Source organism: Mesorhizobium sp. B2-4-13 (assembly GCF_006658535.1).
GTDB classification, from domain to species: domain Bacteria; phylum Pseudomonadota; class Alphaproteobacteria; order Rhizobiales; family Rhizobiaceae; genus Mesorhizobium; species Mesorhizobium australicum.
Map to the genome: position 1 here is coordinate 1 of NZ_VFVB01000014.1, position 112,189 is coordinate 112,189.

General features: G+C 62.2%; 110 protein-coding genes and 3 pseudogenes (1 of these 113 cut by a window edge). 70 read left to right on the plus strand and 43 right to left on the minus strand.

Annotation, left to right across the window (positions count from 1 at the left end; all coding sequences use genetic code 11):
- Positions 1-107: 107 nt before the first annotated feature.
- The 3 genes from FJ936_RS27955 to FJ936_RS27965 all read right to left on the minus strand — a co-directional run bounded on the left by FJ936_RS27955 (position 108) and on the right by FJ936_RS27965 (position 2,666).
- A complete protein-coding gene (locus FJ936_RS27955; RefSeq protein ID WP_141907243.1) occupies positions 108-947 on the minus strand; it encodes a fumarylacetoacetate hydrolase family protein in 840 nt (279 codons plus the stop codon).
- An 18-nt stretch (positions 948-965) separates the two neighbouring features.
- Positions 966-1,853, minus strand: a complete 888-nt coding sequence (locus FJ936_RS27960) for a glycosyltransferase (protein ID WP_141907244.1) — start codon at positions 1,851-1,853, stop codon at positions 966-968.
- A 66-nt stretch (positions 1,854-1,919) separates the two neighbouring features.
- The gene (locus FJ936_RS27965; protein WP_141907245.1) at positions 1,920-2,666 is read right to left on the minus strand and encodes an SDR family NAD(P)-dependent oxidoreductase; all 747 of its coding nucleotides are present in this window, start codon (positions 2,664-2,666) and stop codon (positions 1,920-1,922) included.
- A gap of 179 nt (positions 2,667-2,845) precedes the next feature.
- On the opposite strand from FJ936_RS27965, the gene FJ936_RS27970 reads away from it, so the two are divergent.
- Positions 2,846-3,877: an aldo/keto reductase gene (locus FJ936_RS27970; protein ID WP_181763191.1), complete on the plus strand. Its 1,032-nt coding sequence runs from the start codon at positions 2,846-2,848 to the stop codon at positions 3,875-3,877.
- Between the two features lie 21 nt (positions 3,878-3,898).
- Here FJ936_RS27970 and FJ936_RS27975 read toward each other — a convergent pair whose 3' ends face one another.
- The 3 genes from FJ936_RS27975 to FJ936_RS27985 form a co-directional block, all read right to left on the minus strand.
- On the minus strand, positions 3,899-5,410 hold the full coding sequence (locus FJ936_RS27975; protein WP_141907247.1) for an altronate dehydratase family protein: 1,512 nt from the start codon (positions 5,408-5,410) through the stop codon (positions 3,899-3,901).
- 233 nt (positions 5,411-5,643) lie between these two features.
- Complete coding sequence (locus FJ936_RS27980) at positions 5,644-5,973, minus strand: L-rhamnose mutarotase (protein WP_141907248.1); 330 nt, start codon at positions 5,971-5,973, stop codon at positions 5,644-5,646.
- Positions 5,974-6,007: 34 nt separating this feature from the next.
- The gene (locus FJ936_RS27985; RefSeq protein ID WP_141907249.1) at positions 6,008-6,682 is read right to left on the minus strand and encodes a GntR family transcriptional regulator; all 675 of its coding nucleotides are present in this window, start codon (positions 6,680-6,682) and stop codon (positions 6,008-6,010) included.
- Positions 6,683-7,029: 347 nt separating this feature from the next.
- Between FJ936_RS27985 and FJ936_RS27990 the strand changes: the two genes are divergently transcribed.
- The 6 genes from FJ936_RS27990 to FJ936_RS28015 all read left to right on the plus strand — a co-directional run bounded on the left by FJ936_RS27990 (position 7,030) and on the right by FJ936_RS28015 (position 14,365).
- Positions 7,030-8,502, plus strand: coding sequence for a sugar ABC transporter ATP-binding protein (locus FJ936_RS27990; protein ID WP_246680556.1), 1,473 nt, complete (start codon positions 7,030-7,032; stop codon positions 8,500-8,502).
- Entirely contained in the window at positions 8,499-9,497 is a 999-nt protein-coding gene (locus FJ936_RS27995; protein WP_246680557.1) for an ABC transporter permease, read from the plus strand. The genes FJ936_RS27990 and FJ936_RS27995 overlap by 4 nt, the downstream gene beginning before the upstream one ends.
- Positions 9,494-10,492: an ABC transporter permease gene (locus tag FJ936_RS28000; RefSeq protein ID WP_246680558.1), complete on the plus strand. Its 999-nt coding sequence runs from the start codon at positions 9,494-9,496 to the stop codon at positions 10,490-10,492. The genes FJ936_RS27995 and FJ936_RS28000 overlap by 4 nt, the downstream gene beginning before the upstream one ends.
- A gap of 14 nt (positions 10,493-10,506) precedes the next feature.
- The gene (locus FJ936_RS28005) at positions 10,507-11,433 is read left to right on the plus strand and encodes a sugar ABC transporter substrate-binding protein (RefSeq protein WP_246680559.1); all 927 of its coding nucleotides are present in this window, start codon (positions 10,507-10,509) and stop codon (positions 11,431-11,433) included.
- Between the two features lie 119 nt (positions 11,434-11,552).
- Complete coding sequence (locus FJ936_RS28010; RefSeq protein ID WP_141907253.1) at positions 11,553-12,596, plus strand: MupA/Atu3671 family FMN-dependent luciferase-like monooxygenase; 1,044 nt, start codon at positions 11,553-11,555, stop codon at positions 12,594-12,596.
- Positions 12,597-12,640: 44 nt separating this feature from the next.
- Positions 12,641-14,365, plus strand: a complete 1,725-nt coding sequence (locus tag FJ936_RS28015) for a polyketide synthase (RefSeq protein WP_181763180.1) — start codon at positions 12,641-12,643, stop codon at positions 14,363-14,365.
- A 43-nt stretch (positions 14,366-14,408) separates the two neighbouring features.
- Here FJ936_RS28015 and FJ936_RS28020 read toward each other — a convergent pair whose 3' ends face one another.
- Positions 14,409-15,593 (minus strand): MFS transporter, encoded by a 1,185-nt coding sequence (locus tag FJ936_RS28020; protein ID WP_181763181.1) that lies wholly within the window; start codon positions 15,591-15,593, stop codon positions 14,409-14,411.
- A gap of 165 nt (positions 15,594-15,758) precedes the next feature.
- Positions 15,759-16,226, minus strand: a complete 468-nt coding sequence (locus tag FJ936_RS28025) for an Lrp/AsnC family transcriptional regulator (RefSeq protein WP_140789439.1) — start codon at positions 16,224-16,226, stop codon at positions 15,759-15,761.
- 125 nt (positions 16,227-16,351) lie between these two features.
- Between FJ936_RS28025 and FJ936_RS28030 the strand changes: the two genes are divergently transcribed.
- From FJ936_RS28030 to FJ936_RS28040, 3 genes are all read left to right on the plus strand, one after another.
- Positions 16,352-18,733: a transketolase gene (locus FJ936_RS28030; RefSeq protein ID WP_141907256.1), complete on the plus strand. Its 2,382-nt coding sequence runs from the start codon at positions 16,352-16,354 to the stop codon at positions 18,731-18,733.
- A 124-nt stretch (positions 18,734-18,857) separates the two neighbouring features.
- Positions 18,858-19,802 (plus strand): kinase, encoded by a 945-nt coding sequence (locus FJ936_RS28035; protein ID WP_141907257.1) that lies wholly within the window; start codon positions 18,858-18,860, stop codon positions 19,800-19,802.
- A complete protein-coding gene (locus tag FJ936_RS28040; RefSeq protein ID WP_141907258.1) occupies positions 19,796-20,869 on the plus strand; it encodes a PLP-dependent cysteine synthase family protein in 1,074 nt (357 codons plus the stop codon). Before FJ936_RS28035 ends, FJ936_RS28040 begins: the two co-directional genes overlap by 7 nt.
- On the opposite strand, the gene FJ936_RS28045 is transcribed toward FJ936_RS28040, so the two are convergent.
- On the minus strand, positions 20,864-22,201 hold the full coding sequence (locus tag FJ936_RS28045) for a threonine synthase (RefSeq protein WP_246680560.1): 1,338 nt from the start codon (positions 22,199-22,201) through the stop codon (positions 20,864-20,866). The two genes, FJ936_RS28040 and FJ936_RS28045, sit on opposite strands and share 6 nt — an antisense overlap.
- 127 nt (positions 22,202-22,328) lie before the next feature.
- On the opposite strand from FJ936_RS28045, the gene FJ936_RS28050 reads away from it, so the two are divergent.
- From FJ936_RS28050 to FJ936_RS28065, 4 genes are all read left to right on the plus strand, one after another.
- The gene (locus tag FJ936_RS28050; RefSeq protein ID WP_140789430.1) at positions 22,329-22,589 is read left to right on the plus strand and encodes a helix-turn-helix transcriptional regulator; all 261 of its coding nucleotides are present in this window, start codon (positions 22,329-22,331) and stop codon (positions 22,587-22,589) included.
- 164 nt (positions 22,590-22,753) lie between these two features.
- Complete coding sequence (locus FJ936_RS28055; RefSeq protein WP_141907259.1) at positions 22,754-23,482, plus strand: LuxR family transcriptional regulator; 729 nt, start codon at positions 22,754-22,756, stop codon at positions 23,480-23,482.
- 65 nt (positions 23,483-23,547) lie between these two features.
- Positions 23,548-24,162, plus strand: coding sequence for an acyl-homoserine-lactone synthase (locus FJ936_RS28060; protein ID WP_140789426.1), 615 nt, complete (start codon positions 23,548-23,550; stop codon positions 24,160-24,162).
- 106 nt (positions 24,163-24,268) lie between these two features.
- Positions 24,269-24,967, plus strand: a complete 699-nt coding sequence (locus FJ936_RS28065; RefSeq protein ID WP_140789421.1) for a response regulator transcription factor — start codon at positions 24,269-24,271, stop codon at positions 24,965-24,967.
- A gap of 83 nt (positions 24,968-25,050) precedes the next feature.
- Here the strand turns inward: FJ936_RS28065 and FJ936_RS28070 are convergent, their stop codons facing one another.
- The 3 genes from FJ936_RS28070 to FJ936_RS28080 are packed head-to-tail and all read right to left on the minus strand — an operon-like array spanning position 25,051 to position 27,129.
- Positions 25,051-25,821 (minus strand): amino acid ABC transporter ATP-binding protein, encoded by a 771-nt coding sequence (locus tag FJ936_RS28070; RefSeq protein WP_140789419.1) that lies wholly within the window; start codon positions 25,819-25,821, stop codon positions 25,051-25,053.
- Entirely contained in the window at positions 25,821-26,480 is a 660-nt protein-coding gene (ehuD, locus tag FJ936_RS28075) for an ectoine/hydroxyectoine ABC transporter permease subunit EhuD (RefSeq protein WP_140789417.1), read from the minus strand. The genes FJ936_RS28070 and ehuD overlap by 1 nt, the downstream gene beginning before the upstream one ends.
- A complete protein-coding gene (locus FJ936_RS28080) occupies positions 26,470-27,129 on the minus strand; it encodes an amino acid ABC transporter permease (protein ID WP_141907260.1) in 660 nt (219 codons plus the stop codon). The genes ehuD and FJ936_RS28080 overlap by 11 nt, the downstream gene beginning before the upstream one ends.
- Positions 27,130-27,537: 408 nt before the next feature.
- On the opposite strand from FJ936_RS28080, the gene trbB reads away from it, so the two are divergent.
- From trbB to FJ936_RS28135, 11 genes are read left to right on the plus strand one after another with little or no spacing between them, the layout of a single operon-like run.
- Positions 27,538-28,521, plus strand: a complete 984-nt coding sequence (gene trbB / locus FJ936_RS28085; protein WP_140789413.1) for a P-type conjugative transfer ATPase TrbB — start codon at positions 27,538-27,540, stop codon at positions 28,519-28,521.
- Positions 28,518-28,850 (plus strand): TrbC/VirB2 family protein, encoded by a 333-nt coding sequence (locus FJ936_RS28090; RefSeq protein WP_140789412.1) that lies wholly within the window; start codon positions 28,518-28,520, stop codon positions 28,848-28,850. Before trbB ends, FJ936_RS28090 begins: the two co-directional genes overlap by 4 nt.
- Complete coding sequence (locus FJ936_RS28095; RefSeq protein WP_140789410.1) at positions 28,850-29,131, plus strand: VirB3 family type IV secretion system protein; 282 nt, start codon at positions 28,850-28,852, stop codon at positions 29,129-29,131. Before FJ936_RS28090 ends, FJ936_RS28095 begins: the two co-directional genes overlap by 1 nt.
- 10 nt (positions 29,132-29,141) lie before the next feature.
- Entirely contained in the window at positions 29,142-31,592 is a 2,451-nt protein-coding gene (trbE, locus tag FJ936_RS28100) for a conjugal transfer protein TrbE (protein WP_141907261.1), read from the plus strand.
- Positions 31,589-32,347: a P-type conjugative transfer protein TrbJ gene (gene trbJ, locus FJ936_RS28105; protein WP_140789406.1), complete on the plus strand. Its 759-nt coding sequence runs from the start codon at positions 31,589-31,591 to the stop codon at positions 32,345-32,347. Before trbE ends, trbJ begins: the two co-directional genes overlap by 4 nt.
- A gap of 11 nt (positions 32,348-32,358) precedes the next feature.
- Positions 32,359-32,685 carry a putative entry exclusion protein TrbK-alt gene (gene trbK-alt / locus FJ936_RS28110; RefSeq protein ID WP_140789402.1) on the plus strand — a complete coding sequence of 109 codons (327 nt, stop codon included), beginning with the start codon at positions 32,359-32,361 and terminating at the stop codon, positions 32,683-32,685.
- A 2-nt stretch (positions 32,686-32,687) separates the two neighbouring features.
- Positions 32,688-34,055, plus strand: coding sequence for a P-type conjugative transfer protein TrbL (gene trbL, locus FJ936_RS28115; RefSeq protein WP_140789400.1), 1,368 nt, complete (start codon positions 32,688-32,690; stop codon positions 34,053-34,055).
- Between the two features lie 2 nt (positions 34,056-34,057).
- Positions 34,058-34,747 carry a conjugal transfer protein TrbF gene (gene trbF / locus FJ936_RS28120; protein ID WP_140789396.1) on the plus strand — a complete coding sequence of 230 codons (690 nt, stop codon included), beginning with the start codon at positions 34,058-34,060 and terminating at the stop codon, positions 34,745-34,747.
- Positions 34,744-35,805, plus strand: coding sequence for a P-type conjugative transfer protein TrbG (gene trbG, locus FJ936_RS28125; protein WP_141907262.1), 1,062 nt, complete (start codon positions 34,744-34,746; stop codon positions 35,803-35,805). Before trbF ends, trbG begins: the two co-directional genes overlap by 4 nt.
- Positions 35,802-36,935 carry a TrbI/VirB10 family protein gene (locus FJ936_RS28130; protein ID WP_140789392.1) on the plus strand — a complete coding sequence of 378 codons (1,134 nt, stop codon included), beginning with the start codon at positions 35,802-35,804 and terminating at the stop codon, positions 36,933-36,935. Before trbG ends, FJ936_RS28130 begins: the two co-directional genes overlap by 4 nt.
- A 1-nt stretch (position 36,936) precedes the next feature.
- On the plus strand, positions 36,937-37,158 hold the full coding sequence (locus tag FJ936_RS28135; protein ID WP_140789390.1) for a DUF2274 domain-containing protein: 222 nt from the start codon (positions 36,937-36,939) through the stop codon (positions 37,156-37,158).
- A gap of 498 nt (positions 37,159-37,656) precedes the next feature.
- Here FJ936_RS28135 and FJ936_RS30640 read toward each other — a convergent pair whose 3' ends face one another.
- Both FJ936_RS30640 and FJ936_RS28140 read right to left on the minus strand, forming a co-directional pair.
- Complete coding sequence (locus FJ936_RS30640) at positions 37,657-37,827, minus strand: hypothetical protein (RefSeq protein ID WP_181171190.1); 171 nt, start codon at positions 37,825-37,827, stop codon at positions 37,657-37,659.
- Between the two features lie 67 nt (positions 37,828-37,894).
- Positions 37,895-38,518 (minus strand): TetR/AcrR family transcriptional regulator, encoded by a 624-nt coding sequence (locus tag FJ936_RS28140; RefSeq protein WP_141907263.1) that lies wholly within the window; start codon positions 38,516-38,518, stop codon positions 37,895-37,897.
- A 90-nt stretch (positions 38,519-38,608) separates the two neighbouring features.
- Between FJ936_RS28140 and FJ936_RS28145 the strand changes: the two genes are divergently transcribed.
- From FJ936_RS28145 to FJ936_RS28160, 4 genes are all read left to right on the plus strand, one after another.
- A complete protein-coding gene (locus FJ936_RS28145; protein ID WP_141907264.1) occupies positions 38,609-39,064 on the plus strand; it encodes a hypothetical protein in 456 nt (151 codons plus the stop codon).
- A gap of 300 nt (positions 39,065-39,364) precedes the next feature.
- Positions 39,365-40,087, plus strand: coding sequence for an alpha/beta fold hydrolase (locus FJ936_RS28150; protein WP_246680561.1), 723 nt, complete (start codon positions 39,365-39,367; stop codon positions 40,085-40,087).
- 493 nt (positions 40,088-40,580) lie between these two features.
- Positions 40,581-41,054, plus strand: a complete 474-nt coding sequence (locus FJ936_RS28155) for a carboxymuconolactone decarboxylase family protein (protein WP_140789382.1) — start codon at positions 40,581-40,583, stop codon at positions 41,052-41,054.
- Entirely contained in the window at positions 41,054-41,911 is an 858-nt protein-coding gene (locus FJ936_RS28160) for a sigma-70 family RNA polymerase sigma factor (RefSeq protein WP_141907325.1), read from the plus strand. Before FJ936_RS28155 ends, FJ936_RS28160 begins: the two co-directional genes overlap by 1 nt.
- Positions 41,912-41,924: 13 nt before the next feature.
- Here FJ936_RS28160 and FJ936_RS28165 read toward each other — a convergent pair.
- A pseudogene (locus tag FJ936_RS28165) lies at positions 41,925-42,483 on the minus strand (hypothetical protein).
- 225 nt (positions 42,484-42,708) lie between these two features.
- Here FJ936_RS28165 and FJ936_RS28170 point away from each other — a divergent pair.
- Together FJ936_RS28170 and FJ936_RS31000 are read left to right on the plus strand one after the other, a co-directional pair.
- Positions 42,709-44,211 (plus strand): FAD-dependent monooxygenase, encoded by a 1,503-nt coding sequence (locus tag FJ936_RS28170; protein ID WP_141907266.1) that lies wholly within the window; start codon positions 42,709-42,711, stop codon positions 44,209-44,211.
- A 699-nt stretch (positions 44,212-44,910) separates the two neighbouring features.
- Positions 44,911-45,165, plus strand: coding sequence for a hypothetical protein (locus FJ936_RS31000; protein WP_246680562.1), 255 nt, complete (start codon positions 44,911-44,913; stop codon positions 45,163-45,165).
- Between the two features lie 241 nt (positions 45,166-45,406).
- Here FJ936_RS31000 and FJ936_RS28185 read toward each other — a convergent pair whose 3' ends face one another.
- Complete coding sequence (locus FJ936_RS28185; RefSeq protein ID WP_246680563.1) at positions 45,407-46,027, minus strand: GNAT family protein; 621 nt, start codon at positions 46,025-46,027, stop codon at positions 45,407-45,409.
- 1,304 nt (positions 46,028-47,331) lie between these two features.
- Between FJ936_RS28185 and FJ936_RS28190 the strand changes: the two genes are divergently transcribed.
- The gene (locus FJ936_RS28190) at positions 47,332-47,841 is read left to right on the plus strand and encodes a response regulator (RefSeq protein WP_181763182.1); all 510 of its coding nucleotides are present in this window, start codon (positions 47,332-47,334) and stop codon (positions 47,839-47,841) included.
- 172 nt (positions 47,842-48,013) lie between these two features.
- Here FJ936_RS28190 and FJ936_RS28195 read toward each other — a convergent pair whose 3' ends face one another.
- Positions 48,014-48,256: a hypothetical protein gene (locus FJ936_RS28195; protein ID WP_141907269.1), complete on the minus strand. Its 243-nt coding sequence runs from the start codon at positions 48,254-48,256 to the stop codon at positions 48,014-48,016.
- A gap of 713 nt (positions 48,257-48,969) precedes the next feature.
- Between FJ936_RS28195 and FJ936_RS28205 the strand changes: the two genes are divergently transcribed.
- The gene (locus tag FJ936_RS28205; RefSeq protein ID WP_246680564.1) at positions 48,970-49,167 is read left to right on the plus strand and encodes a hypothetical protein; all 198 of its coding nucleotides are present in this window, start codon (positions 48,970-48,972) and stop codon (positions 49,165-49,167) included.
- Positions 49,168-49,728: 561 nt separating this feature from the next.
- On the opposite strand, the gene FJ936_RS30645 is transcribed toward FJ936_RS28205, so the two are convergent.
- Positions 49,729-49,887: a hypothetical protein gene (locus tag FJ936_RS30645; protein ID WP_181763183.1), complete on the minus strand. Its 159-nt coding sequence runs from the start codon at positions 49,885-49,887 to the stop codon at positions 49,729-49,731.
- A gap of 122 nt (positions 49,888-50,009) precedes the next feature.
- Here FJ936_RS30645 and FJ936_RS31005 point away from each other — a divergent pair.
- The 3 genes and pseudogenes from FJ936_RS31005 to FJ936_RS28230 all read left to right on the plus strand — a co-directional run.
- Positions 50,010-50,140: pseudogene (locus FJ936_RS31005) on the plus strand (ATP-dependent DNA ligase); the annotation flags it as partial.
- A gap of 11 nt (positions 50,141-50,151) precedes the next feature.
- Positions 50,152-50,594: pseudogene (locus FJ936_RS28225) on the plus strand (DUF3363 domain-containing protein); the annotation flags it as partial.
- 67 nt (positions 50,595-50,661) lie between these two features.
- On the plus strand, positions 50,662-50,976 hold the full coding sequence (locus FJ936_RS28230) for an ABC transporter permease (RefSeq protein ID WP_141907272.1): 315 nt from the start codon (positions 50,662-50,664) through the stop codon (positions 50,974-50,976).
- A 262-nt stretch (positions 50,977-51,238) separates the two neighbouring features.
- On the opposite strand, the gene FJ936_RS28235 is transcribed toward FJ936_RS28230, so the two are convergent.
- On the minus strand, positions 51,239-52,225 hold the full coding sequence (locus tag FJ936_RS28235) for an aldo/keto reductase (RefSeq protein WP_141907273.1): 987 nt from the start codon (positions 52,223-52,225) through the stop codon (positions 51,239-51,241).
- Between the two features lie 185 nt (positions 52,226-52,410).
- Here FJ936_RS28235 and FJ936_RS28240 point away from each other — a divergent pair, with 185 nt between their 5' ends.
- From FJ936_RS28240 to FJ936_RS28260, 5 genes are all read left to right on the plus strand, one after another.
- Entirely contained in the window at positions 52,411-53,616 is a 1,206-nt protein-coding gene (locus FJ936_RS28240) for an ABC transporter substrate-binding protein (RefSeq protein ID WP_246680575.1), read from the plus strand.
- Between the two features lie 68 nt (positions 53,617-53,684).
- The gene (locus FJ936_RS28245; RefSeq protein ID WP_019856603.1) at positions 53,685-54,557 is read left to right on the plus strand and encodes a branched-chain amino acid ABC transporter permease; all 873 of its coding nucleotides are present in this window, start codon (positions 53,685-53,687) and stop codon (positions 54,555-54,557) included.
- The gene (locus tag FJ936_RS28250) at positions 54,554-55,561 is read left to right on the plus strand and encodes a branched-chain amino acid ABC transporter permease (protein WP_141907275.1); all 1,008 of its coding nucleotides are present in this window, start codon (positions 54,554-54,556) and stop codon (positions 55,559-55,561) included. The genes FJ936_RS28245 and FJ936_RS28250 overlap by 4 nt, the downstream gene beginning before the upstream one ends.
- On the plus strand, positions 55,558-56,280 hold the full coding sequence (locus FJ936_RS28255) for an ABC transporter ATP-binding protein (protein ID WP_141907276.1): 723 nt from the start codon (positions 55,558-55,560) through the stop codon (positions 56,278-56,280). The genes FJ936_RS28250 and FJ936_RS28255 overlap by 4 nt, the downstream gene beginning before the upstream one ends.
- Positions 56,277-56,999, plus strand: coding sequence for an ABC transporter ATP-binding protein (locus FJ936_RS28260; protein WP_141907277.1), 723 nt, complete (start codon positions 56,277-56,279; stop codon positions 56,997-56,999). Before FJ936_RS28255 ends, FJ936_RS28260 begins: the two co-directional genes overlap by 4 nt.
- A 29-nt stretch (positions 57,000-57,028) precedes the next feature.
- Here FJ936_RS28260 and FJ936_RS28265 read toward each other — a convergent pair whose 3' ends face one another.
- Positions 57,029-57,769, minus strand: coding sequence for a FadR/GntR family transcriptional regulator (locus tag FJ936_RS28265; protein ID WP_141907278.1), 741 nt, complete (start codon positions 57,767-57,769; stop codon positions 57,029-57,031).
- 140 nt (positions 57,770-57,909) lie between these two features.
- Between FJ936_RS28265 and FJ936_RS28270 the strand changes: the two genes are divergently transcribed.
- Positions 57,910-58,815 (plus strand): NAD(P)-dependent oxidoreductase, encoded by a 906-nt coding sequence (locus tag FJ936_RS28270; RefSeq protein WP_141907279.1) that lies wholly within the window; start codon positions 57,910-57,912, stop codon positions 58,813-58,815.
- Positions 58,816-59,101: 286 nt separating this feature from the next.
- Here FJ936_RS28270 and FJ936_RS31010 read toward each other — a convergent pair whose 3' ends face one another.
- The 3 genes from FJ936_RS31010 to FJ936_RS28285 all read right to left on the minus strand — a co-directional run bounded on the left by FJ936_RS31010 (position 59,102) and on the right by FJ936_RS28285 (position 62,122).
- Entirely contained in the window at positions 59,102-59,323 is a 222-nt protein-coding gene (locus FJ936_RS31010; protein ID WP_246680565.1) for a hypothetical protein, read from the minus strand.
- Between the two features lie 552 nt (positions 59,324-59,875).
- Positions 59,876-60,679, minus strand: coding sequence for a FadR/GntR family transcriptional regulator (locus FJ936_RS28280; protein WP_246680566.1), 804 nt, complete (start codon positions 60,677-60,679; stop codon positions 59,876-59,878).
- Between the two features lie 6 nt (positions 60,680-60,685).
- Positions 60,686-62,122: an FAD-binding oxidoreductase gene (locus FJ936_RS28285; protein WP_141907281.1), complete on the minus strand. Its 1,437-nt coding sequence runs from the start codon at positions 62,120-62,122 to the stop codon at positions 60,686-60,688.
- 161 nt (positions 62,123-62,283) lie between these two features.
- Between FJ936_RS28285 and gloA the strand changes: the two genes are divergently transcribed.
- A complete protein-coding gene (gene gloA, locus FJ936_RS28290; RefSeq protein ID WP_141907282.1) occupies positions 62,284-62,694 on the plus strand; it encodes a lactoylglutathione lyase in 411 nt (136 codons plus the stop codon).
- Between the two features lie 74 nt (positions 62,695-62,768).
- Here the strand turns inward: gloA and FJ936_RS28295 are convergent, their stop codons facing one another.
- From FJ936_RS28295 to FJ936_RS28310, 4 genes are all read right to left on the minus strand, one after another.
- Positions 62,769-63,737: an ABC transporter permease gene (locus tag FJ936_RS28295; protein WP_141907283.1), complete on the minus strand. Its 969-nt coding sequence runs from the start codon at positions 63,735-63,737 to the stop codon at positions 62,769-62,771.
- A gap of 4 nt (positions 63,738-63,741) precedes the next feature.
- Positions 63,742-65,244 (minus strand): sugar ABC transporter ATP-binding protein, encoded by a 1,503-nt coding sequence (locus tag FJ936_RS28300; RefSeq protein ID WP_141907326.1) that lies wholly within the window; start codon positions 65,242-65,244, stop codon positions 63,742-63,744.
- Positions 65,245-65,249: 5 nt separating this feature from the next.
- Positions 65,250-66,233 carry an ABC transporter permease gene (locus tag FJ936_RS28305; RefSeq protein WP_140789321.1) on the minus strand — a complete coding sequence of 328 codons (984 nt, stop codon included), beginning with the start codon at positions 66,231-66,233 and terminating at the stop codon, positions 65,250-65,252.
- Between the two features lie 121 nt (positions 66,234-66,354).
- Positions 66,355-67,431 (minus strand): sugar ABC transporter substrate-binding protein, encoded by a 1,077-nt coding sequence (locus tag FJ936_RS28310; protein WP_141907284.1) that lies wholly within the window; start codon positions 67,429-67,431, stop codon positions 66,355-66,357.
- 211 nt (positions 67,432-67,642) lie between these two features.
- On the opposite strand from FJ936_RS28310, the gene FJ936_RS28315 reads away from it, so the two are divergent.
- Entirely contained in the window at positions 67,643-69,247 is a 1,605-nt protein-coding gene (locus FJ936_RS28315; RefSeq protein ID WP_141907285.1) for a GMC family oxidoreductase N-terminal domain-containing protein, read from the plus strand.
- On the opposite strand, the gene FJ936_RS28320 is transcribed toward FJ936_RS28315, so the two are convergent.
- Positions 69,244-70,071, minus strand: a complete 828-nt coding sequence (locus FJ936_RS28320; protein WP_246680567.1) for an NAD(P)-dependent oxidoreductase — start codon at positions 70,069-70,071, stop codon at positions 69,244-69,246. The genes FJ936_RS28315 and FJ936_RS28320 overlap by 4 nt on opposite strands.
- Before the next feature lie 156 nt (positions 70,072-70,227).
- Between FJ936_RS28320 and FJ936_RS28325 the strand changes: the two genes are divergently transcribed.
- Positions 70,228-70,959 (plus strand): FadR/GntR family transcriptional regulator, encoded by a 732-nt coding sequence (locus FJ936_RS28325; protein WP_141907287.1) that lies wholly within the window; start codon positions 70,228-70,230, stop codon positions 70,957-70,959.
- A 49-nt stretch (positions 70,960-71,008) separates the two neighbouring features.
- Here the strand turns inward: FJ936_RS28325 and kdgD are convergent, their stop codons facing one another.
- The 4 genes from kdgD to FJ936_RS28345 form a co-directional block, all read right to left on the minus strand.
- Entirely contained in the window at positions 71,009-71,956 is a 948-nt protein-coding gene (gene kdgD / locus FJ936_RS28330; protein ID WP_141907288.1) for a 5-dehydro-4-deoxyglucarate dehydratase, read from the minus strand.
- 65 nt (positions 71,957-72,021) lie between these two features.
- On the minus strand, positions 72,022-72,852 hold the full coding sequence (locus tag FJ936_RS28335; RefSeq protein WP_141907289.1) for an ATP-binding cassette domain-containing protein: 831 nt from the start codon (positions 72,850-72,852) through the stop codon (positions 72,022-72,024).
- Positions 72,849-73,916, minus strand: a complete 1,068-nt coding sequence (locus tag FJ936_RS28340) for an ABC transporter permease (RefSeq protein WP_141907290.1) — start codon at positions 73,914-73,916, stop codon at positions 72,849-72,851. Before FJ936_RS28340 ends, FJ936_RS28335 begins: the two co-directional genes overlap by 4 nt.
- Positions 73,917-74,027: 111 nt before the next feature.
- Positions 74,028-75,119 (minus strand): sugar ABC transporter substrate-binding protein, encoded by a 1,092-nt coding sequence (locus FJ936_RS28345; RefSeq protein WP_141907291.1) that lies wholly within the window; start codon positions 75,117-75,119, stop codon positions 74,028-74,030.
- Between the two features lie 182 nt (positions 75,120-75,301).
- Here FJ936_RS28345 and FJ936_RS28350 point away from each other — a divergent pair, with 182 nt between their 5' ends.
- Complete coding sequence (locus tag FJ936_RS28350) at positions 75,302-76,330, plus strand: aldo/keto reductase (RefSeq protein ID WP_141907292.1); 1,029 nt, start codon at positions 75,302-75,304, stop codon at positions 76,328-76,330.
- Positions 76,331-76,549: 219 nt separating this feature from the next.
- Here FJ936_RS28350 and FJ936_RS28355 read toward each other — a convergent pair whose 3' ends face one another.
- The gene (locus FJ936_RS28355; RefSeq protein WP_246680568.1) at positions 76,550-77,254 is read right to left on the minus strand and encodes a hypothetical protein; all 705 of its coding nucleotides are present in this window, start codon (positions 77,252-77,254) and stop codon (positions 76,550-76,552) included.
- Positions 77,255-77,569: 315 nt separating this feature from the next.
- Between FJ936_RS28355 and FJ936_RS28360 the strand changes: the two genes are divergently transcribed.
- Complete coding sequence (locus tag FJ936_RS28360) at positions 77,570-78,352, plus strand: alpha/beta hydrolase (protein WP_140789513.1); 783 nt, start codon at positions 77,570-77,572, stop codon at positions 78,350-78,352.
- Between the two features lie 208 nt (positions 78,353-78,560).
- Positions 78,561-79,526: a helix-turn-helix domain-containing protein gene (locus FJ936_RS28365; protein WP_210245832.1), complete on the plus strand. Its 966-nt coding sequence runs from the start codon at positions 78,561-78,563 to the stop codon at positions 79,524-79,526.
- A gap of 74 nt (positions 79,527-79,600) precedes the next feature.
- Here the strand turns inward: FJ936_RS28365 and FJ936_RS28370 are convergent, their stop codons facing one another.
- Positions 79,601-81,250, minus strand: coding sequence for a GMC family oxidoreductase N-terminal domain-containing protein (locus FJ936_RS28370; protein WP_141907294.1), 1,650 nt, complete (start codon positions 81,248-81,250; stop codon positions 79,601-79,603).
- An 824-nt stretch (positions 81,251-82,074) separates the two neighbouring features.
- Here FJ936_RS28370 and FJ936_RS28380 point away from each other — a divergent pair.
- The 4 genes from FJ936_RS28380 (at position 82,075) to FJ936_RS28395 (ending at position 85,218) form a co-directional block, all read left to right on the plus strand.
- The gene (locus FJ936_RS28380; protein ID WP_141907295.1) at positions 82,075-83,127 is read left to right on the plus strand and encodes a 3-oxoacyl-[acyl-carrier-protein] synthase III C-terminal domain-containing protein; all 1,053 of its coding nucleotides are present in this window, start codon (positions 82,075-82,077) and stop codon (positions 83,125-83,127) included.
- Entirely contained in the window at positions 83,124-83,627 is a 504-nt protein-coding gene (locus FJ936_RS28385) for an isoprenylcysteine carboxylmethyltransferase family protein (RefSeq protein WP_141907328.1), read from the plus strand. The genes FJ936_RS28380 and FJ936_RS28385 overlap by 4 nt, the downstream gene beginning before the upstream one ends.
- 179 nt (positions 83,628-83,806) lie before the next feature.
- A complete protein-coding gene (locus FJ936_RS28390) occupies positions 83,807-84,802 on the plus strand; it encodes a helix-turn-helix domain-containing protein (protein WP_141907296.1) in 996 nt (331 codons plus the stop codon).
- Positions 84,803-84,957: 155 nt separating this feature from the next.
- Positions 84,958-85,218 carry a hypothetical protein gene (locus FJ936_RS28395; RefSeq protein WP_141907297.1) on the plus strand — a complete coding sequence of 87 codons (261 nt, stop codon included), beginning with the start codon at positions 84,958-84,960 and terminating at the stop codon, positions 85,216-85,218.
- 444 nt (positions 85,219-85,662) lie between these two features.
- Here the strand turns inward: FJ936_RS28395 and FJ936_RS31015 are convergent, their stop codons facing one another.
- The gene (locus tag FJ936_RS31015; protein ID WP_224530730.1) at positions 85,663-85,875 is read right to left on the minus strand and encodes a hypothetical protein; all 213 of its coding nucleotides are present in this window, start codon (positions 85,873-85,875) and stop codon (positions 85,663-85,665) included.
- Between FJ936_RS31015 and FJ936_RS31020 the strand changes: the two genes are divergently transcribed.
- From FJ936_RS31020 to FJ936_RS28425, 6 genes are all read left to right on the plus strand, one after another.
- On the plus strand, positions 85,834-86,055 hold the full coding sequence (locus FJ936_RS31020) for a BA14K family protein (protein WP_224530710.1): 222 nt from the start codon (positions 85,834-85,836) through the stop codon (positions 86,053-86,055). The two genes, FJ936_RS31015 and FJ936_RS31020, sit on opposite strands and share 42 nt — an antisense overlap.
- Positions 86,056-86,193: 138 nt before the next feature.
- A complete protein-coding gene (locus FJ936_RS28405) occupies positions 86,194-86,679 on the plus strand; it encodes a DUF3455 domain-containing protein (RefSeq protein ID WP_181763185.1) in 486 nt (161 codons plus the stop codon).
- 176 nt (positions 86,680-86,855) lie between these two features.
- Complete coding sequence (locus FJ936_RS28410; RefSeq protein ID WP_141907300.1) at positions 86,856-87,524, plus strand: CatB-related O-acetyltransferase; 669 nt, start codon at positions 86,856-86,858, stop codon at positions 87,522-87,524.
- 37 nt (positions 87,525-87,561) lie between these two features.
- Complete coding sequence (locus tag FJ936_RS28415; RefSeq protein WP_181763186.1) at positions 87,562-89,106, plus strand: class I adenylate-forming enzyme family protein; 1,545 nt, start codon at positions 87,562-87,564, stop codon at positions 89,104-89,106.
- Positions 89,107-89,289: 183 nt separating this feature from the next.
- Positions 89,290-90,360, plus strand: coding sequence for a 2-dehydropantoate 2-reductase (locus FJ936_RS28420; protein WP_141907302.1), 1,071 nt, complete (start codon positions 89,290-89,292; stop codon positions 90,358-90,360).
- A gap of 74 nt (positions 90,361-90,434) precedes the next feature.
- Positions 90,435-90,791 carry a chorismate mutase gene (locus tag FJ936_RS28425; protein WP_141907329.1) on the plus strand — a complete coding sequence of 119 codons (357 nt, stop codon included), beginning with the start codon at positions 90,435-90,437 and terminating at the stop codon, positions 90,789-90,791.
- A gap of 560 nt (positions 90,792-91,351) precedes the next feature.
- Here FJ936_RS28425 and FJ936_RS28435 read toward each other — a convergent pair.
- The 4 genes from FJ936_RS28435 to FJ936_RS31030 all read right to left on the minus strand — a co-directional run bounded on the left by FJ936_RS28435 (position 91,352) and on the right by FJ936_RS31030 (position 93,055).
- Positions 91,352-91,552 (minus strand): hypothetical protein, encoded by a 201-nt coding sequence (locus FJ936_RS28435; RefSeq protein WP_141907303.1) that lies wholly within the window; start codon positions 91,550-91,552, stop codon positions 91,352-91,354.
- Complete coding sequence (locus FJ936_RS28440; RefSeq protein ID WP_141907304.1) at positions 91,549-91,800, minus strand: hypothetical protein; 252 nt, start codon at positions 91,798-91,800, stop codon at positions 91,549-91,551. Before FJ936_RS28440 ends, FJ936_RS28435 begins: the two co-directional genes overlap by 4 nt.
- Before the next feature lie 89 nt (positions 91,801-91,889).
- Entirely contained in the window at positions 91,890-92,306 is a 417-nt protein-coding gene (locus tag FJ936_RS31025) for a hypothetical protein (RefSeq protein ID WP_246680576.1), read from the minus strand.
- A gap of 8 nt (positions 92,307-92,314) precedes the next feature.
- A complete protein-coding gene (locus tag FJ936_RS31030; protein WP_348643177.1) occupies positions 92,315-93,055 on the minus strand; it encodes a molybdopterin-dependent oxidoreductase in 741 nt (246 codons plus the stop codon).
- 692 nt (positions 93,056-93,747) lie between these two features.
- On the opposite strand from FJ936_RS31030, the gene FJ936_RS28450 reads away from it, so the two are divergent.
- From FJ936_RS28450 to FJ936_RS31035, 10 genes are all read left to right on the plus strand, one after another.
- Positions 93,748-93,972, plus strand: a complete 225-nt coding sequence (locus FJ936_RS28450) for an ArsR family transcriptional regulator (protein WP_141907305.1) — start codon at positions 93,748-93,750, stop codon at positions 93,970-93,972.
- 1,060 nt (positions 93,973-95,032) lie between these two features.
- The gene (locus FJ936_RS28455) at positions 95,033-95,722 is read left to right on the plus strand and encodes a GntR family transcriptional regulator (protein ID WP_141907306.1); all 690 of its coding nucleotides are present in this window, start codon (positions 95,033-95,035) and stop codon (positions 95,720-95,722) included.
- Between the two features lie 406 nt (positions 95,723-96,128).
- Positions 96,129-97,157: an ABC transporter substrate-binding protein gene (locus tag FJ936_RS28460; RefSeq protein WP_141907307.1), complete on the plus strand. Its 1,029-nt coding sequence runs from the start codon at positions 96,129-96,131 to the stop codon at positions 97,155-97,157.
- 18 nt (positions 97,158-97,175) lie between these two features.
- On the plus strand, positions 97,176-98,639 hold the full coding sequence (locus tag FJ936_RS28465; RefSeq protein WP_140793685.1) for a sugar ABC transporter ATP-binding protein: 1,464 nt from the start codon (positions 97,176-97,178) through the stop codon (positions 98,637-98,639).
- On the plus strand, positions 98,636-99,619 hold the full coding sequence (locus FJ936_RS28470) for an ABC transporter permease (RefSeq protein WP_140793683.1): 984 nt from the start codon (positions 98,636-98,638) through the stop codon (positions 99,617-99,619). The genes FJ936_RS28465 and FJ936_RS28470 overlap by 4 nt, the downstream gene beginning before the upstream one ends.
- A complete protein-coding gene (locus FJ936_RS28475; RefSeq protein WP_140793681.1) occupies positions 99,616-100,566 on the plus strand; it encodes an ABC transporter permease in 951 nt (316 codons plus the stop codon). Before FJ936_RS28470 ends, FJ936_RS28475 begins: the two co-directional genes overlap by 4 nt.
- Before the next feature lie 17 nt (positions 100,567-100,583).
- Complete coding sequence (locus FJ936_RS28480; protein ID WP_224530429.1) at positions 100,584-101,402, plus strand: aldolase/citrate lyase family protein; 819 nt, start codon at positions 100,584-100,586, stop codon at positions 101,400-101,402.
- A 5-nt stretch (positions 101,403-101,407) separates the two neighbouring features.
- On the plus strand, positions 101,408-102,811 hold the full coding sequence (locus FJ936_RS28485; protein WP_140793679.1) for an FAD-binding oxidoreductase: 1,404 nt from the start codon (positions 101,408-101,410) through the stop codon (positions 102,809-102,811).
- Between the two features lie 395 nt (positions 102,812-103,206).
- A complete protein-coding gene (locus FJ936_RS28490; RefSeq protein WP_141907308.1) occupies positions 103,207-104,067 on the plus strand; it encodes an ATP-dependent DNA ligase in 861 nt (286 codons plus the stop codon).
- A 715-nt stretch (positions 104,068-104,782) separates the two neighbouring features.
- The gene (locus FJ936_RS31035; protein ID WP_246680569.1) at positions 104,783-105,169 is read left to right on the plus strand and encodes an SOS response-associated peptidase family protein; all 387 of its coding nucleotides are present in this window, start codon (positions 104,783-104,785) and stop codon (positions 105,167-105,169) included.
- Between the two features lie 158 nt (positions 105,170-105,327).
- Here FJ936_RS31035 and FJ936_RS28505 read toward each other — a convergent pair whose 3' ends face one another.
- The gene (locus FJ936_RS28505) at positions 105,328-105,783 is read right to left on the minus strand and encodes a DUF2269 family protein (RefSeq protein ID WP_141907309.1); all 456 of its coding nucleotides are present in this window, start codon (positions 105,781-105,783) and stop codon (positions 105,328-105,330) included.
- Between the two features lie 82 nt (positions 105,784-105,865).
- Between FJ936_RS28505 and FJ936_RS28510 the strand changes: the two genes are divergently transcribed.
- Positions 105,866-106,549 (plus strand): TetR/AcrR family transcriptional regulator, encoded by a 684-nt coding sequence (locus FJ936_RS28510; protein ID WP_246680570.1) that lies wholly within the window; start codon positions 105,866-105,868, stop codon positions 106,547-106,549.
- A gap of 448 nt (positions 106,550-106,997) precedes the next feature.
- Here FJ936_RS28510 and FJ936_RS28520 read toward each other — a convergent pair whose 3' ends face one another.
- Positions 106,998-107,357, minus strand: coding sequence for a hypothetical protein (locus FJ936_RS28520; RefSeq protein ID WP_246680571.1), 360 nt, complete (start codon positions 107,355-107,357; stop codon positions 106,998-107,000).
- A gap of 1,115 nt (positions 107,358-108,472) precedes the next feature.
- Between FJ936_RS28520 and FJ936_RS28525 the strand changes: the two genes are divergently transcribed.
- A complete protein-coding gene (locus FJ936_RS28525) occupies positions 108,473-108,862 on the plus strand; it encodes a metalloregulator ArsR/SmtB family transcription factor (RefSeq protein ID WP_140793667.1) in 390 nt (129 codons plus the stop codon).
- Positions 108,863-109,011: 149 nt separating this feature from the next.
- Here the strand turns inward: FJ936_RS28525 and FJ936_RS28530 are convergent, their stop codons facing one another.
- Positions 109,012-110,970 carry a PAS domain-containing sensor histidine kinase gene (locus FJ936_RS28530; protein ID WP_140793665.1) on the minus strand — a complete coding sequence of 653 codons (1,959 nt, stop codon included), beginning with the start codon at positions 110,968-110,970 and terminating at the stop codon, positions 109,012-109,014.
- Between the two features lie 434 nt (positions 110,971-111,404).
- Positions 111,405-112,189, minus strand: partial view of a pilus assembly protein TadG-related protein gene (locus FJ936_RS28535; protein WP_141907310.1) — the 3' portion only. 280 nt of this gene lie beyond the right edge of the window; only the last 785 of its 1,065 coding nucleotides appear in the window; the start codon falls outside the window, past its right edge; the stop codon is at positions 111,405-111,407.

A 112,189-nucleotide genomic window follows, 5' to 3' on the forward strand; every position in this document is an offset into this window, starting at 1 on the left:
GACACCGAAATAACCAGCCCATTCAAACCATAAAAACAAAACCCCGCCAAAATTGACGGGGTTTGTCAGCAGTCTGAGGGCCGCTCCGGCGGCCCTTTTATCTCTTGTCAGTTGTCGGCGCGAAAAACCTGCCGTTGCGTGCCGAGCCCTTCGATCCCCAGCTCGACGATGTCGCCGTCCCGGAGATAACGCGGCGGCTTGAAACCCTGGCCGACGCCGGGCGGCGTGCCGGTCGAGACGATATCGCCCGGATGCAGCGTCATGAACTGCGACAGGTAGCTGATGACATGCGCGACGCCGTAGACCATCGTTGCGGTCGAGCCGCTCTGCTTCATCTCGCCGCTGACCTTGAGCCACATTTTGAGCTTCTGCGGGTCGGCGACCTCGTCGCGCGTCACCAGCCAGGGGCCGGTCGGGCCGAACGTGTCGCAGGACTTTCCCTTGGTCCACTGCCCTGAGCGCTTGGTCTGGAAGTCCCGCTCGGAGACGTCGTTGATGACGCAATAGCCGGCGACGTGATCGAGCGCCTGTTCCTGCGTGACATATTTCGCCGGCTTGCCGATGACCACGCCGAGCTCGACCTCCCAGTCCGTAGCAGTCGAGCCGCGCGGGATCAGGACATCGTCATTGGGACCGCAGATCGCGGAGGTCGCCTTCATGAAGATCACCGGCTCCGGCGGCACTTCTAGTCCTGACTCCGCCGCGTGATCGGCATAGTTCAACCCGATGCAGATGAACTTGCCGGTGCCCGCCACGCACGGTCCGAGGCGCGGTTCGCCCGCGACGAGGGGAAGGCTTTCGATGTAGAGCTTCTCGGCCCAGGTGAGATCGGCGAGCGACCGTCCGCTTATGTCGTCGACGATGCCGCTGAGGTCGCGGATATGCCCGTTCCGGTCGAGCACGCCGGGACGTTCGGAGCCGGACGCTCCATAGCGAAGGAATTTCATAGAGTGTCTCCGGTTTCGCTATGCGGCGCTTGCCGCTCTTTTGTTCATCAGGAAGGCGTTGAGCTCCCAGGACTGGACATCGATGAGATGCTGTGTCTCCGGCCGGCCGAACTTGCTGTGCAGATAGATCTTGTTCGGTCGCGACGAGCGCGAATTGACCTCATGCGATTTCGGATGCGGCAGGTGGATGCCGCATGCCGCGCGGCAGATCGAGAACTCGGCGCCGCTCTCGAACAGCGACAGTGAGAAGTCGATGTCCTCGGCGCCCCAGGTGCGGTAGTTCTCGTCGAACCGGAAACGGTCGCCGAGCTTTTCGCGGCGCACCGAGATGTTGCCCGACCAGGCGATCGCCCATGGCACCGGCAGGTCCATCATCACGTCGTTGCAGGCGGCGTAGTTCTTTTCGCGCAGGTCCGAGAAGCGGCCGGTCTCGCGCAGCCTGCCGATCGTGCCGTCGACATCGTTGAGATCGAGCGCATCGATGGCGGCCTGCAGTTCTTCGGCGTGATCGTCGGTGTTGGAGAAGCCATAGAGGTAGCCAAGCACGACCTGATTTGGCTTGGCGTGCGCGCCTATGTGAGCCTTCACGAACCCTTGCGAGACGACGATGCCGCAGTCGAGCAGGATGCAGACCTCGCCTTCGGCAAGCTCGATGCCGAGATTGCGCGCGCGGCCCGCCCGGTAGCCATTGTCCTGCTGATAGACATAGCGGATCTGCGGGCCGCCGGTGAAGTTGCGCACCACATCCAGCGTGTTGTCGGACGAGCCGTCGTCGACGACGATGATCTCGAAATCATCCTTCGGGATGTTGCTGGCCTGCAGCGACCTCAGGTTCTGGTAAAGCATCTCTTCGCGATTGTAGGTCGGGATGATGACGCTTGCGGCGAATTTGGGCGATCGACTCATGACACTCCTCGCTCTCTCAATGGCCGCGTGCCGGCCTCGCCCGGCGTGCGGGTGCTTGCAACGCAGTTAGTAGGTGGTGCGTCCGCCCGACAGGTCGAATGTCGAGGCGGTGGTGAAGCTGTTCTCCTTCGAGACAAGCCACGCGACCATCGCGGCGGCCTCGTCGACCTCGAGCAGTCGGCCACGCGGAATGCGCGAGCGCATATATTCGATATGCTCGGGCGTGAGCTGCTCGAGGATGCGCGTCTGCGCGGTGGCGGGCGAAATGCAGTTCACGGCGATATCGTATTGCGCCAGCTCCTTGCCGAGCGACTTGGTCAGGCCGATGACGGCCGCCTTCGACGCCGAATAGGCGGCGGCATTCGGGTTGCCTTCCTTGCCGGCGACCGAAGCGATGTTGACGATGCGGCCGTAATTGCGCTCCTTCATGCCGGGTACCACGGCGCGGTTGACGTAAAAGGTGCCGTTGACGTTGATGTCGATGATCTTCTTCCACGTCTCGATGTCGTAAACGTCGAGCGGCACGGCCGGTCCGGCGATGCCGGCGGAATTCACGACGATGGAAATCTTGTCGGCGACCGCCTCGGTCCTGGCGCGAGCCGCATCCACCGCGTCCCAGTCCGCGATGTCGACAACCACGGTGGTGGCGGCCTTGCCGAGTTCTTTCCTGGCGCTTTCGAGGCACGCTTCGTCCATATCCCAAAGCGTCACGGTCGCGCCCGAGGCGACAAAGCGTTTAGCCATGGCGAAGCCCAGTCCCTGGGCCCCCCCGGTCACCACCGCGTGTTGACCGTCCAGATCGATCCTGTTCATATCGAGCGTTTCCTTCCGTCCAATTTTGTTGCGGATTCCCAGGTGGCGAACACCGTTTTGCGATGCGCCGGAACGGTTGGTCCGTCCGGGCTTCGATCCGACTTGCCCGGCCTTGTTATATTAGTGTAACAACTCTCGCAAGCATCATCTCCGGAATTATCCGGACGGGCTCGAGGAGGATTCGCGTGAAGGTTACTGAGCGGCGCGCCGTGGGCGCCACGGGGCTGCAACTGACGGCACTGGGCATGGGTTGTGCATCGCTCGGCGGGCTCTATGCGCCTGTCGATGCCGAGACCGCGATCACGACGCTGCAGGCGGCGCTCGATGCCGGCATCGGCTATTTCGACGCTGCCCCGATGTACGGCCTTGGCCGGGCCGAGCATATGCTCGGCTACTTTCTGCGCGAGCGCGTGCCGCAGGCGCCTGTCGTCGTCAGCACCAAGGTCGGCCGGTTGATGGCGCGCGAGCGGCCTGGACGGCCGCTGCCGCCGGAGGCCGAGAAGAACCCGCTCGATTCCGGGTGGCACAACGGCCTGCCGTTGCGCGAGGTCTTCGACTATTCCTACGACGCCATCATGCGCAGCTTCGACGACAGCCAGCAGCGCATGGGGCGGGCGCGGATCGACATGCTGTTCGTCCACGACATCGGCCGGGTCACCCATGCCGATGCCGCCGGCTTCCACTGGTCGGCCCTGACCATGGGCGGCGGCTTCCGGGCGCTTGCCGATTTGCGTGACGCCGGCATCATCGGCGGCTTCGGGCTCGGCGTGAACGAAGCCGAAGTGGTGCTCGACGCCATGAACGAGGCGCGTCTCGATTGCACCTTGCTTGCCGGTCGTCACACGCTGCTGGAGCAGAACGCGGATGCACTGCTGGCGAAGGCGCTGGACGAGGGCATGGCGATCGTCATCGGCGGCGTCTTCAATTCCGGCATCCTCGCCGCCGGCAACAGCGGCAACCGCAAGTTCAACTACCAGGACGTGCCGCAGGAGGTTGCCCGCAAAGTGGATGAACTGGCGGCCGCCTGCGCCGCGTTCGACGTGCCGCTCGCCGCGGCCGCCATCCAGTTCCCCTTCAGGCATCCGGCCGTGACCTCCGTGCTGATCGGTGCCAAGCATCCCGATCGCGTGCGCCAGAATGTCGGCTGGTTCGAGCAGGCGCTGCCGAACGAGCTGTGGCAGGCGCTTGAGGGCAGGGGCCTGATTTCCTAGGCGCGGAGCCGAGGGGCAGGGCTACATCGTCGCGCCGAGGCTCCACGGCACGAACTCGTTGTCGCCATAGCCCAGCGCTTCCGATTTGGTTCGGCCGCCGGAAGCGACGCGCAGGATCTCCTCGAAGATTTCCTGACCCTTCTGCGCCAGCGTCACGCCGTCCAGTATGTCGCCGCAGTTGATGTCCATGTCCTCGCGCATCTGCTCGAAGATGTACGAGTTCGAGGCGAGCTTGATCGACGGCGTCGGCTTGCAGCCGAAGGCCGAGCCGCGCCCGGTTGTGAAGCACAATATGTTGGCGCCACCGGCCACCTGGCCGGTTGCCGAGACTGGGTCGTAGCCGGGCGTGTCCATGAAGACGAGGCCGCGCTCGTTGATCGGCTCGGCATATTCCAGCACCGCGCGCAAATTGGTGGTGCCGCCCTTGGCCGACGCGCCGAGCGACTTCTCCAGGATAGTCGTCAGCCCGCCGAGCTTGTTGCCGGGCGAGGGGTTGTTGTTCATCTCCATGTCGTGCCTGGCGGTGTAATCCTCCCACCAGCGGATGCGTTCGATCAGCTTCTCGCCGACAGCGTGGCTTTCGGCGCGACGGGTCAAAAGATGTTCGGCGCCATAGATCTCGGGCGTCTCCGAAAGCACGGCCGTCCCACCCTGCTCGACGAGCAGATCGACCGCGGCGCCCAGCGCTGGATTGGCGCTGATGCCGGAATAGCCGTCCGAACCGCCGCATTGCAGCGCCAGCACCAATTCGGACGCCGGTTGTGGCGTGCGCTCGGCGGCGTTGACGGTCGGCAGCATCTCGACGATGGCGCGTACCCCGGCCTCGACGGTTTTGCGCGTGCCGCCGGTCTCCTGGATCGTCATGGTGCGGAAAGTGGTGCTCTCCTCGATGTTGTAGGATTGCATCCAGCGCGGGATCTGGAAGGCTTCGCAGCCAAGCCCGACCATCAGCACGCCGCCGACATTGGGATTGGTGGCAAAGCCCCATTGCGTGCGCTTCAACAGATCGTAGGCCGGGCCCTTGGTGTCGATGCCGCAGCCGGTGCCGTGTACCAGCGAGATGATGCCGTCGACATTGGGATGGTCGCGCAGGATGCCGGAACGATTGACCTCCTCGACGATGAAGCGCGCGACGCTGGCCGAGCAGTTCACCGAGGTCAGGACGGCGACGTAGTTGCGCGTGCCGACTTTGCCGTTCGGCCTGCGGTAGCCCATGAAGGTGGACCGCTCATCATCGGGAAGCATAGCCGTCTGTCTGGCGTTCGAGCCATAGCCGTAGTCACGCTCGAACTCGCGCAGATAGACATTGTGCTCGTGCACCCAATCCCCGGCCGTGATCGAGCCGCGCGCGAAGCCGATGGTCTGGCCGTATTTCACGATCGGCTCGTCCGCCGCGATGTCGCGCATGGCCATCTTGTGGCCGCGCGGGATGCGCGCCCGGGCAGTGACATCGTCGGCCTTTTCGCCGGTTGCCAGTGGGTCGACCGCCAGGACGATGTTGTCGGCGGGCGAAAGCCTGATGAAGCGTGTCATTCCCAAAGTCTCTGAAGAAAGCGCTCGCCAGTCCCGCGGCGAGATATCGGTGATTCAGAATACTAATATAATAGAATGTCAGTGGTCAAGCTGCGAAGCCAACGCGGGGCGCGGAGTGGGGATCAGGCTGTGGACTACGCCTCGCGCTTGAAGGCGGGAGATGCGATCACGAGTGGCAGGGCGTCCGTCTTCGCGCGTACGGTTGGATCGATCTCGGCCGGCGCGGCAAGCACTCAGTCCAGGTGGAAGACTTCCTGCATCGCCGCCCACCATTCGCCTTGCGCGCGGGTCGGCAACGGTTGCTGCATCGGGTCGCACAGCTCCCACCATTTGCGCATCGCCGGCTCTTCGCCCATGCGCGCGGCGTCCGTTGCGAAATCGTCGCCGTGATACTCCCAATAGGCGAAGAGCAGGTTTTCCGACTCGCGCAGGAAGATGGAATAGTTCCTGATGTTGGCGCGACTGATGATTTCGAGCACCCCGGGCCACACGGCTGCGTGGACACGTTTGTACTCAACCATCGCCTCGGCCTTCAGGCCGATGCAAAGCCCCATTCTCATCATCAGTTGGTCTCGCCTGGTTCTGTCGCGCGGTCGTTCAATCGAGCAGGTCGGCGGCGACTTCGAGCGTGTTGCGGAACGAGGTCTCCAGATGGCTCTCCATCGCTTGCGCCGCGCCCTCGGCGTCATGGCGCGTAAGCGCGTCGAGGATGGCCTCGTGCTGCTCGATCGTCTGTTCGCCATAGCCCGGCTCGGGGATGGCGAGGTAGCGGCCGCGATCCATCTGCGCCTTGGAGATGTCGACCGCCCGCCAGATCATCGGCAGGCCACAGATCTCGGCGATGGTGCGGTGGAAGACGTCGTCGAGCTGGATCGCCACGGCATAGCGGCCGCGCGCAATGGCGAGCTTGTGCGCGGCCATGTTGTCTTCCAGGAGTTCGGCTGCCTGCGGCGTCAGCTTGACGGCGGCGCGCCTGGCGCTTTCCATCTCCAGCGCCCGGCGGATGACGTAGGCTTCTTCAAGATCGGCGCGGCTGATCGGTGCGACATAGGTTCCGGTCTGCGCCAGGATCTTGACCAGCCCTTCGTCGCTGATGCGCTTGACCGCCTCGCGCACCGGCGTGCGCGAAACGCCGAGAGCCTCGGCGATCGCGACCTCGTTGATGATCTCGCCCGGCTTCAGCCGTCCGACGACGATCATATTGCGGATCTTGTTGTAGATCTGGTCGCGCAGCGGCAGCGCCCGGTTCAGGGTCGAGGGGTCTAGATCCATGAAAAATCCCATCCTTCGTCCACGCCAACTGCAAAAGTTATATTAGAATGTCAACCAGAATGCATCAGTGGATGTAGGCGACCCGGCCCCCGCCAAAAAGGGGCCGAAAACCAGCTTGTCAGAACTGTTATATTAGTGCAATAGTGCCCGCCGTCGCGATATTAACGTCGCGGCGAAGGCGTTGCTGGGGGTGCCGAAGCGCGGTTTGCGTGGACGCCTTCGCGGTCGGCTTGAGGGGCCGGCTTACGTTTCAAATGACCGTCGATCCCGTGCCGAGGCGCACCGGGGCCGTCTTGCCAGGGAGGACCAAGCCGGAAATGACTGCGGTGGCGGATTGTGCCCTCGACATGAGAGGCATTAGCAAAACGTTCCCGGGCGTGAAGGCGCTCTCGAACGTGAATTTCGCCGTCAAGTTCGGCACGGTGCACGCCGTCGTCGGCGAGAATGGCGCCGGCAAGTCCACCCTGATGAAAGTGCTCAACGGCTCCTATGCGCCGACTAGCGGCACGATCAAGGTGGGCGGCGCCGAGGTGCGTATGCGCAAACCGGCCGACGCCCAGGCGCTCGGCATCCGCATGGTGCATCAGGAGATCAATCTCGTCCCCGACCTGACCGTCGCCGAGAACGTCTATCTCGGCCGCATGCCCGGCAAATGGAGCTATCTGCGCAAGGGCGAGATGGTCCGCAAGGCTGCCGCCGTGCTCGACGAGCTGGGCGCCGCGATCAATCCGCGCGAGCGTCTTGGCAATTTGTCGATCAGCCAGCAGCAGCTGGTCGAGATCGCCAAGGCTTATGCTGCCCAGCCGCGCATCATCGTGCTGGACGAGCCGACATCGTCGCTCAGTGAACATGAGACGGCGGCGCTGTTCCGGATCCTGCGCAAGATGCGCAATGACGGCATCGCCATCATCTACATCAGCCACCGGCTGAAGGAGGTGCTGGAAATCGCCGACGAGGTCACCGTGCTGCGCGACGGCGCGATGATCGAGACGCGACCCATCGAGGGGATCACCGCCGGCGAGATGATCCGGCTGATGGTCGGTCGCGAGGTGAGCAACGTTTTTCCCAAAAGCGTGGCCGAGATCGGCGCCTCGGTGCTGCGCGTCGAGCGTATCGGCGACGGCGCGAGTTTCCGCGATGTGAGCTTCGACGTGCGGGCCGGAGAGATCCTTGGCCTGACCGGCCTTGTCGGCGCCGGACGCTCCGAAGTAGCGCGCGCCATTTTCGGCCTGTCGCGGATCGTCGAGGGCAGTGTCAGCATCAACGGCCGCAAGGTCGTCATCTCTTCGGCATCGGCGGCGGTGCGCGCCGGCATCGCTTATGTGCCTGAGGATCGCAAGGGCGACGGCATCGTGCCCGGCATGTCGGTGCGCGAAAACATCAGCCTGCCCATCCTGCGCCGGCTGACCAGTTTCGGCCGCATCCGCGGCAGCGCTGACCGTTCGTTGTCGGCCACTTACGTCAAGCAGTTTTCCATCTCGCCGCCGGATGGCGAGCGGCGCATCAATCTCCTGTCAGGTGGCAACCAGCAGAAGGCCGTCATCGCCAAATGGCTTGCGGCAAAACCGGCCGTGCTCATCCTCGACGAGCCGACGCGCGGCGTCGATGTCGGCGCCAAGGCCGAGATCCATCACATCATCGGCCAGCTCGTCGCCGACGGCATGGCGGTGGTGATGATCTCGTCCGAGTTGCCCGAAATCCTCGGCGTCTGCGACCGCGTCGTGGTCATGCGTGACGGCCGCGCATCGCAGCCGCTGACCCGCGCCGAGCTCACAGAGGAGCGCATCATGGCGCTTGCGACCGGGGAGGAAGCGGCGTGACGGACGCGGCCATGGAGATCAGCGGCGCGACCCGCAACGACCGTTTCACGCGCGGCAGCAGGCTCGTCGATATGCTGTCGAAGGCCGGCCTTTTGCTGGCGATCCTGGCGGTCGTGGCCTACGGCTCGTTCGCCAGCCCGGCCTTCTTCACCACCGGCAACCTCCTCAACGTGCTGACCTCGATGTCGATCGTCGGCATCGTCGTGGTCGGCATGACCTTCGTGCTCGTCGTCGGCGGCCTCGCCGACCTCTCTGTGCCTGCCGCCATCGCCTGCGGCGCCATCCTGTCGCTGGGGCTCCAGCCATTGATCGGCCCGGTGCCGGCCTTTGTCCTGGCGGTGGCGCTGGCCGGGTTGATCGGCCTCATCAACGGTGTCCTTGTCGGCTATGTCGGCATCAATCCGATCATCGCCACGCTCGGCGTCGGCACCATTGGACTTGGCATCGTCCAGGCGGCGGTCGGTGGCGTCATCGTGTACGGCTCGAACACGGCGTCGGCCGAATTCGCCAAGGGCCGGCTGCTCGGCATTCCGGTCGTGGTGCTGATCTTCCTGGTCATCGCGCTGATCGGCCATTTCGTTCTGTCGAGATCCTTCTGGGGGCGCTGGACGCTGGCGACCGGCGGCAATTACAACGCCGCCGAAGCGAGTGCCGTGCCGGTCAAGGCGGTCAAGGCCGGCGCCTTCGTCATCACGGCGCTCGCCTCCGGCATCAGCGGCGGCCTGCTCGGTCTCACCTTGCAGAGCGCACGGCCGCTGATCGGTTCCGGCTACGAATTCAGCGCCATCACCGCCGTGGTCGTCGGCGGCGTTTCGATCATCGGTGGCTTCGGCTCGGTGCCGAGGGCGATCGCCGGGCTGATCTTCGTGCAGTTGCTGACCAACGTCATGGTGCTGGAAGGCGTGCGCACGCCGATCCAGGGTTTCGTGCTCGGCATCCTGATCGCCGGCGCCGTCGGCATGGATGCGGCACTGCGCAAGCGGGGAGTGGCATGATGCGCTTGCTTGTCCTTGCCTCGCAGTACCGCGTGCTGATCATCCTCGGCCTGACGCTCGCCATCTCGGCGCTCGTCGTGCCTGGCTATCTGTCGGCTTCCACGCTCAGCCTCGGCCTCGACCGCGCCGCTACCATCGGCCTGATCGCTATCGGCCTGACGGTGCTTCTGATCGCCGGCCAGATCGACCTTTCCGGCGGCGCGGTGTTCGCGCTCGCCGGCATCATCTCGGTCATGCTGCAGCGTGAGATCGGCATCCTGCCGGCTGCGATTGTCGGCATCCTGGTCGGCACCGTCGCCGGCGCGATCAACGGCGCACTGGTGGTCGGCCTGAAGGTCAATTCGCTGGTGCTGACGCTCGCCACCATGCTGATCTTCCGCTCGCTCGCGCACTGGATCACCAACAGCCAGCCGGTGACCGGCACCGACATCATGCTGTCGCTGGCGCTGGCCAAGATATATCTTGAGATCTTCACCATCCGCAGCGCGCTGTTCATCGTCCTGATCGTGCTCTTGCATCTCTGGCTGACGCGCAGCATTCCCGGCCGCAACGTCTTTGCCGTCGGCTCCAATCCGGCCGCCGCCAAGGAAAGCGGCATCGCTTCGGACCGCATCGTCTTTCTCGGCTTCGTCTTTGCCGGCACGCTGGCCGGCCTCGCGGGCGTGCTGCAAAGCCTCGTCACCAACACCGGCTCGCCTGTCTTTGGCTCGGAGCTGACGGTCGCCGTCATCGCCGCCGTCGTCGTCGGCGGAACCCGTCTCGAAGGCGGCAGGGGATCCGCGCTCGGCACGCTTGGCGGCGTGCTGACCATCGGCTCGCTGACCATCGCGATGGAGTTCCAATCGGTACCCGCATACGTCCAGCAGGTCGTGTCCGGGCTGATCCTGATCCTGCTCGTCGTGCTCGATCGGGTCGTTACCACCAAGGGGAGGGCTCCGGGCACGCGCCCAGCGCTCGTTCGCGACGAACCAATCACTCAAGGAGGAAAACTATGACTGGGAGGAAACATATGAAAGGCATGCTCAAAATCGCCACCGTGGCGCTGCTGGCGTCGACCGGATGGGCGAGCGCCAAGACCATCTGCTACGTGACGGCGGCGGATTCGCATGCCTATGCGACGCCGGCCAACAAGGCGCTCGAGGCCCGCGCCAAAGAGCTCGGCATCGAGGTCTTGAGCCTCAGCCAGGATTTCGACGTGCAGAAGGGCACCGAGCAGCTCAACACCTGCGTGGCCCGCAAGGTCGACGGCATCATCCTGTGGCCGCTCGACCCACAGGCCTATATTCCGGGTCTCGCCCGCGCCCAGCAGGCCAACATCCCGGCCATCCTCATCAACTCGCCGATGAGCGACGACGCCAAGCCCTTCATCAAGTCCTTCACCGGACCGGACGTCTATGAGGAAGGCAAGATGGCGGCGGATTCGCTTAGCAAGGCGCTGGGCGGCAAGGGCTCGGTGGTCATCATCGCCGGCCAGGCCGGCAACGGCACCACCATCGGCCGCGTCGGCGGCTTCAACGATCGCCTCAAGGAGACCAACGCCGACATCAAGGTGCTCGACACCGTCAATGCCGACTTCGACCAGCAGAAGGCGCTGGTGGTGAGCCGTGACCTGATCACCCGCTTCGGCGACCAGATCAACGGCGTCTACGCCAATGACGACACCATGGCGCGCGGCTTCATCGACGCCTGGAAGGAAGCCAACCCGTCCAAGGCTGCGCCGCCGATCGTCGGCATCAACGGCCAGAAGGACGCTTTCGCGTCCATCAAGAGCGGCGAGATGTACTCGACCATCGTGCAGTCGCCCGTCGAGGACGGCCGCCTGGCGATCAACACGATGGCCGAAATCATCGACGGCAAGGAGGTCAAGGACCGGCTGCCGATCCCGCTGACCGTCGTCACCAAGGACAATGTCGGCTCGGTCGAACCGGCGTTCTGATCACGCGGCCGGCCTGGCTTGCCCGAGCCGGCCATTCTGTTGTTTCGCGGCGACTGGATTGACGGGCTGCGTCACGGCCGGAATGGCGGATCCGGCGGCGCGGCCGACGAGGACCGACCATGAAGTTCAGCCTGATCTTCTTTTCCAATTCCTTTCCGGAAGAGGCGGGGGGCGCCTATGCCGTGATCTCGGAGATGGCGCGCTATGGCGACCGGCACGGCTTCGAGGCCGTGTGGATCCCCGAGCGCCATTTCCACACCATGGGCGGCATCTATCCGAACCCGGCGGTGGTCGCCGCTTATCTGGCTTCGATCACCACCAACATCCGCTTGCGGGCCGGCAGCACCGTGGTGCCGCTGCATCATCCGGCAAGCATCGTCGAATCCTGGTCGGTGGTCGACAATCTCTCCAACGGCCGCGTCGACCTGGCGCTGGCGAGCGGCTGGAACGTCAACGACTTCGTGCTGGCGCCGTCTGCCTACCCCAATTTGCGCGAGCTGTGGTTCGAGCGCATCGCGGAAATCCGCGCGTTGTGGCGCGGCCAGCCGGTGAGCTATGCCAATGGCGCCGGCAAGCCGATGCCGATCGTGACGTACCCGCGTCCGCTGCAGCGGGAGCCGAATTTGTGGCTGACCGCGACCAAGCAGCCTGAGACTTTTCGCCGTGCCGGCGAGCTCGGCATGAATGTCTTGACCATGCTTGCCGGCATCTCGCTGGAGCAATTGGCGCACAAGACGGCGCTCTACCGGGAGGGCCGCAAGAGCGCCGGCCTCGATCCCGACACCGGCACGGTGACGCTCATGCTGCACACCTTCGTGCATGAGGACATCGAGACGGTGCACCGGGCTGTGCGCGGGCCATTCCTCGACTACATCAAGACCAGCCTGATCAGCCATCTGCAAGGCGGCGCGGTCGATGTCGGCCGCCGGCTTTCGGCGCAGGAGATCGATCAGATGGCGGAGTATTCCTTCGAACGTTACTTCAGCACGGCGGCTTTGTTCGGCACGGTGGCCGAGACGCGCAAGTTCGCGCTCGCCGCAAGGGAGGCCGGCGTCGGCGAGATTGCTTGCCTGCTCGATTACGGGCCGTCGGTCGCCGACATCCGCGCCAACCTGCCTTTCCTCGCCGAGCTGAAGCACAGCTTCGAGACCGTCGAAGCGTGAGTGTCATGAGCCCGAAGAACAGCGCGGGTCCAGGACAGGAAGCGATGGCGCGGCGACCCGCGCCGATCGCGATCGTCGGCCTGTCCTGCCGCTTCCCAGGCAGCGTCGGGCCGGACGCCTATCATCGCACGCTGATCGAGGGACGCGACCTGTTCTCGCCGCCGCCGCGCCATCGTTGGCCCTGGTGCGCCGACGACCGCATCGCCGTGCCCAAGGTCGGCGCGCTGGCCGATGTGCTGGACTTCGACAACGCGCTCTTCCGCGTCTCGCCGCGCGAGGCCGAGACGATCGATCCGCACCAGCGCGTGATGCTCGAAGAGGCATGGCTGGCGATCGGGAACGCCGGCTACCGGCTGGAAGATTTCCGGCACAAAACCACCGGGGTCTTCGTCGCCGTCTACAATCCGGATTTCCAGTTCTACGCGCGCGAAGGCGACTGGGACGAGATTTCGCGCATGTATCTCGCCACCGGTGCCGCCCACACCATGGTGCCGAACCGCATCTCCTATGTCTTCGATCTCAAGGGACCGAGCGAGGTGGTGGACACGGCTTGCTCAAGCGCGCTGGTTGCCATTCACCGCGCCGTCGAGGCGATCAGGAGCGGCGAGTGCGAGCAGGCGATCGTCGGTGGCGTGAGCCTTTTGCTGGAGCCGAGCCGTCTGGTCAGGCTGCAGGAGCTGGGACTTCTCAGCGTCACCGGCGAAAGCGCGCCCTTCGACCGGGAGTCGCGCGGACAAATGCTGGGCGAGGGGGCGGCGGCGCTAGTGCTCAAGCCGCTGGAAAACGCGCTCAGCGACCGCGATACGATCCATGCCGTCATCCATGGCAGCGGCGTCAATCATCAGGGTGCGGCGTCGGGAGGGTTGACGCGTCCGAGCGCGTCCGCGCAGGCCGAGCTGATCGCCAGGACGTGGGTGCGCCACGGCCTTGATCCGCGCGACGCGGGCTATGTCGAGGCGCATGGCAATGGCGGTGGTGGCGACCTCAGCGAGCTGCTGGCGTTTCAAGACGTCTTTGCCGAAGGGCTGCGCATCGGTTCGGTAAAGGGCAACATCGGCTTCCTCGAAGCGGCCGGCGGCCTGTCGCAGATCATCAAAGTGGTCATGGCGATGCGGCACCGCATCATGCCGGCCACGCGCGCGCATCGTCATCTGGTCGAGGATACGGCGCTGCGCCCCGGCGCAGTCGATGTGCTGCGCGACAACACGGACATTGACGATCTGTCATCCGGCAAGCCTTTCCTGGCCGGCGTCCATGCCTATGGGCTGGGCGGTTGCAACGCGCATGTCGTGCTCGGCGAAGCGCCGCCGCGAAGCGAAGACGGACACGAGCATCCGCTTCCCTTCCTGCTCTCCGGCGATGACGACGCTGAGTTGGCCGCAACCGCTGACAGCCTGCTGCAATGGCTGCGGCGAACGCCCTCCGCTTCGCTGCCGGATATCTCCTTCACGCTCGCCGCCGGACGACCCCAACAGCGGCGGCGAGCGGCCTTTTTTTGCTTATCGAAGGAGGCGCTCGCCGGTCGGCTGGGCAGCCTCGCCCACGGCCTGGAGCAAGCGCAGGCCGAGGTCGCAACAACGGTGGCGGACGACGATCTTCGTCGGGCAATGTCGCGCTGGCTCGACGGCGTGGATATCGCTTGGGAAGACTTACTGCTGCAAGGCCAAAGGATCGAGCTTGCACCCGCGCCGCTTCGCCGCCGCCGCTTCCCACTGCCGGCAATTGCCGGCGTCGAGCTCGTGAGCGAAGGCCGCAGAGCTTCAGCCTGAAAGCTCCGCCACGTTGTGCCGCGCGACGACGAGGCCGGGGATTTCAGGAGGCGTTCAGCCGTGAGCCGCGCCAGCGCAAAACCGGCCGGCCCAGCGGCTGCCAAAGGATCAGGTAAAGGCTGAGACACAGAGCCAGCGCGCCCGCCGCCTGGAAAATGGCGACGACCGAAATCTGCTGCGCGATGCCGCCCGCGGTGAGCAGGGCGGCGACATAGGACAGTCGGATCGTGTTCGAGTAGATGGCGCTGGCGTGCGCCGGCCTGTCGGGCAAACGTTCTTGCAGCACGATTAGGCTCAGTCCCATCATGATGCCCGTCACGACACCGTTGATGACGCTGAGCGACACCATCGCCGGCACGCTGTCGATCAGCGAAGCCGCCGCGAAATAGACAAGCAGCAGGGTGCTCGACACCACCAGCATCGTTGCCTGACCGGCGCGGGAAACGATGATGTTGGAGCAGGCGATCAGTGGGATCTCGACGGCCGCCGCGATCGCGAAGGCCAGTCCGACATGATATTCGCTGCCGCCGATCTGAACGATGCGCCAGGGTATGCCGAGCGCGCAGACCGACAGCAGGAAGTGGAGGGAGGCGAGCGCGCAAGTCGTAAGAACGATCGAGGCGGGCCTTCTGTTGGATGCGCTCAGCGCGGACTTGCTCTCGCTCGTGTTGGCGGCGGGCGACGGAAGGCGCAATGCCATCACGCCAATGATCATAGCCAGCAGGGCATAGGCCGCGGCAATGGTCAGAAACAGCACCGCTGGCGATCGCCAGGTGGCGACCATTCCGCCGAGCGGCGGCCCGATCACCCAGCCGCCGCTGGCGACCGCGCGGATAATGGCGCTGGATGATCTGGCGTGGAGAATGGCCAGCGCCATGAGCTGGGAAAACAGGCTACCTGCGACGGCGAACAATGAAGCGAAGACGAGCAGGAAGGCAACATAGCGCGTCGCGAATGCCAAGATCATCGCGCCGGCCAGCCCACAAATCGCCGATGCGATGGCGATGGGGTAACGCGCCCGCGCCGCATCGCCGATCCTGCCGAGACTGTACGTTGCCGCCGCGGATAGCAACGTGCCGACCACCATCAGCAAACTTGCCCTGAAATAGCTCACATGAAGATTCGATACGAGAAAGATGGGGATGACTGCGGCAAGCGCGGAGCTGACACACGCATTGACCACAACGCATAGTGCGATGAGGACAATCCTTGGCGAGATAATTTTCATAGGCATAAATTGCTGTTGTACACTAATATAATAATGCGGCAAAGTCCCAAGATTCACTCCAGAGAGACGGATTGTCGATCCGTCCGCTGTCTTCCAAACTGCACGAGATGGAGGATGCGGCCCTTCAGTAGCCGCCGCGATGGCCATCGCGGAATACTCGCTCGATCAGATGGGCAGGACTTCCGAGCGCTTGACCTGGCCTAGGGCGAAGCTGCTTTCGATAGAAGCGATATTGTCCAGCCGCGTCAGCTTGTCCTTGATGAACCGCTCATAGGCCTCGAGGTCGCGCACCACGATGCGCATCAGGTAGTCGCGCTGGCCGGTCATCAGATAGCAGTCGACCACCTCCGGCCAGCGCAGGACGGCTTGCGAAAAGCGGTCGAGATCGTCCTCGCGTTGCCGTTCAAGCTTGATCGACGCGAAAGCGCTGATCGGCAGGCCGAGCTTCTTCTGGTCGACGACCACGGTGTAGCCCTTGATGACGCCGGCGCTCTCCAGGAGTCTGACGCGCCGCGCGCAAGGCGAGGGCGAAAGACCGACGGCTTCGGCGAGGTCGTTCGAAGTTGCCTTGGCGTTCTTCTGCAGCGCGGCGATGATTTTCAGGTCGATCGCGTCAAGCACCGGATTTGGCATGTGACCCTCGTTTGGGGCTCGTTGTTGGCTGGATCAGCCAATATTACCGCTCTACGTGCGTAAGAATAGTCACTTTCGCGAGGCCGTCCCGCTACAATAGAGCTGCGATTTCGCAGGAGCCGACGATGACGATCCTTTCCGAGCTTGAGCGCAAGGTTCTCTGGCTGGCCGTCTGGATGATCCATCACGCCAATCATCTGCGGGAGTCGACGGACGGCCTCAAGGTCGGCGGCCACCAGGCGTCGTCGGCATCCGCCTCGACCTTGATGGCGGCGCTCTATTTCCAGATCCTGAGGCCGCAGGACCGCGTCGCCGTCAAGCCGCATGCCAGCCCGGTTTTCCATGCCATACAGTATTTGTTCGGCAACCAGACACTCGAGCAACTGCAGAATTTTCGTGGCTATCGCGGCGCGCAGTCCTATCCGTCCCGAACCAAGGATATCGACGATGTCGATTTCTCGACCGGGTCGGTTGGACTGGGCGTGGCGCAGACCCTGTTCTCCTCCCTGGTCCAGGACTACGTCGGGGCAAAAGGCTGGAAGACCGATCGGCCGGAAGGCCGGATGATCGCCCTGCTCGGCGACGCCGAAATGGATGAAGGCAATATCTTCGAGGCGCTTCTCGAAGGCTGGAAGCACGGCCTGCGAAACACTTGGTGGGTCGTTGACTACAACAGGCAGAGCCTCGACGCGGTGGTGCGCGAAGGCCTGTGGCAGCGTTTCGAATCCATCTTTCGCAATTTCGGCTGGGACGTGGTGATCCTGAAACATGGGGCATTGCAACAGGCCGCTTTCGAGGAAGAGGGCGGCGAAAAGTTGCGAACCTGGATCGATGCATGCCCCAATCAGCTCTATTCCGCGCTGACCTTCCAGGGCGGCGCTGCATGGCGCAGACGCCTGCTCGATGATCTCGGCGATCAGGGACCGGTCAGCCGTCTGATCGAGAAGCGCAGCGACGAAGACCTTGCGGCCCTCATGGCAAACCTCGGCGGCCACGATCTGGAGAGCATCATCGATGCCTTCGAGCAAGCACGCCGGCATGATCGTCCGACCTGCTTCATCGCCTATACGATCAAGGGCTTCGGCCTGCCCCTGGCCGGCCACAAAGACAACCACGCCGGATTGATGACACCGGCGCAAGTCGACGCGCTGCGGCAAGGCATGAGAGTCCGCGAGGGCCGCGAATGGGACATGTTCGAGGGCCTCTCCTATGACGAGGCTGCGATACGGTCCTTCCTCGCCTCGTCGCCTTTTGCGGAGGCAGCCCCGCGTCGCCACACAGCCCCAGCTATTCCGGTTCCGGCGCGCATCAGCTTCGGCGCTCAACGGTCCATGTCGACACAACAAGGTTTAGGGCTTCTGATGCACGAGATCGCGAAATCGGACAGCGAGTTTGCAGGCCGTGTCGTCACGACATCGCCCGACGTCACCGTCTCGACCAATCTCGGCGCCTGGGTAAACAAGCGGGGTCTGTTCGCGCGCGGCGACCAGGCGGACATTTTCCGTGAAGAACGCATTCCCTCCACCTTCAACTGGACGTTTGCGCCGTCGGGACAGCATTTCGAACTGGGCATTTCGGAGATGAACCTTTTCACGATGCTTTCGGCGCTCGGCCTGTCGCACGCGCTCCACGGCGAGCGCCTGCTTCCGGTCGGCACGCTCTACGATCCCTTCATCGAGCGCGGCCTCGATGCGCTCAACTATGCCTGTTACCAGGACGCCCGCTTTATACTGGCGGCGACGCCCTCCGGCGTGACACTGGCTCCCGAAGGCGGAGCGCATCAGTCGATCGCCACCCCACTGATCGGCATGGCGCAGGACGGTCTTGCGATGTTCGAGCCGGCCTATGTCGACGAACTGGCAATCATTCTGCGTTGGGCATTCGATTATATGCAGCGTAGCGGCGAAGCCGAGCCTGACGACCATACCTGGCTGCGCGATCAGAGCGGAGGCTCGGTCTACTTCAGGCTCTCGACGCGTTCGATCGAGCAGCCGACACGCCCGATGGAAGGTAAGCTGGCGCGCGACATCGTCGATGGCGCCTACTGGCTGCGAAAGCCCGGGCCGAACGCCGAGCTGGTGATAGCTTATTGCGGGGCAGTCGCGTCGGAAGCGGTACAGGCGCTGGGGTTGATGGCCGGCGATCGGCGCGATATCGGGCTTCTGGCGGTGACCTCGGCCGATCGGCTGAACGCCGGCTGGTCAGCCGCGGCCCGGGCGCGCCAGTACGGCCATCCGCGCGCCTCAAGCCATGTCGAGCGCCTTTTGGCCGGTCTTCCGGCTTCCTGCGCCATCGTGACGGTGTTGGACGGGCACCCCGCTACGCTCGCCTGGCTGGGGTCGGTCCATGGCCACCGTACACGCGCTTTGGGCGTCGAGCATTTCGGCCAGACTGGTACGATCGCCGATCTCTATCGACATTACGGGATCGATGCGCAAGGTATCATGGCTGCTGCGCAAGCGGTTTCGGTTGGCCGGCCGCTGAGGCACCTCGGGTCCGCCGCCTGACGATCGATCACGCTTCGCTTCCCGGCCGGCTCGTTCGATATGAAGCCGTCAATACCGGAATTCCCTGAGGGCGGATGTCAGCCGTCGGCGCCATCCTCCTGCGCTGCGAGAAAGGGTGGGGGAGATGAAAATGGCTGGCGCCGGCGATCTTATGAGCCGTGAAACGCTACGGTCTTCGATCGGGACGGGAGCGGCGATTGCGCATCACGGCGAACTCATCCAGGGCGTCTTCAAGGATGATGACGGGCGCCTTCATCGCGGGCTCGTCACGCTGCCGATCGCCGGTTTGAGGTCCGAGGCGACCTTTGCCAGGAGCGACGGCGATGCGGTCGTTGTCCACCCTGATCATAAGGTCAAGGCGTCGGCCGCCGCGCGGCTCACGCTCGATTTCTTGAACGTAACCGGCGGCGGCGTGCTGACGCTTCAAAGCTCGATTCCCGTGGGGCACGGCTACGGCTCATCGACCGCGGACGTCGTCGCTTCCATTCGCGCCGTAGCCGCGGCCCTCAAGGTCCAGTTGCGGCCCTCGAGCATCGGGCGTCTCGCCGTTGCCGCCGAGCGCGCCAGCGATGCGATCGCATTCGATGAGCATGCGGTCCTGTTCGCGCAACGCGAGGGCACGGTGATCGAGAATTTCGGCGGCTCGCTGCCGCCGTTGCTCCTGGTCGGTTTCAAGGCGAATGGCGGCGTCCCGGTCGACACATTGCAGCTGCCGCCGGCGCGCTACGACAGTGCCGAAATCCAGGAATTCGGCGTCCTTCGGGCGCTGGTGGCGCGGGCGGTTTACCTTCAGGATCCAAATCTTCTCGGACGCGCCGCCTCTGCCAGTGCGGTGATCAGTCAACGGCACTTGCCGAAACAGGGTTTCGACGAGATCGCCGAAATCGCCAGGCGAGCCGGAGCGTGCGGGGTGCAAGTCGCCCATAGCGGCTCTTTGTTGGGTCTTATTTTCGATCTCTTCGCATCGAATCTGAAGCGACGGGCAGCTTTGGTCGCACAACAGATAGGACGCGCCGGCTTCCAGGAAGTCGAGGTCCATCTGGTCAATGCGGAGGGCTGGACATGGTGACCCTCGGAGTTGACTATTTCAGGGACCTTGAGACCCCTCGCCTTGCTCGCCTGGCGCCAAATCTGGTGGCGGCGGCTTTTCCGTTGATGAAGCTGATGCCGGCCCGCTACATTCTGGATCGGGCAGCGTCGAATGGCGAACTGAAGCCAGGCTCCCACATTGTCGAGACGACGTCCGGCACGTTCGGCATGGCGGTGGCGCTGCTCGCGGCGGCGCGCGACTATCGCCTTACCCTCGTCACCGCTTCAACGCTTATCGATGCCAAATACAAAGACCGGCTGGAGCGCACCGGCGCCACGGTCATCGCACTTGATGATCCGCGCGGTGACGGCAATCAGCCTGGCCGGCTTGAGCGCCTGCAGGAAATCCTGGCCAAGGAGCCGAAGGGCTTCTGGACCCGCCAATACGACAGTCCGGGAAACTGGCTCGCCTATGCGCGGCTGGCTGAACTTTTCATCCGGGCCGTGGGAAGGGTTGACTGCCTGGTCGGCTGCGTCGGCACAGGCGGTTCGCTATGCGGCACCGCGTCTTTTCTGCGAACGGTCTTTCCCCATCTGACGGTGTTTGCCGTCGATACCCATCGCAGCATTCTGTTTGGGCAGCCCGTCGGCAAACGCATGCTGCGGGGCTTGGGCAACAGCGTTCTGCCGAGAAATGTCAGGCATGAGCTTGTCGACGAGATCCATTGGGTCGGTGCCTATCCGGCGTATCTGAGCGCGCACCGTTTGCTGCGCGAGCACGGCATCTTCATGGGGCCGACCAGCGGCGCCGCCGCGTTGGTCGCGCAATGGGTTGCAACGACCCTTCCGGACGCACAGGTCGCGGTCATCATGCCTGACGAAGGCCATCGCCATGCCGAAACTGTCTACAATGACGACTGGCTTGCGACCTTGCCTGGCTGGCCCTGCAAAGAGCCGTCCGAGCCGAGGACGCTGACGACAATCGCACCGGCCGCAGAGACGCAATGGACTCGCTTTCTTTGGCTGCGCCGCCGTCTTGACGATGTGATGGAGACGCAGGCAACAAATGAGGTGCCATCGGCTATTGGTGCGGTGGACAACCTATAAGGCGAGATCCAGCCCGCTTTGGTCGAGCCAGCGCCAGGCGTCTTCCGTCGTCTGGAAAATCTGATCATGTTCGTTCGTTCCAGTGGACCGATCGAGGTCCTTGAGACCGCTGGCAGTCACAACGGCCACGACGCGGTCTGCGGCTGCGATGATCCCTTGATCCTTCAACGTGGATATTGCGATCAGCGGCGTGACCGACGCCAGTTCGGCAAAGATCCCTTCGTCCCGCGCAAGGCGTTCCTGCATTGCGATCAGGCCGCGATTGTCGACGGGCACTGCGTGCCCGCCGGATTCGCGCAGAGCCTTCAAAGCCTGGAAGGTGCTGCGCGGCGTGCCGATCGAGACGGCAAGGCTCTCGAAGAGAATCTTGCGTTCACTCAAGGCATCGGCGCCGCTGGCGAGAGCGTCCGCTAATGACCCGTGCACCTCCGCAGCGACGAGACGGGGCAGTTGCGTGATCGTCCCTTGCGCGTACAACTCGCAAAAGCCCGCCCACACGCCGGACAATGCATCGCCATAGCAGACCGGCAGGACGCACCAGTCCGGAGCCGTGCCATTCGATTGCTCGACGATCTCGTAGGCGATCGTCTTGTAGCCCTCGATGCCGAGTGGATGGCTGCCGACGACCGGACCGCGATAGGGCGAGGCGATGAACCAGTCATAGCGGGCAGCCGCCTGTTCCAGCAGGGACCATCGGTCCATTTTGTTGACCAAGGGCAGCACAGTCGCGCCATATTTTCGGATCTGCGCCAGCATCGCGCCGGCCGACCCGGCGAAGGTAGTGACAACGCACTTCAGCCCGGCTCTAGCTGCGTAAGCCGCCAGCGAAGCGCCGGCGTTGCCAGAGGAGGCGGTCGCGATGATCTTTGCGCCACGCGCCCGCGCCACGCTGACCGCGATGGTCGAGAAGCGGTCCTTATGCGACCAGGTCGGGTTTCGGCCTTCGTCCTTGATTGCGAGGTTGGGAACACCGAGAAACGCGCCGATGCGCGGCGCCGCAAGCAACGGTGTCAAACCCTCCCCAAGACTCACTGCATCCGCGGCTGTGCAAGGCAGCATATGCGCAAAACGCCATAGCGAGCGCGAGGAGGTGGCACCGTCGAAGAGATGAGGAGGAGGATCGGCATAAACCGGCCGAAGATTTGCGGGTGCGGTTTGCTGACACCGCGCGCACCCCTTGGAGTCGATGATGACATCGGCGGGGTAGGAAGCATCGCATCGGATGCAGACGAATTCCAGGACCCGGCTTTCTTCCGTTCTGGGTCGGCTAGTCTCGCCAGAGGAATGCACTTGTACGTTGTGCGCGAGGTCGCGAAACGGCCGGCTCGACATGGCTATTCCTGTGTCAGGAAACGATGAATTCGCTGGTTGTTTCAAACAGCCAGCCGCACCGCTGTCAATGCGGAATGTGCACTATAGTGTGTCGCACCATAGTGCGCGTCGTAGCATCCGTTGTTCGATGAAACTGCGCGGCGTTTTTGGTTTGAACGTGCAGCGGCTACGGAGAGAAAGAAGACTGTCTCAGGAGCAGTTGTCTTTCGCTTCGGGCCGCACGCGAGCCTATATCAGCAGCGTCGAGGCCGGTCGGCGCAACGCCACGCTGGATACAGTCGAGATCCTGGCCAAGGCCTTGGATGTCGAGCCGCAAGACTTGATCGCGGCCGTTCCATCGAAGGCTGTGCGTGGGACGAAACAAGTGGTTGCGAAGTCGACAGAATGAAGGCTCACGTGTTCGTTCGAGATGTTGAACACATGTCCGCCTGCCGACTTTAGCCGTCTAATTGACTCCTGCAGTGCACATTCGCTCTGGGCCCCATTGAAGATCGTGGAGACGCGCATAAGTTGTGGCGCGGCGTGCGGCTTGGCTTTTGTCGAGGTCTGCCAATGCAGAGCGAAGGTGTTGCTGATCTTTTCGTAGCAATCTCGAGGATCGACACTGCGCGGTCAACTGATGCAATCCTGCAAGAGTTTCGCTCCATCATGGGGCGGTATGGATTGCGCAATTTTCTGATCACCGGCCTGCCGGTGCCGCACGACGCGGACTGGCAACGCGAGATCCTGGGCGACGGATGGCCTCCCGAATGGTATTTTCGATATGTCTCGGAGGAGCATTTTCTGCATGATCCTTGCGTTGCGCAGTGCCGGCATTCGCCACAGCCCTTCCTATGGGGCGACCTTCCAGCCGCAAGACTGTTTAAACGCGCAAGATTGGTGATGGACGAGGCGGCGGAGTTCGGGATGAAGCAAGGTATCTGCGTCCCGGTACACGTCCCGCTGTCAGGTCCCGGCGTGGTCACCGCCGCGAGTGACCGGATTGAATTCCCGCCGAGCGCCATGCCCTTCATCGAGACGCTGTGCGTACATACGTTCCGGAGCCTTTCAGCGTTAGAAACAGCTGGCGGGGGAGACCAGCCCACGCCATTGACGGCGCGCGAGCGCGAACTTCTGGAGTGGAGCGCACAAGGCAAATCCACGGAAGACATCGCCTGCATCCTCGGCGTCACCAGAAACACGGTCGAGAGCCATCAACGCAACATTCGAGGAAAGCTCGACGCGATCAACGTGTCCCATGCCATCGTCAAAGCGTTGCGACGGCAGGAAATCCAGATTTAGCAATACCTGAATACCGTCATACGTACGGAAAGTCCGTTTTCCTACGACCTCCGCCTGGAGGCGTCATGGTTCGTGTGCACTTGGTTACCTGGGAAAACAGGAAGCAGTATAGAAAAGTGCTGGAGCGCTATTTTCGCATCCGGTACGATATTTACGTCAAGCACAGACGATGGCGCGCCGTCGCCCGGCCCATCAACATCGAGATCGACGCCTTCGACAACGAGCATGCGCTTTATGTTCTGGCGCTCGATACCAACGGCAAGATCGTCGGCGGCTCCCGTCTTGTTCCGACGCTGGAGCCGCATCTGATGAGCGAGGTCTTCCCAGTTCTCGCCGGCGGCACGCCTCCGAGAGCGGCAGACATTTTCGAATGGACGCGTTTTTTTGTCGTTCCATCGCTTCGCACCCACGGAGCGTCGTCGCCGATCGCCGGCTTTGTTCTGTGCGGTCTTCTTGAGACGGCTCAAACTCTGGGGATTCGACAGATCAGCGTGGTGTGCGAAACATTCTGGCCGAAACGCCTGCGTGCGCTTGGCTGGACGCTCTTCGAGCTCGGCAACGCTCTCGAGCATCCAGATGGCGACATTATCGCGCTGCTTATCGATGTAACCCCTGAGGCTATCGAGCAGACGCGCCGCGCTTATGGCATCAGCGGCGTCATACTCGCAGACAAAATCTAGGATGGTACCCACCGGTAGCTGAAAGTTCGCCCGCCAGGGGATATTGTCTCGCGCCCACTTGCGCGGTAGTCAGCCCTATGATGCACCGAATTCGGTTGATGGACTCATGACGCCGCTGGTCCTGATCTCTTCGAAGGACCCGGATTTCTTTCTGGTCTACGGGCACATCCTTTCGGTGGCAGGCTTCGAAGCCCGGCTGATCACGGCAGACACGAAGATTGCCCCCGCCATCAAGGCGGCGGCGCCGCTTGCCGTCATCCTGGACTGTCATGCGGGCGACCGCGCAATCGCCAAGCAATGCCTGGCGCTGAAGTCGGCCGAAGCGACAAAAGCAACGCCCCTTGTCGGCTTGGTTGCGCCTCGTTCCGGCAAACTGCACCTGGACCTTATCAAAGCGGGCGTCGACGAAATATTTTCGCGGCCGTTTGCGCCCGAGCAGCTTCTGACGTGGCTGCATGCCAAGGCAGGGGTCGCGAAGCTCGCGCGGGAAACCAAGACAGGCGATCTGGTGCAGGGCGATTTCCGGTTGGAGCGACAGACCCACCGGACATTCTTCAAACAAAAAGAAATCATCCTGCCACCGATAGAGTTTAAACTGTTGCGCAGCCTTCTGGCGCAACCTGGAAAGGTCTTCAGCCGCGAGGAACTGGTCGCGACCGCATGGCCTGGACACGCCGCCGCCACCGATATACGGGGTGTTGACGTTCATATTGCCAGGTTGCGCAAAAGGCTTCGGGCATCCGTGGGAAGCGACGTGATCCGAACCGTCCGCTCTGCTGGTTACGCATTCGCGCCGGACTGGTAGTCCGCGCGGCGATTCGGCATCGATGCAATTGTCATGTCGGCGATCGAGCCCGTTTGCGTGCCCGACGTTCACAGGATCAGCGCTCAGTGGCTCAGGATCGTATCCAGGAACCGCCTGGCGCGCGGATGAGCGGCTACAGAGAAAAAATCACTGGAAGAGGCGTGCTCCACGATGCGGCCTTCATCCATGAAAACGACCTCATCGGCGACTTCGCGTGCAAAGCCCATCTCATGCGTCACGCAGACCATGGTCACGCCGCTGCCCGCCAGCGCAATCATGACGTCGAGCACTTCCTTGATCATTTCCGGATCGAGAGCCGAGGTGGGTTCATCGAACAGCATGATGCGGGGATCGAGGCACAGAGCGCGCGCGATCGCCGCTCGCTGTTGTTGACCGCCCGACAGCTCAGCCGGATACGCCCGTGCCTTTTCGGGGATGTGCACCGCCATCAGATGGCGCATGGCGATCTCTTCGGCCTCGTGCGCCGATTTCAACAGGACCCGGCGCAGCGCCAGCGTGCAGTTGGCAAGCACGGTGAGGTGAGGGAAGAGGTTGAAGCTTTGGAACACCATGCCTGTCAGCCGGCGCGCCGTCTCGGCATCGGTTTTTCCCAGACTTCTCCCTTCAAATTCTATCGTGCCCTTTTGGAAACGCTCAAGACCGTTGATGCAGCGAACCAATGTCGACTTGCCGGACCCGGACGGTCCGCAAACGACGACGCGTGCACCCGCTCGCAAGGTCAGATCTATGTTTTTCAAAACGTGCACGGCACCGAACCACTTGTTGAGGCCTTCGATCCGCACGAGGGGGACGGATTGAAGCGGCGAGGTCGGAAGCGCGCGCCGGTCGAGCATCAGCGGCGCCCGCTCGCAAGCAGCAGCTTCTCGATGCGCTTCACTCCATAAGAAATGATCAGCGCCAGGGCGAGAAACAGAACGCCGGCGACGGTCAGCGGCTCCGCATAGCGATAGGTCTCGGAAGCGATATCGAACGCGCGCCCGAGCATTTCCGGGACGGCCAGTATCGCGAGATAAGGCGTCGCCTTAAGGATCGAAACCAGGTAGTTGCCGAGCGGCGCGGCGATGTTGCGCAGCATTTGGGGTGCGATGACGAACATGACCGTGTCGCGGCGTGTGAGCGACAAGGCTCTGGCTGCTTCCTGCTGGCCCCTCGGGATAGCGTCGATGCCCGCCTTGAAGACCTCCGCCAGATAACCGCTGTAATACAGGCTTAGCCCCAATATGCCCACCGTCATGGCGCCAAGCCGGATCCCATAGAAGGGCATAACGAAGTAAAGGAAATAGAGCCAGGCCAAGACCGGCGTCGAGCGGATGAAGTCGATCAGGAAGCGCACTGCGAGGCCAGGCGCACCGCCCCCGCGGCGGATCATTTCGAAAGCGAAGCCAAGCGCCGACGCACCGACGCAACTCAAGACGGTGGCCAGCAGGGTCGTCCCGATCGCACCGATAATGGTCGGGATTGTCGAGAGCGCGAAGTCGAGGTCAAATCCCACGGGGCGTTCCTCTTTCGGGGTTGACCCGCGCCTCGAGCCAGCGGCCGGCGAGCGCGATTGGATAACAGACGACGAAGAACGCGAGCAGCAGCGCCGAATAGATCGCCACCGGGTCGTATTCGGTCTGCGAGATTTCCTTGGCGCGGAAGGTCATGTCCGTCAGCGTGACCAACGAGACGAGGGAAGTCGCCTTGACGAGCTGAATAAGGTTGTTGACGAATGTGGGACTCATGGCGACCAACGCCTGAGGCAGCTCGATCAGAAGCAGGATCGCCGGGCGCGAGAGGCCGAGCGCCATGCCAGCCTCGCGTTGGCCGGCAGGAAGAGATTGAAGCCCGGCCCGCACCGCTTGGCTGGCATAGCCGCCGCTATTGAGGCCGAGCACCAATGCACTGACGGTCATCGCCGATAGAGTGACCCCCATGACCGGCAGAACGTAGTAAAAGACGAAGAGCAGGATGACGACCGCCGAACTGCGCCAGAATTCGATTATTGCGGTGACCAGAAAGCGCGTAAAGCCGGTGGTCAGAAACTGGGCCACGCCGAAAACAAGCGCGAAGGGCACTGCGAAGACCAAGCCATAGGCGGTGACCGCTGCCGTTACCCGCAGTCCTTGCAGAATCCCAAGCCAGATGTCTAGCATGCTCATGACGCTTCAGCGCCCTTTGTCGTCAAGGGGCGCGGCGTTGCGACTGTCGGGGCCCTTCGAGCATATTTGGAAACGACTATTTGGCGCCGAGTCCTCGGGACCGAACCGCATGACAATCCTCCGCGCCGTGGAAAGGGCGATCGCCGCCACTGCCAGGGATTTCATAAACCCGGTGGGAGTCGAGTGTCAATATACATGTACATATGATTGCCGAAGTTTATACTCCGCCGATCTTGGAACGCCCCGCTATGTCGCCATAAAGCGTCCTGACCTCGGCGCCGCCGTTCGGCGGTTTTTGTTCGCTGCGCTACGACGGCAGTCAAAAGCTGTTGAATCCGGCCGCTCCAGGCCTTTCTTGCTCATCCCGACCGGGAGCCGCTCGACGAGTTCCCGACTAACGGGGACAGGATGGCTATCTCGCACAACGATACCGAAGGACGCGCGCGCAGCTCCCGTATGCTGCGCACCGCGCTCGGACCCGCCATCGCCCGGTTCCTGGACGATCCCGCGATCGTCGAGGTCATGCTGAACCCTGACGGCCGGATCTGGGTGGATCGGCTTTCGAAAGGTTTGGCCGATACGGGGGAAATGCTCGCGCCTGCCGCTGGCGAGCGGATTGTGCGTCTGGTCGCCCATCATGTCGGCGCCGAGGTCCATTCCCGGTCACCGCGCGTCTCGGCCGAGTTGCCGCAAACCGGCGAGCGTTTCGAAGGTCTGCTGCCGCCGGTGGTCGCCGCGCCGGCCTTCGCGATCCGCAAGCCCGCGGTCGCCGTCTTCACGCTCGATGACTATGTCGCGGCGGGCATCATGACTTCTGGCGACGCCGCAGTGTTGCGCGCCGCGGTTGCTGGCCGCGCAAATATCCTCGTTGCAGGCGGCACGTCGACGGGCAAGACGACCCTGACCAACGCGCTCCTCGCCGAAGTGGCGAAAGGGACGGACCGGGTCGTCATCATCGAAGACACCCGCGAACTGCAATGCGCGGCCCCCAATCTCGTCGCCATGCGCACCAAGGATGGCGTCGCCACGCTTTCCGACCTGGTTCGTTCGTCGCTGCGCCTGCGGCCCGATCGCATCCCCATCGGCGAGGTGCGCGGCGCTGAAGCGCTGGACCTCTTGAAGGCATGGGGCACCGGGCATCCCGGTGGCATCGGCACCCTTCACGCCGGCTCCGGTATTGGCGCTCTGCGCCGACTTGAACAACTGATCCAGGAGGCCGTCGTCACTGTCCCGCGTGCGCTGATCGCCGACACGATCGGCCTTGTCGCCGTGCTCGCCGGACGCGGCGCGGAGCGACGGCTTGTCGAACTTGTCCGGGTCGAGGGTTTGGGCCCCGATGGCGATTATCGCATTGCTCAAGCTACCCTGATCAACACAGGAGAGATTTCATGATCCGCCTGCTTTCTCGCTGCCGCGCCGGCCTGGCCGCGACCAGCGCCGCCATTGCCTTCAACCTCATGGTCGCGCCGGTCGCCCGTGCGTCGGGCTCCTCGATGCCGTGGGAACAGCCGCTCGAGAAGATCCTGCAGTCGGTCGAGGGACCGGTGTCCAAGATCATCGCCGTCATCATCATCATTGTCACCGGCCTGACGCTGGCCTTCGGCGACAGCTCAGGCGGCTTCAGGCGGCTGATCCAGATCGTCTTTGGCCTTTCGATCGCCTTCGCGGCATCAAGCTTTTTCCTTTCGTTCTTCTCGTTCGGCGGCGGAGCGTTGATCTGATGACAACCGGTTTTGAACAGCTCGACACAGTGCCGGGGTGGACGGTGCCCGTGCACCGGGCGCTGACCGAGCAGATCCTGCTCGGGGGCGCGCCGCGTGCAATCGCGATCCTGAATGGCACGCTGGCGGGCGCTGTCGGTCTTGGGCTGCGGCTCTGGCTGGCCGGTCTCCTCATCTGGGGAATCGGACATTTCACGGCAGTATGGGCCGCCAGGCGCGATCCGCTTTTTTTCGAAGTCGGACGCCGGCACCTGCGGCTGCCCGGACATCTGTCGGTTTGAGGGCGCCGCCATGATGAGCCTTGCCGAATACCGCCGGACTGCTGCTCGCCTCGCCGACTTTCTGCCTTGGGCCGCACTCGTCGCTCCCGGGGTCGTGCTCAACAAGGATGGCAGCTGTCAGCGCACCGCGAGGTTTCGCGGACCCGATCTGGACTCCGCCGTAGCGGCGGAACTCGTCGCGGTGGCATCGCGCATCAACAATGCCTTTCGTCGTCTCGGCTCGGGATGGAGCATCTTCGTCGAAGCGCAGCGGCACGAAGCGGCTTCTTACCCCGAAAGCCAGTTTCCCAATGCGGCCTCTGGCCTGCTCGATGCCGAGCGCAAAGCCGACTTCGACGAGGAGGGGGTCCATTTCGTATCGAGCTACTTTCTCACATTCCTCTTCCTGCCGCCGCCCGCGGACGCCACGCGCGCCGAGGACTGGCTTTATGAGGGTCGCGACCAGTCGGGCGCGGATCCGGGCGAGATCGTCCGCGCTTTTGTCGACCGCACTGAGCGCGTGCTGTCCCTGCTCGACGGGTTCATGCCTGAATGTCACTGGCTCGATGATTGCCAAACGCTAACCTACCTGCATTCGACCATCTCGACCAAGCGCCATCCGGTGCGCGTTCCCGAGACCCCGATCTATCTCGATGCGCTGCTGGCCGACGAGCCGCTCGCCGGCGGGCTCGAACCGCGGCTTGGCGACAAGCATCTTCGCGTGCTCACCATCGTCGGCTTTCCGACCGCCACGACACCCGGCCTGCCTGATGACCTCAATAGGCTGGCCTTCCCGTACCGCTGGTCGACCCGCGCGATCCTGCTCGACAAGGTCGACGCTGTCCGCCTTTTGACCAGGATACGGCGGCAATGGTTCGCCAAGCGCAAGAGCATCGCCTCGATTCTGAAGGAGGTGATGACCAATGAGGCATCAGCACTCCTCGACAGGGACGCCGCAAACAAGGCGGCCGACGCCGACACGGCGCTGCAGGAGCTCGGCGCCGACATGGCGGGCATGGCCTATGTCACCGCCACCGTCGCCATATGGGATTGCGACCCGCGCGTGGCCGACGAGAAACTGCGGCTCGTCGAGAAAGTCATCCAGGGCCGCGACTTCACGGCGGTAGTCGAGACCGTCAACGCGGTCGACGCCTGGCTCGGCTCGCTGCCCGGGCACGTCTATGCCAATGTCCGTCAGCCGCCTATCTCGACGCTCAATCTCGCCCACATGATCCCCCTCTCTGCCGTGTGGGCGGGGCCGGAACGGGACGAGCATTTGGTCAGTCCTCCCTTGCTTTACGGCAAGACCGAAGGCTCGACCCCGTTCCGGTTGGTTCTTCATGTCGGCGATGTCGGTCACACGCTGGTCGTCGGCCCGACCGGCGCCGGCAAGTCGGTGCTGCTGGCGTTGATGGCGCTGCAATTCTGCCGCTACCGCAACGCTCAGATCTTCGCTTTCGACTTCGGCGGCTCGATCCGCGCGGCGACGCTCGCCATGGGCGGCGACTGGCACGATCTCGGGGGCCATCTCACCGAAGGCACGGATGCTTCCGTTTCGCTGCAGCCGCTCGCCCGCGTTCATGACACGTATGAGCGCGCCTGGGCGGCTGACTGGATCGTCGCGATCCTGTCGCGCGAGGGCATCCAGATCACCCCGGACGCAAAGGAGCATATCTGGGCGGCCCTGACCTCGCTTGCCTCGGCTCCGCTCGAGGAGCGTACCATCACCGGGCTCAGCGTGCTTCTGCAGGCCAATGACCTGAAGCAGGCGCTTCGTCCCTACTGTGTCGGTGGCCCGAACGGCCGGCTGCTCGACGCAGAGGCCGAACATCTCGGCCAGGCATCCGTGCAGGCGTTCGAAATAGAAGGTCTGGTGGGCACGCAGGCCGCGCCAGCCGTCCTGTCCTATCTGTTTCATCGCATCGGCGACCGGCTCGACGGTCGCCCGACCCTGCTCATCATCGACGAAGGCTGGCTTGCCCTCGACGATGACGCGTTCGCCGGGCAGTTGCGCGAATGGCTGAAGACGCTTCGCAAGAAGAATGCCAGCGTCGTCTTCGCCACCCAGTCACTCTCCGACATCGACAATTCGGCTATCGCGCCGGCCATCATCGAAAGCTGTCCAACCCGGCTGCTGTTGCCCAACGAACGCGCGATCGAGCCGCAAATTACCGCCATCTATCGCCGCTTCGGCCTGAACGACCGCCAGATCGAGATTCTGGCGCGAGCCACACCCAAGCGCGATTATTACTGCCAGTCCCGTCGCGGCAACCGTCTCTTCGAGCTCGGCCTGTCAGAGGTCGGGCTGGCACTTTGCGCCGCGTCGTCGAAGAGCGATCAGGCCCTGATCGGCGCCATCGTCGCCGAGCATGGCCGGGACGGCTTCCTGTCGGCCTGGCTGCGTGCCCGCGACGTCGGCTGGGCCGCCGACCTCATTCCCAACCTCACCGTTCCCGAACCTGAAAAGGATTCCAAACCATGACTATTCGTCAAAGCCGCCGGCGCGTCCTTCTTCTGGTCGCGGCGACGCTCGCCACGCCGATCGCGATCTGGCCGTTGATGACTGCGCCAGCGCATGCCTTCATCGTGTTTGATCCATCGAACTATTCCCAGAATGTCCTGACGGCTGCGCGTTCGCTGCAGCAGATCACGAACCAGGTCAGCTCGCTTCAGAACCAGGCCCAGATGCTGATCAACCAGGCGCGCAACCTCGCGAGCCTGCCTTTGTCATCGCTGCAGCAACTGCAACAGTCGGTACAGCGCACGCAACAGCTTCTCGGCGAAGCACAAAACATCGCCTTCGACGTCCAGCAGGTCGACAAGGCATTTCAGCGGCAATACAGCGGCGTTTCGCTCTCTGCTTCCGACCAGCAACTCGTCACGGACGCGCGCTCGCGCTGGCAAAACACAGTGGGCGGTCTCCAGGACGCAATGCGCGTCCAGGCGGGCGTCGTCGGAAACATCGACACCGGCCGCGCGCAGATGTCGGCGTTGGTCGGCGCCAGCCAATCGGCGACCGGTGCGCTGCAGGCGACGCAAGCTGGCAACCAGTTGCTTGCGCTTCAGGGCCAGCAGCTTGCGGACCTGACCGCCCTGGTAGCCGCCAATGGTCGCGCCCAGGCGCTGAGCGAGGCCGAACGTGCCGCCGCGGTCGATCAGGGGCGTGAGCAACGCCGCCGCTTCCTGGCGCCTGGCTTTGGCTACCAGGCCGGCTCGGTCCAGATGTTCAACCGCTGAGGTCGATGGCCATGGACGGCAAAACCCCCGCTCGCCTCGTGGCCATCGTCTTCGTCGCCGTCGCCATGACGGCGACGGCGCTCCAGATGAGCCGGAAGGAAGACAAGCCGGTGGGGGAGGGCCCGCACACACCGGCGGCCTCGGTGCCGAATCCGCTTCCCGATGGCCTGCGCCGCTGCCAGGCCCTCGGCGAGGCTGCCCTGCGTGAGGATGGATGTGCGCGGCTGTGGGCCGAACAGCGTGATCGCTTCCTCGGTCTCGAAAGGCCGTCGGGGAGTTCGCTAAGCGAGCCCGCCGCTTCGCGGTCGCCGGACGCTGGCCCCCACGAGGCTCGATAGCCATGGGCAATACCGGCGTCATCGACCAATTCCTGGCCACCTTCACCCGCTATATCGACAGCGGTTTCGGCCTGCTCGGCGGCGAGGTCGCATTCGTCGCCACCACGCTGATCGTCATTGACGTGACACTTGCCGCGCTCTTCTGGAGCTGGGGCGCCGATGACGACATCCTCGCGCGGCTGGTCAAGAAGACGCTCTTCGTCGGTGTCTTCGCTTACCTGATTTCGAATTGGAACAGCCTCGCCCAAATCGTCTTCGAGAGTTTCTCCGGCCTTGGTCTCAAGGCGAGTGGAACCGGCTTCTCGGCACAGGATCTGCTGCATCCGGGCAAGGTGGCGCAAACCGGGCTCGATGCCGGACGACCATTGCTTGAGGCCATCTCCGGTCTGATGGGCTACATCTCCTTCTTTGAAAACTTCATCCAGATCGCTTGCCTGCTCTTTGCCTGGGCGCTGGTGCTGCTCGCCTTCTTCATCCTGGCGGTGCAGCTCTTTGTGACGCTGATCGAGTTCAAGCTGGCGACGCTGGCCGGCTTCGTGCTGATCCCTTTCGGCCTTTTCGGCAAGACGGCCTTCATGGCCGAACGCGTGCTCGGCAACGTCATCTCGTCGGGCATAAAGGTTCTGGTGCTTGCCGTGGTCATCGGCATCGGATCGACGCTCTTCGGCGAATTCACCCAAGGCTTCGGCGGCGAGAGCCCCACCATCGACCAGGCCATGGCGATCGTGCTGGCGGCGCTGTCGCTGCTTGGCCTCGGCATCTTCGGTCCTGGCATCGCCAACGGCCTCGTCGCGGGTGGACCGCAGCTGGGCGCCGGCGCGGCAGTCGGGACTGGCCTTGCCGCGGCCGGCATAGCAGTTACAGGCTACGGAGCAGCCAGCCTCGCGGCGCAAGGCGGGACAGCCGCATTCGCGGGAGCCATGTCAGCCGCGCGTGGCGGGACATTCCTCGCTGGCGGCGGTTCGGCCGCCTATATGCTTGGCGCCGCCGGGCAGTCTGGCGTGGCAGGCGTCGTCTCCGGCCTGGGCGGCATTGCGCGCGCAGGCGCTTCAGCGGCAGCCTCTCCACTCAAGCGCGCCGCCGCAAACACCGGTCGATCTCTTAACTCGAACTTCGCCTCTGGCGCCGGTTCGGCCGCTGAAATCACCGGCGGTTCGTCGACAATGGGAACGATTGGCGACGCCGCTGCGTCAAACCCGGCGGCGTCCGCCGTGGGCAAGCCATCCAGCGCTCAAGGTCAGCCCGAGTGGGCCAGACGCTTGCATCGCTCCCAACGCCTCGCGCACGGCGCCCAGACCGCCGCCCACGCGGTGCGCGCCGGCGACAGCCATGGCGGCGGAGCCTCGATCTCTCTTTCTGAAGGCGAATGACCATGAACATTTTCAGGCGCCCCGCCGTCCACTACGGCAAGAGCCCTCGACCGGAAACTCCCTATCAAAAGGCGCAGCAGATTTGGGATGAACGCATCGGCTCCGCACGCGTGCAGGCACGCAACTGGCGCGCCATGGCGTTCGGGTCGCTCATTCTGTCGGCGGGGCTCGCCACCTCACTGGTCTGGCAGTCGGGCCGCGGCACGGTCGTGCCCTGGGTCGTGCAGGTCGATAAGCTCGGCCAGGCTCAAGCGGTCGAGCCCGCAACCGTCGACTATAGGCCTACCGATCCGCAGATCGCGTGGCATCTCGCCCGCTTTATCGAGCAGGTACGCTCCATCCCCGCTGATCCGATCATCCTGCGCCAGGACTGGCTGCGCGCCTATGACTGGACCACCGACCAGGGCGCGGCGGCGCTCAACGACTATGCGCGCGCTGCGGATCCTTTCGCCAAGGTCGGCAAGCAGCAGGTCGCGGTGGACGTTTCTTCGGTCATCAGAGCCTCGCCGGGCTCCTTTCGTGTCGCCTGGATCGAGCATCACTACGAAAACGGTCAGCTTTCAGGCACCGAGCGCTGGACCGCGATCCTGACGATCGTGACGCAGATGCCAAGCGACGCCGAACGGCTTCGCGCCAATCCGCTCGGCATTTACGTCAACGCCATCAACTGGTCGCGGGAGATGAGCCAATGAGCCCGACGTCGAGTCTTGTTGCCGGCACGACTTTCCCAACATATCTGCTATCCGCCATATTGGTCTCGGGGACGACGCTGCTTGCGGGTTGCGCCACGCCTGCGAAGAAGCCGCCGAAGATCAGCTACGATACCTATGTTCCGCCCTTGCCGCCGGCTCCGGCCGCCGCGGCCGACCAACGGCCGAAACCTCTTCGCGTGCCACCAGGCTGGGCGCCCGCGCGGGGCGGCGCCATCGGGGAAACGCCGGCCGCCCGCGTCGAGAACGCAAATGCCGCGGCGCGCGTGCAACCGCGCCGTGAGGGCTACTACAACGCGATTCAGATCTACCCATGGAGCGAAGGTGCGCTCTACCAGGTCTACGCCTCACCTGGCCAGATAACGGACATCGCGCTTGAGCCGGGCGAAAGTCTGACCGGAGACGGTCCGATCGCCGCTGGTGATACCGCGCGCTGGATCATCGGCGACACCGAAAGCGGGTCCGGCATTTCCCGACGCGTCCACGTCCTGGTGAAACCCTCGCGCGCGGACATTACAACGAACCTTATCATCGCCACGGACCGGCGCAGCTATATGCTTGAGCTACGCTCAGGCGCGAAGCCCTACATGCCCGCCGTTGCGTGGTCCTATCCGGCTCTCAAAACGGGCCTCCTGCAGACGATCGCCGCGACGCCGGTCATACCGGACGTTACGGTGCGCAACTATCGCTACGGCCTCACCGGCGACAGCCCGCCTTGGAAGCCGGTGAGCGCCTATGACGATGGCCGCAGGGTCTATGTGGAGTTTCCGCGCGGCATCGTGCAAGGCGAGATGCCGCCGATTTTCGTCATCGGTCCGGACGGCGAGGCTGAAATCACCAACAGCCGCGTCTATCAAAACGTCCTCATCATCGACCGCCTTTTTGGTGCGGCCGAGCTTCGTCTTGGCGCAGGCAAGCGGCAGCAAACGGTCAGGATAGTGCGCGTCGACAGAAGAAGCGATGGGGTGTGGCGGGGCCCAAGCGACAGCGCCGCGTCGCAGCTGCCGAACGCAATGCACAGGGGAGCGCTGCAGCCATGAACGAGAAGAATATGGCCGAACCCATGCGGCTTCGCGCCGACCCGCCGCGTGTAACGCGTCTATCGCGCAAGATGCTCGCCGGCATCGGCTTCGTCGCCTCGCTCGGTGTCGGCGGCGCGCTGATCTACGCTCTGCAGGAGGCCAGCACATTCAAGCAGGGCGAGGAGCTCTACCCTACCTCCAATCGGCCGCCCGCCGACGGGTTGGCAAGACTGCCGCGCGACTATGCCGGCCCGATCCTCGGGCCGCCGCTGCCTGGCGATCTCGGCAGGCCGATTCTCGATGCGCAGAACAAAGGGCAAGCCGTGGCGCCCCCATCAATCGCAAGCCCCGCGATCGACGAAGCCGAGCAGCGCCGGCAAGCCGAAGAGGAAGCGGCCAGAACCTCGCGCGTGTTCTTCCAGACGGCGCAAGGAGCTTCCAGGACCGCCGAAGCGTCCGCTCCTGCTGTCAGCGATCTTGCCAGTCAGTACGCTCAGCCAAATGCACACGATCGCCAGCTTTCCTTCCTGTCCGCCGCCGCTGACCGGCGGACCGTGGCCCCGGATCACATCACGCCTCCCGCGTCACCCTATGTGCTTCAAGCCGGTGCCGTGATCCCCGCCGCGCTCGTCACAGGTATCCGGTCGGACCTTCCCGGGCAGATCAGCGCTCAGGTGACCGAAAATGTCTATGACAGCCCCACCGGTCGCTCGCTGCTCATCCCGCAAGGCACTCGAATTGTTGGGCAGTACGATAGCGGAATTGGTTCCGGGCAGCGCCGCGTGCTGCTTGTCTGGAACAGGCTGATCTTTCCCGACGGACGCTCCATGGTGCTGGAGCGGCAGCCTGGCGCGGACGCTCAGGGCTATGCCGGCCTAGAGGATGCCGTCGACTATCACTGGGGCGAGTTGTTCAAGGCCGCGGCGTTGTCGACCATTCTGAGCGTTGGCGCGCAGGCCGGTTCTTCTGATCAAGACAGCGATGTCGTGCGGGCTCTGCGTAGCGGCGCTTCCGATAGCGTCAGCCAGGTAGGGCAACAGGTCGTTCAGCGGCAACTCGCTATCGCCCCGACGCTCACGATCCGGCCGGGGTTTCCCGTTCGCGTCCTCGTCACCCGCGACCTTGCCCTTGAACCATACGGAGGTTGAAATGGCCAAGTTGAAACTTGCAACAATCGCCGACGACAAGCCGGTGAAGATTACGGTGGAACTGCCAGCGCCTCTGCATCGCGACTTGGTGAAATACGCAGAGATCCTTGGGCGCGAGACCGGGTGGCCATCTGCCGATCCGTCACGCTTGATTGCGCCGATGCTTGAACGGTTCATCGCAACGGACCGCGGCTTTGCGAGAGCAAAGAAGGAAGAGGCTTAGACCGAGCTTTCCTATGCCCGACGACCGGCGAGCGTGTTGGAGCCGGGACGCCGATAGGATGCGCTCTTGTCGATGGCTTACGGCCACTTAGGCTTGAACGGCCAAATCGTTCGCTATCTTGGGACCGGTCATGGCCTTGCCCAGCTTTGATCAAGATCAAAGCGACGCCGCTCGATCCGGCGTTACCTGCTGGCAATGGCAATGAAACGATCGGACGGCGCTGCAGCGCTCGGCTGATCCGCTTCGGAGAAATAAATGATCCTGCATAACGGCACACCGGCGTGAGGGACATGGATCAAGAAGAATGACAGCCCTGCCATCCAAAGGTGTAGGTTGCCAATCTATTTTAGATAGAGCTAAATGAAGGTTCGAACCGGGTGGACTGGTCCCCTCCAAGTCCCCCGCGAAGATGGAGGTCGATTGGGCTCCTGGCCTAGTCGGCCTTCTTCGCTGGTCAGTCGCGTAAGGGTCGTTGCCACTCTGGGGTCTCCGCTCCGATCAGCGATGGTAGCGTACTGAAAGCCGCTTCATCTCGCCGTCGATATACTCCGGAAAGCAGAACGGATTGCCAGCCTTCGCAGTTCCTAGCATCTGGGACAGTGCCGGCCGCCATTGGCCGCAGTGCTCGCAGGCCTCGACGTGACCGCCGATCATGATCCTGGTATGCATGTGCGCGCGATGATGTGTGCGCCGGAGGCGGACAGCGCCATGGCAATGGGGTAGAATTGCGCCGCGACTATTGCAGATATCCGACCACTAGGCGGGTGGTTTCGTCGATGAGCGTTCCGATCGCTTCATTCGAGAGCCTTTTGGAGCTGTGCAACACCGCAGTGTGCGCCAGCGCCTCGATCGAAGTCACGCACACGAAGGCTGCAAGCCCCAGATCGGCCACGCGCAGCTCGTTGCTGTGATCTTCTAGATAGGTCTTGAATAGGGCATGGGCTTCGCGATTAAAGGCTTCGACGTTTTTAAGGCGCCCTGTACGCGGGATCTGCTCGGCAAGGACACGATGCAGCTTGGGGTCGATGCGATGCGCCTCGATCGCCACGGCGACAAGCCTGCGCACCGCTCGATCGACCGGCAGCGACGCGACCTCAGCAAACGCCCCACGCACGACCTGCATGATCTCCCGGTTGTGACGATCGATGACGGCGGCGACTAGCGCCTCCTTGCCGGGGTAATATTGATAAAGCGAGCCGACGCTCACGCCTGCTTCTTCTGCGATCCGGTTGGTGCTTGCCTTGTCGAAACCTTCCCTGATCAAAATGCGAGCGGTCGCTTCAACAAGCGCGTCAACCGTCGCGCGTGATCTCTCCTGAGACGCGTCCTTCCTTGGATTCGTGAGCAGCTTGGGTGCCATGTTCCTGTCGTTTCCAATGCGAGTAGACAATTGTGAGCTATCGCTCGCATTATGTCCACCAATGCTTTCGATCGATGTGGACGATGACAAATGCTTTATGGAATTGTTTTGGGAATCCATACCTGCACCCTGTGCGCCGCCTTGCTGCTGTTCGCCGTGAATGAACTGCTGCTGATTCCTGCCCGAAGAGGGCAACGGGGACCGGCCAGAATGGCCTTTTTCGCCAGTCGCTTTGCGGGGCTTCTGATAACTGCCGGTGTGCTCGCCGGCATCGTCCTTGTCTTTATTGGCGGCTGGTCCTTATTGACACCCTGGCTGGTGCTGTCGTTTGCGCTTATCGCTGCCTTGATGGCGGTCGAGCACAAGTTCGTTCGTCCGTGGGCGACGCAGGCCCAGGCGGCGCTTCGCGGTGTCGTCTCGGCCGTCGAGGTTAAGGCAATCGCTAGCGACAAACGCGCACTGGCTGGACGCATGGCCATGATCACGCTGTTTGCGCTCATTGTCGCATTGATGACCACGAAGCCCGAACTGAACCCGTTTGCGTGATCTCGGACTTTGGCGGTCTCCGGACGACGCCGACGCTGAAAACGGAATGCATGTGAAAGCGAGCCCAAAATGACACAACAGTTTCGAGACGGCAAAAGAACGTCGCGACGACTGGCGTCGAACAACGACGGGCCAAGCTTGCAAAGCCGAATCATCGTTGGTTTGCTGAGGCTGCTTCCGATCAAGAAGCGGATGGCATCCGCGGCCGTCGTGCAAGAGCAGGTGCGCCGATTGGCATTATGGCCCGCGTCCTACGGACCAACGGGCCTAGGGCGTGGCGTGGAGGTGACGAGAAAAGACGTGGCTGGGTGGCCCGTCTACCATACGGCCCCGTCAGCGCATCACGACCTCAGCAAGATCGTGGTGTTCCTGCATGGCGGCGGCTATATCAACGAGATCGTTCGCGCTCACTGGCGCATCGTCGGCATGCTGACCCGCGAGGCTGGCGTCCGCTGCGTCGTCCCCATCTATCCGCTGGCTCCCCATGCCACCGCCAGGGATGTCGTGCCGGCCATGGGCGAATTGCTGCGCAGGCTTGTCGAAGATGCGGGGCCTGCGAAGATCACGGTGGTCGGCAATTCGGCGGGCGCCGCACTGGGGCTGGCGGCAACCCAATGGCTGCGGGATCACGGATATCGGCAACCGCACGGACTCGTGCTGATCTCACCTGGCGGAGATTTTTCGATCGGCCGCCCGCAGCAGCTGGCGATCGCCGAGCGCGATCCGATCAACGATATTCCCGGCGCGCGCGAAGCGGGACGCCTCTATGCCGGCGACCTCGATGTCACCCACCCCTATGTCAGTCCGCTGAATGGCGATTTCCGTCGGCTGCCTCCGATGATCGTGTTCTCGGGCACGCTCGATCTTTTCTATCCCGACTGCATTGATCTTGCCGCAAAGGCGCGAGCCGCGGGTGTGTCGGTGGAGCTTCACCTGGAACAGGATCAGCCGCACAACTATGCGGGAATGCCGACGCCAGAAGGCCGGGAGGCGCGGGCGATCATCCTGCGCGCAGTTGCCTGAGGACCGGCGTGAGTGCCTCATTCATGCAATGGAGCAGTCAGTCAATGAGTCAGCAAGGACGACGGCTTGCAGGCTTGATTTCATCCGGGTCGCGTCCGGAGCCTGAAATAGGAAATCGGGTTCTCTCGCGCTGAATTCCGCCAGGGCGAGCGTCCGCTTAGGATCGATTTGCGCCTCGTGACGAGAACAGTCGAGCGGAGTGAGCGCTCACGCGTCGGCCCGCCGTCCCGTCCAAGCCTCTGCCTCATGCAAAAAGGCCGAGGCTTTGACACACAATGCAATTCTATTGGGCTCCTGCAATGCTGGCCGACGGACGGCCACAAGACTTGTCAAGGAGGCTGCGCGTCTCGCGATATCTGCAACACTCAAGCATGACCACCTGCCCCTCGGGGAGGGCGATCGTTGCAGGGTCGACCAAAGATTCTTTGTGTGTATGTCACATTGACGGATCCTGCCTCGTCATGATGTCGGAGCCAACAGAAGGAAGCTAATCATGACTGCCAAGCTTGATCTCTTCGCCGCTGCCCCTTCGCTGATGAAGGAATGGCAACGCGCGTCTTTTGCGATTTCCTCCAGCCTCGAGCCGAGCTTGGCCGAACTGGTGAAGATCCGTGCATCCCAGATCAATGGCTGCGCCAACTGCCTCAACATGCACACGGTGTTTGCGCGCGAAGATGGAGAAACCGAGCAGCGCATCTATTTGCTGTCAGCCTGGCGCGAGGCCCCCTGCTATACCGATCGCGAACGCGCTGCGCTCGGCTGGACCGAGGCGCTGACGCGGCTCTGCGAGGGACATTCGCACGAAAGTGCCTATGAAGTCCTGAGGGCCGAGTTCACGCCGGAAGAGCAGGTCAAGCTGACGTTGATGATCAACGTCATCAACGGCTACAACCGCCTCGCGGTTGGTTTCGGTGGCTGGGCCGATCCGGCGACGATAAGGTCTGCTGCCAAGGCGACCGCCGCTTGATGGCGAACGCCGGGTTCGAGGACGCAGCAGCGAATTTCGAGCCGCTGCGTCCAAAGCTCATGCGTGTTGCCTACCGAATGCTCGGCTCTGTTGCTGACGCCGAAGACATGGTGCACGAGGCGTTCATCCGTTGGATGAGAACCGACCGCGGCGAGGTGCGAGAGCCCGAGGCGTTCCTGCGCCGCACCGTGACCCGGCTCTGCCTAGACCAACTCAAGTCCGCTCGACGCCAGCGCGAGAGCTATGTCGGTCCCTGGCTTCCCGATCCCGTCGTGGAGGAGGACGACCAGGAAGACGTCACCTTGCCGCTGCTGCTCGTGCTGGAGCGCCTTTCGCCGCTCGAGCGGGCAGCCTTCCTGCTGCACGATGTGTTCGGGCTGGGATTTGAGGAGGTCGCGGCCGCCACCCAGCGCGAACCCGCCGCCTGTCGCCGGCTGGCTGCTCGCGCGCGCACTCATGTTCGCGAGGCGCGGCCTCGTTTCAAGGTGGAAAAGCAACATGGCCTCAAGATTGCCGAGGCCTTTTTCGCCGCCTCGCGCAGCGGCGACATGAACGCGCTTGGCGCGATGCTGACGGCCGATGTCAGTGCCCATGCCGACGGCGGCGGCAAGCGTCCGGCAGCCATCGAGCCGGCATTGGGCTTCGACGCGGTCATGACGCAATACGAGCGTGTCGCGGCATCGTTGCGCACGCATGGCTCGAAACTTGTTCGGGTTGGTTTCATCAACGGATTGCCGGGGTTCGTCACGCTGGAAGCCGATGGCGAACTCCAGACGACCGCGCTCGACATCGAGGATGGGAAGATCGCAGGGATCTATGTCGTGCGGAACCCCGAAAAGTTGAGGCATCTACACTAAGGCTTGTTGAGATTTATCGCGAGTTTGTGACAGCGGCAACGAGATGGATGATGGCACTGAAACTCTGGTCGGTTTTGTCGGCATGCTGCCAATACGCCTGTCCTTGAGCTTGCAGACGAAATTGTCGATCAGATGACGCCATTAGTACATCTAGCCATCAAGCGGCAGCGGCTTTGCACGACGCGAATGCTGAGAAGTGACGACCTTGGTCCCGCCTCGTGCAGATTGGCGATGATGACGTTGCTGTAGAGGACTTGTCGACGATCAAAGCGTCGAAGCTGAGACCCTCAATGAGCGGTTCGACACCGGCCGTATCGAACCACTGGCCCGGCAGCAGCACAAAACGCACGAGATTGCCAAGGAGTAGGAACGCTGTTCCACTTACGGAATAGGGCAGGCAGATCGCGCCATGCTTCCAGGGCGAACGAAGCTGGGAGCCGCTTCAATAAACACCCGATTGTCACCTCCACTTTGTCCAGGGTCTGTCGCCTTACCGAGACAACGCGGTTCCATCCTCGCCCCTCGTCGTCCTTCAGCACGAACGTTCCATCAAAAAGTCCATTAAAAAGCATGAATCACGACCACAAAGATTTGGATTCCAGAATCGCAACAAGCCTAAAAAACTGGCAGACATGAATCCTGGGATATTGCGGCGCGGGCCTGAGGCCGGCGTTGCGTTGCCTGGCCGACAACGGCAGCCCGGCACGACCACCCCGATTTAGCAATGAAGCGCTTGTCTTCAGAATCTACAGGAGGACGTTGCTTTGCACGGTGAACGGCGCGCCCGCGGCTCCGCGATGACCAACCATGCTGTGGTGATCGCGGGAGGAGGTCCGACGGGGCTGATGTTGGCAGGCGAGTTGGCTTTGGCGGGGATCGACGTTGCCATCGTCGAGCGGCGCTCCAGCACTATCCTGAAGGGCTCGCGCGCAGGCGGTCTGCACTCACGTACCATCGAGGTTTTTGATCAGCGCGGCATCGCGGATCGGTTCCTCTCGGAGGGAAAGGTTGCCCAAGTCGCCCGGTTCGCCGGCGTTTCTTTGGACCTCAGCGACTTTCCCACCCGTTATCCTTATAGCCTCGGTCTGTGGCAGAACCACATCGAGCGCATACTCGTCGGCTGGGTCGACGAATTGGCGGTGCCCGTCTATCGTGGAGTTGAGGTGACGGCCTTCGCTCAAGACGATGTTGGCGTCGACGTCGCACTGTCAGACGGTCAGTCGCTGCGAGCGCAATATCTCATCGGGTGCGACGGCGGACGCAGCCTGATCCGCAAGTCAGCCGGGATCGCGTTCCCGGGATCGGATCCGACGACCAGCAACTTGATCGCCGAGGCCGAATTGGCCGAGGTGCCGCCAGAATGGGGCACCCGCCGCGACGCCCTCGGCATCCACTCCATCGGCAGGGTGGAGTATGAGATCCGCAACGGCGAGATCGTCTATGCGGACGACGGGCCCGTCCGCGTCCTGGTGACTGAGCGGGGCGTCGGAGAAACGACCGAACCCACCCTGCGCGATCTCAGCGAGGCCCTCATTGCTGCCTATGGGACCGACTACGGCATCCACTCTCCCACCTGGATCTCCCGGTTCACCGATGCGGCCCGGCAGGCTGCGTCCTACCGCAAGGGACGCGTGCTGCTGGCCGGCGACGCAGCGCATGTGCATGCCCCTGATGGTGGCCAGGGCCTCCAAACTGGTGTGCAGGATGCGGTGAACCTGGGATGGAAGCTGGCGCAGGTGGTCAAGGGGACGTCGCCGGACAACCTTCTGGATACATACCACGCAGAGCGCCACCCGGTTGGTGCCCTCGTGTTGCGCAATACGATGGCCTCCGTCGCCCTTCGCCGCGATGACTACCGCACGAAGTCGCTGCGCGATACCATGGCCGAGCTCTTAATCATGGAGGAGCCGCGCAAGCGTTTCGCCGCGATTATGTCGGGTCTCGACGTTTACTACGACCTCGGCGAGGGACATCCGCAACTCGGAGGTCGGGTGCCCGATCTCGACGTCGTTGCCGCCAACGGCCCGCTGCGGATCTACACGCTACTGCATGGTGCCCGGCCGGTACTGCTCAACCTAGGTAAGTCCGGCGGCCTCGACATCTCACGGTGGGCAGATCGGGTGCAACTGATCGATGCCAGATACGATGGCGTGTGGGAACTTCCGGCTCTTGGCGCGGTCGCCGCGCCCACCGCAATGTTGATCAGACCCGACGGCTATGTGGCTTGGGTGGGAGACTCCATAGAGATGGGCCTAGCCGAAGCGCTTACCATTTGGTTCGGACCGCCTACCACAGTGTAGCGCACCGGCTTCGACGATCGGCACTACCTGCTCTTGCCGCAGAGTGGAGAAACGACACGGCGCCATTAGCGCGAACACGGCAGAGGTGGCGACGGTCCTTTTGCGCGCCGGTGCACATCGGCTTCCCGGCTGTGGGCAAGCTGGAGGCTGGAAACATTTGATCGTAACCAAGCTTGACAGGCTCGGCCGCGACGCGAGGCGTCTTCATACAGTTAAGGCGCTGGCCGAGATCGGTATGCGGCCTGCATCGCCCTAGGCGGCGCTGACCTCACCAGTCCAGCGGCTCGATGACCATTAACGGGCTCAATGTCGAACGTAGTTTGAGCGGAAAGCAGGGTGTCCTCAGAAATTTCTGGGCGCATGCCACTGTTCTACCCTTGCGACAAGCCGCCAGAAGATCATCGTCTGGAAGATCCACACCTGTGAAGATCCACATCTATAGAGAGAGGCTTCGATTGAGCACAGCAAACGTAGGCCAAATCGTGATCCTGAATGGGTCTCCCCGGTCAGGAAAGTCGAGCAGCCTGGTGTTATCTTCCTGACATAGATCCCGACGCCCAAATTAAGCCAAGGGCCCTCGAGACCAGGCATTGGCGTTCGGCCAGGCGGCGAGCGACCGGATCTCGAACCAATGATATCTGTCTTCTACGCGGGTCTTTATGAGTCGATTGCGGCACATAGCCGGTTGGGCTCAATGTCGTGGTTGATGTCGGCCATCACAATTCATACGCGCACCCCACCAACACGCTTATCGACTGCGCGCGACGATTATCCGGGTTACCGGTTCTATTTGTCGGCATTCGATGCGCCCTCGAAATCATAATGGAACGAAGGCGGCGCGGTCAGATTGGACGAGAGAATTTATACCTTGAAGGGGTCGGATCAAGAACCTGTGCCGGCTCCCGTGCTCGCATGGCAGCAAGTAGTACATATTCCCGGCATCTACGATCTTGAGATTGATACTTCGTCCGCAACGCCTTAAGATTGTGCGTTGGTTATCCGGCGGCAACTTGAAACCGCCAGCAAACAGCCGACTGAATTTAAGAAGTTGGCCGCATCCGAAAAAAGCGGATAATACCAACGGGTGCCCGATAAGTGGAGATTCCGATCCGTGGCGTGGTCGCGTCGCCTACCGCTGTGTAGATCACTCGATCCAAATAACTCGCGGACCGGCGCATGCGTCCCCCGGCTAAGGTCAGGTCCACTTCGATCCTTGCGTCCTTGCGCGGATTCCGGCGAGTGTTGAGCGAGCAGTGCCATTAGCATCGAAATTGTTGTCGTCCAGCCAGGCCAATAGCGCGGCCTTGTGCGATGGCCACTCGTCGGCGAGCATAGAGTGCCAAGCAACGTCACGCTGCCAACCTTTGACGATGGCCGCCGCGCGCCAAATACCCTCAGCTTTGAACCCGTAGCGCTCGGCCGCGCGACGTGAGGCTGTGTTCAGGGTTTGGCAACGCCATACCAGCCTCGCATAGCCGAGTTCATCAAAAGCATGCTGCATGAGGAGAAAAATCGCCTCCGTTGCTGCGCGCGTTCGCTGTAGTCTCGGCGAAAACCAGATACTTCCAATTTCAATCGCCCCATCGGCAGGATAGATATCACAGAAGGACAACCATCCCTCAGCCTGTCGGTTAAACCCAGCACGTACAGCCCAAAACGGCTGATCATCCCGTACAGCCAAATCCCGGACATGGCTGGCCAGCGCGTCGGCTGTGGCAAACGGTCCATAGCGCAGATAGGTCCAGGACTGTTCTGCGTTTTGGGCAGCGGCCCAGAGATCGTGGATATGATTTTCCGCAAGAGGCTCCAAAGACATCGAAACCCCGTGGTGAACCCGCCGCAGAGGAAACGGGCGAGGCGTAGGATTCACGGCTATGCCGAGAACAGGCTCATTCATAGAAGATATCTACTCCGTGTTGTAGCAAGACCACACCGGATACTTACTCCATTGATTGAACGCATATCGATAGCGCTCGTCCGCGTGATCACTGGCATATAACATCGTCACCGAAGTTCACGATGCCATTTCGGCCGATTCTGCCGAATAGCCCGCTTCCTTCGTATCAAACCGACATTGAATCCATCGCGGATCAGCTTTAACGGAGGTACTTACAATCTTAGCTATTCGGAGGTAGCTATGATCGAAAGCCGTACAGACATCGCGCGGGCGATGATCGACGCCACCTTTATCTCGCGCCACCGCTCTATAAGTGACATCGCCGAAATTCGTCGCGATCTGGACCAGTCCCGGCGGGCAGTTGCTGCATCACGCGACCTTTTAAAGCGGTTGCGCCAGCACAAAGGCCGGCATAGCCGTGCCGCAAACGGGGGCCTTCAGGGTGAGCGAGATTCGTCAAGCGCATGTTCCATCCTCATGCCGGCCCGGCATCCAAGATGGAGGTTTGTTGGAGGACGCCGAGCCTAACCGGCAATACTAGTGGAGGGTGGGCCGCTAGGCTCGCCGGCTGCCGGAATATGGGCCTTTCCGACCCCTAGCGAAGCATTCAAACGAACGACGTCGCTCGCCGCCGATAATGCTACAGTTCCCCCCAATGAGACGGGGGTCGCATGCGGGTCATTCTATTTGCAATTGTGGTGCTGCTGTTCATGGGGAGCGGCTTTTGGCTCGCGGCGGAGCTGGTGATCGCAGGCGGTTGACAAGACTCTCTGGGGCAAGGCAAGTTCCCGCCGAGTGTAAAGCTAGGCGCACCGTCATGAAGAAAACCTATGCTAAACCTGTTCTGACCAGGCGTGAACGTTTGTCGGCTGCTACGGCCGCGATCCCGCCGTCGGTTCTCATACTCACTCCGCCCGGCTAGCGAGCTGCGTTATGGGGAGGTTCGCGGGCTTCGGCTGGCCGGCTTTTTCATGCGCGGAACCTAATCGCTCACTGCCAGTTAACCATGCAGTGGTCGATTTCTCACAGATGTAGCCACTCCATAAGGACAGCCCGTCGCGCGGAGGCCACGCGGCGGGCTTTCTTAATCCTGGTTCATCGCGGCACAATTTCCATGGCACCGAATTTGCGTCCTAGTCTCCGCCAAGGTCACCAACGCCCCGGGCAACTCCCTTGATTCATCCCTAGGGATGCCGCCGCTGCCGTGAATGGGGCGGCGGGCTATGGTGGGAACCGCCGCAGTTGAAGCATCCGCGTGGGCGCGGCAAAAGCGCTGCGAAATGTCCAACTCGTTACTCGCCAATGAACGACTGATGGCGTATTTAGCTGGAATAGCACTCGCCATCGCTTGGGGATCAGTATTGGCCGGAGAACGTCCGACAATCCTTGTCTTAGAGGACGAGGCTCTAATTGCTCTGGATATTGAGGCCGTCTTGATTGAGGCGGGCTTCAATGTCGCAATGGCTGTGAGTTGCGCGGAGGCAGAAGCGGCCTTGGAACAACTCCATCCGGATGCCGTCCTTCTCGATGTGCAGCTGAAAGACGGGGCGTGCATTGCCGTTGCGAAAAAGCTGGTGGAACGGACGATTCCTTTTGTAGTGCACACTGCATACCTTGGACCTGAGCGGGACGAGGTATTCGCCCATGGCGCGGCGGCGATTCAAAAGCCCTCCAACCCTGGGGAGCTTGTGGCCGCGGTCAGAGCATCGATCAAGCGTGACACTCTTTCATGACTGCAAGAGATCCACTGCCTTTCGTGCCGCTGGTATGTTCGAATGAGGCCAGTCACCGTCACAAATGATAGTCCCACCTCAGCTGGCGGCGGTTGCCAGTCAGGCTCGGCGGTTTGTTTTGCGGTCAAGCCGCCGATCCGCCCCGGCGCGTACGCAGATGCAGCCAGACGGGCTAGGCCGGCGAAAGGGGCGCTTTCGAGATTAGCGTTAAGCTCGCCTCATAGACGCAGCGTCCGGCCTCGTCTCGGACCTGTACCACAAATTCGTTGAGGTCCGTCGAAAGCATTTGGTCCGCCGCGATCGAAGGCAACACGCGTCTCGCTTCCTCGCGCATTTCCGAAAGGCTCAAATCGGCGCCAATATCGTGCCGGACGATTTGTCCGTTCTCGATCGTATCGAAGAAATAGCGGGCCATATCGCGAAACCTGCGCTGTTGAATTTTGTTCCTATTCAGCGGCTTGAAGCATCTGCGGAACCTAATAACCCCCGGGCGGCTTGTGTGGGAATGAGCACTCGCGGATCCCGTCAGGCCTAGCAAGTTCAGACGTGATTTCAGTCGCCGAGGCCATTCAGAAGCTTTCGCCGACGCGAAGGCGATCGGGATCAGCAGTACCGAGATCGAGGAGGAGACCGGCAGCATATATGAAACGGTGCTCGATGCTATCATCCACCACGATGCCCGATTGGCGGACTGACTGGTGTTCCATATGTCGTTTTCATACGCACGTCCTGGCAACGGTCAAAGGTCCGGAACTATTTTAGCTCGAACTAATTAAATGGCGGTTGGTAACAATCGCGAGGGCGTGAATGTTTGAGTATCGAGTTGAGATGATGGCCGGCGGGTCTGTTGTGTCTTCGCAGGTGGTCATGGCCCAGGCGCCATTCAAAGCGGCAGAAGCACACGTCGGCCGGCCGGTCACATTGAGGCACCAAGAAGAAAAGTGGCTGCGTGTGACCCAAATAACGGGCGGGAAGCGAACCTTCGCTTACGTTTGTCGGATGAGGGCGGCGGAGACCACTCGCGGCCGTCAACTTTTTGGACAAGTGGCCCCGGTCTGGTCGGTCGCGTGCGGTTCCTGAAGGGCGAGGAGGGCTACGTCACGCCTCTTTTGTGGTATGATTCGTGACATGAGCAAGAAGGCGAAGCACAAAGCAATACAGGCGATTATTGCACTACCGTTGGATGACGAGGTGCAAACGGAAGCCGCCTACTATGCTCGCCTGTGCGGGATTACCGCAGAAGAAGCTTTGAGGATCATCGAAGCGGCCAACGGCCCGAAGGGCCCAGTGAAGGGCTCACACCCGGGTGATCGTAGGCAATCCTAGCCGTATCCGCTGGCCCTCCGCATAGGACAGGGCGTATTTTTCCAGGTCAAATGCTCGGGTAAGTTCTTGGTCTTGTTCGGTGATGCGGACGACCCATTCGCCACAAGCTTCCGCCAACTCGACACAGGCCACAACACTGCGGAGCGGGACCACGTTATCCATCGTATGCCTCCCCAGAGAGCAAGGGTAACGTCGACGTTTATAAGACCACCGAAATCGTTTGATCAAGTGGGATTCGTAATTGCAGGCCGATGGCCATAGTGCATCACGACGTTGGTCTTCCAGAGTGACGCTCAATGCCGGGTAGGCGGAATTGCGGCGTGTTCGTCAGCTGCCCATCCCTTTGTGAGCCGGCCATGCGCTCGCGAAAATTATCATTTCCGCTTCGGAAATTCGATCACCTTCGCCTCTGGCTCCGGCTCTAGCGGTTCATGGCCAGCCCGTTCATGCCAGAAGACCTGGCGCAAATCGCGCATGTCGACTCACTGGCCTCAGATCGCGTACGTGTAGAATTGATCCACGCCATTGCTAGCGGGCTCGCCGCCATGCAACACACCAGGATTAGGCTGGCCAAGGTCCGACAGCTTCGTCCATTCTGCGGGGTTTTGGACGCTCATCAGGCCCGACGAAACTGTATTCGTACACGGCGGCATGCTCCACGACGATGCCCGGTGACACCACCGTGTCACCTTCGATCTCCTCCACCTGATACTTCGTCATCGCTGCCTCGTTTCGCGGGCAACGTGGCGCGCCTGACTTTGTTGCCTCGCACCTGCCGTTTGCGATTTTGGAACCATTTTAGCTAAAACTAATAAATGAATCGGGATTTTGCGAGTGAGTTGATGCGTCTGAAGTTCATTAAGCCGATGGGGCCCGAACTGGTCGACGCCCCGCCCCAAGGCGATGAGTGGATCCACGAAATCAAATTCGATGGGTACTGGACCAGGTCATAAAGGATGACGACGGGATTCGGTGGAGATGGGCGATGGCCAGGACCTCGTCACCTCCCGCAACTACATCAGTCAAGGAATGCGCGACCGGGCGCAGGACCTCATCACGCAGGAGCTGGGGCCGCGAAGCGGAACGCTGGACCAATCTCGACCGCCAGGTTGCGCGACGGCTATCGCACCGGTGTCATCGACATGGCGCCGCGTCCCGACCGCCAGCCAGGCCAATTCCATGCGATGAAAGTCGGGCGGCTTCACAAACTCGAAACCCTTGGCCTTGCCGATCAGGTCGGCCCCGGCCAATGGGTCATTTCGGAGAACGCCGAAGCGACGCTGCGCGGACTCGGTGAGCGCGGCGATATCATCAAGCACATCCATCGCGGCCTGGCAGAATGCGGAATCGAGCGCCGGGCATCCAGTTATGTGCTAGCAGCCGAAAGTCTGGATGAGACCATCATCGGCCGCCTGGCCGAACGTGGCGCCATAGGCGGTGGGGAACGCGTCGCCATTTTAACGGGCGTTCAGGTCGCACGCGTGAAATTCCTATATGTATGTGCTTCTCGGGGCCCTGTGTGGCATTGCCGGCCTGCTGCAAGGCGCGCGCGCCGTGGCCGCCACCGCTCAACTCGGGGAGGGGCTGGAGTTGGACGTCATTGCCGCGGTGGTGGTCGGTGGAACCGTTGACCGGAGGTGTCGGGAGTGTTGTCGGCACCATGCTGGGCGTTCTGATAATCACGCTTTTGTCGAACGGAATGAATATGGCGGTGTCGATCCGTATCTCCAGAATATCGTCGAGGGAACGGTTCTGGTTTGCGCCGTTTTCGTGACCATCGATCGCAGGAAGATTGGCATAATAAAGTAGCAAGCTGCACTCAGTGCCATCACTATCTCGCAATCACGCGAGGCCATAACGGCACCGACGCAATAGATGCGTTCGGTCAAGGCTCGGCCCAACCGTCCCGCTCCGGTCATGACTCCGGGCACCTATTGGTTTCGGCGAGCCGCCCGCCAGTGCGCCGACCGACTGCCGTGGGGTTAGATTAAGTCTACCGTGGCTTGTCGCGACTGTGGCGGGAGGCGTCGGAGGCAGATGGAAGGGCGGGCCGGCTCGATGTCGTCGACGATCACCAGCGCTGGTGCACGTAGGGTCTGATGTCCTGGTCATATATTTCCTTCACCTTGCCCATAAGATCATCGGACAATGGTGCAAGCACCGCCGCTTCGGCATTGGAACGCGCCTGCGCCGGGTTGCGGGCGCCGGGAATGACCACGCTCACCGCGTCGAACATCAGGATCCAGCGCAGCGCGAATTTCGCCATCGTCGCGTCGCCCGAAACCAGCGGCCGGATTTTCTCGACCGCCGCGAGCCCAACCTCATAGGGCACGCCCGAAAACGTCTCGCCGACATCGAAGGCTTCGCCGTTGCGGTTGAACAGGCGATGGTCGGTGGTCTCGAATTTGGTGTCGGTCTTGAACTTGCCCGACAGCAAGCCGCTGGCCAGCGGCACGCGGGCGATGATGGCCACATCGTTTTTTTTCGCCTCAGCGAAAAACAGTTCCGCCGGGCGCTGGCGGAAGGCGTTGAAGATGATCTGCACGCTGACGACGCCGGGATATTGCATCGCCTTCAGCGCCTCTTCGACTCGCTCGACGCTGACGCCGTAATTGCGGATCTTGCCTTGCTCGACGAGCCGGTCGAGGCGCTCGAAAACCTCCGGGTGATAGTAGAGGTCGGTCAGTGGGCAATGTAGCTGCACGAGATCGAGCGTGTCGGCCTCGAGATATTTGAGGCTGCGGTCGATCCAGCCGGTCAGGTTCTCCTGGCTGAAGCCCTCGACCGTCTGTGACGGCAACCGCTTTCCGGCCTTGGTGGCGATGAACGGCCGTTCGCCGCCGCGCTCCTTCATCACCTTGGCGATGAGTTTTTCGGAGCGGCCGTCGCCGTAGACGTCCGCGGTGTCGATGAACGCGACGCCGGCATCGAGAGCTGCATGTAGAGCGGCCACCGCATCGTCGTCATTGACCTCGCCCCAGGCGGCACCGATCGCCCATGAGCCAAAACCGATTTCGCTGACTGATCTGCCGGTGCGGCCGAATTTCCGTGATTGCATCTCGCTGTTCCTGACTGCGGCTGCGCCGGCAATTCCGGCTCTGCGATTCTGATTTTCGGGGAGCCTCTATCGCATGGCAATGCGATTGACATCCCCGTCCGTAAGATTTACCAGATTACAGGGTTGTATGACAACCCGGTAAGACTGCAATGATTTGGAGTCGGGAGGATCTCAAATTGAAAACCGTGCTTAAACTGGCCGCGTCGACGGCTTTGTGCCTTGGCGCGCTTGCTCATCCGGCGCTTGCCGAGGACAACATCGTGAAGATCGGCGTCGTCGCGGCGGAATCGGGCTCGTTCGTGTCCGCCGGACATACCTTGCCGGCGGGCGTCGGCCTTGCCGTCAAGCAGATCAACGATGCCGGCGGCTTCAAAGTCGGCGGCAAGACCTACAAGCTCGAAATGGTCAAGCGCGACGACCGCACCGATATCGCCACCGCGATCGCCGCCACCCAGGAGCTGGTGCGCGACGTCAAGGTGCAGGCGATCTTCGGCTCGGAAACGCATGACTTCACGCTGGCCATGGCCAAGATCACCCAGCCGGCCAAGATCATCCATTTCGCCGGCAACTCGACGTTGGCGAAAATCCTCAACCCCGATAGCGTCAAGCCGGGCGGCGAGGACCACTATCTCTTCCAGTCCGAGCCGCAGGAGTTCCAACGCTCGGGATCGACCGCGCGCGGCGTGCTCTCCCTGCTCGAGCCGCTGCTCGGGTTCAAGCCGAAGAAGTCGGTGATGATCGTCGGCAACGATGCCACCGGCCAGTTCCTGTCGTCCTACTACTACAAGGCGCTGAAGGCCGAAGGGCAGGATGTGCCGGACATCATCTTCTATCCGCCGGACACGACCGACTTCTCGCCCTTCCTGACCCGGGCCAAGAGCCTCAATCCTGACATCATCCACTTCTGGTACAATGGCGATTCAACGCTGACGGCGCTGCCGCAGGCGCTGGAACTCGGGGCCGCGAAAAGCTACTTCCTGTTCGGCGTCGACCCCGGCATCTGGAAGGAAAAGCAGCTGTCGGCCGATGTGCCGGTGGCGATGAGCTGCGTGCCGGTGTGCTGGGGCGAGTCGTCCAACCCGAAGGCCAAAGCCTATTTCGACGCCTATTTCGCCGCCGGCGCGCCGCATGGCGTGACCTCGTCGGTGTCGCTGCTCTACCATGACTATGTGCACTTCCTCGTCGAAGCCTGGCAGAAGGCCGACAGCTTCGATTCGGACAAGACGGTCGAGGCGCTGCTCAGCCTGCACCACCTGGGCGTGGTCTCGGATGATCTGACGTTCAATCCGACGCATCAGGTCACCCATGCAACGGAAGTCTGCGCCGCTGCACCTGGCGGGGCCATCTCCTGCGCCATGCAGCAGCCGCCGGCCGAAGCGCCGAAGAGCTAAGCCCCTAATCCCAGGGTTGGCGGCATCAGCCGCCAACTCTTCCTTTTGCAAGACAGGTCTCGATCGCCGTGGATATTTTCATCCAGCAAATCCTCAACGGCCTTTCCATCGCCAGCGTCATCACGCTCATCGCTATCGGCGTGACGCTGATCTTCGGGCTGACCGGCATCATCAATTTCGCCCATGGCGAATTCCTGATGATCGGCGGCATCGTCACCTGGCTCGCCGTCAGCGCCGGCCTCGGTTTCCCCATTGCTGTGGTGCTGGCGATCCTGGCGGTCGGGCTGATGGGCTATATCCTCGAGCGCGGCTTGTTCCGCTTCACGCTGGAGCGGCCGACCAACGGCTTCATCGTTTCGCTCGGCCTCATCGTCGTGCTGCAGCATGTGGTCGTGCTGTTCTGGAACCCCAACCAGAAGAGCATTCCGCGCCCGCTGACCACGGTGTGGGAGGTCGGCGGCGTGCGCATCGCATCGGTCCGCGTCATGGTCATTCTGATCACCATTGCCGTGGTGGCGCTGAGCTTCCGCATGATCACCGCCAGCCGCTATGGCCGCGCGCTGCGCGCCAGCGTCGAGGATCGCGACACGGCGGCGTTGATGGGCATTCCGGTGCGCCGCTACATCACCGGCGTCTTCGTGCTCGGCAGTGCGCTGGCCGGTCTCGGCGGCGCGCTGCTGATCGCTCTCTTCCCCATCACGCCGTTCACCGGCGGCACGATGGTGATGAAAGGCTTCGCCGTGGCCCTGATCGGCGGGCTTGGCAACATCTATGGCGCCGTCGCCGCCGGCCTCATCCTTGGCATCGTCGAAGGCTTCAGCGCCGGCTACGGCTTCTCGCAATGGACCGACGCCTATTCCTTCGTTCTGATGATCCTGGTGCTGATCGTGCGCCCGCACGGCCTGTTCGGCGGCACCAGCGGCCCCCGGATGGCGTCATGAGTGCCGGCTTAAAACCGCTGCGGTCGCTGCTGCCGGTGCTCGTCATCCTGGCACTGATCGCGCTGGTGCCGCTGTTTTCGCCCTCGAACCGCTTCCTGTCGCTGGCGATCTCGGCCGGCACCAACGTCATCGCGCTTTACGGCCTGTCGGTCCTGTTCGGCCAGGCCGGCATCCTGTCGATGGGGCATGCCGCCCTGGTCGGCGTCGGCGCCTACGCGGCGGCGATCCTCGCGCGGGACTTCGGCGTCGGCTTCTGGACTGCACTGCCGGTGGCCGCCCTGGCAAGTGCCGTCTTCGCCATGATCGTCGGCATTCCCTCGCTGCGTGTCGGCGGCCATCACTTCGTCATCATGACCTTCGCCTTCGGCCAACTGCTCGCCATCGTGCTCACCAATGGCGGCGACAATACCGGCGCGGCCACGGGGCTCGACATCGCCGGTCCGGTCACCCTGTTCGGCGCCGACATGAGCGATCTGACGCGCTACTATCTGATGGTGGTGGCTTTCGTCACGGCAGCGGCGGTGGCGAGTTGGGCGATCATCCATTCCTCCTATGGCCGCACGCTGCGCGCCATCCGCGAAAACGAAGAGCTGGCCGCCTCGCTCGGCATCAATGTCGGCCGCCACAAGATCGGCGCCTTCGTCGTCAGCGGGGTCTTTGCCGGTATTTCCGGCGTGCTGCTGGCCTATTTCCTCGGCCACATCTCGCCCTCGCAATTCTCGTCTTTCCCCAGCATCTACCTCGCGCTGATGGTCATGATCGGGGGCGCAAGGCTGATCGAGGGGCCGCTCGCCGGCGGCATCCTCGTTGCCTTCCTGCCGGAAGTGCTCAACCTCGACCCGGTGCAGTCGCGCATCGTCTACGGCGCCTGCCTGATCGCGGTGATCATGCTTTTGCCCGATGGCCTGATCGGCGGCATCGTGCGGGCGCTGCGCGTGGCATTTTCGGGCAAGCCGAAACAGGAGGCGGAGCGCGATGCCGCCCCCTTGGAGGCACGGCAATGAGCCCGATCCTGGCGATCAGCGGCCTCAGCAAACAGTTCGGCGGCGTCAGGGCCCTTGCCGGCGTCGACCTCGCCATCGAAGAAGGCGAAATCCTCGGCGTCGTCGGCCCGAACGGATCCGGCAAGACCACACTGTTCAACGTCGTCACCGGCGTCCACAAGCCAAGCGGCGGCGCGGTGCTGTTTCGCGGGCGCGAGATCACCGGTCTGGCACCGCACGCCATATCGCGGGCGGGCATCGGCTACACCTTCCAGCAGGCCATGGCCTTTGCCGGGCTTGGCGTGCTGGAAAATGTGCAGATCGCCGGCGAGCATAGGCGGGCAGCGGGCACCCCCAATCCCTGGCCGACGCCGCAAGCGCTGCTCGATTTCGTCGGGTTAAGTGCGCTCGGCGGCGAAAAGGCCGGCGTTCTGCCCTTTGGCAGCCTGCGCCTGCTTGGCCTGGCGCTGGCACTCGCCACGCGGCCGTCGCTGCTTCTGCTCGACGAGCCGGCCGCCGGCCTCAACGACCGAGAAACCTCTGCCCTTGTCGGCCTTGTTCGCCAGTTGCCGGGCCATGGCATCACGGTCTGCGTCATCGACCACGACATGAAGCTAATGCAGATGCTGTGCCGGCGCCTCGCCGTGCTCGATTTCGGCTCCAAGATTGCCGACGGGCCGACCGAAGCCGTGCTTGCCGATCCCAAGGTTCTGGAAGTTTATCTCGGAGGCGATCTGTGAGCCTGCTCGCCGTCACGGATGTCGTCACCGGCTATGGGCCGACGATCGTCAACCGCGGCGTCTCGTTGACATTGGGCGAGGGCGAGATCGTCACCATCCTCGGCCCCAACGGCGCCGGCAAGTCGACGCTGCTCAGGGGGATTGCCGGGCTGATCAAACCCCGCTCTGGCAGCATCGCTTTTGACGGCGCCGAAGTGACCGGGCTTGCCGCTGATGCCATGGCCAGGCGCGGCGTCGTTCTGGTCCCGGAAGGGCGCAAGGTCTTCGTCGACATGACGGTTGAGGAGAATTTGCGGCTTGGCGCCTATGCCCGCCGCGACGAGGCTGCCGTGGAGGCCGATTTCGCAACCATGCTCGCCTTCTTCCCGATCCTGGCCACCAAGCGGCGCGACAAGGGTGGCTCGCTGAGTGGCGGCCAGCAGCAGATGCTGGCCATCGCACGCGGGCTGATGACGCGGCCGCGCGTGCTGCTGCTGGATGAACCATCGCTTGGCCTGTCGCCGCTGCTGGTCAAGGAGATCAAGGCGATCATTTTGGATATCGGGGCGCGTTTCGGAGCCTCGGTGCTGCTGGTCGAGCAGAATGCCGGCCTGGCGCTCGCCGTCGCAGCGCGCGGTTATCTCATGCAGAACGGCCGCATAGTCGTCTCAGGGCCGATCACCGAATTGCGCGACATGTCACTGATGCGCGAACTCTATCTCGGCGGAGTCGCCGGATGAGCGGCAATCCCTCAGTCGTGGCTGGCCCTTTAGTCGTGAACAGCTTTGTCGTGCAAAGCCTCGAAGCGGGCATAGCTCTTGGTCAAATGGTTGCGCATGGCGCGCCGCGCCGCATTGACTTCCCTGGCTTCGATTGCGGTGAGAATGGCGCGATGCTCGCGCTGCATGCGGTCGAGATATTTCTCCCGCTCGGCCTCGGTCATCCGGTCGAGCCGTGTCCACTGGCGCGGGATCATGGCGCTACCGAACGTGTCGAACAGCCGGGTGAAATTAGGGTTCTGCGTTGCAGCGAGAATGGCGCGGTGGAATCCGAAATCCTCTTCCGAGCCCGAGCCGCCGGCCCGCACCGCCGCCTCCAGCGCATCGAGCCGCGCGCCCATCTGCGCCAGCGCCGTGTCGCTGCGCCGCTCGGCCGCAAGACCGGTCGCCTCGACCTCGATGCCGATGCGCAATTCCAGCACACGCAGCACCTCGTCGATCGACTCGAGATCGTCGGGCAGGATCGAAAAAGTCCGTGGCGGCGGATCCTTGGCAACGAAAGCCCCCAGGCCCTGGCGCGTGGTGATCAGCCCGCGGGCGCGCAACGCGGCCAGCGCCTCGCGCACCACGGTGCGGCTCACACCGGTGGCGGCGACGATCTCCTGTTCAGTCGGCAGCCGTTGGCCGGGTGCGAGATCGCCGGATTCGATCTGCGCGATCAGCGTGTTGACGAGCCCGGTTCGCAGGTTGGGCGCCTGCGGTATGGCATCAAAAACCATGGCTTCCGCCATCGCGCGGGCTCCGGTCCGAGTCTTCGGCAAAGGTTGTTTCTTGTTCGAAGGGCGATTCTTCTTCAAAGCATCGCATCGACAAGTGCGCGCCGCAAGGTGACGAAAGTTGAGCTCGCCGGAGTGGGTCATGGGAGGTTTGCATGAAAGAACACATCGGCTTCATCGGCCTGGGCAGCATGGGCGCCGGCATGGCCGACAATCTGCTGCGCGAGGGCTGGCCGCTGACCGTCTGCGTTCACCGCAGCCGCACCGCCGCCGATCGGCTGATCGCGGCCGGCGCCAGTGAGGTCGCAACCCCGCGCGAACTCGCTGCCGCCTGCGACATCGTCATCCTGTGCGTCACCGGCTCGCGCGAGGTGGAAATGCTGGTCAAGGGCCCCGATGGCCTTGCCGCGGCCGCCAGCCCGCTGCTGATCATCGACTGCTCGACCTCCAATCCGTCCTCGACGACAGCGTTGGCCGCCGAACTCACAGCACTTGGCGTGACGCTGATCGATGCGCCGCTGGCGCGCACGCCGAAGGAAGCCGCCGAAGGCAAGCTCGACGTCATGGTCGGCGGCCCGGCCGAGGCAGTCGCCCGCGCGCGGCCGGTGCTCGAAGGGTTCGCTGCGAGGGTCGTCCACACCGGGCCGACCGGCAGCGGCCACACCATGAAGCTGCTCAACAATTTCGTTTCGATGGGCTATTCGGCGATCTATTCCGAGGCGCTGACGCTGGGCGCCAAGGCTGGGCTGACGCCGCAGGTCTTCAACAGCGTCATCTCAGGCAGCCGCATGGATTGCGGCTTCTACCAGGCTTTCTTCGATTTCGTCCTCAACCGCAACGAAAACGCCCAGCGTTTCGCCATCGCCAATGCGCTCAAGGACATGACCTATCTCGCTTCCTTCGCCGAGGCTGCTGGCATCGCCAACCCGATCGGTGCGGCGGTGCGCAACGGCTTCGCCACCGCGGTCACCACGGGCCACGGCGAGAAGTTCGTGCCGGCGCTGTCGGATATTGTCGCTGGTCTCAACGGCGTCTCGCTGGTCGGGCCACCAACTACATGATGGGGCAGGGCCGATTTATCCCCGCCAATCGCAAGCGATCACCCCAGCACAGGCGGAGTTGGATCGTAGCCAATTGAAACTATCCTCGGGGTGCCGGGATTGGTCATGGTGCGAAAGAGCGATGCGGTCTGAGCCGTGCCAGGGAGCACCGATTTCATCTGTGACGGCGCGAAGGCACGCCACTTTACAGGCATGAGCACGGTCACAGATTCGGTCGATTCGGTAACACCATGTTCGGACGACACCCTGCGGCAGTTTGAATTTAGGTCCTGGATAATGCTCGCGCCTACAACAGAGACCCTTGCGCCGGAGCCTGCTGCGCAAACGTGATCTGCGTGGCCGGCTTCTCGACAATCACAAGGGCATCATCCGGGGCAGTGCGCTGTAGCCGCGTCACTTCCGGCCAAGGCGCAGTCAACCAAGTCTCGGTCTCCCCTTGGGTTCTCAGGAGCACCGGCATGGCCTTCTCGTGGATCGGCTTGACAAAGACGTTGGGCGCTGTCGTCATGAAGCCATAAATCTCGAAGTCGCCGGGCCGTTCTTGACCTTGCGCACCCCCTGCCACGGCGTCCAGAGGCCAGCGAAGAAGAACAGAGGGCGGTCCTCATTGAGCGCGAACCAGTAGTTCCGCTGGATGCCCGTCTCAGGGTCCTTGTCGCCTGTGTCGGGCTGGGCTCGGCAAAGCTCGTCACCGGCACCGCACAGCGGTTCTCTACACCGACATACTGTTGCCAATGGCCGTACTGTGGATTGCGTATGTTGTGGTGCCGTAATCGGCCTTGCCCTTATCCGCTCAACGGGTGTCGGCATGCCCCACAGAAGGTTGGCCAGCTCCCGCTGCCCGTCCGGTGCATTGCGCACCACCGCTCCGGATTGGTTGGGATAGATGTCAATGGACGGCTCAAGGTTGCCCAGGATGTCCCGCATAGTCCGGGTCTATTGGCGGATGGCCCTCTTGCGATGTGGTGACGTTGTAGAGGTTGCACATGTTCACACTCTGCCGTGAGAGCGAACCGGCGACCAGCCGAAAAATTCGGACGAAACAGCGCCGAGGAAACCGCTATCCTCCCGCCCGCCCCCGCACAGCCTTCCTCAACCGCGAGTGCCGCGCCGGAGACGGCACCTCCTGCGCCGGCGATAACGGTTCAGCGACTGCCTCACCATCATGCAACCCAACCCGCAGCGCCGCCCCGGCCAGGTGGTCCCGCATCGCCGCTTGCGCGCCCTCGGCGTCGCCGGCGCGGATGGCGGTCATGATGCGCTCGTGTTCGCCGAGCGTGATGCGGGCCATGTCGTCGGACTTCTGCTGGTTGCCCGCGGCGAGGATGCTTTCGCGCACGCGTTCGGACACGAAGACCAGGAACTGGCCCATGTAGGAGTTGCGCGTCGCCTCGGCGACGGTGCGGTGGAATTCGAGGTCGCTGCGCAGCCAGGCGACGCTGCCATAGGGAGCGGCGCGCATGCCGGCCAGTGCGGCGCTCATCGCGGCGAGATCGGCCTCCGAGCGCCGCTTGGCGGCAAGGGCGGCGGCTTGCACTTCGAGGATGCCGCGCAGTTCGAACAGGTTGCGGAAGGAATCGGCGCGCTGCAGCGCCTCATAATCGATGGTCAGCACCGTCGGGTTAGTGGTCTCCACCACGAAGGCGCCGCGTCCCTGCTGCGACCAGATGCGGCCCTCCGAGCGCAGCCGCGCGATCGCCTCGCGCACGACGTTGCGGCTCACCCCGAAAGTGGTCGCCAGCGCCTGCTCGGTCGGCAGCTGGTCGCCGGGCTTCAAGCGCCCTTGCGCGATCTCGCGCGAGATGGAACTCGCCACCAGAGTGGAGAGGTGTGGACCACGATTGACTTTGTCGAGTTTCAGCATCATCGCTCACCTATAGTCGACGGCGGATGTGGACGCCAGAATGCGGCCGTTGCTGAGGATGTGGCTGGGATCGAACGCGTCCTTGATGCCCGCAGCGAGGTCGAGCGTCACCGGATCGATGCGTTCGAGGAACGCCTTCTGCTTGACCCGGCCGATGCCGTGCTCTGCGCTGATCGAGCCGCCATAGCGGTCGACGACGGCAAAGATCTCGGCTTCAGCCTGCTCGAACAGATGCTCGATCGCTTCCACGCCCATGCCTTCCGGCGGCACGACATTGAGATGGATGTTGCCGTCGCCGACATGGCCATAGGTGACGGCCAGCGCGTCCGGGCGCGCCTGCTCCAGCGCGGCCAGTGAGTCAGTGACGAAATCGGCGAGTTTTGAGATTGGCACCGAAACGTCGGTGCGCAGGTAGCGGCCACCGCGTCCCTGCCGCTCGACCATGATCTCGCGGTAGAGCCACAGGCGCTCGCCTTGCGCCCGCGTCGATGCGACGAGGCCGTCCTCGACGATATCGGCGGCGCCGCCGAGAAACCCTAGCAGCATGGCCGAGAGGTCGATCAGCCCGCCGGAGGAAACCTCGATCAGCACATAGGCGGGGTAGGGCTTGTCGAGCGGGTCGGCAAAATCCTTGCCCTCGCGCATGGTGATCTCGATGCCGCCGCGCAGGATCAGCTCGAAGGCGGTGAGCAGGTCGCTGCAGTCGCGCCGGGCGCGGGCATAGAGCGCCATCGCATCCTCGACGGAGCGCAGGCCGACCAGGGCGGTTTCGATCTGCGTCGGCTTGGGGAAAAGCTTCAGCGCCGCAGCGGTGACGATGCCGAGTGTGCCTTCCGAGCCAATGAAGATCTGCTTGAGGTCGTAGCCGCGATTGTCCTTGCGCAGCACTTTCAGCCCGTTCCAGACGCGGCCATCGGCCAGCACCACTTCCAGCCCAAGCACAAGGTCGCGCGTCATGCCGTAGCGCAGCACGTTGAAGCCGCCGGCATTGGTGGCGACATTGCCGCCGATGCGGCAGCTTCCCTGCGCGCCGAAGGTGATCGGCAGCAGGCAGTCGTTCTCTTCCGCCGCGCGCTTGGCGTGATCGAGGATGCAGCCGGCCTCGACCACCATGGCGAAGTCGATCGGGCTGATCGAGCGGATCTTGTTCATGCGTTCCAGCGAGATGACGATCTCGCCGCCATCGGCAGCCACCGCGGCACCGACGAGTCCGGTCAGGCCGCCTTGAGGCACGACCCGGATGCGCTCGGCATGGCAGAACCGCATCAGCGCCGACATCTCCTCGACCGAAGCCGGACGCGTCACCGCCAGCGGGCGGCCGAAATGGTCGCCCGACCAGTCGCGGCTGTAGCGCGCCAGGTCTTCGTCCGCGGTCAGCAGCCCACCATTCGGCAGCACGCCGGCAAGGGCCGATATCAGGGATAGGGAGGGCACGATAGTCATGACCTGGTTATGGACCCTCTGGTAAAACGACTGGACAAGCACTGTTCTTGTCGTGTTATCATACAACCCTGATTTAGAACATCAAGCGAGGCCGCGTTCCCAACACCTGTTTGATGTGGATGATCAGACCAGCAAATCACTGAATTCGGAGGATTTTCCCAATGAGCGACGCCCGGGGCTTTCGCTATATGCATACCATGATCAGGGTGCTCGACCTCGACAAGTCGATCGCCTTCTACACCGAGGTTCTCGGCATGACCTTGCTGCGCCGCGACGATTATCCCGGCGGCAAGTTCACCAACGCCTTTGTCGGCTATGGGCCGGAGGACAAGGAGGCCGTCGTCGAACTGACGCTGAACTGGGGCAGGGAAGAGCCCTATGAGATCGGCACCGGCTTCGGCCATCTGGCGCTCGGCGTGAACGACATCTACGCCGTCTGCGCCGAGCTCGAAAAGCGCGGCGCCAAGATTCCGCGCAAGCCCGGGCCGATGCAGCATGGCACCACCCACATTGCCTTTGTCGAAGACCCGGACGGCTACAAGATCGAACTGATCGGCCTCGACACGATGTAACGATCTGATCGGGCGGGGCCGCATCGAGTTTATGATGCGACCCCGTCCTGTCCGCGCTTGCTTGGGAGGCGGGATCACTTGATGACCGCGATCTTGCTGCGGTCGATGGTGATGGCGACGGCGGCGATGAGCACCGCGCCGAACACCATGTTTTCCAAGAAAATATTGACGCCGACGAAGGTCATGCCGATGCGCACGATCGAGATGATCAGCGCGCCGACCGCCGTGCGGGCAACGCCGCCCAGCCCGCCGGTGATGGCGGTGCCGCCGACGATGACGGCGGCGATGGCCGGCAGCAGCAGCTGGTTGGCAAGCACCGGCGAGCCGCTCGACAGCCTTGCCGCCAGCACCACGCCGGCGACAGCGGCCAGCATGCCGGAGGCGGCGAAGGCGATGATCTTGGTGCGGTCGACATTGATGCCCGCCGCCCAGGCGGCCGGTTCGCCGGCGCCGACGGCGATCGCCTGGCGGCCGAAGCGCGTGTAGCGCAGCGCCAGAAAGGCGGCGATGCCGATGACCGCCGAAATCAGCACCACCACTGGAACGCCGGCGACGGTGGCGTTGATCCAGGCGGTGTTCTGGCGGCCACCTTCCTCGATGGTGATGGCGCGGCCGTCGGAAACCCAGAGCGCCAGACCCGTGACCACGCCGCCGGTGGCGAGCGTCGCCACGAAGGACGGGACGCGCAGCTTGACATGAACGATGCCGCTCAGCGTGCCGAAGGCAAGGCCGGACAGAATCGCCACCGGGAAGGCGGCAAGCCCGAGCGAGGGCAGCAACTGCGCCAGGATGACGCTCGCCAGCGAGGCGACCGCCTGGATCGACAGGTCGATGCCGCCGAGCAGGATGGCGAAGGTGACGCCGGTCGCCAGGATGAACAGCACGGCGGTGTTGGCGAAGAGCAGCGCTACGGTCTCGCCGGTCAGGAAGCCGGGCGCGGCGAGTTCGATGATCAGCAAAAGCGCGACCAGCAGGACCAGCGGGATGGCGCCCTGCGTCCACTTGCCTTCGAACACCTGCCTGATGGAAAAGCCTTCACTCATCGGTTCATACCATCGCTCGCAGTAGATCAACCTGGTTCGGCTTCTTGCCCGGGCTGGCGTCGAAGCGCGCGGTGATCTCGCCGTCGCGCATCACCAGCACCTGGTGCGACAGGCCGATCGTCTCTTCCAGCGTGTCGGAAATCAAAAGGATCGCCACGCCTTGCGCGGAGAGATCGCGTACCAGTTCGTAGACTTCCTCCTTGGCGCCGACATCGAGGCCGCGCGTCGGGTGGTCGAGCACCAGGATGCGCGAGCCGGCCGTCATCCAGCGCGCCAGCACCACCTTCTGCTGGTTGCCGCCGCTGAGCTTGCGGCAGGCGGCATCGGGGCCGGGCGCCTTGATGCGCAGCCGTTTGATCCAGTCGGCTGCCAGCCGGCGCTCCTTGCCATAGTCGATGGCGCCATGGCGCATGACGCTGGAAAGATCGGCGAGCGAAATGTTCTCCGCGATCGACAGAAACATCACCAGCCCTTCGAGCCGGCGCTCGCGCGGCACATAGCCGATACCCTTGCGCACCGCCGGTTCCGGCGAGCCGAAGCGCACTGTGTCGCCGGCGATCTTCATCTCGCCCGCATCGTGCTGGAGGAAGCCGCCGATGGTGCGCGTCACCTCCTCGCGGCCCGAGCCGACGACGCCGGCAATGCCGACGATCTCGCCGGCCCTGATCTTGAGGTCGACACCGTGATAGGCGCCGTTGGCGCCCAATCCCCTGGCCTCGACCATGACGGTGTCGCGCGGCGCTTGCTGGCGGGCCTCGCGATAATATTCGGCCTGCAGGCCGCGCCCGACCATGATCTCGTGCAGCTCCGGCGCGGTGACATCGGCAGCGCGATGTTCGGCGACGACAGCGCCATCCTTCATCGTGTAGACGCGATCTGATATCGCCAGCACCTCGTCGAGGCGGTGCGAGACGAAGACGAAGCTGGCGCGGGATTTGAGCGAGCGCACGCGCGCGAACAGCACCTCGATATCGGCGGCGTTGAGCACCGAGGTCGGCTCGTCGAGCAGGATGAGCAGCGGCCGCTCGACCACTTCCTCCAAGGTCAGCGCCTTGGCGAGCTCCACCATCTGGCGCGCCGCGAAGGTGAGTTCGGAGATGCGCCGGGTGACGTCGATGTCGATGCCGATCTTGGCCAGCTGCCGGCGCGCCGCCGCGTTCATAGCGCGCCAGTTGACGATGCCGAAGCGGGTGAAACGGTCTTCATCGCCGAGATAGATGTTTTCGGCGACCGAGAGGTTGAGCACCAGCGATTGCTCCTGGAACACCATGCCGATGCCGTGCCTGGCGGCGTCGCGAGGGCTGCGCATGCGAAACTGCTCGCCGTCCAGTGTCAGGCTGCCGCCATCGGGCCGGTAGCTGCCGGCCAGCACGCGCATCAGCGTCGATTTGCCGGCGCCGTTCTCGCCGATCAGCCCGACCACTTCGTTGGGCCGCACCTCGATTGACACGTCGCGCAAGGCCTGGACGCCGGGGAAGTTCTTGATGATGTGGGAGGCGTTCAGCATGGCGCTCACTTGACGATCCGCAGGCGCACGCGGTCGAGCGACAGTGCCACCGCGGCAATGATCATCAGGCCCTGCACGGTCTGCTGGATGTAGGGCGAGATGCCGAGCAGGATCATGCCGTTGGCAAGCACAGTGACGATCAGCACGCCGATCAGCGTGTTGACGACACCGCCTTCGCCGCCGGTCAGGGCCGTGCCGCCGACAACCACGGCGGTGACGGCGGCAAACAGCCTGCCGTCGCCGATGACGGCGTGGGACTGGCCAAGCTGCGCGGCGGCAAGCACGCCTGATATGCCGAAGAAGAAACCGGCCAGCGCAAAGGCGGTGATGCGCACCTGGGTTACGTTGACGCCGGAGAGCTTGGCGACATCCTCGTCGCCGCCGATCGCCAGAATGTGGCGGCCGAGCTTGGTGTGGTACTGGATGACAGCGGCGAGCAGGAAGGCTGCGAACGCGACCCAGACCGCCAGCGGCAGGCCGAAGAAGCGATGCAAGGCAAGGTCGCGGATCGAGGCGTCGTTTAGGCGGATCGCCGAGCCGCCCAGCATATAGACCGACAGGCCGAGGCCGATGAACCACATGCCGAGTGTCGCCATGAAGGATGGTATGCGCAGCATGGTCTGGACGAGACCGCTGAGCAGGCCCATCGCGGTGCCTGCAATCACGGCGGCGAGCACGGCCCACCAGCCATAGTCATTGCCGTTCGCGTCATTGGCGGCGAGCAGCACCACCACCATGGCCGAGACCGAAAGCGTGCCTTCGACGGAAAGGTCGATGCTACCCATCAGGATGATGAAGGTCAGCCCCATCGCCAGCGTCAGCGGCACGGCGGCCGAGTTGGCAAGCCGCACCAGATTGCGCAGCTCGATGAAGTTGGGATTGGCGATGGCGATCAGTACGCAGAGCACGATCAGTACCGCCAGCGGCGCCAGGCTGCGCCAGCGCCTGCCACCGAACACAGCGGCGATACGGCCGGGGATCAATGTCATAAGCGTTGTCCGCTCGATGTCCGAAACGGACTTCAGGGGTTCTGTATGGATTGTCAAGAAACCGCTTCCCGTCTGCTGAAAAGGGGAGCGGGCCGCCAGGGAGCAGCGGCCCGCCCGGCGCTCAGGTGCGGATGGCTCCAGTCACCCGGCCCCACAGATCGTTCCAGTCGATCTCCGGTTTGGCGTCGACATTGGTCTTGTAATATTCCTCGACATTGTCGTGCGAGATCAGCACCGCCTTGCCGTAGAATTCACGGTGTTCCGGCGGTTCCTTGGTCGGATCGAACTTGCCGATCTTGGCGTTGTAGCCGATGGCGAGACCCATGCCGCCTTGCCAGAACGGATCGGAGGTGACGGTGCAGGCAAATTCGCCGGTGCGCACCGCATCAACCGCCGTCTTGATGCCGTCGACGCCGACGATCGGCACCTTGCCAGCGAGGTTTTCGGCGCGCAGCGCTTCGAGCGCGCCGGAGCCCATGTCGTCATTGGCGGCCCAGATGCCCTTGATGTCGTCGCCGAAGCGGGTGAGCAGGTTGCCCATCAGGTCGAAGGCCTCGGTCGATTTCCAGTTGGCGACCTGGAAGTCGAGCAGCTTGATGTCGGGATTGGCGGCAAGGGCCGCGTCGAGGCCCTTCTTGCGTTCGATCGCCGCCGTGGTCGAGATCAGGCCGCCGAGCGCGACGATGCCGCCCTTGCCGCCGATGGTCTTGAACAGGATCTCGGCAATGGTCTTGCCGCTTGCGATGCCGTCGAACTCGATGTGCGACACATAGTTCGGGTTGAAGTCCTTCGGATGCAGATCCGCCGGCTTGTTCCACTGCGTCACGACATAGGCGCCGGCATTGGCGCAGGCTTCGACGATAGGGCGCGCATCCGGCGTGTCGTTGGGATCGGAATTGAGCACCATGTTGCCGCCAGTCTTTGCCAGCATCGCCTTGATGTCGGCGATGCCTTTCTCGCTGTTGCCTTCCGAGACCAGCGTGACATGTTCGAGTCCGGCCCATTTGGCGTAGGCCTCGGCCCCGGTCTTCCACACTGCATGATAGGGGTTTGAGAGCGAGCGGATCGACGTCACCAGCGTCGGCTTTTCCTGGGCGCGTAAGACCCTCGGCATGGCGAGCGCCGCCACGCCGGCGGTGACGCCCATCATCAGCGTCCGGCGGCTGACCGAAAGCGTAAAATCTGTCCTGTCCTTCATGTTCAAACCTCCCGATTGAAATCTGTTTCCCGCCCGGCGGCATGCGCGGGGAGCGCGGCCGGGCCTCCGATCGACGTGTTGCCAAGCTCCTCCACTTGTACGACAACCCTTCAACACGATAACCATACCCTTTCTCTTGACGCGGCACAAGCGACTTGAGACGTTGCGCAGCAGAGCAGGGCGATGATTTCGCGCTGCCAAGGGAGTGAGAATGTCTGACTACATCATCGTCGGCGGCGGTTCGGCCGGCTGCATTCAGGCCGCCCGGCTGAGCGAGGATCCGGACGTCTCGGTCACCTTGCTCGAGGCCGGCCCGCCCGACACCGATCGCTACATCCATCTGCCGGTCGGCTTCTTCAAGATGACGTCGGGGCCGCTGATCTGGGGCTATGATACCGCCCCCGGCAAGGCGATCGACGGCCGCACCATGGTCTATCCGCAGGCGCGCGTGCTGGGCGGCGGCTCCTCGATCAATGCCCAGGTGTTCACGCGCGGTTGCCCGCAGGATTACGACGGCTGGGCGGCTGATGATGACTGTACGGGATGGAGCTACGCCGAGGTGCTGCCGTACTTCATCCGCTCCGAGGGCAACGACACCTTCGCCGGTCGTGAGCACGGCATCGATGGCCCGCTCGGCGTTTCAAGCGGCGCCCCGCATCCGCTGACCCGGGTGTTCGTCAAGGCGGCGCAGCAGGCCGGTCTTCCCTTCCGCGCCGATTTCAATGCCGGCGAGCAGGAAGGCGCCGGATTCTACCAGACGACGACGCGTCAGGGGAAACGCTCGAGCACGGCCGTCGCCTATCTCAAGCCGGCGATTGGTCGCAAGAATATGACGCTGCGCACCGACGCCACGGTCAGCCTCATCGTCGTCGAGAATGGCCGCGCCATCGGCGTCGAGGTCATCGTCAACGGCCGCACTGAGCTCTTGCGCGCCGAGCGCGAGGTGATCGTTACCGCCGGCGCCATCGGTTCACCCAAACTGCTGATGCTGTCGGGCATCGGCCCGGCTGCGCATCTCGGCGAGCACGGCATCAAGGTGGTCCATGATCTCGCCGCAGTCGGCCAGAACCTGCACGATCATATGGATGTCGACGTCGTCGCCGAGCTCAACGGACCGCACGGCATCGACCGCTACAAGAAGAAACGCTGGCAGGTGGTCGCAGGCCTCGAATATGCGCTGTTCGGCAAGGGACCCGTGGCCTCCAACATCGTCGAAGCCGGTGGTTTCTGGTGGGGCGACCGCGCGGAGAAAACACCTGACATCCAGTTCCATTTCCTGCCCGGCGCCGGCGTCGAGGAAGGCATCGGCTCGGTGCCCGGCGGCAATGGCTGCACGCTGAACAGCTACCATGTCCGTCCCCGCTCGCGCGGCAGCGTCACGCTGCGGTCGGCGGATCTGCGCGATGCGCCAATCATCGATCCCAACCCGTTTGCCGAACGCTATGATCTGGAACGCGCCATCGACGGTATCGAGATCAGCCGCGAGATACTGTCGCAGCCGGCCTTCGCCAAATACATTAGCCGCGAGCATCTTCCGGGTTCGGCCATGCAGGGACGCTCAGCACTCGAAGCCTTCGCCCGCGAACATGGCCGCAGCGCCTACCACCCGGTCGGCACGTGCCGCATGGGCGGCGATGCCGGGAGCGTCGTCGATCCCGAGCTTCGCCTGCGTGGGCTGCAAGGCTTGCGCGTCTGCGACAGTTCGGTCATGCCAAGCATCGTGTCTTCGAACACCAATGCAGCGGTGATCATGATCGCCGAGAAGGCGGCGGATTTGATCGCCGGGCGAGGCCCGCTGCCGGCGGTGACGGCCTAGTCGTCCGGGAACATCGAACGCGGCGGAAAGTCTGCACGGCTGTAGTCCACCACAATGAACTTGCCGCCCTGGTAGCGCTCGACCACCGGATTATCAGTCACCTTGCCGCGCACCCGCTCGGTCTGGCTGTCGGAACTGTCTCGCGGCGCCCAGCCGAGCTTCAGCCTGGCATCGTGCCGCCAGAAGCCGCGGCTGTTGTTGGACTGGCCCCAGATGACGGAGCAATCGACCCGCTCCGCGTCGGCACAACGTTCGATCAGTCGGACAAAGTCATCGTGAGAGATCCAGGTCGACAGGATCCTCTCGTCCGGAACCTCCGGCAGCACCGAGCCGATGCGGATCAACACGCTTTCCACCGCATGCTTGTCGAAGTAGAGCCGCGCCAGCATCTCGCCATAGGCCTTCGACAGGCCGTAATAGCCGTCGGGCCTGAGCAGGCAGTCCTGATCGAGGATCTGCGTCCGCTCGTAGAGGCCGACCGCATGGACCGAAGACGGGAAGACCACCCGCGCCTTCTGGCTGCGTGCCGCCTCGTAGATGTGGAAGCTGCCGCGAAAATTGGGGCCAAGCACGGTCTCGAAGGATTGCTCGGTGGAGATGCCGCCGAAATGCAGGATCAGGCCGCAACCCTCCGCCAGATCGTTCACCGCCTGCTGATCTTCGAGATCGGCGATGGTGAAGCTTGCGTTTGGCGGCAGCGGGATCGGTAACGGCACGACATCGGTGAGCCGCAAGGTCCAGCCCAGCGCCGCCAGCCGGACTGAGAGCAGGCGCCCGATCGTGCCGGAGGCTCCGGTCAACAGGACCGGTTTGTCGCTCAGCATCACATCCAGTCCTTTCGCTGAGACCGCGGACATGTTCGCGCTGATATGGCAAGGCGAATGAAGACTGGTCGTGGCGAGGATCCCGCAAATGTCATCATATCACCGTATAAATAACCAGTTGCCAAGGACGCCGGTTTGTTTATTGCTTTGGTGGCAATGAAACGTTCCTTTGGCCTTCCCCCGCAGATCAGCCGCACGGCGCAGGTTGCCGACTGGTTTGCGCGCGAAATACGTGCCGGCCATATGACGAGCGGCGAGAAACTGCCGACCGAGCAGGAACTGATCGCGCAATTCGGTGTCAGCCGCACGGTGATCCGCGAAGCCATGGCTTCTCTTCGATCGGAAGGGCTCGTCCTCAGCCGCCAGGGTTCTGGCGTGTTCGTCGCCGACCATCAGGCCAACACCACGTTTCGCATCGTCTCCGACGAGCTGCACTCGCTGACCGAAGTCCAGAACGTGCTGCAGCTCCGGCTGGCGGTGGAACAGGAAGCCGCCGGCATCGCCGCCGAGAAACGCAGCGACTGCGACCTTGCCCGCATGCGCGACTGCCTCGACGCCATCGATGCCTCGATCGCGGCGGGAGAGAGCGCCATCGAGCCGGATTTTGCCTTCCATCGGGCCATCGCCTCGGCCACCGGCAATCCCTATTTCGAACGCTTCATGCATTTTCTCGGACCCGTCGTCATTCCACGCCAGCTGATGCGTCCGCGCGACGAAACGCCGGAGCAGCGGCGGCACTATCTGGAACAAGTCCAGATGGAGCACCGCCGCATCTATCAGGCCATCGAGCGGCAGAATGTCGAAGCCGCCCGCTTCACATTGCGCGAGCATCTGGAGGCTGGCCGGGAACGCTATCGCCGCATGGTCGACGGTTCGGCCCGATCGTAGCGCGCCGTCAACTCCGGTCTTCGATCCACTCCAGCAAATCATCCCGTCCCTACGCCAGCTCCGCGACCGGCATCTCGCAGGACTGCATGAGATCAGCGAGCTGCCGCTCCTCATCATCGGTCAGGTCGAGAAGCGGCGACCTGACCGGGCCGCAATCGATGCCGGCGATGCGCGCACCGGCCTTGACTATCGACACGGCATAGCCGGCGCGTCGGTTGCGGATGGCGAGGTAGGGCAGGAAGAACGAGCGGATGAGGTCGTCGACTTCCGTCTTGTGGCCGGCGCGCAGCGCATTGAAGAAGCGCAGCGCAATCTCGGGCGCGAAATTGTAGATGGCCGACGAATAGGTCGTCATGCCGATGGCGGCCGCCGCACTCGCATGGACCTCAGCCGTCGGCATGCCGCCGATGAAGACCAGCCGGTCGCCCATGCGGTAGCGTGTGGCGGTAAGCAACTCGATGTCGCCGACGCCGTCCTTGAAGCCGATCAAATTAGGGCAATCCTGAGCCACACGCTCGAGCGTCTCGGGTGTCAGAATGGCATTGTCCCTGTTATAAGCGATCACGCCAATGCCAACCGCGCGGCAGATGGCGGTCAGGTGCCGGCGCAAGCCCTCCTGCTCCGACTTGACCAGATAGGGGGGCAGCACCAGCAAGCCATCGGCGCCATTGGCCTCGGCGGCCTTGGCGAACTCGACCGCCATATGCGTGCCGTAGCCGACGCCGGCCAGCAGCGGCAAATGATCAGGCACCTCGTCACACGCCGCCCGCACGACGCGCTTGTATTCCTCGAGCGTCAGCGAAAAGAATTCGCCCGTGCCGCCGGCGGCGAACAGCCCGCTGGCGCCGGCAGCGCCTTGGCTGGCGACATGGGCGCGGTAGCTGTCCTCGTTGAAGCCGCCGTCATCGTCGAAAAAGGTCAGCGGAAAGGACAGCAGGCCACGGCCAAGGGATCTGGTCAGTTCGGTGGGTGAGAACGTCAAAACAAGCACTCCCATGCAAGGGGCCGGCCGATCGTGGTCGGGCCGGCGGGGATTGGTTCAGCCGTGACTTGCCGGCAGGTTCATACGGGGCCCGGCCGCACTTCAGCCGCGGCGGCGTCGATCGCCTTGCGGCCGAGGCCCGATTTGACGATGCGGATCAGTTCCTCCTCGCTGGTGTCAGCGGTGGACGCATCCAGCGCGACCTCGCCCGAATGCAGGAAGTTGATGCGGTCGCAGACTTCGAAAATCTGGTTGTAGTTATGGACGATCAGGATCACCGAGACCTGGCGCTGCTGGCGCAAATTCTGGATCAGGCCCAGCACATGCGCGCTCTCGCGCACGCCCAGTGCCGCCAGCGGTTCGTCAAGCACCAGGATCTTCGGTGACGAATAGATCGAGCGGGCGACCGCGATGCACTGGCGCTGCCCGCCCGACAGGAGGTCGACTGTGCTGTTGACGCTGGGAATCGAGATGCCGAGCGTATCGAGATAGAGCTGCGCCTGTTCGCGCATCTTCCTGTTGTCCAGCAGGTTCAGGCCAAAGAAGCGCTTGTGGTACTCGCGGCCCAGAAACATATTGTGGAAGACGCTGAGGTCGCCGATCAGAGCCAGGTCCTGATAGACGGTTTCGATGCCTTGGGCGCGCGCATTGCGCGGCGAGGCGAAACGCACCTCCTTACCTTGCGAGACGATCGTGCCGGTGTCGGGCTGGTGGAAACCGGACAGGATCTTGATCAGCGTCGACTTGCCGGCGCCATTGTCGCCGACCAGGGCCAGGACTTCGCCCTGGCGCAATTTGATCGAGACGTCGACAAGTGCGGTGACGGCACCGAAACTCTTGGAGATGTTGGACATCTCCAGCACCACGGATGCGTCCGGAGCCAGGGGCGGAATGGTTGTTTGATTGTTCATACGCGCCTCCGTGTGCGCAGGCGGTCGACCTGGATCGATAGGATCATCGCCGCGATGATGGCCGCGCCGAGATAGATGTCGGACACGGTGGCCTGGGCGCCGATCATCACCAGGCCGTTGTTGAGCGAAGCGACGACGAAGGCGCCGATCAGCGCGCCGATGACGGTGCCGGAGCCGCCAAGCAGCGAGGTGCCGCCGATGACCGCCGCCGCGATCGCCTGCAAGGTGAGGAAGGGGCTGCCGGCCTGCGGGTCGGCCGAGGTGAACTGCGCCGTGTTGATGATGCCGGCGAAGGCAGCGAAGCCGCCCGCGATCATGAAATTGTAGATCTTCATGCGGTCGGTGCGCACGCCGATCTCGCGCGCGCCGATTATGTTGGAGCCCGTTGCGATGGTGTGCAGGCCGAATGTGGTGCGGGAAAGCACCAGCGCCAGCACCAGAACCAGCACCACCGCCCACAGGAAGGGCGTGAAGGCGGTGATGCCGTGCCAGGACAAGAGCGCGTCCGATGGCTGGTAGAGGCTCTGGCCGAAGAAAGCGTTGAAGGGCTGTTCGACCGGCGCCACGATCGGCTGGCTGTTGTAGATTGAGACGACAATTCCTTGCAGGAAGAACAGCATGCCGACGGTGGTGATCAGCGACGGCACCTTGAAGCGCACGGTGATGACGCCGTTGATGGCGCCGACCAATATTCCGATCAGCACGCCGATCAGCGCGCCGACGGCCAGCGGCACACCATAGGTGACCGACAGCAGCGCCATGACATAGGGGGCGATCGAGAAGATGGCGCTGAGCGACAGGTCGATCTCGCCGGTGATCATCAGCATGACTTCCGCCGCGGCGATCAGGCCAAGCCGGCCGGTGTCGCGCAGCACGACGCTCATGAATTGCGACGACAGAAAGCCGCCATCGCTGCCGAACTGGAAATAGATGACGAGCACGGTGGCGACGACGGCGATGCTGGCCTCGCGATAACGGGACAAAAGGATCAGCAGCCTTTCCGTCATCGTGTGCGGAGCCTTGACGCCGGTCTTCTTCGCAGGCTTGGTTTCTGTGGGCGGCACTCTTGTCTTCCTGATTTCGAACTATGGGCGAAGAAGCGGCAGCCGTCGCCGCCCCCGCCACATCACCCCAAATGACGCGGCGAGAGCAGGTATTTCACGGGTTTGGCCGCGTCAGGTTGGCTCGACGTCGCTGCGACCCTCGAAGCGCGACTTGCCGACATAGGCGTCGACATTGTCCTTCGTAACATAGGCCTGGCTGGTGTCGCTGTTGGCCGGGCCGACGAGACCGCCGGAGAGCTTGTAGAGATACATCTGCTGCACCGGTAGGAAGCCTTGCAGATAGGCCTGCTGGTCGGTGGTGAAGTTGACATCGCCGGCCTTGATGAAGTCCAGTGTCTGCGGGAACAGGTCGAAGCCGGCAACCGCGCCGCCTCCCTTCACCAGGCCATATTTGTTGGACACGAAACCGCAGGCATAGGTGTCGGAGCCGCCGGTGCCGAACAGGCCGTTGACGTTTTTGTGGCTGAGATAATAGCTCTCGACACGCGAGATCTCGGTTGCCGGATCCGGACCGGTGTTGACGACATCGTAGGTGACGCCGCTGTTGGAGTCCTTGATCGCCTGGATATAGCCGTCGAGACGCGGCTGCGTGTTGAGCGAGCCGGGCACGCCGATCGACAGCATGACATGGCCGCCCTTGGGGATCAGCTTCAACCACTTCAGCGCCGAATTGTAGCCCGACTGGTAGAGCGGCTGGCCGACATAGGACAGGCGCTTGTTGGGGCTGCCGACCGCCACGTCGGCGTTGAAAGCGACGACCGGGATACCCGCCTGCGCCGCCATGTCAGTGGCGGCGTCAAAGGCGGTCGGATCGACCAGGCACACCGCGATGCCGTCCGATTTCTGCGCAATCGCGGTCTGCATGGCACTGACCATTTCGGAGACCACGTTCTTCTGCGAACCGGTCCACTGGTAGCTGCAGCCGAAGGCGGCGCAGGCATCCTGGATGCCGTAGACGGTCGGGGTGAAGAACTGGTCGAGAGTCACATGGCAGACGAAGTGGAATTTGTAGGGCTTCTTCGGCAGGCCGGGCGATGAATCGGCTGCTCGGACCGCGCTGATGCCCCCGGCCAAGCCTGCGCCCGCCAGTCCGCTGGCGAGGCCAGCCGCGCCCAGGCCAAGCTTCCCGGCCAGCGCGAAAGCGCTGCGCCTCGAGATGGCGGCATTCACCATCTCGGTGTGCTTCTTTGTTTCGTCGTCCATGCGTTCCTCCCTTGTCCCTTTGTAGGCGTTGCAGCATTAGTCATCTGGTTACATTGTTATATGACAACTTTTGTGTCAATGGTCTTTCGATGCCGAATTCAGGACGGGCCTTTGCGACTGAATGGCGGGGAAGACGGCGCTGGCTGGCACGAATGGACGATCACGGACTATAGGAAGAGAAAATGGCTGAAATCGAGTTCAGGGCTGTCAGTAAGGGCGGCTTGAAAGTGACGACCATCGGGCTCGGCGGCACCGGGCTGGGCAACATGTACCGCGCCGTCGATACCGACGCCGCGGTCAAGACCGCGCAGGCGGCCTATGACAACGGCATCCGCTATTTCGACACCGCACCTGTCTATGGCTTCGGCGTCAGCGAGACACGGCTTGGGCTGGCGATCAAATCCTTACCCCGCGCGGACATCGTCATCTCGTCGAAGATCGGCTACGACCTCGTGCCGATCCCGCCGGAAGAGCTGAAACCGGCATTGTGGGACCAGCCCGGTTCGTTCCGCGCCGAGTTCGACTATTCACGCGATGCGGTGATGCGTTCGCTCGAAGGCACGCTGAAGCGTCTTGGCATCGACTATGTTGACATGGTCTCGATCCACGATCCCGACGAGGCCATTCATTTTGCTGCAGGCGAGGATCCATATGCCCGGAGCCGCTTCCGGGAAGCCATGGACGGCGCCTATCCGGCGCTCGACGAACTTCGCTCGCAAGGCGTCATCAAGGCGGTCGGCGTCGGCATCAACCAATGGCAGATGCTGTCCGATTTCGTCGTGGCTGGAGCGTTCGACTATTTCCTGCTCGCCGGCCGCTACACGCTGCTCGAACAGGAGCCGCTGTCGACCTTGCTGCCTCTCTGCGAGCAGCGCGGAACCAGGATCATCATCGGCGGGCCCTACAATTCCGGCATCCTGGCGACGGGCGCCGTCAAGGGCGCGACCTTCAACACCAAGCCGGCGCCTGAGCCGGTGCTCGAACGTGTCCGCCGCATCGAGGCGGTGTGCGCCAGCCACAAGGTTTCGCTGCCGGCGGCGGCGCTCCAGTTCCCACTCGGCCATCCCCTGGTGTCGAGTGTCATCCCGGGCGCCCGCTCGGCCGAGGAGCTGAAACAGAATTTGGCCTATCTGCGCGAGGATATTCCGCCAGCGCTGTGGACCGATCTGAAACGCGAAGGGTTGATCGAACCCGACGCGCCGTCCCCCTGAACATCATTGATCTTGCACCGAAAGATATGCCGCGGTTGGAGCGGCTAACTCTCTGTTGTGAGCAATTCCGGACGGAAAACCGTTTCACACTTTTCCTGGAATTGCTCTAGTCCGGCAGACCTGCCAACTGCATAGCTTCGGTAACTTCACCCAGAATGCTGGGCGCTATCCCGACCGCGGCCGACCAACCCCCGACCGTGAAATGCGGGTCGAGCGCCGTCAGCCGCGTGCCCGCCCCTCCTCGATGCGGCCAAGCCGTGCCAGCGGCGCCGCCAGCCAGCCATGCAGGATGCTGAAGCCGGGATTCATCTCTACAGCCCGGCGGCCGGCCGCGACCGCTTGCTCGTGCCGGCCGGAGAGAAAATTGCCGAAGCCGACATTGCCTGTCGGCACGCAGCTCATGGCGTCCAGCGGGGAGAGCCGCATCGCCTGCTCGCACCAGTCGATGGCGCGCGCCGCCTGGCCGCCATAGGCCACTGGCATGCAGCCGAAATGATAGACGAAGGCGCACGAGGCGCTGAGGGCGAGGGCCTGCGAGAACGCCTCGTCTGCGAGCCTGCGATCATGCTCGACTAGGCCTATGGTGAAGCCGGCCAGCGCCAGCGCCAGCGCCATCGCGTCGCCGGCCCCATGCTCGATCGCCGCATGCGCATGGCGGGCCGCCTTGTCGCGGTACTCGCTTTGAAGGCCGCCGCGGATGAACAGCGTCTGGTGCGCCCAGGCGGCGAAGCCGTGCGCCAGCGCGTAATCTGGCTCGATGGCTAGCGCTTGGTCGAGCAGCGGCAGGCCCTTGGCGGCACCCTGCGGCATGAAGATGTAAACGTCGGGCAGGGCGCGCAAAATCAACGCGAAATTGGTCTTGATGGACCTATCCCGATAGAGCTTCGACCCCCAATGCGATTCGACAGATCCAAACGCAGACAAGCACACTTTCGTGTGACGCGAAGGGCGAACGCGGCAGCCAATGGTGCTGATCCCTGTTTTGGTTGCAGCCAAGCGGTGTTGCAGACACTGGCCGTATGCATTGATGTTTCGCAAGCGCGCGACTCCGCCCTAGGGCTGAGAGATCCTGGACCTCCTCCCATCAAAGACGTGGCAGCGATCACGAAGCGGTGACGGCTGTAACGAAGGCTCGGCCGGCTGCGAAGCTTGTGTAGGGCGGTATGTATTTGCCGCTCGTCTCGCTCGAAGTTTCGATGCGAGTTGATTTCAACTCAGCTATCCTCCCAAGGAACTACAATCATGATCAATAGGCGTACTTTCTCGACCGCGCTCGCCGCTGGAATGGCAACAACCCTGCTGGCCGGCGCCGACAAGGCCCGAGCGCAGACAGGCTCCAAAATTGGCAATGTCGTCCTGGTGCATGGCGCGTATGCCGATGGCTCGTGCTGGTCGGAGGTAATTGGCATTCTTCAGAAGGCCGGCCTCAACACAACCGCCGTCCAACATCCGCTGACCACTCTGCAGGCCGGTGTCGAGGCAACGCGGCGCGCGATCGCGCTTCAGGACGGACCAACCGTGCTTGTCGCACATTCCTTTGCCGGCATGATCGTCACCGAGGCAGGGGTGGATCCGAAGATCGCTTCACTCGTCTACGTCGCGGCGCGCGCACCCGACGCCGGCGAAGACTATACCGCACTCGCCAAGACTTTTGCGGCGCCGCCGGCCTCTGCCGGCCTCGTCTGGTCCGGAGGCTATGGCAAGCTCACCGAGGAGGCTTTCCTGCGGGATTTCGCCGGCGGTATTCCTCGTGAGAAGGCGCGCATCCTTTATGCCGCCCAGGCACCGATTTCAGCTAAGCTTTTCACCGGAAAGACGACAAATGCGGCCTGGCGCTCGAAGCCGAGCTGGTACGCTGTCTCGGCCGAGGATCGTACGATCAACCCGGATCTCGAGCGCTTCATGGCCAAGCGCATGAACGCAAAGACCATCGAAGTGAAGGCAAGTCACTTGTCGCTGATTTCTCATCCGCACGAGATTGCCCAGCTCATCCTGGAAGCTGCGGGGCGGCAAAGCGCCTGACGCGGCTTCGAATAAAGGCGGTGCGCAAGCCGCCGCCTCCGCGGTGCGTCCCTGTCAGTCAAGCGAACTGGCGGGAGCTGTTCGCTAAGGCCGAGACGTCGCTGAGCATCGCTCACGATTCATCACGTCCCTGCGATTGGCCGGTTCAAACCGCAGAAAGACCGACGGCCAGTCGTTTGTTGCCAGAGAAGCCACAAAAATGGAGCCAATGATGTTTCAAAGCGACGCTGGTATCGCAGCGCCACAATTGGATTTCGAGGCGTGGAGAGATACGCTCCGAACGATGTGCGGGCGCTACAATCCGGAAGGCTCCGGACCCGACGCCTTTGCCGGTTGGGTGTCCCCCGTTAATGTCTGTGGATTCATGGCACTGAACATGGGTTGCAACGCTGAGCGGATCGAGCGGACCTATCGGGACGCTCGTCTGGACAGCGTAGATCACTACTTCGCCGTCTTTCAGGTCGCTGGCCACTCTGCGATGAGCCACAACGATCAAGCCGTCGAACTTGCCCCGGGCGATGTCGCATTCGTGGATTCGGCTCGGCCGGCGACCTACTTCGCCAACAATGGCAGCGAGGCCTGGAATACCGTCACCCTCAATTTGCCACGCCAGTCGCTTCTATCCCATCTTGGATTCGAGCCACAGGGCGGGATGTGCCGGCCCGGAGGAACGTCTGCCGGACGTCTGCTCTTCGATCTTATTCGTGATGCCGGTCGGGCCGATGGATCGGCCTCGTCGCCGGCCGAGTCCTACATGCAGCTGGCAGTTTACGATCTGGTCGGCGCGCTGTTTGGCCCGTCCGACCCGTGGCAGGGCTCGCGTCATTCCGACACGTTGTTCCGCCGCATCCGCGGCATCATCATGGAGGGCGCCGCCGACCCGGATTTCGGTCCCAACGAGGTCGCGGCTCAAGCGGGGATATCGCTGCGCTATCTTCAGAAGCTGTTCACGGAGCGCGGCTCGACGTGCAGCGAGTGCATTTTTTCGTTTCGTCTGGATCAAGCCGCGCGCCTTGTGCAGTGCCGGATATCATCGGGAACAAACCAGCCTTTGGCCGAAATCGCCTATGACTGCGGCTTTCGCGACTACACGCATTTCGCCCGAAAATTTCGCCATCGCTTCGGTCATCCGCCAGGCGCTCATTCAGAAGAACTCGATCGCACCGGGAACTGAGCAGTGCGCCCCAAGGCGAGATCAGGCGTCGGGGCTCACGACGCCTGATCTCCGGCGCTTTGGTGGACTGATAGTTAAGCCGGGATGTGGCGTGCCCCGTTTTCTTCAGCGAGCGTTGCTGCTTTTCTGATGAACGCCGCGGCCTTCTCTCCGACGATCACGCAGGGCGCCATGGTGTTGCCGGTGGTCACTTGCGGCAGGATCGAGCCATCTGCGATGCGCAGATTGTCGATGCCGTAGACCTTGAGCCGATCGTCGACGACGGACATCTCATCGCGGCCCATCTTCGCCGTGCAGGTCTGGTGATGGATTGACGAGGCGGCATCGCGAGCGAAGTTCTCGAGTGCCCATCCCGTCAGATTGCCGGGCATCACCTCACGCTTGACGAACGGCCTCATGGCCGACGAATTGCCGATCTCGCGGCACAGCTCGACCCCACGCAGCAACACCTTCATGTCGGCGGGATCGGAAAAGGTACCGGCCACGATCTCGATGGGATCGGACGGCTTTGGCCCGGCGATCCGCAATCTGCCGCGGCTGCCAGGGCGTGCAAGGCTGGCCAGCAGCGTCCACGAGCCAGGAGGCGGCGCGAAATGGGCGACTTCCGGAGTGGAGAACGGAAACTCTCCCACGAGTCCCTGCAAATCCGGGGTGGCGAGCGACGCATCGCTCTTCCAGAAGAAGGTCGCTTCTCCGCCGCTGTTGCGAAGCGGCAGCGGCGTCCGATATTCGAAGACACAGGGAACCGCGATGTGGTCCTGAAAATTGCGACCAACGCCCGGAAGATGCTGCACCACCTCAATACCGGCCGCGGTCAGGTCGCCCTCATCGCCGATACCCGATTGCATCAGCACCTTGGGCGTGTTGATGGCACCGAGCGAAAGAACTGTCTCGCAGCGCGCTATGATCCGATGGATAACGCCCTTGTGAAGAAACGCCACACCGACGGCGGTTTTACCCTTCAGAAGGACGCGCCTCACCAAGGCGCCGGTGAGCACGGTCAGATTTGGCCGATCCATATAGGGATAGGCATAGGTCCGAAAGACTGACTGGCGCCGGCCGTCACGGATGCGCAGATTGAACAGGGCCGCGCCGCCGTTGCCCTCCATCATCTGGCCGTTGTGATCGTCGAAGGCCGGAATGCCGACGGTTCGGGCGGCGTCCACCACGGCCGGCGCCACAGGATGCGGATCGCGCGCCGGCTCGACATGGACGAGGCCACCCTTGCCACGCCGCAAGGGGTCCGGCGCCCCTTGCCAGTCCTCAATCCGGCGAAAGATGCCGACGACGGCATCATAGCCCCAACCCGGATCGCCGGCTTCTTTGGCGAAATAGTCCCAGTCGTTCCGATGCCCGCGCGCCCAATTGGTGACGTTGACGCTCGAGCCGCCGCCCAGCACCTTGCCCATGGAGAGCGGCAGCCGACGGCCGTTGAGCGACGGATTGGGCAAGGCTTCAAAACCCCAATCACGTCTCGTGCCGAAATTGGCCGGCCATTGTGCCGGGTCCCAGACGCTTTGCACGTCATCGGTCCCGCCGGCCTCGAGCAACAGCACCGAGGCGTCGCCGGTCTCCGCGAGACGGCGCGCCACCACCGATCCCGATGATCCTGATCCGCAGACGATGAAATCGTAGGACGGTCGGATATCGGCCGCGAGTTGGCGCTGATTGGCGTGGATGCGAGCATCGAGCTCGGATGTTGCGGTGGTTCTTCCCGACGTCATGCTGGATCTCCCTATGTGGGCGGTGTTGACGGACATTTTTGAGAGTGGCGGCGCTTTGCCGTGGTCCAGGTCGGGCCGAGATTGCGAATGATCGAGATCGGCGTCCGATCGTGCACTATTCCGCCAGGCGCGCTGGCTGCTGTTCCGGCAGACGGCCGTGTTGAACAGCCGCGTAAAGGATCTCTCCGCGACTTAGGCCGATGTCCGCAAGCAGGCGGTCGTCCTATTGCAGCAGTTTCATGATGTCGCGCCGGATCTGACGCCGATGCCTGAACCAAGCCGCAAATTGTCTGACTGGTTTCAGCAGACCCGCCCCCCAAGAGGAGATGCTGGGATCCGGCCCTGTTGAACCAATGCGGGGGTGACGCGTCTCCGAGGAGACGCTTGCGTCAAACATTCGGCGTCCACGGTCCCTGACCGGGAGCGCGGCAATGTGCCAGCCGTGCCAGCCGGCTGGTATCGAAAAGTCCGGAACTTTGGCATCGAGTACTTTGTCATCCATCCTGTGGTTTCCTTTCGAACGCGCTGAATTGGCAGCGAGGCTTACGGTGACGCAGACCGGGTGTCTTGAGCCGATGGCGCACTGAAGTCGGTACGGGCGCGTACTGTCTGCGACCTGTGCGTGGAATAGGCGATCAGAGCGTGACCAGCCGCCCCCTGGTGCCGTGGAACAGTGCGTTCCAATACGCTTGAAAGGGCGTCACAAGCACACGACGGCTGACCCGTCGGCGCATAACGTCCCGATGGAGATCCATCGAGAGTGGCCTTGCCATCGCGGCCAGCGTGTCGGTTCTCCAGCCTCCAACAGCGATCGGAGATCGGCCTTGCACAGGACAGTCAATCTTTCAGGCCTCGGCCTAGCGGTCCCGGACCACATAATCCGGCAGGCCGACGCCGCCGCCTTGGCCGAAAGCCTGTTCTCCGGCAGGATGAAGGGCTTCCGGCACCTCGCCCCCATTTTCAGCAATTCCGGCATCCGCAGGCGGCACACGGTCCAGCCCCTGTCATGGTTCATCGAGCCGCATGGCTGGGCGGAGCGCATGCAGGCCTATGTCGAGGGCGCAAGCCGGCTTTTCGTGGAGGCCGCGACGCTGGCGCTCCGGCAGGCGGGGCTCACAGCGCAGGACGTCGATTGCGTCGTCACCGTTTCGTCGACCGGCTTCTCCGTCCCCAGCATCGAAGCCCGCGTCGCCGGCGAAATGGATTTCCGTCCGGACATAGAGCGCGTCCCGGTCTTCGGTCTCGGCTGTGCCGGCGGCGTTTCCGGCTTCTCCATCGCCTCGCGTCTTGCGGCAAGCCGCCCCGGCGCCAGGGTGCTTCTGGTGGCGATTGAACTCTGCTCGCTTGCCTTCCGGCTCGATGAGCCGACCAACGTCAATGTCGTGGCGTCGGCCCTTTTCGGCGACGGCGCCGCCGCCTGCGTCCTCACTGTCGGCGAGGGTGGTATCGCGAGCGTGGAATCGACCGGCGAACATCTCTTTCCCGATACGCTCGACATCATGGGATGGACGGTGGACGACCCAGGATTGGGAATCGTGCTGGCGCAGTCGTTGCCGCATTTCGTCAGCTCTCGGATCGGACCGGTCATCGCCGAAATGCTCTCGGGCAACGGGCTGGACGTGACCGAAATCGACCGCTTCGTCTGCCACCCTGGCGGTGCCAAGGTGCTCGATGCCCTCGAAGGCGCACTGTCGCTGGGCCAAGGCACGCTCAACGACGAACGCCAGGTGCTTGCCGAATACGGCAACATGTCCTCGCCGACCGTGCTTTTCGTGCTCGAACGCGCCATACGAGCCGGTCTTCCCGAACGCTCGGCGATGATCGCCATGGGACCGGGTTTCTCGGTAAGCTGCATCACCTTGAGGAGGGCGGCCTGATGTGGACCTCTATCGCGCTCCTCGGCTTCGTCACGCTGCAGCGTCTGGCCGAACTCTTTCATGCCCGACGCAATACGGCGCGCCTTCTGGCCCGCGGCGGGCACGAGGTTGCGCCGCGGCATTACATCTACATAGTGGCGCTGCATGCGACGTGGCTGGCAGGTCTGTGCCTGCTTGCGCCGGCGCGGCCGATAGAGGCGGTCTGGTTCGCTGTCTTTGCCATGGCGCAGATCGCGCGGCTGTGGGTGCTGGCGACGCTGAAAACGCGGTGGACAACACGCATTATCGTTCTGCCAGATGCTCCGCTCATCGCTACCGGCCCCTACCGTTATCTGCGTCACCCGAATTACGTCATCGTCGCCATCCAGATCGCGGCGTTGCCGCTCGCCTTCGGCCTGCCTGCCTATGCAATTGGCTTTTCGTTGCTGAACATGATCGTCTCGGGCGTACGCCTGAAGGCTGAGAACATGGCGTTGGCCACCTGCCGCGTCGCTCCTTAAACGGAAGTGCCTATCCTCGACGCTCTCGATATCGCTGGGAATCGCGTTCCTCGTCTGGCGTAATTTACGACGGCCAGAGGTCATCGAGTCTGGGTCACAACTCATCACGTCTGCGACATAAGGCCGGCTCCGATGGCAGAAACACCTTACTTAAGGCGTTTCGAAGCGGGGGCCGCCTGATGGAGCCGATCATGTTTCAAACTGATGATATTTCCGGAACGCTGCAATCGGATTTCGAGGAGTGGAGAGATACGCTTCGCACCGCATGCGGGCGATACTACTCGGAAGGTATCAAACCCAATCATTTCTCCGGTTGGGTGCGCCCCGTCAGCGTCCGCGGTCTCACCGTGTTGGACATTGGTTCCAATGCGCCACGCGTAGAGCGGACCAATCGAGATGTTCGGCTCGATAGCGCGGACCACTACTTCGCGCTCTTTGCTCCCAGTGGCCAGTTGGCAATGGTCCACAACGATCAAGCCGTACGGCTCGCTGCTGGCGATGTTGCGCTCGTTGATGCGTCCCGGCCTGTGACATACACCGCCGACAACGGCGACCCATGGAATACTGTCGCTCTCAGTTTGCCACGCCAGTCGCTTATATCCCACCTTGGATTCGAACCACAGGGCGGAATGTACCGGCCCGGAGGTACGTCTGCCGGGCGTCTGCTCTTCAATCTCATTCGAGAAGCCGATCAGGCCGAAGGATCGTCTTCGTCGCCGGCCGATTCCTACATGCGGCTGGCGGTGTATGATCTTGTCGGTGCGCTGTTTACCCCGTCCGACCCATGGCTCGGCTCACGTCAATCGGACACGCTCTTCCGGCGTATCCACGGTATCATCAAGGATGGCTTCGCTGATCCGGATTTCGGTCCCAACGAGGTGGCGGCGGAAGCGAGGATCTCGCTGCGCTATCTCCAGAAGCTTTTCACGGAGCGCGGCTCGACCTGTAGTGACTGCATATTTTCGTTTCGCTTGGATCAAGCCGCGCGCCTTGTGCAGCGCCGTGCATCATTAGGAACGAACCAACCTCTCGCCGACATCGCCTTCGGCTGTGGCTTTCGCGACTACACGCATTTCGCCCGAAAGTTTCGGCATCGCTTCGGCCACCCGCCAGGCGCCCATTCGGAAAAATGTCATGGCGCCGGACAATTGAGCAGTGCGTTTTCGGACGCGTAAAAGTGCGTTGTGGGCTCACGACGTCCAACCCCCAGCGGACTAGATTCCCTTCATTCGTGTGATCCAGCGCGGGGAGGACGGGCTGTCCGTCTGAGGAGGCGCGCCGAGGACCGGGAGGAGGCCGGTTGGGAGGCCTAACCTCGAAGGAGTAAGTTATGAAAAACTCGACAGCGATTTTCACTACAATCGCGCTGGGCACCGTGCTGGCGATCGGCTCGGCAACGGCGTCGATGGCGCGTGGCGGCATGGGAGGCCATGGCGGCACGGGTCATGGTCATGGCGGCAGCGGCCATTCGATCGTCACGAGCAACGGCGCTGATGATAGCATGGGCATGGCTGGCGATCGGGACACCGGCCGCGGACATCACAGCCACTCGGATGGGTCTGGTCCATTCTGGCGGTTCGGCCAATATTGACCGACGCCCGGGACGCCGTGATCCGGCGCCGGGTGGTATCGTTGCCATGACCTGTGGCAGTGGCACATATCTTGATCGGCCTTGGCCTGCCACCGCTGCTCCTGTTCGATGGGCTAATCTTCAATCCGGTCTTTGCAAGCGTAGAGACCGGATTGGAGCGCGAAGGGCTGGCAGGCGTCGCGTGGCCGGGTGGCGGTCGCTCTTTGTTCTGCCCAAGCCAAGTATCCGCTGCCACATCGACAAAGAGAAACATCTTTTCAAGAGAGTGCGCGTTCGGACCGATGAAAGTGCGCCGTCAGCTCACGACGCGGAGCCTGCCCAAAGCTAAATTCCTCACTCGTGTGATCCAGCGCCGGGAGGGCAGACTGCCGTCCGAGGAGGCGCGCCAGACGGGGAGGAGATCGGTCGGGAGGCCCTAACTCGAAGGAGTACGTTATGAGAGACTCAGGTGTAATCTTTACGGCAATCGCGCTGGGCGCTGCATTGGTGATCGGCTCGGCCACGGTGTCGATGGCTCGCGGTGGCATGGGTGGCGGCCATGGCGGTCATGGCGCTGGTCGCGCCGGCGGCAACGATCCGATCGTCACGAGCAGTGGCGCCGATCACGGCAGGGGCATGGCCGGCCATCATGGCTCCGGCCGCGGGAACCACTTTCATGGTTTCCGCGGACATCACGGCTCGGACGCGTTTTTTGGGTTTGGTCCTTTCTGGGGACCCGGCAGCTACCAGGCCTATGATGACAGTTCCTCCGCCTATTGCGAGAGACTGTACCGCTCATATGACCCCGCCACCGGTACATATCTTGGTCGGCACGGGCTTCGTCACGCCTGCTCGTGATGCGCTTGCCCAATCTCTACAATCCGGACTCAGCAAGGCGCAGAGGCCGGATTGGTGCACCACCGCGGTCAATTCCGAGGCGAGAAAATACCTTCAAGAAAGCAGGCTGTCCCAATGTCAACGCTAGTCGCGTCCGTCGTGTCCCGCACTGTCGCGGCTCTTGCGCTGCTTACTGTTCCAGCGGTCGCTCAGGGCATTGCGCCCAAGCTCGTGCCCCCACAGGGGAGCACGCTCCTCGGCAGATATACGGCCAAGGGCGTTCAGATATACGTCTGCAGCGCCAATGGATCTGCCAGCGAATGGACCTTCAAAGCGCCTGAGGCACGGCTTGTCGATGCACAGGGCACGCCGTTCGCCAAACACTATGCCGGCCCGACCTGGGAAGCCAACGACGGCTCGAAGATCGTCGGCAAAGTATTGGCAAGTGAACCCGCTCCGAAGGCGGACGCAATTCCCTGGCTGCTGTTGTCGACGCAATCCGCGGCTACCTCGGGGGCATTGACCGGGGTGCGTTTTGTCCAACGGGTCAACACCTCCGGCGGAGCCGCGCCGACCGGCGCGTGTTCGACTGTCGGAACGGAGCGGCAGGTCGATTACACAGCCGACTATATTTTTTACAAGTGACCCAGCGCCCAAGCGTCGGTCTAACAGACTTTGATCCTAGTGGCGTTCGAGCGCTGCGCGTCAATACCGACGAAAGTGCGCCACCGGCTCACGACGTCCAACCTGATGGAGGCGAAGCTCGCGCACTTGCGGCGATGCTACAGCACTCGATCACCCTCAACAAAAGGAGCAACAAAATGCCGCCTGATCCCACCCACATCGTCATCCCCGGCATGATCGACGGCCAAGAGCGCAACACGGTGTTCCTGAAGCCCCTCGTCACCTCGCTGAACATCGAGGTCGGCGACTACACCTACTATAACCACGCCGACGATGCGACCGCATTCGAGACCCGCAACGTGCTCTACACGGCGGGGCCCGAGCGGCTGATCATCGGACGCTTCTGTGCGATCGCGAGCGGCGCCCGCTTCCTGCTGTCGGCCGCCAACCACCCAATCCTCGGTTCGACCGCATACCCGTTCTTCGTCTTCGGCGGCGATTGGCTCGAGCTCACCGCCGACCTGCTGCCCAGGATCGCGAGCCGCGGTGACACGGTGATCGGCAACGACGTCTGGATCGGGCGCGACGCGGTGATCATGCCCGGCGTGGCCATCGGTGACGGCGCGATCATCGGCGCCGGGGCGGTTGTCGCCTCCGACGTACCGCCATACGCGACCTTTGCAGGCAATCCGGCACGGCTGATCCGCCATCGCTATTCTGACGACGACATCGAGCGGCTGCTGCGCATCGCGTGGTGGCATTGGCCGATCGAGCTGATCACCGAGCACGTCCGCGCGATCTGGGCCGGCACGCCGGTCGAGCTCGAACAGGTGGCCGAGCGCGCCGGCCTCGTCGCCCAGCGTTGAGGCAGAATTACGCCTTTGCGTATCACAGGAGATGTTCATGACACCGATCCAGACATTGTATGATCGAGCTGCAAGAAATCAAAACGACACGGCCTTCATCGCCGCTGGTGACAAATGGACCTATGAACGGTTTTCGCGAGAAGTGCGTCGTGTGGCACGCGGGTTAGCTGCACGCGGCGTTCAGAAGGGTGACCGCATCGCCCTCCATCTACCGAATTGTCCCGAATTGGCTGTCACGGTTTATGCGTGCTTTCATCTTGGAGCGATCGCCGTCCCCCTGAACAACAGGTACAAGGGTGCCGAACTCAAGGCCATGCTACAGCGCTCAGAGCCGACGCTCTATGTCGGGCACGCGGAGCTCTATCGCGAGGTTCGCGCTCTGAGTTCATCAATAATTCCGCCGCAGCGGTGTTTTATCACCTGCTGCCAAGGTGACGATGGCGAAGAGCGTCGATGGGCAGAGCTGCAGATGGATCTGTTCTGGGACATTCCGTTTTCAATTCCAGTGTCGTCCGACATTGATGCGCCCACTTTGCTGCTCGCGACTTCAGGGACGACTGGCATCCCCAAATTCGTCATCCATACCCTCTCGACGCTCGCAGCAACTGCCGAGGATACCAAGTATGTCGGGGTCGACGGCAGCCTTGCTGCAATCATTGCCTGTCCCATGGTGCATGCCGGCGGCCTTTTCTCCTTCATCGGATGCATGCATCACGGCGCTCAAATGGTGTTGTTCGAGCGTTTTGATGCTGACGCGGTGTTGGATGCCATCGAGCAGCACGGATGCGGTTGGATGCTCGGCCTGACGTTCATGTGGACAGTTATGCTAGAAGCTCAGCGGCTGCGCAGGCGGAATGTCGAAACCTTGCGTTTCTGCGCATCCGCCGGCGACGTTTGTCGGCCGCAGTTGCAGCTGGAGTTCGATGTCGAGTTCGGCCTGCCGCTTTATTCGATTTGGGGAGCGAGTGAGGCGGTTGGCTGCCTTACCTTCGGGCTGCCGCCGGGGCCGATCAGCCGCGTTGCTCAGGGCGCGCACGTGCGGCTGGTCGATAATGCCGGGGCAACCGTTTCTCGGGGCGAAGTTGGTGAGTTGCTGCTGCGTGGAGCCAACGTCAGCGTCGGGTATTGGAACGGTCCGGGCGCGATCGAAAGTGCGCCAAAGGATGGCTGGTACCAGACCGGCGATCTCATGCGTCAGGATGACAAAGGCAATCTGTGGTTCATGGGTCGAAAGAAAGACATCATCATCCGGGGCGGATCAAACATTTCACCAGTCGAGGTCGAGGCTGTCCTGACCAGTCATCCCGAAGTGCAGGACGCGGCAATCGTCGGAATTCCGGACGATACATTCGGACAACGCGTGGTCGGCTTCGTGCAATTGGATTGCGATGCCCGCTCGGGAATTGAGAACGACATACTCGACGCCGCGAGGACACAGCTCGCCGACTATAAAATGCCGGAGCGTCTACAGGTGGTCTCGTCTATTCCCCGAAACGGCCTTGGCAAGACCGATAGGCGGGCATTGCTGGCCCTGGCGATTGACGCAGGCGCAGGGCAGGGCGGCGCGTTGGCGGCGGAATAGTGCGTATCAGTACCGGCGATTGTGCGCAGCCCGCTCACGACCATCGATCTTCAGCGACCTACCTTCCGCTACGAGCAGGCTCCTACCTCGCCTGGTTCGCTTCAGTGCATTGCGGGCTCACGAAGCTTATCGATCGCCAACCCAATCTCGCACAAACACCAGTCACGGTAGAAGAGAAGATTTATGCCCGCTTCGTCCAAAATCTGCATTTTCGGCGCCGGTGCCATCGGCGGCACGATCGCCGCTCTTCTGGCACGCTGTGGCGCAACGGTGAGCATGGTTGCGAGGGGTCCAACCCTTGCGGCTCTCGCAAGCAACGGGCTTGAGCTCAAGATCGACGGCGAGGTGCTGCGAACGCCCGTCCGGGTCAGCGATGATCCGGCGGAGCTTGGTGTGCAGGACTACGTGATCGTTGCGGCGAAGGCGCCTTCAATGCCGGATATTGCGCGGCGCATCACGCCATTGCTCGGACCTGAAACGGCCGTAGTCACTGCGATGAACGGTCTGCCCTGGTGGTTCTTCCGCAACACCAAGGGTGCGCTTGCCGAACACCAATTCAAGGCGCTCGATGCGGACGGTACAATCGCCCGGGCCATCCCCGCAAGCAGCGTGATCGGCTGCGTCGTGCACGTTGCTGCCTCAGTCGACGAGCCCGGCATTGTCCGTCATCAGAGCGGTCGCCAGCTCTTTGTCGGTGAGCCGGACAACAGGCTGACACCTCGATTGAGACGCCTTGCCGACTGGCTCTGCGCGGCCGGCTTCGATTGCCGGGAGAGCCTCGATATCCGGCGTGAGATCTGGCTCAAGCTTTGGGCGAACCTCAGCATGAATCCCATCAGCTTGCTGACCACAGCGACATCCGATCGCATCATCGGCGACCCGCTGCTTCATCGGCTTTGTATTTCGATGATGGAAGAGGCGGCACAAATAGGCACTGCGATCGGCGTATCGGACAACCCGCCCGTCACAATGATGATCGAAAAGATCCGGACGCTCGGTGCGTTCAAGATGTCGATGTTGCAGGATGTCGAACATGGCAAACCTGTCGAGATCGACGCGCTGCTGACGGTTACTCACGACATTGGAGTGGTCGTCGGGGTGCCGACGCCCTTCATCGACAGCGTGCTTGGTCTCGCCCGCCTGCGGGCAAACACTCTAGGCTTGTTCGCCAGCGATTCCGCAACGGTCGCTGATTTGCTGCCTTCGGCACAACGCGGTCCGACTCAAGGCCGCACACAGACGCGTGTCGTCTGATGCCGCCTCAATGTATCGGGTTGACCGCTCGATGCCTCAACCAACACATCGACAGATTACGAAGTGAGCAAGCTATGATCAAAAAAGGCGATAAGGACGGCGCGCGCCTCGTTCTAGCCGACTGCCGCGCCTCGATCGACAACATCGACGCGGCGCTCATCTACATCCTGGCCGAGCGCTTCCGCTGCACGACAGCGGTTGGCGTGCTGAAGGCGACGCATGGTTTGCAGCCGGCCGATCCGGAGCGTGAACAACAGCAGGTCGCCCGGCTGCGTCAGCTGGCGAAGGACGCCAACCTCGATGCCGATTTCGCGGAAAAATTCTTGAACTTCGTGATCCGCGAAGTCATCGGCCACCACGAGAAGATTGCCGTGTCGAACGGCGGCGCGACAAAAGATGCCCGATCGAGTGGCTTGACGAAAACCGCCTGAGGGCCAGAGCCTGTCATCCAAAGGTGCACAGTGGTCCGGCGATGGACGACGTGCACAAAGCCACAGACTTTGAAGCCGCAACTCGATCGCCGAAATCAGGAATGGAGCGATCGCCGCCGGGCAACGTCGAGGAGCTTCCACGCCTGCGCCGCTATGCGCGCACTGTTGCGAGACCGCGATGCCGCCGACGTTCTCGTGCAGAACAGCCTCGAACGAGCGCTCTCGAGGATGGAAAGACCGGCCCACCAGTGGATCGCTGCGCCATGGTGCTCACAACGATGTATCACCCGTTCCTGGACCGGTTGCGAAGCGCCAAACGCTATGCGAGCGATGCGATCGCGCAGCCGCAGAATTGCATGTTTGACAGACCCAATGGCGGAATAGCAGACGCCGGCCCGACCTACTCAACGCCAATCTTGGTTAATTTTACGGAACGGTTGCGCTGGCGCCACGTTTGGCGGCAGAGTGGTCGATCCTTCTTCAGGGGTGTAGCCGCTTAAAAGCCTGTCGCTTACGCTTATTAGCCGCGACGGGCTTTTTGTTGTTTGAGAGGACCCGTCTCACGGCACCGTCGTCAAAGACGCCTTGAGAAAGGCAATAGCCTCGAACATGGCGTCAGCAGTTTGTTCATCAAGCGCGATGTCCAATGGCCCTTCTGTAGTCTGGATCGAGAGAATGCCAAGCATTCCTCTGTCATCCACTAGTGTGCCGACATGGAGTTCTATCGGCACGAAAGGCATTGCCTTATCCTTGCGCTTCATCGGGTGCTCGTGACGCTTGGGCGGCTGACACCATCGCGCAACCTGGCGTCTCGTTCAAGGCGGCTTAACCGGCCTATCACGTTCCATCGGCTCGAATATCGCGCCGCTGGTGGTTCGATGTTCGGCCACTGGTAAGCGATCGCGCATGCGGCCTGCATCTCCTTGTAGAGATGCACAGCATTCGACGGCGCGACATAGAGCTTGCCATTCAACCAATCGAACGTCTGGAAAGGATCACGCTCGGCCACCGCCTCTCGCCTGATGTGGTCGGCACGGCATGTGCTGCATGAGGTCACATCGATCCTCGATGAGGTGGTACGGCTGACTGGTAGACTTCTCAAACAATGCCGATCCGACGCGTGACCTGGCCGTTGCTTTCCCAGTATGTATGTTTCCTGGTAATCCATGGATCATCCATGGCAGGCTGGATTTGTCCCGCCATATCAGTGGCACGCGAAGTGACTGTGTGCTCGCCCTTTGCTGGGTCTTTCCAGTCGAGGTACCACACCTTCCAGGCGAATTCAGCTTCTTCACCATGGTCTATCGTCGCTTCAAGCCATGGGCCGTCGTCAACCTTCACTTCGACCTTGGCGATTGGCGCCCCCCAGGCTGCACCGCTGATCCGGTATCCGGCATCGCTACGCGTCACTCTGGCGGGCGCCGACTTCAGCAATGCACGGCCGACCGAGGTCTCGGCCCACACCGTCTCGCCATTGTGCTCTTCCTCGCGGATGGTAACGTAGTCTCGTGCCATCAATTGACTCATGAAGCGCGTATTGCGTATCTCGATGCGCTTGAGCCACTTGACATTGGCAATGCCATACCATCCGGGGGCGATGAGCCGCACCGGGAACCGTTGGGTTGCGGCAGGGCGGCCCCATTCATCTCGTAGCAGAGGATGTTGTTGGGGCTCATCGCGTCGGCAAGCGACATGCTGCGGGCGAAATTCTGATGCATCTTGACGTCGCGGTTATTGTCCTTGAGAGCGATATCGCCGACATCGGTGCCCCAGAAAACAACTTCGATGCCGTTTTCCTTGACCCCTGCCTCTTCAAGTATGGCGGCGAGCGGCGTGCCAGCCCAGCGGGCGTTGCCAATGCCGCCGGTAAAGAATGGAAAACCATGATTGCCCGAACACTCCACCGTGAAAGCCACTTCTTGGCGTGGCCGCGCCTTGAGGTCGGCGAGCGACAGGCTCAGAGGCTTCTTCACCAACCCATCGATTTCCAGCTTCCAGGCATTCACATCAATGCTTGGCCGATCAAAATGAGCGATGCTGAAGAACTTTTCATTAGGTGTCACCCAGGAATCCATATCCTCCCAGACAAGCTGGCTCTGAATGACCGCGGGAACGGGATTGGGCTGCGGCTGGTCTAACCACGGGATCACGGTCTCACCCGCCCCGCTTGGGAAGGCTTGGGCAAACTGAGAATTGAAGACCGCCAGTGCGGCAACGGCCGCGCTGCCTTGAACGATGAATTCGCGGCTTGCAAGATGATGCATGATGGTTCCTCCTCCGGTGTGAAAAGCTGTTTTCTCCTCCAGGCATAAAAGTGACAGCGGCCGGAATCGCACAAGGGAGAGGCCGGCCGAGGCGGCCAAATCTTGAGAGCGCTCGGAATCTGGCGAGTCAGAAGCGCGCCGTGTCTTAGGCGGATTCTCCCGCTCTCAGTCGCAGGCTCTATCAGGTCCCAGCCAGCGATCCGCAAACCTACGCCTTATGTGCGTTCGTGGCGAGGGCAAACGTAAGGATACGCTAATTAAGATTGTGACCATCAAGATGAATCTGTCCGCCGGTTGCGGCCTTCCCGTTCGGTGAGATCGGCGCCAGTTAGGTTGCTGCACCAGCTATTCTGGAGAGACCTCCTGGTTAATCACCCATCTCTCGTAGCCGCCGCTAGCTCCTGCGCCGCAGTCCACTGCGATATACGCCAGGCTTGCGGCGGGAACCGATTCCATCGGTCCAAGTTCATTCCCGTGGCACCACTCGACACCCACCCGGACAGGAGCGCCGGAAAGTTGCTCGACAGCTTTCAAACAAAGCCCGCCACCGTCCCCTCAGTGGCGGGCTTTGGTGTGTTTAGCGCGGCGAGGTGGACTTGAGTACCTACGTGAGACAGCGTCTCGCTGAAATCAAAGCTGATCCTTCGCTTCGGAGGCGTTCCCGCGTCAGGCGACGGCTTAGGCTAAAACAGATGTCCCTTGCTTCGGAGCTGTTTGCAGCCTTAGGTTTCCGCAAACGGCTGCTGATCGTCATCTACCTGGTTGAGGGGGAGCGATCCGTTTCCGACCTGGTGGCACTGATTGGTGGGTCACGGACCGCACTTTCACAGCATTTGAGCGGTATGGCCAAGCTGGGTATCTTCCAAGCCCGCAACCAAGGTAGCCAGCCGCTGCAAGGTTGCAGGCGGCTCTCCTAAAGCGATCCGGCGGCCGGCAACAAGGGGAGTGAAGTCGGCCGACGCAGTGCCTGAGAGCTACCGCGTCGGCCAAGCGACCTACAGGTCCGCCGCGCGCTAACAAGACAGAATGATCGTCACGTCGTCAATCTCATTGCTGGGACTTCAGTCGGACTCACTGCAGCCAAGATTCGGGGTATTATCTCGTCTTCTTCTGTTTGTCAGCGAGGGGTCCCGATGGGCAGTTTGAAGCGCATACTTCCGCCTGGATTCACCACTCAAGAGCTTATACGAGCTGTACGTCCCGACTGTCGCCAAGGGGATGTGATCTCTATCGGGGAAACCATCCAGGAGCTTCGCGCACGCGCGCCTGGTTGCGCCGATACCGACGAGGCCCTTACGGCTGCTATCGTGAAATTCGCAACTGGTAGGGCCATGGCGGTCAGCTTCGATGGGCGAGAGCGTCCAACGTCGCATTGACACTGACCAAGAACCCCCATCCGCTGCCAATGTGTCGTTCTAATACGCATGTCCTGGCACCAGCCTTGCACGGCCATTTCATCTTGGGAGAAGATGAAATGGCTCTATCCAATCAGCTGCTTGACAAAAACCTGACCTTCCAGTGTCCGAGCTGCAAAACCCCACTGGTCAGGAAAGGCTCCTGGGTCAAGTCCGTAACGACGTTCACCTGCAAGCGATGCGGCGAAAGGGTACGGCTCTCGTACAGCGAGAAGCTTGAAATTTTCAGGTTGGGTGCCGCTGCGCGCGACACTGGAACCTGACGTCGCGTTGTCTTCTTTGTTCGTGCGTTTGAACGACGCCGGTCAATGGCCACGATGCTAATTTCACGTAAGCTGGCTACGGTTTTGCCAGTTAGGCTCGGTGGTTTTGCCCTGCGAGATCAAACCACCGAGCCGCCGCCTGGTCAGATGGGCCTTTCCCGTCAATACGGACTAACGCTGATAGAGCGCTTCTCCGTGACCGATGAATTGAGGGAACGGGATGAATCGTGGTACCTTTGAGACAAACAAGGTTTAATGATTTGTCTCTTGGGATAACGATCGATCGTCCAAGGTCGCTGGTGGCTACCGTCGTTGAGCGCTTGCGGCAAGCGATCATCGATGCAGAACTTGCGCTCGGAAGCGAGTTGTCCGAGGCAGGGCTCGCCTCGATGCTCGGTGTGAGCCGAACGCCGATACGAGAGGCGCTAACGATCCTGCAGCAGCAGGGAATGGTCAATATCATTCCGCAGCGGGGAACCTACGTCTTTTTTCCGACCGAACAGGACATCATCGACCTGTGTGAATACCGGATCGTGCTGGAAAGCCGTGCCCTATCCTTCGCGATGGCGAGGCACCGTGACGAAACTACAACGCAGCTCGAACTCGCCCTGGACATGATGGACAGGGCGCGGGCGGACGGCGATCCGGTCGCGTATTCGCGGGCTGACACCGTGTTTCACGAGGCGTTCATTCGCAACTGCCGCAACCGCTACCTTCAGGAAGGCTTCGAACAGGTCGCCGGCCAGATCGCGACGCTGAGAACGCACCTCTCGGTGCCGATTGCAGGCGCTCAGGATCGCTCCTACATCCACCACACAGAGATCGTGGAAGCGTTCAGGAAGGGCGACATCCTGGCGATTGATGCTGTCCTGACGGATCACATTCTGTCGACGCGCAAATCCTACATCGAGGCAATGCAGGAAGGGCTGATCAAGCCGCCGGCCGTCGCGGCCCGACCGCCTGCCGGTCTTGGCCGCTTCAGCAGTTAGCGCGCGTCGGCTTGCCCTAGAATGTCTTTGCGCCGGTAATCGGCAATCGTACGCCGTTAACCTCGCCGCTGCAGTTGTCATGGCGCAGCTGCGATCGGTCGGGACGTTCGACCAAAGGTCGCGGCCGGCCGGAAAAATAGGCCGCCCGCGCCCGTCGACAGCCACTGAACAGCACATCGAGCCTGGCGGTTCTAACGAACAGCCGGGCAAAGTGGGCATGCAGTATTTTCGAAGACAGTCTCGCGGCCCAGCAAACCGCGCGTTGGAATGCGAATGCCGCGAAAGCAGTCCCCTTGTCAATGCCACTGACATACTGTACCTCAGATACGTAAGCCTAGGCCCCACCGGGGGACGGGCGATGCAGGCCGGGGTGAATCGTTCAATCTGGCTTTTTGGGAGGAATTCAATGAACCGTCTCACAGCGCTGCTTTCGGCAGCGGTGCTTTCTTCATGCCTGGTCGATCCGGCGCTTGCCCACACGTCCGGCAAGAAAATTGCGCTTTCCAATGGCTACGCCGGCAATTCCTGGCGTCAGAGCATGCTGGAAAGCTGGAAGAAGATTGGCGACAAGGCTGTCGCCGACAAGATCATCGGCGCCGCCGACGCCTTCACGACGGCTGCCAAGGAAGCGCCGCAACAGGCAGCACAGATTCAGAACCTGATCTTGCAGGGCTACGACGCCATCGTGCTGGACGCCCTGTCGCCAGACGCTCTCAACGGCTCCGTCAAGCAGGCTTGCGATGCCGGCATCATCGTCGTCGCCTTCGACGGGCTCGTGACCGAGCCTTGTGCCTACAAGGTGACGGTCGACCTCGCCGAGACCTACGGCGCCGAGCAGGTTAGGCAGATGGCCAAGCGCCTGCCGAACGGCGGTAACATCCTCTACATCCGTGGTGTCGCCGGCACCAGTATCGACGACGACATCACCAAGGGCGTGCTGCGCGAGATCGAAAAGCACCCCAATCTCAAGATCGTCAGCACGGTTCACGGCGACTGGGATCAGACGACCGCCCAGAAGGCGGTGACCGGCGTATTGCCTTCCCTACCTGACATCGCCGGCATCATCGACCAGGGTGGCGACGGCTACGGCACGGCCGAGGCGTTCCGTTCGGCCGGCCGGCCGCTTCCCATCATCATGCTAGGCAATCGTAAGGACGAGCTGGTCTGGTGGAAGGAGCAGATCAAGACCAACGGCAACTACGACACATGGTCGGCTTCGGAGGCTCCGGGCATGGTGACATTCGCCTTCTGGGTGGCGCAACAGGTCCTCGACGGCAAGGACGTTCCCAAGGAAGTGCCAATGGACATCCTGTTCGTCGACAAGTCGACCCTGGACGCCCAGATCGCGGCGACGCCCGACGGCGGTGTCGCCAATGTCGAATATTCGCAGGGTGACGTGGTCAAGGCTATCGCTGCGGCCAAGACCAAGAAATAGGCCGCAGGAGTCGTGGGGATGATCGCCGGGAAAACGTCTATCGTCGCTTTTTCGGCGGTCGCCAAAGCCTATGGCAACGTCAAGGCGCTCAACGGCGTGGATTTCATCGTCGACGCCGGCGAGTGCGTCGGCCTGGTCGGCCACAATGGCGCCGGCAAGTCCACTTTGGTGAACGCAATTGCCGGCACGATACGGACGGACGCAGGCCATCGGGCCATCGCCGGCCAGAATGTGCCCGAGTATTCAGTTGCGCTCGCCCACCAGCTTGGGGTGCGCTGCGTCTTCCAGGAACTCTCTCTTTGTCCCAATCTGACCGTCGCGGAAAACACGCGCATAAGCCATCCTTCGTTGACCGGCTGGGGATCGCTGCGCCGCGCCGACGAGATGATTGTCGCCAGCCTCGACGATATTTTTCCCGGACACGGTGTCCGGGGCGACCAGATCGTCGGCGACCTCTCCATCGGCCGTCGTCAGATGGTGGAGGTCGCACGCGTGTTTACGCAAAGCGTCGATCCGATCAGGCTGGTCATCCTCGACGAGCCGACCTCGTCGCTCGACAGCCATGCTTCAGCGCAGCTTCTGGCCTATGTCCGCCGCGTGGTAGCGACCGGCATCAGTTGCATCTTCATCTCGCACCTTCTCAACGAGATCCTGGCTTCGACGGACCGCATCGTCGTGATGCGCGACGGCAAGGTTGGCGTTGCCGGGGCAACCATCGATTTCGATCGCGAGAAACTCGTTGCGGCAATGGTCGGCATCGTCAGCGCCCGTCGGAATTCAGGGGCCAAGCTGCGGCGGGACGATGCTCCATTGCGTGTGGCAGTTCATAAAAAGCATGGCGCCCCCGGCACCGATCTCGACGCCAGGGCGGGTGAAATCATCGGCCTCTCCGGTCTCGCGGCGCACGGACAAAGCAATCTGCTGGTGCGGATTTTCCAGGCGGCGAGCAGGCGGGATCCCGGGGTGGATGTCACCGCGACCGTGGCCGTGGTGGCGGGCGACCGGCAGACCGATGGTGTGTTTCCGCTGTGGTCGGTGCTTGAAAACATCACTGTCCGTTCGCTGTCGGCGCTGAGTTCCAACGCGCTCATCTCCCGGAGGAAGCAGCAGGCCATGGGCGAGACCTGGCGGCAGCGCCTTGGCATACGCACGCCCGACCTTGGCAACTCGATCCAGTCGCTGTCCGGCGGCAACCAGCAGAAGGCGCTTTTTGCGCGCGCACTCGCGTCGGATGCCCAGATCATCCTGATGGACGATCCCATGCGTGGTGTCGACATCGCCACCAAACTTGAAGTCTACGCACTAATCCAGGAGGAAGCCGCCAAGGGCCGGACCTTCATCTGGTACACGACCGAGTTCGAGGAGCTCGAGAACTGCGATCGTGTCTATGTGCTGCGCAACGGCGAGATTGTAGCCGCGCTGGACCACGATGAGGTCAATGAGCAGAATGTAATCCGGTCCTCGTTCGGAGAGGCCGCATGACTGCTACCGCCTCGGCTCGAACGGCCTCTCCAACCAATCGGGCCCGGTGGTTCGACCTGTCCCCCACGCTGCTGCGCACGGCCCTGCCGTTCGTGTCGCTGGCGCTGATGCTGGTCGCCATCGGCTGGCTCAATCCGCGCGCCATCAGCTACATGGGGTTCAACCTCATGCTCAGCCTGGCGATCCCGGTTGCGCTGGCGACGATCGCACAGATGTTCGTCATCACGGTCAACGAACTGGATCTGTCGGCGGGCTTGTTCATCTCGTTCATCACATCGGTTTCGGTCACGATGCTGAACGATACGCCGCTTCTCGGTATTGCCGTCATCGCCGGAGCCGTCCTTGTCTACGCCGCGGTCGGCGCGCTGATCCACCTGCGCAACCTGCCGTCCATCGTCGTCACGCTCGGGATGGCTTTCGTCTGGCAGGGGCTGGCTCTGATGGTCCTCCCGCAGCCTGGCGGCAGGGCGCCGGCCTGGCTGCAATCATTGATGGCCGTTCATATTCCCTTTGTTCCGTTCCCCATTGTCGCGGCCGTCGTCATTGCCCTGGTGGTCCACCTTGCGTTGATGAAAACGAGTTACGGCGCCGTTCTGCGCGGCATCGGCGGCAACCAAGCGGCCGTGGCCCGGGCCGGCTGGTCGATCCTGCATGCCAAAGTGCTCGCCTTCACGCTCGCTGGCGTGTTTGGGGTTTTGTCGGCGCTTGCGCTGGTTGGCCTTTCGACCGCCGGCGACCCGAACATCGGCGCCGGCTACACGCTGCTCGCCATCGCAGGCGTCATTCTGGGTGGCGGTGAGTTCATGGGCGGGCGGGTGTCCGCAGTGGGAGCGGTGGCCGGCGCCCTGACACTGACGCTGGCGTCCGCGTCGCTTTTGTCCTTCATGCACATTCCGACCGACTGGCAGACCGGCGCCAATGGCGTGATTCTGATCGTCGTGCTGGCGCTGCGCGCCATGATCGACAGGCGGCCGGCATGAACGGCTTCGTCAGGACGCTGCCGGCCAGGCCATGGATATGGTCCTTCATCGGCGCGGCAATCGTCTTTCTGGCATCGCTCTGTTCTACCGGTGGCGCCGGCGCGGACGGCATCATCGTGGCGGCCTTTTCGCTGGCGTCGTTCGCGGTCGTGGTCGGCATGGGGCAGATGTTTGTCATGTCGCTCGGCCCCGGCAATGTCGACCTGTCGCTGCCGGCCAATATAGGCCTTGCCAGCGCCATTGCCATGAAGGTGATGAACGGGTCGGACAGCATGATCGCGGCAGGCATCATCGCGGCGCTGGCCAGCGGCATACTGATCGGCCTGGCAAATTACGGGCTGATCCGCACGCTGCGTATTCCACCGATTATCGCCACTCTGTCGACGAGCTTCATCGTGCAGTCCATCGACATCAGCTATGGCCGCGGCCTTCAGGTAAAGCCTCCGCCCGGATTTGCCCGCTTCACCGATCTCCGCTTGCTTGGCTTGCCGGTATTCGTGCTGGTCATCATTGTCGCTTCGATCATAGCGGCGATCGTGCTCGGCCGGACCATCTTCGGACGCTCGGTCCTGGCGATCGGTCAAAATATGCGGGCTGCCTGGCTTGCCGGTATCAAGGTCGAGCGCATTCGCGCCCTCACCTACACGCTGTGCGGTGCGCTCGGCGGCCTGAGTGGAGCTCTGCTGGCTGCTTATTTCCGGGGTTCCTCCACCGATCTCGGCAACGAGTATCTGCTGATGTCGATCGCCGTTGTCGTCATCGGCGGCACCTCGGTCGCCGGCGGACGCGCCAATCTGCCTGGCCTGTGGGGCGCAGCCCTGTTCCTCGTGCTGCTCCAGGTCATGCTCAATACGTTCGGGGCCGATGCCAGCGTCCGCCTGGTCACCACGGGTTTCGTCATCATCGCCGTCATCACGGCAGCGGGCGGCCACGCGGCCGAACGCTGAGCCAGGAAGGAAATCTCGTGTTCAAGCCAAATGAATTGAAGAGGCGGCTCGCCGCCGGTGAGCAATTGTTCGGGGCATGGATTGCATCCGGTAACGCCACCATCGTCGAGGTCATGGGCAATGCCGGTTTCGACTTTCTGCTCATCGACCTCGAGCATGGCCAGGGCGAACTCAACGACCTCGTCCATATGTTGCGCGCCGCCGAGAACACCGGCACGCGCTGCATCGTTCGAGTGCCGTGGAATGATCCGGTGACGCTCAAACGCGTGCTCGACGTCGGTGTCGACAGCATCATGGTGCCGATGGTCGAAACCGCGGCCGAGGCCACTGCGGCAGTGCGCGCCTGCCACTATCCGCCGCATGGCGCGCGTGGTTATGCTGCGCCGCTGGTGCGGGCTTCGAACTATGGCCTGGTCAAGGACTACATCCATATCGCCAATGAGAATCTTCTCTTGATCGTACAGATCGAGAGTGCGTCGGCCGCGGCAAGGGCGGAAGAAATCGCTGCCGTCGACGGCATCGACATGGTGTTTGTCGGCGTCAACGATCTCGCCGGATCGATCGGGAGGCTGGAGCAGCTCGATCAACCGGAGGTGCGCGCGCTGGTTGCCCAGGCCGAGGCCCAAATCCGTGCATCCGGCCGTTGGCTGGGCACCGTTCCGAGCGCCGGCGCCACATCGGATGAGCTGTTTGCCACCGGCTACAATCTCTTGCCCATGGCCAGTGACGTGACCCTGTTGCGCGACGCGGCTGCCGATCTCGTGCGCACACAGCGCGGCAGGCACGTCGGCCATCTGTCCGCGCCCACGAAATCAAAGGTTCGAAGCGGATACTAGGCACAATGAATATCGCAACGCACGAAGCGTTTCTTCATGCGCTCAAGAGCACACTCGGCTCGGCCGTTCTGGCCGGTGAAGAGATCCCGATCCGCAACGAGCAGGACTGGAGCGCGCTTTCGTCCGTTCGGCCGCTCGCGGTGGTTCGTCCGACGACGCCAGAAGCCGTGGCGGCTGCTATGCGGCTGTGCCACGCACATCGCGTGGCAGTGGTGCCCCAAGGCGGGCTGACAGGTCTGGCGGGTGGTGCCAGGCCGATCGAAGATGCCGTGGCCATCTCGATGGAGCGGTTCACCGGTATCGAAGAGATCGATGGCGATTCCTCGACGATAACCGTTCGTGCCGGGACGCCGCTGGAAGTTGTGCAGCAGGCGGCGGACGATGCCGGTTTCTTCTTCGCGCTCGACCTTGGATCGCGTGGGTCCTGCACGATCGGCGGCAACCTCGGGACAAATGCGGGAGGCAACCGCGTCCTGCGCTATGGCATGATGCGCGAACTGGTGCTGGGACTTGAAGTGGTGCTGCCGGATGGAACGCTGGTCACCAGCCTCAACAAGATGCTCAAGAACAATGCCGGCTACGACCTGAAACAGCTCTTCATTGGCAGCGAAGGCACGCTGGGCATTGTCACCCGCATCGTGTTGCGCCTGCACCCGAAACCGAAGAGCACCATGGCCGCGATGGTGGCTCTGGACAGCTACGAACATGTCCTGAGTTTGCTGGCGAGTGTCAGGGGCAATCTCGGTCCGCTGCTTTCAGCCTTCGAGGTCATGTGGAGGGACTATTGGGATGTGGCGACCGGACAAGTACCGGGCGTGCGCAATCCGGTGCCAGGCGATCATCCTTTCACTGTCCTTGTCGAAGCGCAGGGCAACGATGCGGAAGGGGATCCCTCCCGGTTCTACGACACGCTCAAAATGGCCGTCGAGTCCGGCTTTATCACTGACGCCACCATCGCCCGATCACTTTCGGACGTAAAGGACTTCTGGCAGACGCGCGATGCGGCCGCGGAATTCAAGCAGGTGCTGGGGCCTCATCTCTCCTTCGACATCGGCTTGCCGGTCGCCGCAATGGATCGCTTTGCCCTCGAATGCCGGGCGGCCCTGCTTCGCGATGTCGATGGCTGCCGGTCCTACTATTACGGGCACATAGCCGATGGAAACATGCATATCATCGCCAATGTTCCGGCTCCGGTTCAACAGCCAGCCGACCAGATCAACAAGGTGATCTATGACCTCGTCAAGAAACATGGCGGAACGATTTCCGCCGAGCACGGCATCGGGCTGACCAAGAAGGCCTATCTCGGGCTCACGCGGAGCGCCGAAGAACTCGCCGTGATGCGCTTGATCAAGCACGCTCTTGACCCTGCGGGTCTGCTCAATCCGGGTAAGGTTTTCGATATGGATTGACCCCTGCAGTTGTGCCGGGAACGCGACCGACATCTATGACGTCGTGATCACGAACGGCGTCGTTGATGGGCAGCCACAGAGGCGCGGCATGTCGAAATCCCGGCGGCAAGTTTGAACCGTATGCGACCGCCACAATGCGTGGCTGCAATCGGGCTGCCGCCGCAATGGCGTGACTAGCCTGGACATTACGCGCGTCATGCCAGCAAGTTAAGCTCCCCGCCGGCAAGGGCTCGCTCTCCTTTACGAAGGTTCCTGCGATGAAAGTGTGCGGCTGCGGGAGAAGCGCTACGGATGGGCAACGTGGTTCCCGGGCTTTGTTGCATCGCGCGTGCCGTTGGCAGTTTCGGAACTATTTTAGCCAAAACTGATTGAGGTGCGGGTCGTGAGTGCTGTGCATGCGTTTGAAGTTCATTAAGCCGCTGATGCCGACCCTGGTTGAAAAGCCTCCCGAGGGCGAAGAATGGATTCACGAAGTCAAGTTCGACGGCTATCGATCACAGATCATCAAGGATGAGGGCGGCGTGCGGATTTTCACGCGGCGTGGGCTCGACTGGACGGCCAGGTACCGAAACCTCGCCAAGGTAGCCGGCGACCTCAATGTCGAAAACGCCATCTTAGACGGCGAGATCATCGTGCTGAACGAGGCTGGGATCTCTGACTTCCGCCCGCTGCGCAATGCCATCACCAGCCGGCAGCATGACCTCTATTTTATTGCCTTCGATCTGCTGCACCTCAACGGCCATGATCTTCGGGATATGGCGCTGGAAGAACGTCGCGACATCCTCGCCGACTTAATCCCGCCGGACATCAGGATTCAATTCTCTCAGCCTTTGCCGGGCGATGCTGCCAGCATTTTCCACCTTGTCGAGCAGGCTGGCCTGGAGGGCATGGTGTCGAAGCGCAATGACAGCATATACCGGAGCGGCCCATCGACGAACTGGTTGAAGGCGAAATGCCACACGGTCGCTGAATACGACTTACTTGGCGTCGAACGCGAGCCCGGCAAGCCGGCTTTCGCTTTGATGGCCGATCGGAAGACCGGGCAGTATGTCGGTTCTGCCTTCATCAATTCCAGCCGGGCAATCCGCGAACGGCTGTGGAAACGTGTCCAGGAGCATGCCGGGCCGGCGCCCGAGGGCTTGACGCGGCCGGCTACCCAATGGGTGAAGCCCGGTATCATCGGCCGTGTGAAGCATTTGCGCGGCGAGGAGGATTTGCGGCACGCTTCGTTCCAGGACTTTCGCGAGGAAGAGTAAGGTGGTTGTCGCCAAGCAGGATCAGGAGCTCATCATCTATGCCTATGCTTGGATGTATGGCCAGCAGGCGCGTAAGGATGGCAGGGAACGCGCCGTGCCTGAGTATTGGCACGAGCATGCTGACGCATGGCTACAGGGCTTCGACGGACGGCTTTTGGAAGGGGGCGGGGTGCGGCGCCCCATTAGCAGAGGCGGAGCTTGAGGGGCCGCCGTCGCCAAGCCGGGAACTTAAAGCGCCGATCACCTTATCGCCGAATGAGCATGCGCGGTGCGGATTTTCTCTATCGGTGGGATGAGGGAAAATATACCCGAACATACCTCCGTCGATCCGGGCCTGATCCTGATCTTGCCGATCCCATCGCCGACAGCGTCTTCGCCGTCATGCGGATGCTGGTCGGCAGTCAGGAGGGTGGCGCGATCGAATAGCCGTCCCGAAGTAGACCCCTGCTTTTCGGGCCCTCTCTCTGGTGCAGGTGCGGACGAGTTTTCGTAAAGATCCCAAGCATGGTTCGTCCGTTCGAATTCACCCATCCTGGCGACGTCGAACGGCTTGGCAGCAGCTTTCCTCTCTGGAACGGCGCGCCGAGCCTGACCTATCCGATCATCATCCGCGAAGAACTATCGAGAAGCATGGCCGGCTTTGTCTCCGCTCGCTGGGGCTCGTGTCTGGTTGGGCTCGGGATGGTGGCGGCCGCCCGCCACCGGTCAACGCCCGTTGCCAGACCATCGCCAGCAATGGCTTGTCCGCAAGGCTGACAACGCGCGCCGCTGCTTGGTGCCCGTCGACGGCTATTTCGACTGGCAGAAGCTCGACGCGTCGGGGAAGAAAAAGCAACCCTACGCCATCGCGATGAAATCTGACGAGCCCTTCGCCATGGCCGGCATCTGGGAGGAATGTGCCGAGAAGGTGACCGGCGAACTTGTGCGGACCTTTGCCATCGCCACCGTCGTGAGGTGTCCTCCGGACCCACCAAGAGCAACAACGAGAAGACGTCGCCAAGGGCACAAAAAGGACAATAAAAACAATATATATCCATCGTGCCTATCCCAGCCAACGGGCCTGCTATTCGACGAAATGGCCGACCGCTTTGTCGAATGTTAGACCAGCCGCGATCAGGCCTCGAACCTCGTTGGAATTCATTGACCAAACCCAAACGTCGCTCTCCAAGCACAAGCCGTTGCGACTTTCTGTTGTCCATGTGGCCGCTGGATCGTGTCATCAGCTCCGCTCCCATTGCCGGTATCGTCGCGTCACCGCGATCACACAAACGGGTTAAGCTCGGGCTTCGTGACCATCAAGACGACAATGAGCGCAAAGAGCATGATCATGCCTATGCGCCCAACCAGAGCGCGTTTGTTGCCGGCAAACGCTTTGACTTCTGTCGCCGAGATCGCGCCGCGAAGCATTGGTTGTGCCTGCATGGACCACGGGCGCACGAGCTTGCGTTCGAGCGCAACTAGCAAGCCAACAAGGACCAGCGACGCCACCAGCCAGGGGGTCAACAAAGACCATCCCCCAAGGAAAACGACCACGATGCCGGCTAGAATCCCGGCACTGATTAGAACCCCGGCAAAACGATTGGCGAAAATGGCTATTCTGGCCGGCCCCTGCTGCCCTCGTCGAGCCCAAACCAGCAGAAGTTCGTTCGCCACCAGCACCAGCAAAGCTCCGCACATGGCTGACGCATGCAGTCCAGAAACAATTCCATAGAGCATTATCGTCGACCTTCTTCGAGAGCAGCTATGGACATAATGCGAGCGATAGCTCACAATTGTCTACTCGCATTGGAGGACGGAGATGATGGTGACGAAACCGCTCACGAATCCAAGGAAGGACGCCTCTCAGCTGAGATCGCGCGCCACGGTGGATGCACTTGTTGAAGCCACCGCTCGCATTTTGATCAGGGATGGCTTCGATAAGGCCAGCACCAATCGTATTGCGCAGGAGGCGGGCGTGAGCGTCGGCTCACTCTATCAGTACTATCCTGGCAAAGAGGCGCTGGTCGCCGCCGTGATTGACCGCCATAACAAGGAAATCATGCAGGTGGTGCGCGGCGCGTTTGAGGAAGTCGCCTCGGAACCTGTCGAGAGAGCGGTGCGCCGGCTTGTCGCCGTGGCGATCGAAGCTCATCGCATCGATCCCAAGTTGCATCGCGTTCTTGCCGAACAGATTCCACGAACAGGGCGCCTTGAAAATGTCGAGGCCTTCAATCGTGAAGCTCATGCCCTCTTCAAGAGCTATCTCGAAGCGCACAGCGACGAGCTTCGCAGGGTCGATCTGGGCCTTGCGGCCTTTGTGAGCGTCAGCGCGATCGAAGCACTTGCACATTCCGCGGTGTTGCACAGTTCGAAAAAGTTGTCCGATGAGGCCATCAAGACGCTGATCGGCGAGACCACGTTGCTCGTGGTCGGATATCTGAAACGCCACGAACTCGTCATTTCCGTCCCTAAGCGAACGATCCGGCTGTCTCAAGGTGTTTGACAAGCTTTGGCAATACCCTTGTTCGGTTTGCGGGGCCGGCTGTCTGCGCCTTTGCGTCGTGATCGCCCGCCGCACCCTGCGGATGTGATGGGCAACGAAGGTCGCTGCCTGCTCCGAGGCAAGCGGATCCTGACGCCGCTCCGGTCCAATATCCCGACCAACGTTCTTCAACCGTGGGATCGGCAAGAACCGGGCGTTTCACGACATATTCGAGTGCGAGATTTCGGACCCGGACCTGAGCCGCGCGAAAGACTATGCCATCCGGTGCACTGTGGTGGCCATCGGCCGCGAATATTCCGTAAGGTTTCTTGGCCAGCATGGCGCGAACGCTGTTATAGATGCGCGTACGCTTCTCAGGAGTATCGTCGCCGTGCTTCTCGAACACGTTTCTCAGAACATCTACAAAATCACCATTCGCTACCATGATCCCGAATACTGTGTTCGCTGATTATTTGAAGTGTCCGGAACTGCGGAGCTTGGCCAGCAGGATCATTGCGGTTCCGCGGTACTCAGCGCGCACATGCTCGCTCAGCGGAGACGATTCCCAAGCAGCCAGTTCGGCAACGAAATGACAAGTGTCACCATTTACTGACGCGCATCTGACGCGGCCACCCTTCTCGAGCACGACTATCGCCGCATCCGCTTCACCGTACCCTATTGCGGCCATCCGCTGAATATTGGCGTCCCCATCGATGCGGACGTCGAACAAGACAGATCCCGATGTTTTATCCGCAGCATCGGCCACCCTGTCGGAAAACGGTCGCTGTAAGCCATCGCTGTCGGCCATCGATTGCTCAAACAGGACCATTTCAACGTGTCCAGCCACCATACTGGCGACTAGTGCGCGGTCCGCCAAAATTGGCAATGGCCACCGCTGAACATCCGCATATCGCAGTCATCTTTCACACAGGAATCACAGTATGACCACGAATCGCGCAACAGCGGGCGCATCGCGCCTAGCGAATAGGCGACGTGAACCTGGGGCCAGGCTGAGGCGGATGCGCTCGGTCTGAGATCGTGGCGAGCACGAACGACGCGACGGCCAACGCGAGTGGCGTGAGTAGAAGAGCGGCGCAAATCGGATTGATCTTCCACATCCAATGACAATCTGCGCTTTAAACAAACCCGAACAAACATTAACGCGGCCCAATCGAGTTACGCAAGGATCAACTATGATTTCATACTGTTACAGCGACGCTCGGCGCGGCGCTGAGGAACAAGCCACCAAATCGCGGTTGAGTGAATGGGTGCGCGAGCTGTCGACCGATCCGCAGCATGCATTTCCCGGTCATGGGTAAATGAAGCCGGAGCGTATTTCTTGCATATACGGTTATCCGTCACAGAATTGTATAAGGGGGTAACTTCGGACGAACGCTGTGGTCCGGTTCGCCTAAAAACAGGGTTCTTGCCGAATTGAGCCGCCCTGCTCAGCTGTTCGGCGAACAGTTGCAAATGCAGGTTCATCGGTAGGACTGGTGGCAGCGGCCGAGGTCCGGGAGCGGCTGTACCCCTCCAGCGGCCTTCCCAAGTGAACCTGCCCGCTGGCTTCGGCCAGCGGGCTCTTTCGTGACCGGACGATGTAGCCAGACCATAGGACGGTCCGTCCAGGGCCCACGCGGCTTGCTTCTTGATCCTGCTTCATCGCGGCTCGTCGATCACGGTCACAGGCCCGACCGGCTAACCGAAAGATCTGCCGCTACCGCCCGACCGCTCGCTTCGGCCGGCGGGCTTTTTTGCTTGCGGCGGGAACCGATCCTATCGGCCCAAGTTCATTTCCCGGCGCCCCTCGAGCCCCCCGGACAGGAGCGCCGGAGAGTCGTTCGGACAGCTTTCAAACAAAGCCCGCCACCGTTGCCTCAGTGGCGGGCTTTAGTGTGTTTAGCCGCGGCGAGGTGGATTTGAGTAGCTACGTGAAGACAGCGTATGGCTGAAATCAAAGATGATCCCAACCTTCGCAGGCGCCCGCGAGCAAAGGGCCGGCCTTCGCTGAGCCGGGTGTCCGCTGCCTCGCGCCTATTCGCGGCCCTTGGTTTCAGCAAGCGGTTGCTGATCCTTGTTCATCTGATGGATGGTGAGAGATCGGTGTCGGACCTAGTCTCTCTAGTTGGTGGGTCACGGACCGCCCTTTCACAGCATTTGAGCGGTATGGCCAATCTCGGAATTGTCAAATTCCGAACCGAAGGGCATCGGCACATCTATTCCTGTACGTCGAAGCAGGCGAAGATGGTCGTCGCGTTCCTAAGCGACTTCGCGGACGGCGACGTACTTCCGATCGGAAAAAGATCGGGAAAGGGCTCCACTTCCTGGCGTTGATTGGCTCAAATACCAAAATTGTCACGACGCCTTAGCGGCTACCCAGCCATAGACCGCAAGCGCTATACCAAAGCAGACCTCTCTAGCGCGGTCGATGAGGTGCTCTGCGTCCACCTCGGCATCTGGTGCAAATACCTTCGGCTGCCGGCCTACTCGTCTTTGGCCATCTCGTTTATCTTGGCTGCCAACTTGTCCATCACGAACGGCTTGGTCATAACGTGCATGCCTGGAGCGAGATGCCCGTTTCCGACAGCGGCATTCTCTGCATAGCCGGTGATGAACAGTATTTTCAAACGCGGGTAGATTTCTCGTGCGGCGTCCGCAAGTTGCCGCCCGTTCATTCCTCCAGGAAGGCCCACATCGGTGACGAGCAGATCGATCTTTTCGCCGGAACGAAGGGCCTTTAGGCCGGACGCGCCATCGGCGGCTTCGATGGTGCGATATCCGGAATCGGCTAGCACTTCGCAGATGAGCATTCGAATGAGTGGCTCGTCGTCCACCACCAAAATCGTGCCGCCAGGGCCCTGCGGCGCGGGCTCATCTGCTAGATGCTCGTTTTCCTCCCCATTGCTAGTGAGCCAATGGCGCGGAAGGTACAGCGCTACAGTCGTGCCCTTCCCGACTTCTGTGTAGATGCGCACCTGGCCGTTAGACTGGCGGACAAAGCCATAGATCATGGAAAGGCCGAGTCCCGTGCCTTCTCCCGTCGGCTTTGTGGTAAAGAATGGGTCGAAGGCACGGGCTACAACATCCGCCGGCATGCCTGTCCCGGTGTCGCTCACGCTGACCTGAATGTACTGACCGGGGCGCATATCGCGCTCCTTTGCTATCTGGTCGTCCACCCATTTGTTCGCCGTTTCAATCGTAAGCCGACCACCATCCGGCATTGCGTCCTTGGCGTTGATGCTCAGGTTCAGGATCGCGTTTTCGAGTTGGTTCGCATCGCAGATTGTGGTCCAGAGACCGATGGCAAGTGCCGTTTCCATTTCGATCGTTGGGCCGATCGTGCGGCGGATCATGTCCTCCATCCCAGTGATGAGATCATTTGCATTGGTCGGCTTCGGGTCGAGTGTCTGTCTTCGGGCAAAGGCCAGGAGCCGGTGGGTGAGGGCGGCGGCCCGTTTCGCTGCGCCCTGAGCCGACATGACGTAACGACCAAGCTCATCCACCCGCCCTTGCGCCAAACGCGATTTCAGAAGGTCCAGGCTTCCGGAGATCCCAGTCAGCAAGTTGTTGAAGTCATGCGCGAGCCCGCCGGTCAGTTGTCCGATCGCCTCCATTTTCTGCGCCTGAAACAACTGTTCTCGGGATTGGTCCAGCTGGCGTTGAGTTTCTATCCTCTCGGTAAGATCGCGGGTGACCTTTGCGAAACCAATAAGCTGGCCACTGTCGTCATAAATCGCGTCGACGATCACGTTTGCCCAGAACTTGGTCCCGTCCTTGCGCACCCTCCAGCCTTCAGCTTCATAACGGCCTTCCTTCCCCGCTACCTCCAAAACGTGGCTCGGGAGGCCGGCTTCGCGCTCCTCGGGTGCATAGAAAGTGGAAAAATGCTGGCCCAATATCTCGGCCGCGCTATAGCCTTTGATCCGTTCGGCCCCGGTGTTCCAGTTCGTGATCTTGCCTTGTGGGTCAAGCATGTAGATGGCGTAGTCTGTCACACCTTGCACCAGTAGACGGAAGCGACGTTCGCTCTCCAGAGCCGCCACCTGCATCTCACGATGGTGAGTGATATCTCGGGTGACTTTAGCGAATCCAGCGAGCTCCCCATCCTTGAAGATGGGGTCGATTACCACCATCGCCCAGAAACGCTTGCCGTCCTTGCGTACGCGCCAGCCTTCGGCGTGAAATCTACCCTCCTGTATCGCCTGCTTCAGGGCTGCTTCCGGCACTCCAGCAAGACGATCCTCTTCTGTATAGAAGCGCGAGAAGTGTTCTCCGATGATCTCACTGGCGGTATATCCCTTAATGCGCTCGGCTCCAGGGTTCCAACTTTCTATCCTGCCACTCGGATCAAGCATGAATATTGCATAGTCGATGACACTTTGGAGAAGCAGCTCGGCAGCGGCCTGGGATAGTCCCGAGTTTTCGTGATCTTTGTTAGGCATCTGTCCACATCTAGCGCGTCAAGCTCTTAATGCTACCCCTGGTAAAGGGAGGAGGGGGCCCGGCGCATATCGTCAGGTGAGCGGCGACCTCATGGCGACTGACCTGTCTCCTGCAATTTCGAAGTGGCTCCGTGAGAGCGGCCGCCGCTTGGCGGGAAGATGACTGCCGCCTATCGAAACGTCATCGGTGTAGCGGCGCAATAGGTTGCGGACGTTTCAAACCGGCATTTGGGCGTTAAGGGAGGTCGGAGTTCGCAGTTGTTCAGTCCCGTGGCCAAGTCACACAGGGGGTGATGCCAAATCGCTCAACTTTGGCGACGGAAGTCTGGAATGCGTGAACGTTTGTCCCATCTATGAGGCGGTCATTGATGCGATCGTCACCACGATACCGGGTTGGCCGACTGACTGGTCTTCCTTGTGGGGGATCGTCCACGTCACTGCGTCAGTGCCGTCTGCGAGGGCCGCTTGTTGTAGTCGCATTTGCCGGTCACGTTGTAGAAGAAGTCGGCATTGCTGACTGGAGCCGGGACCGAGTTGCCGCCGTCTTCCCAGGCTTGATAGGCTGTCGCGCCACAAGGCACGACACTGAAGATATCGACAGGCTGACCGGTGGCCGTTTCGGTCAAGGTGGTCGCACTCAACCCGCTATAGAGCCGGTTGGACGTCGTCGGATCATTTGAGATCAGCTTTTTCGGGTTGCCCGACGGTACGTCCATCTGCAAATAGAGGCCGCCCATCGCGCTGACGTCGATCGCCGCGCCGGCGCTGTTGGCCGGATACATCGTATCGACGCAGTAGTATTTCGTGCCGCTCGCATCGGTCTTGAGGGTCACGCCGCTTGGTGGATTGTTGCCGACGGTGCAGACCTGCTTCTGGACCAGCGTGGTGACGGTCTTGCCGGCTGAATCGGTGGTGAGGACGTTGACATTGGTCGTGCCGTAGCCCTTGGGATCCTTGGTGTTCCCATAGGTATAGTCGATCGTCATCAGCGGCTTGGCCACCGTCGCACCGAATTGCGTGCCGTAAAGCGTCATTGTCTTGTTCCAGTAACCCGAAACCCCGGAGACCTTGAAGGTAGCCGCAACCAGCGCGGGCGGCTTGCTGACCGCAGAGGCGACGGCGATCGGTACGGTGTTGATCCTGGCAATCGACATGAAAACGGTCGGCATGGCGAAGCTAGCCGTGGCCTGAGCCGTAGTGGCGGTGGTGGTGTTGCCGG

Excerpts from the sequence above, each read along its gene's own strand:
- FJ936_RS27955 (WP_141907243.1), bottom strand. The coding sequence starts at position 947 with ATGAAATTCCTTCGCTATGGAGCGTCCGGCTCCGAACGTCCCGGCGTG.
- FJ936_RS27960 (WP_141907244.1), bottom strand. The coding sequence starts at position 1,853 with ATGAGTCGATCGCCCAAATTCGCCGCAAGCGTCATCATCCCGACCTAC.
- FJ936_RS27965 (WP_141907245.1), bottom strand. The coding sequence starts at position 2,666 with ATGAACAGGATCGATCTGGACGGTCAACACGCGGTGGTGACCGGGGGG.
- FJ936_RS27975 (WP_141907247.1), bottom strand. The coding sequence starts at position 5,410 with ATGACACGCTTCATCAGGCTTTCGCCCGCCGACAACATCGTCCTGGCG.
- FJ936_RS27980 (WP_141907248.1), bottom strand. The coding sequence starts at position 5,973 with ATGATGAGAATGGGGCTTTGCATCGGCCTGAAGGCCGAGGCGATGGTT.
- FJ936_RS27985 (WP_141907249.1), bottom strand. The coding sequence starts at position 6,682 with ATGGATCTAGACCCCTCGACCCTGAACCGGGCGCTGCCGCTGCGCGAC.
- FJ936_RS27990 (WP_246680556.1), top strand. The coding sequence starts at position 7,030 with ATGAGAGGCATTAGCAAAACGTTCCCGGGCGTGAAGGCGCTCTCGAAC.
- FJ936_RS28000 (WP_246680558.1), top strand. The coding sequence starts at position 9,494 with ATGATGCGCTTGCTTGTCCTTGCCTCGCAGTACCGCGTGCTGATCATC.
- FJ936_RS28005 (WP_246680559.1), top strand. The coding sequence starts at position 10,507 with ATGAAAGGCATGCTCAAAATCGCCACCGTGGCGCTGCTGGCGTCGACC.
- FJ936_RS28010 (WP_141907253.1), top strand. The coding sequence starts at position 11,553 with ATGAAGTTCAGCCTGATCTTCTTTTCCAATTCCTTTCCGGAAGAGGCG.
- FJ936_RS28015 (WP_181763180.1), top strand. The coding sequence starts at position 12,641 with ATGGCGCGGCGACCCGCGCCGATCGCGATCGTCGGCCTGTCCTGCCGC.
- FJ936_RS28020 (WP_181763181.1), bottom strand. The coding sequence starts at position 15,593 with ATGAAAATTATCTCGCCAAGGATTGTCCTCATCGCACTATGCGTTGTG.
- FJ936_RS28025 (WP_140789439.1), bottom strand. The coding sequence starts at position 16,226 with ATGCCAAATCCGGTGCTTGACGCGATCGACCTGAAAATCATCGCCGCG.
- FJ936_RS28030 (WP_141907256.1), top strand. The coding sequence starts at position 16,352 with ATGACGATCCTTTCCGAGCTTGAGCGCAAGGTTCTCTGGCTGGCCGTC.
- FJ936_RS28035 (WP_141907257.1), top strand. The coding sequence starts at position 18,858 with ATGAAAATGGCTGGCGCCGGCGATCTTATGAGCCGTGAAACGCTACGG.
- FJ936_RS28040 (WP_141907258.1), top strand. The coding sequence starts at position 19,796 with ATGGTGACCCTCGGAGTTGACTATTTCAGGGACCTTGAGACCCCTCGC.
- FJ936_RS28045 (WP_246680560.1), bottom strand. The coding sequence starts at position 22,201 with ATGTCGAGCCGGCCGTTTCGCGACCTCGCGCACAACGTACAAGTGCAT.
- FJ936_RS28050 (WP_140789430.1), top strand. The coding sequence starts at position 22,329 with ATGAAACTGCGCGGCGTTTTTGGTTTGAACGTGCAGCGGCTACGGAGA.
- FJ936_RS28055 (WP_141907259.1), top strand. The coding sequence starts at position 22,754 with ATGCAGAGCGAAGGTGTTGCTGATCTTTTCGTAGCAATCTCGAGGATC.
- FJ936_RS28060 (WP_140789426.1), top strand. The coding sequence starts at position 23,548 with ATGGTTCGTGTGCACTTGGTTACCTGGGAAAACAGGAAGCAGTATAGA.
- FJ936_RS28065 (WP_140789421.1), top strand. The coding sequence starts at position 24,269 with ATGACGCCGCTGGTCCTGATCTCTTCGAAGGACCCGGATTTCTTTCTG.
- FJ936_RS28070 (WP_140789419.1), bottom strand. The coding sequence starts at position 25,821 with ATGCTCGACCGGCGCGCGCTTCCGACCTCGCCGCTTCAATCCGTCCCC.
- FJ936_RS28080 (WP_141907260.1), bottom strand. The coding sequence starts at position 27,129 with ATGAGCATGCTAGACATCTGGCTTGGGATTCTGCAAGGACTGCGGGTA.
- trbB (WP_140789413.1), top strand. The coding sequence starts at position 27,538 with ATGGCTATCTCGCACAACGATACCGAAGGACGCGCGCGCAGCTCCCGT.
- FJ936_RS28090 (WP_140789412.1), top strand. The coding sequence starts at position 28,518 with ATGATCCGCCTGCTTTCTCGCTGCCGCGCCGGCCTGGCCGCGACCAGC.
- FJ936_RS28095 (WP_140789410.1), top strand. The coding sequence starts at position 28,850 with ATGACAACCGGTTTTGAACAGCTCGACACAGTGCCGGGGTGGACGGTG.
- trbE (WP_141907261.1), top strand. The coding sequence starts at position 29,142 with ATGATGAGCCTTGCCGAATACCGCCGGACTGCTGCTCGCCTCGCCGAC.
- trbJ (WP_140789406.1), top strand. The coding sequence starts at position 31,589 with ATGACTATTCGTCAAAGCCGCCGGCGCGTCCTTCTTCTGGTCGCGGCG.
- trbK-alt (WP_140789402.1), top strand. The coding sequence starts at position 32,359 with ATGGACGGCAAAACCCCCGCTCGCCTCGTGGCCATCGTCTTCGTCGCC.
- trbL (WP_140789400.1), top strand. The coding sequence starts at position 32,688 with ATGGGCAATACCGGCGTCATCGACCAATTCCTGGCCACCTTCACCCGC.
- trbF (WP_140789396.1), top strand. The coding sequence starts at position 34,058 with ATGAACATTTTCAGGCGCCCCGCCGTCCACTACGGCAAGAGCCCTCGA.
- trbG (WP_141907262.1), top strand. The coding sequence starts at position 34,744 with ATGAGCCCGACGTCGAGTCTTGTTGCCGGCACGACTTTCCCAACATAT.
- FJ936_RS28130 (WP_140789392.1), top strand. The coding sequence starts at position 35,802 with ATGAACGAGAAGAATATGGCCGAACCCATGCGGCTTCGCGCCGACCCG.
- FJ936_RS28135 (WP_140789390.1), top strand. The coding sequence starts at position 36,937 with ATGGCCAAGTTGAAACTTGCAACAATCGCCGACGACAAGCCGGTGAAG.
- FJ936_RS30640 (WP_181171190.1), bottom strand. The coding sequence starts at position 37,827 with ATGCATACCAGGATCATGATCGGCGGTCACGTCGAGGCCTGCGAGCAC.
- FJ936_RS28140 (WP_141907263.1), bottom strand. The coding sequence starts at position 38,518 with ATGGCACCCAAGCTGCTCACGAATCCAAGGAAGGACGCGTCTCAGGAG.
- FJ936_RS28145 (WP_141907264.1), top strand. The coding sequence starts at position 38,609 with ATGCTTTATGGAATTGTTTTGGGAATCCATACCTGCACCCTGTGCGCC.
- FJ936_RS28155 (WP_140789382.1), top strand. The coding sequence starts at position 40,581 with ATGACTGCCAAGCTTGATCTCTTCGCCGCTGCCCCTTCGCTGATGAAG.
- FJ936_RS28160 (WP_141907325.1), top strand. The coding sequence starts at position 41,054 with ATGGCGAACGCCGGGTTCGAGGACGCAGCAGCGAATTTCGAGCCGCTG.
- FJ936_RS28170 (WP_141907266.1), top strand. The coding sequence starts at position 42,709 with ATGACCAACCATGCTGTGGTGATCGCGGGAGGAGGTCCGACGGGGCTG.
- FJ936_RS28185 (WP_246680563.1), bottom strand. The coding sequence starts at position 46,027 with ATGTCTTTGGAGCCTCTTGCGGAAAATCATATCCACGATCTCTGGGCC.
- FJ936_RS28190 (WP_181763182.1), top strand. The coding sequence starts at position 47,332 with ATGGTGGGAACCGCCGCAGTTGAAGCATCCGCGTGGGCGCGGCAAAAG.
- FJ936_RS28195 (WP_141907269.1), bottom strand. The coding sequence starts at position 48,256 with ATGGCCCGCTATTTCTTCGATACGATCGAGAACGGACAAATCGTCCGG.
- FJ936_RS28205 (WP_246680564.1), top strand. The coding sequence starts at position 48,970 with ATGAGCAAGAAGGCGAAGCACAAAGCAATACAGGCGATTATTGCACTA.
- FJ936_RS30645 (WP_181763183.1), bottom strand. The coding sequence starts at position 49,887 with ATGACGAAGTATCAGGTGGAGGAGATCGAAGGTGACACGGTGGTGTCA.
- FJ936_RS28230 (WP_141907272.1), top strand. The coding sequence starts at position 50,662 with ATGTATGTGCTTCTCGGGGCCCTGTGTGGCATTGCCGGCCTGCTGCAA.
- FJ936_RS28235 (WP_141907273.1), bottom strand. The coding sequence starts at position 52,225 with ATGCAATCACGGAAATTCGGCCGCACCGGCAGATCAGTCAGCGAAATC.
- FJ936_RS28250 (WP_141907275.1), top strand. The coding sequence starts at position 54,554 with ATGAGTGCCGGCTTAAAACCGCTGCGGTCGCTGCTGCCGGTGCTCGTC.
- FJ936_RS28255 (WP_141907276.1), top strand. The coding sequence starts at position 55,558 with ATGAGCCCGATCCTGGCGATCAGCGGCCTCAGCAAACAGTTCGGCGGC.
- FJ936_RS28265 (WP_141907278.1), bottom strand. The coding sequence starts at position 57,769 with ATGGCGGAAGCCATGGTTTTTGATGCCATACCGCAGGCGCCCAACCTG.
- FJ936_RS28270 (WP_141907279.1), top strand. The coding sequence starts at position 57,910 with ATGAAAGAACACATCGGCTTCATCGGCCTGGGCAGCATGGGCGCCGGC.
- FJ936_RS31010 (WP_246680565.1), bottom strand. The coding sequence starts at position 59,323 with ATGACGACAGCGCCCAACGTCTTTGTCAAGCCGATCCACGAGAAGGCC.
- FJ936_RS28280 (WP_246680566.1), bottom strand. The coding sequence starts at position 60,679 with ATGCTGAAACTCGACAAAGTCAATCGTGGTCCACACCTCTCCACTCTG.
- FJ936_RS28285 (WP_141907281.1), bottom strand. The coding sequence starts at position 62,122 with ATGACTATCGTGCCCTCCCTATCCCTGATATCGGCCCTTGCCGGCGTG.
- gloA (WP_141907282.1), top strand. The coding sequence starts at position 62,284 with ATGAGCGACGCCCGGGGCTTTCGCTATATGCATACCATGATCAGGGTG.
- FJ936_RS28295 (WP_141907283.1), bottom strand. The coding sequence starts at position 63,737 with ATGAGTGAAGGCTTTTCCATCAGGCAGGTGTTCGAAGGCAAGTGGACG.
- FJ936_RS28300 (WP_141907326.1), bottom strand. The coding sequence starts at position 65,244 with ATGCTGAACGCCTCCCACATCATCAAGAACTTCCCCGGCGTCCAGGCC.
- FJ936_RS28305 (WP_140789321.1), bottom strand. The coding sequence starts at position 66,233 with ATGACATTGATCCCCGGCCGTATCGCCGCTGTGTTCGGTGGCAGGCGC.
- FJ936_RS28310 (WP_141907284.1), bottom strand. The coding sequence starts at position 67,431 with ATGAAGGACAGGACAGATTTTACGCTTTCGGTCAGCCGCCGGACGCTG.
- FJ936_RS28315 (WP_141907285.1), top strand. The coding sequence starts at position 67,643 with ATGTCTGACTACATCATCGTCGGCGGCGGTTCGGCCGGCTGCATTCAG.
- FJ936_RS28320 (WP_246680567.1), bottom strand. The coding sequence starts at position 70,071 with ATGCTGAGCGACAAACCGGTCCTGTTGACCGGAGCCTCCGGCACGATC.
- FJ936_RS28325 (WP_141907287.1), top strand. The coding sequence starts at position 70,228 with ATGAAACGTTCCTTTGGCCTTCCCCCGCAGATCAGCCGCACGGCGCAG.
- kdgD (WP_141907288.1), bottom strand. The coding sequence starts at position 71,956 with ATGGGAGTGCTTGTTTTGACGTTCTCACCCACCGAACTGACCAGATCC.
- FJ936_RS28335 (WP_141907289.1), bottom strand. The coding sequence starts at position 72,852 with ATGAACAATCAAACAACCATTCCGCCCCTGGCTCCGGACGCATCCGTG.
- FJ936_RS28345 (WP_141907291.1), bottom strand. The coding sequence starts at position 75,119 with ATGGACGACGAAACAAAGAAGCACACCGAGATGGTGAATGCCGCCATC.
- FJ936_RS28350 (WP_141907292.1), top strand. The coding sequence starts at position 75,302 with ATGGCTGAAATCGAGTTCAGGGCTGTCAGTAAGGGCGGCTTGAAAGTG.
- FJ936_RS28365 (WP_210245832.1), top strand. The coding sequence starts at position 78,561 with ATGATGTTTCAAAGCGACGCTGGTATCGCAGCGCCACAATTGGATTTC.
- FJ936_RS28370 (WP_141907294.1), bottom strand. The coding sequence starts at position 81,250 with ATGACGTCGGGAAGAACCACCGCAACATCCGAGCTCGATGCTCGCATC.
- FJ936_RS28390 (WP_141907296.1), top strand. The coding sequence starts at position 83,807 with ATGGAGCCGATCATGTTTCAAACTGATGATATTTCCGGAACGCTGCAA.
- FJ936_RS28395 (WP_141907297.1), top strand. The coding sequence starts at position 84,958 with ATGAAAAACTCGACAGCGATTTTCACTACAATCGCGCTGGGCACCGTG.
- FJ936_RS31020 (WP_224530710.1), top strand. The coding sequence starts at position 85,834 with ATGGCCGGCCATCATGGCTCCGGCCGCGGGAACCACTTTCATGGTTTC.
- FJ936_RS31015 (WP_224530730.1), bottom strand. The coding sequence starts at position 85,875 with ATGAAAGTGGTTCCCGCGGCCGGAGCCATGATGGCCGGCCATGCCCCT.
- FJ936_RS28410 (WP_141907300.1), top strand. The coding sequence starts at position 86,856 with ATGCCGCCTGATCCCACCCACATCGTCATCCCCGGCATGATCGACGGC.
- FJ936_RS28415 (WP_181763186.1), top strand. The coding sequence starts at position 87,562 with ATGACACCGATCCAGACATTGTATGATCGAGCTGCAAGAAATCAAAAC.
- FJ936_RS28420 (WP_141907302.1), top strand. The coding sequence starts at position 89,290 with ATGCCCGCTTCGTCCAAAATCTGCATTTTCGGCGCCGGTGCCATCGGC.
- FJ936_RS28425 (WP_141907329.1), top strand. The coding sequence starts at position 90,435 with ATGATCAAAAAAGGCGATAAGGACGGCGCGCGCCTCGTTCTAGCCGAC.
- FJ936_RS28435 (WP_141907303.1), bottom strand. The coding sequence starts at position 91,552 with ATGAAGCGCAAGGATAAGGCAATGCCTTTCGTGCCGATAGAACTCCAT.
- FJ936_RS31025 (WP_246680576.1), bottom strand. The coding sequence starts at position 92,306 with ATGGCACGAGACTACGTTACCATCCGCGAGGAAGAGCACAATGGCGAG.
- FJ936_RS31030 (WP_348643177.1), bottom strand. The coding sequence starts at position 93,055 with ATGCATCATCTTGCAAGCCGCGAATTCATCGTTCAAGGCAGCGCGGCC.
- FJ936_RS28450 (WP_141907305.1), top strand. The coding sequence starts at position 93,748 with ATGTCCCTTGCTTCGGAGCTGTTTGCAGCCTTAGGTTTCCGCAAACGG.
- FJ936_RS28460 (WP_141907307.1), top strand. The coding sequence starts at position 96,129 with ATGAACCGTCTCACAGCGCTGCTTTCGGCAGCGGTGCTTTCTTCATGC.
- FJ936_RS28465 (WP_140793685.1), top strand. The coding sequence starts at position 97,176 with ATGATCGCCGGGAAAACGTCTATCGTCGCTTTTTCGGCGGTCGCCAAA.
- FJ936_RS28470 (WP_140793683.1), top strand. The coding sequence starts at position 98,636 with ATGACTGCTACCGCCTCGGCTCGAACGGCCTCTCCAACCAATCGGGCC.
- FJ936_RS28475 (WP_140793681.1), top strand. The coding sequence starts at position 99,616 with ATGAACGGCTTCGTCAGGACGCTGCCGGCCAGGCCATGGATATGGTCC.
- FJ936_RS28485 (WP_140793679.1), top strand. The coding sequence starts at position 101,408 with ATGAATATCGCAACGCACGAAGCGTTTCTTCATGCGCTCAAGAGCACA.
- FJ936_RS28490 (WP_141907308.1), top strand. The coding sequence starts at position 103,207 with ATGCGTTTGAAGTTCATTAAGCCGCTGATGCCGACCCTGGTTGAAAAG.
- FJ936_RS28505 (WP_141907309.1), bottom strand. The coding sequence starts at position 105,783 with ATGCTCTATGGAATTGTTTCTGGACTGCATGCGTCAGCCATGTGCGGA.
- FJ936_RS28510 (WP_246680570.1), top strand. The coding sequence starts at position 105,866 with ATGATGGTGACGAAACCGCTCACGAATCCAAGGAAGGACGCCTCTCAG.
- FJ936_RS28520 (WP_246680571.1), bottom strand. The coding sequence starts at position 107,357 with ATGGTCCTGTTTGAGCAATCGATGGCCGACAGCGATGGCTTACAGCGA.
- FJ936_RS28525 (WP_140793667.1), top strand. The coding sequence starts at position 108,473 with ATGGCTGAAATCAAAGATGATCCCAACCTTCGCAGGCGCCCGCGAGCA.
- FJ936_RS28530 (WP_140793665.1), bottom strand. The coding sequence starts at position 110,970 with ATGCCTAACAAAGATCACGAAAACTCGGGACTATCCCAGGCCGCTGCC.